This window comes from Kitasatospora sp. NPDC096147, from assembly GCF_044763225.1.
Classification (GTDB): Bacteria; Actinomycetota; Actinomycetes; order Streptomycetales; family Streptomycetaceae; genus Kitasatospora.
Genome location: NZ_JBIWFX010000012.1, coordinates 118,043 through 223,884, shown reverse-complemented (window position 1 = coordinate 223,884; position 105,842 = coordinate 118,043). Strand labels below are relative to the sequence as shown.

General features: G+C 73.6%; 86 protein-coding genes and 1 pseudogene (1 of these 87 cut by a window edge). 60 read left to right on the top strand and 27 right to left on the bottom strand.

The window, feature by feature from the left end; translation table 11 throughout:
* From glmS to tsaE, 5 genes are all read left to right on the top strand, one after another.
* A partial coding sequence (gene glmS / locus ACIRBX_RS30215; protein WP_402301710.1) for a glutamine--fructose-6-phosphate transaminase (isomerizing) occupies positions 1 to 1,194 on the top strand: 1,194 nt, incomplete at its 5' end.
* 122 nt (positions 1,195 to 1,316) lie between these two features.
* Positions 1,317 to 2,732, top strand: a complete 1,416-nt coding sequence (locus ACIRBX_RS30210; protein ID WP_402301707.1) for an NAD(P)H-hydrate dehydratase — start codon at positions 1,317 to 1,319, stop codon at positions 2,730 to 2,732.
* 251 nt (positions 2,733 to 2,983) lie between these two features.
* Positions 2,984 to 4,165 (top strand): alanine racemase, encoded by a 1,182-nt coding sequence (gene alr, locus ACIRBX_RS30205; protein WP_402301706.1) that lies wholly within the window; start codon positions 2,984 to 2,986, stop codon positions 4,163 to 4,165.
* Positions 4,162 to 5,244, top strand: a complete 1,083-nt coding sequence (locus ACIRBX_RS30200) for an alpha/beta fold hydrolase (RefSeq protein WP_402301703.1) — start codon at positions 4,162 to 4,164, stop codon at positions 5,242 to 5,244. Before alr ends, ACIRBX_RS30200 begins: the two co-directional genes overlap by 4 nt.
* 32 nt (positions 5,245 to 5,276) lie before the next feature.
* Entirely contained in the window at positions 5,277 to 5,744 is a 468-nt protein-coding gene (tsaE, locus tag ACIRBX_RS30195; protein WP_402301732.1) for a tRNA (adenosine(37)-N6)-threonylcarbamoyltransferase complex ATPase subunit type 1 TsaE, read from the top strand.
* Positions 5,745 to 6,036: 292 nt separating this feature from the next.
* Here the strand turns inward: tsaE and ACIRBX_RS30190 are convergent, their stop codons facing one another.
* A complete protein-coding gene (locus tag ACIRBX_RS30190; protein WP_402301702.1) occupies positions 6,037 to 6,606 on the bottom strand; it encodes a hypothetical protein in 570 nt (189 codons plus the stop codon).
* A 669-nt stretch (positions 6,607 to 7,275) separates the two neighbouring features.
* Between ACIRBX_RS30190 and tsaB the strand changes: the two genes are divergently transcribed.
* Genes tsaB through ACIRBX_RS30170 form a run of 4 tightly spaced genes read left to right on the top strand, consistent with a single transcriptional unit; the run spans position 7,276 to position 10,433 of the window.
* A complete protein-coding gene (gene tsaB, locus ACIRBX_RS30185; RefSeq protein WP_402301700.1) occupies positions 7,276 to 7,923 on the top strand; it encodes a tRNA (adenosine(37)-N6)-threonylcarbamoyltransferase complex dimerization subunit type 1 TsaB in 648 nt (215 codons plus the stop codon).
* On the top strand, positions 7,920 to 8,390 hold the full coding sequence (gene rimI / locus ACIRBX_RS30180; protein ID WP_402301698.1) for a ribosomal protein S18-alanine N-acetyltransferase: 471 nt from the start codon (positions 7,920 to 7,922) through the stop codon (positions 8,388 to 8,390). The genes tsaB and rimI overlap by 4 nt, the downstream gene beginning before the upstream one ends.
* 38 nt (positions 8,391 to 8,428) lie before the next feature.
* On the top strand, positions 8,429 to 9,520 hold the full coding sequence (tsaD, locus tag ACIRBX_RS30175) for a tRNA (adenosine(37)-N6)-threonylcarbamoyltransferase complex transferase subunit TsaD (RefSeq protein WP_402301696.1): 1,092 nt from the start codon (positions 8,429 to 8,431) through the stop codon (positions 9,518 to 9,520).
* 52 nt (positions 9,521 to 9,572) lie between these two features.
* On the top strand, positions 9,573 to 10,433 hold the full coding sequence (locus ACIRBX_RS30170) for a polysaccharide deacetylase family protein (protein WP_402301694.1): 861 nt from the start codon (positions 9,573 to 9,575) through the stop codon (positions 10,431 to 10,433).
* 4 nt (positions 10,434 to 10,437) lie between these two features.
* On the opposite strand, the gene ACIRBX_RS30165 is transcribed toward ACIRBX_RS30170, so the two are convergent.
* Positions 10,438 to 11,607, bottom strand: coding sequence for a methyltransferase domain-containing protein (locus ACIRBX_RS30165; protein WP_402301692.1), 1,170 nt, complete (start codon positions 11,605 to 11,607; stop codon positions 10,438 to 10,440).
* Positions 11,608 to 12,100: 493 nt separating this feature from the next.
* Here ACIRBX_RS30165 and groES point away from each other — a divergent pair, with 493 nt between their 5' ends.
* The 3 genes from groES to ACIRBX_RS30150 all read left to right on the top strand — a co-directional run bounded on the left by groES (position 12,101) and on the right by ACIRBX_RS30150 (position 15,720).
* On the top strand, positions 12,101 to 12,406 hold the full coding sequence (groES, locus tag ACIRBX_RS30160; RefSeq protein ID WP_057231242.1) for a co-chaperone GroES: 306 nt from the start codon (positions 12,101 to 12,103) through the stop codon (positions 12,404 to 12,406).
* A gap of 96 nt (positions 12,407 to 12,502) precedes the next feature.
* Positions 12,503 to 14,125: a chaperonin GroEL gene (gene groL, locus ACIRBX_RS30155; protein WP_402301688.1), complete on the top strand. Its 1,623-nt coding sequence runs from the start codon at positions 12,503 to 12,505 to the stop codon at positions 14,123 to 14,125.
* A 593-nt stretch (positions 14,126 to 14,718) separates the two neighbouring features.
* A complete protein-coding gene (locus ACIRBX_RS30150; RefSeq protein WP_402301686.1) occupies positions 14,719 to 15,720 on the top strand; it encodes a LysR family transcriptional regulator in 1,002 nt (333 codons plus the stop codon).
* A gap of 86 nt (positions 15,721 to 15,806) precedes the next feature.
* Here ACIRBX_RS30150 and ACIRBX_RS30145 read toward each other — a convergent pair whose 3' ends face one another.
* Complete coding sequence (locus tag ACIRBX_RS30145; RefSeq protein WP_402301684.1) at positions 15,807 to 16,133, bottom strand: WhiB family transcriptional regulator; 327 nt, start codon at positions 16,131 to 16,133, stop codon at positions 15,807 to 15,809.
* A gap of 540 nt (positions 16,134 to 16,673) precedes the next feature.
* Between ACIRBX_RS30145 and ACIRBX_RS30140 the strand changes: the two genes are divergently transcribed.
* The 4 genes from ACIRBX_RS30140 to ACIRBX_RS30125 all read left to right on the top strand — a co-directional run bounded on the left by ACIRBX_RS30140 (position 16,674) and on the right by ACIRBX_RS30125 (position 21,259).
* Positions 16,674 to 17,285: a response regulator transcription factor gene (locus tag ACIRBX_RS30140; protein ID WP_014136228.1), complete on the top strand. Its 612-nt coding sequence runs from the start codon at positions 16,674 to 16,676 to the stop codon at positions 17,283 to 17,285.
* A gap of 188 nt (positions 17,286 to 17,473) precedes the next feature.
* Entirely contained in the window at positions 17,474 to 18,124 is a 651-nt protein-coding gene (shbA, locus tag ACIRBX_RS30135; protein ID WP_402301681.1) for an RNA polymerase sigma factor ShbA, read from the top strand.
* A 264-nt stretch (positions 18,125 to 18,388) separates the two neighbouring features.
* A complete protein-coding gene (gene guaB, locus ACIRBX_RS30130; protein ID WP_402301679.1) occupies positions 18,389 to 19,891 on the top strand; it encodes an IMP dehydrogenase in 1,503 nt (500 codons plus the stop codon).
* Positions 19,892 to 20,137: 246 nt separating this feature from the next.
* Entirely contained in the window at positions 20,138 to 21,259 is a 1,122-nt protein-coding gene (locus tag ACIRBX_RS30125; RefSeq protein ID WP_402301677.1) for a GuaB3 family IMP dehydrogenase-related protein, read from the top strand.
* Between the two features lie 70 nt (positions 21,260 to 21,329).
* On the opposite strand, the gene ACIRBX_RS30120 is transcribed toward ACIRBX_RS30125, so the two are convergent.
* The gene (locus ACIRBX_RS30120) at positions 21,330 to 21,845 is read right to left on the bottom strand and encodes a hypothetical protein (protein ID WP_402301675.1); all 516 of its coding nucleotides are present in this window, start codon (positions 21,843 to 21,845) and stop codon (positions 21,330 to 21,332) included.
* A gap of 184 nt (positions 21,846 to 22,029) precedes the next feature.
* Between ACIRBX_RS30120 and ACIRBX_RS30115 the strand changes: the two genes are divergently transcribed.
* On the top strand, positions 22,030 to 23,664 hold the full coding sequence (locus ACIRBX_RS30115) for a serine/threonine-protein kinase (RefSeq protein ID WP_402301673.1): 1,635 nt from the start codon (positions 22,030 to 22,032) through the stop codon (positions 23,662 to 23,664).
* Between the two features lie 47 nt (positions 23,665 to 23,711).
* On the opposite strand, the gene ACIRBX_RS30110 is transcribed toward ACIRBX_RS30115, so the two are convergent.
* Positions 23,712 to 25,202: a phytoene desaturase family protein gene (locus tag ACIRBX_RS30110; RefSeq protein WP_402301671.1), complete on the bottom strand. Its 1,491-nt coding sequence runs from the start codon at positions 25,200 to 25,202 to the stop codon at positions 23,712 to 23,714.
* A gap of 292 nt (positions 25,203 to 25,494) precedes the next feature.
* Here ACIRBX_RS30110 and ACIRBX_RS30105 point away from each other — a divergent pair, with 292 nt between their 5' ends.
* From ACIRBX_RS30105 to ACIRBX_RS30070, 8 genes and pseudogenes are all read left to right on the top strand, one after another.
* Positions 25,495 to 26,541, top strand: a complete 1,047-nt coding sequence (locus ACIRBX_RS30105; protein WP_402301669.1) for a hypothetical protein — start codon at positions 25,495 to 25,497, stop codon at positions 26,539 to 26,541.
* A 54-nt stretch (positions 26,542 to 26,595) separates the two neighbouring features.
* Positions 26,596 to 28,305, top strand: a complete 1,710-nt coding sequence (locus tag ACIRBX_RS30100) for a protein kinase (RefSeq protein ID WP_402301667.1) — start codon at positions 26,596 to 26,598, stop codon at positions 28,303 to 28,305.
* Positions 28,306 to 28,381: 76 nt separating this feature from the next.
* Entirely contained in the window at positions 28,382 to 30,001 is a 1,620-nt protein-coding gene (locus tag ACIRBX_RS30095; RefSeq protein WP_402301664.1) for a succinic semialdehyde dehydrogenase, read from the top strand.
* A gap of 47 nt (positions 30,002 to 30,048) precedes the next feature.
* The gene (locus tag ACIRBX_RS30090; RefSeq protein WP_402301662.1) at positions 30,049 to 31,842 is read left to right on the top strand and encodes a GMC oxidoreductase; all 1,794 of its coding nucleotides are present in this window, start codon (positions 30,049 to 30,051) and stop codon (positions 31,840 to 31,842) included.
* 67 nt (positions 31,843 to 31,909) lie between these two features.
* Positions 31,910 to 33,463 carry a hypothetical protein gene (locus ACIRBX_RS30085; protein WP_402301660.1) on the top strand — a complete coding sequence of 518 codons (1,554 nt, stop codon included), beginning with the start codon at positions 31,910 to 31,912 and terminating at the stop codon, positions 33,461 to 33,463.
* Positions 33,464 to 34,276: 813 nt separating this feature from the next.
* Positions 34,277 to 35,872, top strand: a complete 1,596-nt coding sequence (gene guaA, locus ACIRBX_RS30080) for a glutamine-hydrolyzing GMP synthase (RefSeq protein ID WP_402301657.1) — start codon at positions 34,277 to 34,279, stop codon at positions 35,870 to 35,872.
* A 165-nt stretch (positions 35,873 to 36,037) separates the two neighbouring features.
* Positions 36,038 to 36,565 (top strand): annotated as a pseudogene (locus tag ACIRBX_RS30075) (DoxX family protein); the annotation flags it as partial.
* 15 nt (positions 36,566 to 36,580) lie between these two features.
* Positions 36,581 to 37,051 carry a ubiquinol-cytochrome c reductase iron-sulfur subunit gene (locus tag ACIRBX_RS30070; protein WP_402301730.1) on the top strand — a complete coding sequence of 157 codons (471 nt, stop codon included), beginning with the start codon at positions 36,581 to 36,583 and terminating at the stop codon, positions 37,049 to 37,051.
* 3 nt (positions 37,052 to 37,054) lie between these two features.
* Here the strand turns inward: ACIRBX_RS30070 and ACIRBX_RS30065 are convergent, their stop codons facing one another.
* Together ACIRBX_RS30065 and ACIRBX_RS30060 are read right to left on the bottom strand one after the other, a co-directional pair.
* Positions 37,055 to 37,294 carry a hypothetical protein gene (locus tag ACIRBX_RS30065; RefSeq protein ID WP_402301654.1) on the bottom strand — a complete coding sequence of 80 codons (240 nt, stop codon included), beginning with the start codon at positions 37,292 to 37,294 and terminating at the stop codon, positions 37,055 to 37,057.
* Positions 37,291 to 38,850 carry a PspC domain-containing protein gene (locus ACIRBX_RS30060; RefSeq protein ID WP_402301652.1) on the bottom strand — a complete coding sequence of 520 codons (1,560 nt, stop codon included), beginning with the start codon at positions 38,848 to 38,850 and terminating at the stop codon, positions 37,291 to 37,293. The genes ACIRBX_RS30065 and ACIRBX_RS30060 overlap by 4 nt, the downstream gene beginning before the upstream one ends.
* Before the next feature lie 133 nt (positions 38,851 to 38,983).
* Between ACIRBX_RS30060 and ACIRBX_RS30055 the strand changes: the two genes are divergently transcribed.
* From ACIRBX_RS30055 to ACIRBX_RS30035, 5 genes are all read left to right on the top strand, one after another.
* Positions 38,984 to 40,429 carry a PspC domain-containing protein gene (locus tag ACIRBX_RS30055; protein WP_402301649.1) on the top strand — a complete coding sequence of 482 codons (1,446 nt, stop codon included), beginning with the start codon at positions 38,984 to 38,986 and terminating at the stop codon, positions 40,427 to 40,429.
* On the top strand, positions 40,422 to 41,120 hold the full coding sequence (locus ACIRBX_RS30050) for a LuxR C-terminal-related transcriptional regulator (protein WP_396296738.1): 699 nt from the start codon (positions 40,422 to 40,424) through the stop codon (positions 41,118 to 41,120). The genes ACIRBX_RS30055 and ACIRBX_RS30050 overlap by 8 nt, the downstream gene beginning before the upstream one ends.
* Positions 41,121 to 41,385: 265 nt before the next feature.
* On the top strand, positions 41,386 to 43,038 hold the full coding sequence (locus tag ACIRBX_RS30045) for a hypothetical protein (RefSeq protein WP_402301646.1): 1,653 nt from the start codon (positions 41,386 to 41,388) through the stop codon (positions 43,036 to 43,038).
* Between the two features lie 84 nt (positions 43,039 to 43,122).
* Complete coding sequence (gene pcrA, locus ACIRBX_RS30040; RefSeq protein WP_402301644.1) at positions 43,123 to 45,705, top strand: DNA helicase PcrA; 2,583 nt, start codon at positions 43,123 to 43,125, stop codon at positions 45,703 to 45,705.
* Between the two features lie 164 nt (positions 45,706 to 45,869).
* Positions 45,870 to 46,277 (top strand): cobalamin B12-binding domain-containing protein, encoded by a 408-nt coding sequence (locus tag ACIRBX_RS30035; RefSeq protein ID WP_402301641.1) that lies wholly within the window; start codon positions 45,870 to 45,872, stop codon positions 46,275 to 46,277.
* A 55-nt stretch (positions 46,278 to 46,332) separates the two neighbouring features.
* Here the strand turns inward: ACIRBX_RS30035 and ACIRBX_RS30030 are convergent, their stop codons facing one another.
* Both ACIRBX_RS30030 and ACIRBX_RS30025 read right to left on the bottom strand, forming a co-directional pair.
* Positions 46,333 to 47,952: a DUF5691 domain-containing protein gene (locus ACIRBX_RS30030; protein ID WP_402301639.1), complete on the bottom strand. Its 1,620-nt coding sequence runs from the start codon at positions 47,950 to 47,952 to the stop codon at positions 46,333 to 46,335.
* Between the two features lie 229 nt (positions 47,953 to 48,181).
* Entirely contained in the window at positions 48,182 to 49,477 is a 1,296-nt protein-coding gene (locus ACIRBX_RS30025) for an SWIM zinc finger family protein (RefSeq protein ID WP_402301636.1), read from the bottom strand.
* A 239-nt stretch (positions 49,478 to 49,716) separates the two neighbouring features.
* On the opposite strand from ACIRBX_RS30025, the gene ACIRBX_RS30020 reads away from it, so the two are divergent.
* From ACIRBX_RS30020 to sucD, 6 genes are all read left to right on the top strand, one after another.
* Positions 49,717 to 50,826, top strand: a complete 1,110-nt coding sequence (locus ACIRBX_RS30020; RefSeq protein WP_402301633.1) for an AAA family ATPase — start codon at positions 49,717 to 49,719, stop codon at positions 50,824 to 50,826.
* A 94-nt stretch (positions 50,827 to 50,920) separates the two neighbouring features.
* Entirely contained in the window at positions 50,921 to 53,704 is a 2,784-nt protein-coding gene (locus ACIRBX_RS30015; protein WP_402301631.1) for a DUF5682 family protein, read from the top strand.
* Complete coding sequence (locus tag ACIRBX_RS30010; RefSeq protein WP_402301628.1) at positions 53,704 to 53,832, top strand: hypothetical protein; 129 nt, start codon at positions 53,704 to 53,706, stop codon at positions 53,830 to 53,832. Before ACIRBX_RS30015 ends, ACIRBX_RS30010 begins: the two co-directional genes overlap by 1 nt.
* A gap of 130 nt (positions 53,833 to 53,962) precedes the next feature.
* Positions 53,963 to 55,150: a VWA domain-containing protein gene (locus tag ACIRBX_RS30005; protein WP_402301626.1), complete on the top strand. Its 1,188-nt coding sequence runs from the start codon at positions 53,963 to 53,965 to the stop codon at positions 55,148 to 55,150.
* Between the two features lie 367 nt (positions 55,151 to 55,517).
* Complete coding sequence (gene sucC, locus ACIRBX_RS30000) at positions 55,518 to 56,690, top strand: ADP-forming succinate--CoA ligase subunit beta (RefSeq protein ID WP_402301624.1); 1,173 nt, start codon at positions 55,518 to 55,520, stop codon at positions 56,688 to 56,690.
* A 16-nt stretch (positions 56,691 to 56,706) separates the two neighbouring features.
* Positions 56,707 to 57,591, top strand: coding sequence for a succinate--CoA ligase subunit alpha (sucD, locus tag ACIRBX_RS29995; RefSeq protein WP_396296727.1), 885 nt, complete (start codon positions 56,707 to 56,709; stop codon positions 57,589 to 57,591).
* An 87-nt stretch (positions 57,592 to 57,678) separates the two neighbouring features.
* Here the strand turns inward: sucD and ACIRBX_RS29990 are convergent, their stop codons facing one another.
* Positions 57,679 to 57,831 carry a hypothetical protein gene (locus ACIRBX_RS29990; RefSeq protein WP_402301622.1) on the bottom strand — a complete coding sequence of 51 codons (153 nt, stop codon included), beginning with the start codon at positions 57,829 to 57,831 and terminating at the stop codon, positions 57,679 to 57,681.
* Positions 57,832 to 58,494: 663 nt separating this feature from the next.
* On the opposite strand from ACIRBX_RS29990, the gene ACIRBX_RS29985 reads away from it, so the two are divergent.
* Positions 58,495 to 59,490 carry a LuxR C-terminal-related transcriptional regulator gene (locus ACIRBX_RS29985; RefSeq protein ID WP_402301619.1) on the top strand — a complete coding sequence of 332 codons (996 nt, stop codon included), beginning with the start codon at positions 58,495 to 58,497 and terminating at the stop codon, positions 59,488 to 59,490.
* 33 nt (positions 59,491 to 59,523) lie between these two features.
* On the opposite strand, the gene ACIRBX_RS29980 is transcribed toward ACIRBX_RS29985, so the two are convergent.
* Positions 59,524 to 61,155, bottom strand: a complete 1,632-nt coding sequence (locus ACIRBX_RS29980) for a LuxR C-terminal-related transcriptional regulator (protein WP_402301617.1) — start codon at positions 61,153 to 61,155, stop codon at positions 59,524 to 59,526.
* Between the two features lie 330 nt (positions 61,156 to 61,485).
* On the opposite strand from ACIRBX_RS29980, the gene ACIRBX_RS29975 reads away from it, so the two are divergent.
* Positions 61,486 to 62,817, top strand: a complete 1,332-nt coding sequence (locus ACIRBX_RS29975) for a DUF6350 family protein (RefSeq protein ID WP_402301615.1) — start codon at positions 61,486 to 61,488, stop codon at positions 62,815 to 62,817.
* A gap of 29 nt (positions 62,818 to 62,846) precedes the next feature.
* Here ACIRBX_RS29975 and ACIRBX_RS29970 read toward each other — a convergent pair whose 3' ends face one another.
* Positions 62,847 to 63,503: a hypothetical protein gene (locus tag ACIRBX_RS29970; protein ID WP_402301613.1), complete on the bottom strand. Its 657-nt coding sequence runs from the start codon at positions 63,501 to 63,503 to the stop codon at positions 62,847 to 62,849.
* A gap of 405 nt (positions 63,504 to 63,908) precedes the next feature.
* Between ACIRBX_RS29970 and purN the strand changes: the two genes are divergently transcribed.
* Together purN and purH are read left to right on the top strand one after the other, a co-directional pair.
* Positions 63,909 to 64,511, top strand: a complete 603-nt coding sequence (purN, locus tag ACIRBX_RS29965; RefSeq protein WP_402301727.1) for a phosphoribosylglycinamide formyltransferase — start codon at positions 63,909 to 63,911, stop codon at positions 64,509 to 64,511.
* Positions 64,508 to 66,088 (top strand): bifunctional phosphoribosylaminoimidazolecarboxamide formyltransferase/IMP cyclohydrolase, encoded by a 1,581-nt coding sequence (purH, locus tag ACIRBX_RS29960; RefSeq protein ID WP_402301610.1) that lies wholly within the window; start codon positions 64,508 to 64,510, stop codon positions 66,086 to 66,088. The genes purN and purH overlap by 4 nt, the downstream gene beginning before the upstream one ends.
* 89 nt (positions 66,089 to 66,177) lie before the next feature.
* Here purH and ACIRBX_RS29955 read toward each other — a convergent pair whose 3' ends face one another.
* The 3 genes from ACIRBX_RS29955 to ACIRBX_RS29945 form a co-directional block, all read right to left on the bottom strand.
* Positions 66,178 to 66,819 carry an RDD family protein gene (locus tag ACIRBX_RS29955; RefSeq protein ID WP_402301608.1) on the bottom strand — a complete coding sequence of 214 codons (642 nt, stop codon included), beginning with the start codon at positions 66,817 to 66,819 and terminating at the stop codon, positions 66,178 to 66,180.
* A 145-nt stretch (positions 66,820 to 66,964) separates the two neighbouring features.
* On the bottom strand, positions 66,965 to 67,366 hold the full coding sequence (locus tag ACIRBX_RS29950) for a DUF2752 domain-containing protein (protein WP_402301606.1): 402 nt from the start codon (positions 67,364 to 67,366) through the stop codon (positions 66,965 to 66,967).
* Positions 67,367 to 67,374: 8 nt separating this feature from the next.
* A complete protein-coding gene (locus tag ACIRBX_RS29945; RefSeq protein ID WP_402301604.1) occupies positions 67,375 to 67,746 on the bottom strand; it encodes a DUF4190 domain-containing protein in 372 nt (123 codons plus the stop codon).
* 153 nt (positions 67,747 to 67,899) lie between these two features.
* Here ACIRBX_RS29945 and ACIRBX_RS29940 point away from each other — a divergent pair, with 153 nt between their 5' ends.
* From ACIRBX_RS29940 to ACIRBX_RS29915, 6 genes are all read left to right on the top strand, one after another.
* Complete coding sequence (locus ACIRBX_RS29940) at positions 67,900 to 68,757, top strand: bifunctional methylenetetrahydrofolate dehydrogenase/methenyltetrahydrofolate cyclohydrolase (RefSeq protein ID WP_402301602.1); 858 nt, start codon at positions 67,900 to 67,902, stop codon at positions 68,755 to 68,757.
* A gap of 14 nt (positions 68,758 to 68,771) precedes the next feature.
* On the top strand, positions 68,772 to 69,173 hold the full coding sequence (locus ACIRBX_RS29935) for a DUF3017 domain-containing protein (protein ID WP_402301600.1): 402 nt from the start codon (positions 68,772 to 68,774) through the stop codon (positions 69,171 to 69,173).
* A 215-nt stretch (positions 69,174 to 69,388) separates the two neighbouring features.
* On the top strand, positions 69,389 to 70,378 hold the full coding sequence (locus tag ACIRBX_RS29930) for a malate dehydrogenase (RefSeq protein WP_402301598.1): 990 nt from the start codon (positions 69,389 to 69,391) through the stop codon (positions 70,376 to 70,378).
* A gap of 76 nt (positions 70,379 to 70,454) precedes the next feature.
* Complete coding sequence (locus tag ACIRBX_RS29925) at positions 70,455 to 71,345, top strand: hemolysin family protein (protein WP_402301596.1); 891 nt, start codon at positions 70,455 to 70,457, stop codon at positions 71,343 to 71,345.
* A 30-nt stretch (positions 71,346 to 71,375) separates the two neighbouring features.
* Positions 71,376 to 72,413: a tryptophan--tRNA ligase gene (gene trpS / locus ACIRBX_RS29920; protein ID WP_402301594.1), complete on the top strand. Its 1,038-nt coding sequence runs from the start codon at positions 71,376 to 71,378 to the stop codon at positions 72,411 to 72,413.
* Between the two features lie 14 nt (positions 72,414 to 72,427).
* Complete coding sequence (locus ACIRBX_RS29915) at positions 72,428 to 73,000, top strand: 2'-5' RNA ligase family protein (RefSeq protein WP_402301591.1); 573 nt, start codon at positions 72,428 to 72,430, stop codon at positions 72,998 to 73,000.
* 72 nt (positions 73,001 to 73,072) lie between these two features.
* On the opposite strand, the gene ACIRBX_RS29910 is transcribed toward ACIRBX_RS29915, so the two are convergent.
* The 3 genes from ACIRBX_RS29910 to ACIRBX_RS29900 form a co-directional block, all read right to left on the bottom strand.
* Entirely contained in the window at positions 73,073 to 75,571 is a 2,499-nt protein-coding gene (locus ACIRBX_RS29910; protein WP_402301589.1) for a CDP-glycerol glycerophosphotransferase family protein, read from the bottom strand.
* Between the two features lie 234 nt (positions 75,572 to 75,805).
* Entirely contained in the window at positions 75,806 to 79,357 is a 3,552-nt protein-coding gene (locus ACIRBX_RS29905; protein ID WP_402301587.1) for a CDP-glycerol glycerophosphotransferase family protein, read from the bottom strand.
* A 129-nt stretch (positions 79,358 to 79,486) separates the two neighbouring features.
* Positions 79,487 to 80,110 carry a class I SAM-dependent methyltransferase gene (locus ACIRBX_RS29900; protein ID WP_402301585.1) on the bottom strand — a complete coding sequence of 208 codons (624 nt, stop codon included), beginning with the start codon at positions 80,108 to 80,110 and terminating at the stop codon, positions 79,487 to 79,489.
* A gap of 195 nt (positions 80,111 to 80,305) precedes the next feature.
* On the opposite strand from ACIRBX_RS29900, the gene ACIRBX_RS29895 reads away from it, so the two are divergent.
* From ACIRBX_RS29895 to ACIRBX_RS29880, 4 genes are all read left to right on the top strand, one after another.
* Positions 80,306 to 80,557, top strand: coding sequence for a hypothetical protein (locus tag ACIRBX_RS29895; protein WP_402301583.1), 252 nt, complete (start codon positions 80,306 to 80,308; stop codon positions 80,555 to 80,557).
* Positions 80,558 to 80,689: 132 nt separating this feature from the next.
* Positions 80,690 to 82,546, top strand: a complete 1,857-nt coding sequence (locus ACIRBX_RS29890) for a hypothetical protein (RefSeq protein WP_402301580.1) — start codon at positions 80,690 to 80,692, stop codon at positions 82,544 to 82,546.
* 154 nt (positions 82,547 to 82,700) lie between these two features.
* Positions 82,701 to 83,669 carry a class I SAM-dependent methyltransferase gene (locus ACIRBX_RS29885; protein WP_402301578.1) on the top strand — a complete coding sequence of 323 codons (969 nt, stop codon included), beginning with the start codon at positions 82,701 to 82,703 and terminating at the stop codon, positions 83,667 to 83,669.
* A 183-nt stretch (positions 83,670 to 83,852) separates the two neighbouring features.
* A complete protein-coding gene (locus tag ACIRBX_RS29880) occupies positions 83,853 to 84,776 on the top strand; it encodes a YihY/virulence factor BrkB family protein (RefSeq protein WP_402301576.1) in 924 nt (307 codons plus the stop codon).
* A 180-nt stretch (positions 84,777 to 84,956) separates the two neighbouring features.
* On the opposite strand, the gene ACIRBX_RS29875 is transcribed toward ACIRBX_RS29880, so the two are convergent.
* Complete coding sequence (locus tag ACIRBX_RS29875) at positions 84,957 to 86,144, bottom strand: D-alanyl-D-alanine carboxypeptidase family protein (protein ID WP_402301573.1); 1,188 nt, start codon at positions 86,142 to 86,144, stop codon at positions 84,957 to 84,959.
* A 130-nt stretch (positions 86,145 to 86,274) separates the two neighbouring features.
* Between ACIRBX_RS29875 and ACIRBX_RS29870 the strand changes: the two genes are divergently transcribed.
* Together ACIRBX_RS29870 and ACIRBX_RS29865 are read left to right on the top strand one after the other, a co-directional pair.
* Positions 86,275 to 86,520, top strand: coding sequence for an SCO4848 family membrane protein (locus ACIRBX_RS29870; protein ID WP_402301571.1), 246 nt, complete (start codon positions 86,275 to 86,277; stop codon positions 86,518 to 86,520).
* Between the two features lie 85 nt (positions 86,521 to 86,605).
* Positions 86,606 to 88,066 carry a hypothetical protein gene (locus tag ACIRBX_RS29865; protein WP_402301569.1) on the top strand — a complete coding sequence of 487 codons (1,461 nt, stop codon included), beginning with the start codon at positions 86,606 to 86,608 and terminating at the stop codon, positions 88,064 to 88,066.
* A gap of 61 nt (positions 88,067 to 88,127) precedes the next feature.
* On the opposite strand, the gene ACIRBX_RS29860 is transcribed toward ACIRBX_RS29865, so the two are convergent.
* The 6 genes from ACIRBX_RS29860 to ACIRBX_RS29835 all read right to left on the bottom strand — a co-directional run bounded on the left by ACIRBX_RS29860 (position 88,128) and on the right by ACIRBX_RS29835 (position 93,447).
* Positions 88,128 to 88,901 (bottom strand): succinate dehydrogenase iron-sulfur subunit, encoded by a 774-nt coding sequence (locus ACIRBX_RS29860; RefSeq protein ID WP_402301567.1) that lies wholly within the window; start codon positions 88,899 to 88,901, stop codon positions 88,128 to 88,130.
* Positions 88,901 to 90,643 (bottom strand): succinate dehydrogenase flavoprotein subunit, encoded by a 1,743-nt coding sequence (gene sdhA / locus ACIRBX_RS29855; protein WP_402301565.1) that lies wholly within the window; start codon positions 90,641 to 90,643, stop codon positions 88,901 to 88,903. The genes ACIRBX_RS29860 and sdhA overlap by 1 nt, the downstream gene beginning before the upstream one ends.
* 28 nt (positions 90,644 to 90,671) lie before the next feature.
* Positions 90,672 to 91,160 carry a succinate dehydrogenase, hydrophobic membrane anchor protein gene (sdhD, locus tag ACIRBX_RS29850; protein WP_402301563.1) on the bottom strand — a complete coding sequence of 163 codons (489 nt, stop codon included), beginning with the start codon at positions 91,158 to 91,160 and terminating at the stop codon, positions 90,672 to 90,674.
* Positions 91,161 to 91,166: 6 nt separating this feature from the next.
* Positions 91,167 to 91,547 carry a succinate dehydrogenase, cytochrome b556 subunit gene (gene sdhC, locus ACIRBX_RS29845; protein WP_402301561.1) on the bottom strand — a complete coding sequence of 127 codons (381 nt, stop codon included), beginning with the start codon at positions 91,545 to 91,547 and terminating at the stop codon, positions 91,167 to 91,169.
* A 248-nt stretch (positions 91,548 to 91,795) separates the two neighbouring features.
* On the bottom strand, positions 91,796 to 92,278 hold the full coding sequence (locus tag ACIRBX_RS29840; RefSeq protein ID WP_402301725.1) for a 2-oxo-4-hydroxy-4-carboxy-5-ureidoimidazoline decarboxylase: 483 nt from the start codon (positions 92,276 to 92,278) through the stop codon (positions 91,796 to 91,798).
* A gap of 425 nt (positions 92,279 to 92,703) precedes the next feature.
* A complete protein-coding gene (locus tag ACIRBX_RS29835; protein WP_402301559.1) occupies positions 92,704 to 93,447 on the bottom strand; it encodes an SDR family oxidoreductase in 744 nt (247 codons plus the stop codon).
* A 590-nt stretch (positions 93,448 to 94,037) separates the two neighbouring features.
* On the opposite strand from ACIRBX_RS29835, the gene ACIRBX_RS29830 reads away from it, so the two are divergent.
* The 8 genes from ACIRBX_RS29830 (at position 94,038) to ACIRBX_RS29795 (ending at position 104,414) form a co-directional block, all read left to right on the top strand.
* A complete protein-coding gene (locus ACIRBX_RS29830; protein WP_402301557.1) occupies positions 94,038 to 95,621 on the top strand; it encodes a methylmalonyl-CoA mutase in 1,584 nt (527 codons plus the stop codon).
* 196 nt (positions 95,622 to 95,817) lie between these two features.
* Entirely contained in the window at positions 95,818 to 97,068 is a 1,251-nt protein-coding gene (locus ACIRBX_RS29825) for an amidohydrolase (protein WP_402301554.1), read from the top strand.
* Between the two features lie 220 nt (positions 97,069 to 97,288).
* Complete coding sequence (locus tag ACIRBX_RS29820; protein WP_402301551.1) at positions 97,289 to 98,356, top strand: BMP family protein; 1,068 nt, start codon at positions 97,289 to 97,291, stop codon at positions 98,354 to 98,356.
* A gap of 350 nt (positions 98,357 to 98,706) precedes the next feature.
* Positions 98,707 to 100,221 (top strand): ABC transporter ATP-binding protein, encoded by a 1,515-nt coding sequence (locus ACIRBX_RS29815; protein ID WP_402301723.1) that lies wholly within the window; start codon positions 98,707 to 98,709, stop codon positions 100,219 to 100,221.
* Positions 100,222 to 100,226: 5 nt separating this feature from the next.
* On the top strand, positions 100,227 to 101,381 hold the full coding sequence (locus tag ACIRBX_RS29810; RefSeq protein ID WP_402301549.1) for an ABC transporter permease: 1,155 nt from the start codon (positions 100,227 to 100,229) through the stop codon (positions 101,379 to 101,381).
* Positions 101,378 to 102,646, top strand: a complete 1,269-nt coding sequence (locus ACIRBX_RS29805; protein ID WP_402301547.1) for an ABC transporter permease — start codon at positions 101,378 to 101,380, stop codon at positions 102,644 to 102,646. The genes ACIRBX_RS29810 and ACIRBX_RS29805 overlap by 4 nt, the downstream gene beginning before the upstream one ends.
* The gene (locus ACIRBX_RS29800; RefSeq protein WP_402301545.1) at positions 102,643 to 103,038 is read left to right on the top strand and encodes a cytidine deaminase; all 396 of its coding nucleotides are present in this window, start codon (positions 102,643 to 102,645) and stop codon (positions 103,036 to 103,038) included. The genes ACIRBX_RS29805 and ACIRBX_RS29800 overlap by 4 nt, the downstream gene beginning before the upstream one ends.
* A 98-nt stretch (positions 103,039 to 103,136) precedes the next feature.
* Positions 103,137 to 104,414 (top strand): thymidine phosphorylase, encoded by a 1,278-nt coding sequence (locus ACIRBX_RS29795; RefSeq protein ID WP_402301543.1) that lies wholly within the window; start codon positions 103,137 to 103,139, stop codon positions 104,412 to 104,414.
* A 63-nt stretch (positions 104,415 to 104,477) separates the two neighbouring features.
* Here the strand turns inward: ACIRBX_RS29795 and ACIRBX_RS29790 are convergent, their stop codons facing one another.
* Together ACIRBX_RS29790 and ACIRBX_RS29785 are read right to left on the bottom strand one after the other, a co-directional pair.
* Positions 104,478 to 105,032, bottom strand: coding sequence for a Uma2 family endonuclease (locus tag ACIRBX_RS29790; RefSeq protein WP_402301541.1), 555 nt, complete (start codon positions 105,030 to 105,032; stop codon positions 104,478 to 104,480).
* A protein-coding gene (locus tag ACIRBX_RS29785) for an MFS transporter (protein ID WP_402301539.1) crosses the window boundary here: on the bottom strand, positions 105,029 to 105,842 show its 3' portion. Its footprint extends 482 nt past the window's final position; the window shows 814 of its 1,296 coding nt (coding positions 483-1,296); its start codon lies off the right edge, out of view; its stop codon occupies positions 105,029 to 105,031. Before ACIRBX_RS29785 ends, ACIRBX_RS29790 begins: the two co-directional genes overlap by 4 nt.

Here is a 105,842-nt window from a genome sequence, read left to right as displayed (position 1 = left end):
GCTGACGGGGTGTCGGTGACGGGGTTCGACGGTGCGCCGGGGGTGGTGCGGGAGTACCACGTGGACTGGGACGCGTCGGCGGCGGAGAAGGGGGGGTACGACCACTTCATGCTGAAGGAGATCGCGGAGCAGCCGAAGGCGGTGGCGGACACCCTGCTGGGGCGGATCGGGGTGGACGGGCAGCTGACGCTGGATGAGCTGCGGTTGGCGGACGCGGACTTGCGGTCGGTGGAGAAGGTGGTGATCGTCGCCTGCGGGACGGCGTACCACGCGGGGGCGATCGCGAAGTACGCGATCGAGCACTGGACGCGGCTGCCGTGCGAGGTGGAGGTGGCGTCGGAGTTCCGTTACCGGGATCCGATCGTGGACGAGCGGACGCTGGTGGTGGCGATCTCCCAGTCGGGGGAGACGATGGACACCCTGATGGCGCTGCGGCACGCGCGGGAGCAGGGTGCGAAGGTGCTGGCGATCTGCAACACCAACGGCTCGACGATCCCCCGGGAGTCGGACGCGGTGCTGTACACGCACGCGGGGCCCGAGGTGGCGGTGGCCTCGACCAAGGCCTTCCTGACCCAGCTGGTCGCCTGCTACCTGGTGGCGCTGTACCTGGGGCAGGTGCGCGGCACCAAGTGGGGGGACGAGGTGCTGGCGGTGATCGAGGAGCTGCAGGACGCGCCCCGGCAGGTCGAGCAGGTGCTGCGGACCATGGAGCCGGTGCGGGAGCTGGCGCGGTCGCTGGCGGACGCCCGGGCGGTGCTGTTCCTGGGGCGGCACGTGGGGTACCCGGTGGCGCTGGAGGGGGCGTTGAAGCTCAAGGAGCTGGCGTACATGCACGCCGAGGGCTTCGCGGCGGGCGAGTTGAAGCACGGGCCGATCGCGCTGATCGAGGACGGCCTGCCGGTCGTGGTGGTGGCGCCGTCGCCGCGCGGGCGCTCGGTGCTGCACGACAAGATCGTCTCCAACATCCAGGAGATCCGGGCCCGCGGCGCCCGCACCATCGTGATCGCCGAGGAGGACGACCAGGAGGTCGTCCCGTACGCCGACCACCTGATCCGCATCCCGGCGACCTCGGTGCTGCTCCAGCCGCTGGTGGCCACCGTCCCGCTCCAGGTCTTCGCCTGCGAGCTGGCCACCGCCAAGGGCCACGAGGTCGACCAACCCCGCAACCTCGCCAAGTCGGTGACGGTCGAGTAGCGCCGATCGGGCCACCACCCCGCCGGCCGGGTCGGCGGGGTGGTGGCCCGGAGCGGTCGTGGTGCGCGGTCCCAGGGCGTAGCGTCGTCCGTGGTCATCGGCGAAGGCTGGGAGGACGGGCAATGCGCAGCGCTCACACGGTCGGTCAGGTCCGGGCGGCGGAGGGCGAGTTGATGGCCCGGCTGCCCGAGGGGACGTTGATGGGGCGGGCCGCGTACGGGCTGGCGGCGGTCTGCGCGCGGCTGCTCGGGCGGGTGTACGGGGCCCGGGTGCTGGTGCTGGCGGGGAGCGGGGACAACGGCGGGGACGCGCTGTACGCGGGGGCGCTGCTGGCGCGGCGCGGGGCCTCGGTGCGGGCGCTGCTGCTGAGCCCGGAGCGGGTGCACACGGGCGGGCTGGCGGCGCTGCGGGCGGCCGGCGGGGTGGTGACGGCGGATCAGGCGGAGTACGGGACGGCCGATCTGGTGCTGGACGGGATCGTCGGGATCGGCGGCCGGGGCGGGCTGCGGCCGGACGCGGCCCGGCTGGCGGGGGCGGCGCGGCGCGGGACGCTGGTGGCGGTGGACCTGCCGAGCGGGGTGGACGCGGACACCGGGGAGGTGGCGGGCGCCGCGCTGCGGGCGGACGTGACGGTCTGCTTCGGCACGTACAAGCCGGGGCTGCTGGTCGACCCGGGTGCCTCGTACGCGGGGGTGCTGCACCTGGTGGAGATCGGGCTGAGCCTGCCGCCGGCCGGGCTGACGGCGCTTCAGGACGCGGACGTGGCGGCGCTGCTGCCGGTGCCCGGGGCGGAGAGCGACAAGTACCGGCGCGGGGTGGTCGGCGTGGCGGCCGGGTCGGAGCAGTACCCGGGAGCGGCGGTGCTGGCGGTGGCCGGGGCGCTGCGCGGCGGGGCGGGGGCGGTGCGGTACGCCGGGTCGGCGGCGGCCGAGGTGGTGCGGCGGCACCCGGAGGTGCTGGTGAGCACCGGGACGCTGGCGGCGGCCGGGCGGGTGCAGGCCTGGGTGGTCGGGCCGGGCGGCGGGGCCGGGGCGGGGGAGCGGCTGGACCAGGCGCTGGCCGGCCCGGTGCCGGTGGTGGTGGACGCGGACGCCCTGACCGAGCTGGCCCGGCGCGGGCCGCAGCACGGCGGGCCGCCGCTGGTGCTCACCCCGCACGCCGGGGAGGCGGCCCGGCTGCTGACGGAGGGTGGGGAGCCGCCCGCCGCCGAGGAGTTGTCGGCCGCCCGGCTGCGCACCGCCCGGCGGCTGGCCGAGCGGTACGGGGCGGTGGTGCTGCTGAAGGGCTCGACCACGGTGGTCGCGCAGCCGGACGGCCGGGCCCGGGTGAACCCCACCGGCACCTCCTGGCTGGCCACGGCGGGCAGCGGCGACGTGCTGGCCGGTCTGCTCGGCTCGCTGCTGGCGGCCGGGCTGAGCCCGTTCGACGCCGCCTCGGTGGCGGCCTACCGGCACGGTCTGGCGGGCCGGCGGGCGGCGGCGCAGGGCACGCCGATCACCGCGGGCGAGGTCGCGGCCCACCTGGCGGTCGTTGCCTAGGGACGGCCGCCCCGGTCCGGCCGATGCCGCCGTCGCCGGGCCGTGCCGGCCACTCGCCCGCCCCGGCCGGAGGGGCCGTTCGGCGGCGCCCGCCCGTGCGGCGCGGGGGAGTGGGACAGAGGTCCAGACCTCTTGGCGGACCCGTCCGGGCACCCCTCGACTGCCTGCGGGACGGAACCGGAGCTTCCGCCCGCCGCGTCGCAGAGGCGTATGCACCGGGGGGCTCGGGCGGGATGGGAGACTGGTAGGCGATGACGACTGCGAACACGACCGGGACGGCCCTGCTCACCGACGGGGTCCGCGCCGAGGCGACCATCGACCTGGCCGCCCTGCGCGCGAACCTCGACACCCTGCGCACCCGCACCGCCGGCCCCGAGTTGATGGCCGTGGTGAAGGCCGACGCCTACGGCCACGGTGCGCTGCGGTGCGCCCGCGAGGCCGTCGCGGCCGGTGCCCGCTGGCTGGGCACCGCCACGCCGGAGGAGGCGCTGGCGCTGCGCGCGGCGGGGATCACCGCCGCGCAGGCCCGCATCCTGTGCTGGCTCTGGATCCCGGGCGGCCCGTGGGCCGAGGCGCTCCGGGCCGAGCTCGACGTCTCGGTCAGCGGGCAGTGGGCGCTGGACGAACTGCTGGCCGCCGTCCGGGAGACCGGCATCCCGGCCCGGGTGCACCTGAAGGCCGACACCGGCCTGGGCCGCAACGGCTGCCAGCCGCACGACTGGCCCGAGCTGGTGGCGAACGCCCGCCGGGCCGAGGCCGAGGGCCTGCTGACGGTGGTCGGCATCTGGTCGCACTTCGCGGCGGCCGACGAGCCCGGCCATCCTTCGATCCGGCTCCAGCTGGACGCCTTCGCGCATGCGCTGGCGCACGCCGAGCGGGCCGGCCTGCGCCCGGAGGTGCGGCACCTGGCCAACTCCCCGGCCACCCTGCTGCTCCCGGAGTCGCACTACGACCTGGTCCGGCCCGGCCTGGCGATGTACGGGCTCTCGCCGGTGCCCGAGGTGGGCTCCCCGGCGGACTTCGGGCTGCGCCCGGTGATGGCGCTGACCGCGCGGCTCGCCCTGGTGAAGGACGTCCCGGGCGGACACGGCGTCAGTTACGGCCACCACTACACGACTCCGGGCCCGTCCACCCTGGGCCTGGTGCCGGTCGGCTACGCGGACGGCATCCCCCGGCACGCGAGCGGCACCGGCCCGGTGCAGGTCGGCGGCAAGTGGTACACGGTGGCCGGCCGGGTGGCGATGGACCAGTTCGTCATCGACCTCGGCGGCGACCACGCCCGGGCCGGGGACGAGGTGCTGGTGTTCGGCAACGGCGCGCACGGCGAGCCGACCGCCGAGGACTGGGGCCGGGCGGCCGGCACCATCGCGTACGAGATCATCACCCGGATCGGTGCCCGGGTACCGCGCCGCTACCTGGGGGCTTCGGCGTGACCGAGGCCAAGGGGGTCGGCCGGACGGCCGGACTGATCGGCATCTCGGTCGGCCTGCTGGCCGCCGGGGCGGCGGCCGGGGTCGCGGTCGAGCGGCTCACCGTCGGCCGGGCCACCCGGCGCCGGGCCCGCGAGGAGCTGGACGCGTCGGCCCCGTACGGGTCGCTGCGCGGCCGGAGCGTGCCGGTGACGGCCGAGGACGGCACGCTGCTGCACGTCGAGGTGGACGGTGACGAATCCGCCCCGCTGACCGTGGTGTTCAGCCACGGCTACTGCCTGAGCCAGGACAGCTGGCACTTCCAGCGCGCCGCGCTGCGCGACCGGGCCCGGCTGGTCTTCTGGGACCAGCGCAGCCACGGCCGCTCCGAGCGCTCCCGCAGCTACCTGGCGGGCGAGCCCGCGAGCATCGACCAGCTCGGCGCGGACCTGAGGTCGGTGCTGGCCGCGGTGGTGCCCGAAGGGCCGGTGGTGCTGGTCGGGCACTCGATGGGCGGCATGACGGTGATGGCGCTGGCCGACCGGCACCCCGAGCTGTTCGGCCCCCGGGTGGTCGGCGTCGCGCTGGTCGGCACGCTGGCCAGCGGCTGGGACGAGGTGACCCTCGGGCTGCCCGCCTTCGGCTCCCGGCTGGTGAAGCGGATGGCGCCCGGCGTGGTCCGGCTGATGGGCCGTCAGGCCGCACTGGTGGAGGCCACCCGGCGGTTCGGCTCGGAGGTGACGGCGGTGTTCTACCGGCGGTACTCCTTCGGCGGGAAGGACGTGGACCCGGGCGTGGTCCGGTTCGCCGAGCAGCTGCTGGAGGCCACCCACTTCGACGTGGTCGCCGAGTTCTACCCGGCCTTCAGCGGGATGGACAAGGTGGCCGCGCTGCGGACGATGGCCGGGCTGCCCGCGCTGGTGCTGGCCGGCACGAAGGACCTGCTGACCCCGGCCGAGTACAGCGAGGCGATCGCCGCCGAGCTGCCCGGCTGCGAACTCGTGCTGGTGCCGGACGCCGGGCACCTGGTGATGCTGGAGCGGCCCGAGCTGGTGAACCGTCACCTGACGGACCTGCTGGCCGCCGTAGGAGAGAAGGAGTGACTTCGGTGATCACGGTGGACACGCCGGAGCGGATGAACCGGCTCGGCAAGGCACTGGCCGGGCTGCTGCGCCCGGGCGACCTGGTGATGCTCTCGGGCGAGCTGGGCGCGGGCAAGACCACCCTCACCCGGGGCCTGGGCGAGGGCCTCGGGGTGCGCGGCGCGGTCACCTCGCCGACCTTCGTGATCGCCCGGGTGCACCCGCCGCTGGGGGCCGGCCCGGCCCTGGTGCACGTCGACGCCTACCGGCTGGGCGGCGGTCTGGACGAGATGGAGGACCTCGACCTGGACGTCTCGCTGCCCGAGTCGGTGGTGGTGGTCGAGTGGGGTGAGGGCAAGGTCGAGCGGTTGACGGACGACCGGCTGGAGGTCCGGATCGAACGGGCGATCGGGGCCGACGGTGCGGACGCCGAGGACGACGCCGACCCCCGGCAGGTCCGGCTGACCGGCATCGGCGAGCGCTGGGCCGGGGTCGACCTGGCGGCGCTGGCCGAGGTCTGACGCCCGGAGTTTCCCGACGGGCTGTCGGCAAGCGGTTGTGGGCGGGTGCGCCGGTGTGGTGGGATGGTCCCGGTAGTTAGGTGTGCCTAACCAGGGAGACACATCATGACGAGCACCACGCCCACCACCCCGCAGGCTCCCAGCCCGATGCGGGCCCTGCTCGCCGCGTGCGCCGCCGCGAAGGCGGTCTCCACGCCGCCCCCGCCGAAGCCCGCCACGCGCTGAGCGGCTGACCCCGGGTCAGGGGCGGCTCCGGTTCGGGGCTGACGCCTGATCAGGAGATGACGCCGGATCAGGGGATGACCACGACCTTCGTTCCGTTCGGGGCGAAGTCCCAGAGGCTCTGGCTGTCCGCCCGGCTCGACCGGATGCCGCCGGTCTTGGCCTTCGGGTCGGCCGGCGGCGAGGCCGAGGCCCCGTCCACCGCCGCGCTGAAGCCGAACACCACACCGCTCTGCTGGGCGAAGCGCACCACGTGCTCGATCTGGGCGCCGTCGGTGCCGGTGGCGGTCGCGGACCGGCTGTAGACCGTGTAGCTGCCCGGCGCCGGCTCGGCGGTGCCCGGCGTCACGGCGAAGGCCGCCTGCAGCGGGGTCGGCTTCTTCGGGTCCACCAGCCAGACCCAGTGGCTGCCGGCCGAGTACACCACCCGGCGGCCGGTGCCCGAACCGCTCGGCAGCGGCGGCACCGTGACGGTCGGTGAGGCGGACGGGCTCGGCGCGGCGGAGCTCGCCGGGGCGGTGACGGACGGCTTGGCGACCGGCGTCCGGGAGGCCGCCCCGTTCGCCTGGAACGCCAGCAGCCCGACGGCCGCCAACGCCGCCACGGTCAGACCGGTGACCACCACTCCAGGACGCGACACGTCGGCTCCCGCCAGACTCGAAGGGTTTCGGGCTACCCGGCCATCGTGCCAGTTCCGGCGGAGCCGCACGGTCAGCACCACGCAGGGTGGGCCGGCGCGTGCGGAAGCCTGTTCGGGGGAGCGGGTGCGAGCCAGGCTCCGCCGGGGACTCCGGCGCGAACGGAACTCTGTCGGGGACTCGGGTGCGAGCAGGACCATCCGGGGGCCCAGGGGCGCGAGGAACTGCGCGCGGCGGGAGGGGGCGGCCCGTGTGCCGGGGGCGGAGGCTCACTTGCAATTGGCTGTCCGTACCCGGCAGCGGGCCCGGGTCTTCCGCCGCGCGCAGTTCCCCGCGCCCCTGAACGCCCTTCGGGCGTTCGCGGTGTGGTGGGGTCCTTCCGGGCGTTCGGGGTGCGCGGAACGCTGCGGGCGGCGGGAGGGGGCGGCCCGTGTGCCGGGGGCGGAGGTTCACTTGCAATTGGCTGTCCGTACCCGGCAGCGGGCCCGGGTCTTCCGCCGCGCGCAGTTCCCCGCGCCCCTGAACGCCCTCCGGGCGATCACGGTGAGCTCGTTCGCGGTGGGGTGGGGCCCTCCGGGCTTTCGTGGTGCGGTGGGGTCCTTCCGGGCGTTCGGGGTGCGCGGAACGCTGCGGGCGTTCGTGGTGGTGCGGGACCCCTTAACCTAGGGGGCGTGCTGCTGCTTGCCTTTGACACCGCGACCCCTGCCGTCACCGCCGCCGTCCACGACGGGGAGCGGGTCCTCGCCGAGGCCCACCAGGTGGACGCCCGCCGGCACGGTGAGCTGCTGCTCCCGTCGATCGACCGGGTGCTGCGGGACGCCGGGGTGGACAAGCACGCGCTGACCGGCATCGCCGTCGGCGTCGGCCCGGGCCCGTACACCGGCCTGCGGGTCGGCCTCGTCACCGCTGCGACGCTCGGCCACGCACTCGGCCTGCCGATCCACGGCGTCTGCACCCTGGACGCCATCGCGCACCAGGCCGAGAACGACGGCGCCCCGTTCACGGTGGCCACCGACGCCCGCCGCAAGGAGGTCTACTGGGCCTCGTACGACGGCGAGAAGCGCCGCACCGAGGGCCCGGACGTCGGCCGCCCGGCGGATCTGACGCCGCAGAAGGTGGCGTTCGGGGCCGGTGCGCTGCTCTACCCCGAGAGCTTCCCGGAGGCGGTCGCGCCCGAGCACGTCTCGGCCGGCGCGCTGGCCGACTTCGCCGTCAAGGAGCTGGCGGCCGGCCGCGAGCTGCTGCCGAACGTGCCGCTGTACCTGCGTCGCCCGGACGCCCAGGTGCCGGCCGGCTACAAGGCGGTGCTCCCGGCATGAGCGCGCGGCTGCGGCCGATGCGCTGGTGGGACATCGAGCCGGTGATGGAGCTGGAGCACCGGCTGTTCCCCGAGGACGCCTGGTCGGACGGGATGTTCTGGTCCGAGCTGGCGGACACCGGCCCGGAGGGCACCCGGCACTACACGGTGGCCGAGCTGGACGGCGCGCTGGTCGGCTACGCCGGCCTGATGGCGAACGGCGTCGAGGGCGACGTGCAGACCATCGCGGTGGCCCCGGGTCACCAGGGCGCCGGGCTGGGTGCCCGGCTGCTCACCGACCTGATCGAGGAGTCCGGCCGGCGCGGCTGCTCCGAACTGCTGCTGGAGGTCCGGGTGGACAACCTCGGTGCCCAGCGGCTGTACGAGCGGCACGGCTTCCAGCCGGTCGGCATCCGACGCGGCTACTACCAGCCCGCCAACGTGGACGCGCTGGTGATGCGCCTCGACGACCCGGGCGCCGACCGCTAGCCCAGCTCGTCCCTCCCACAACCGGAAAGAGCGGCACCATGGCTGACGAACCGTTGGTCCTCGGCATCGAGACCTCCTGCGACGAGACCGGCGTCGGGATCGTCCGGGGCACCACCCTGCTGGCCGACGCGGTGGCCTCCAGCGTCAACGACCACGCCCGGTTCGGCGGCGTGGTCCCGGAGATCGCCAGCCGGGCGCACCTGGAGGCGATGGTCCCGACCATCCAGCGCGCGCTGGACACCGCCGGGATCAAGGGCACCGACCTGGACGGCATCGCTGTCACCGCCGGGCCCGGCCTGGCCGGCGCGCTGCTGGTCGGCGTCTCGGCCGCGAAGGCCTTCGCCTGGGCGCTCGACAAGCCGCTGTACGGGGTGAACCACCTGGCCTCGCACATCTGCGTCGACCAGTTGGAGCACGGCCGGCTGCCGCAGCCCACGATGGCGCTGCTGGTCTCCGGCGGGCACTCCTCGCTGCTGCTCAGCGAGGACATCACCACCGACGTCCGCCCGCTCGGCTCGACCATCGACGACGCGGCCGGCGAGGCCTTCGACAAGGTGGCCCGGGTGCTCGGCCTGGGCTTCCCCGGCGGCCCGGTGGTGGACCGCCGGGCCCGCGAGGGCGATCCGCAGGCGATCCGCTTCCCGCGCGGGCTGAGCGGCCCCAAGGACCCGGAGTACGACTTCTCGTTCTCCGGCCTGAAGACCGCGGTGGCCCGCTGGGTGGAGGCGAAGCGGCGGGCCGGCGAGGAGGTGCCGGTGGCCGACGTGGCCGCGTCCTTCCAGGAGGCGGTGACGGACGTGCTGACCCGCAAGGCGGTCAAGGCCTGCAAGGACCAGGGCGTCGACCACCTGATGATCGGCGGCGGGGTGGCCGCCAACTCGCGGCTGCGCGAGATGGCGCAGCAGCGCTGCGACAAGGCGGGCATCGTGCTCCGGGTGCCGCGTCCGGGCCTGTGCACCGACAACGGCGCGATGGTGGCCGCGCTCGGCGCCGAGATGGTCTGGCGCGACCGGGCGCCCTCCTCGCTCGGCCTGTCGGCCGACTCCTCGCTGCCGGTGACCGAGGTCTCCGTCCCGCACGCCGACCCGCACGCCGATCTGCACGCGGCGGCACACGAAGCACTGCGGTGATCCCGGTAGTGTTCCTGGGAGTCCGCTGGGAGCGCTGACGACGGGGAGCACGGTGAAGAGGACGTACGGGGCTGCGGTACTGGGGCTGCTGCTGGTGGCCGGGTGCGGCGCGGAGGCGGCCACCCAGCCGACGCCCGCGCCCCCGGCGTCGACCGGGCCCTCGCCGCAGGTGACGGGGAGTCAGCCGGCCGCGAGCGGCAGCCCGGTGGCCACCGCCGACGCGGCCTGGGCCAAGTGGGGCCTGAAGCCGCTGCCGGCCGCTCCGCCGGCCCCGGCCGACAAACCGGTGAAGCTGACCGCGAGCGGCCCGGTGCCGGTCTTCTCCGAGGTGCCGACCACGGACCGGGTGGTCTTCGTGACCATCGACGACGGGGCCGAGAAGGACCCGAAGTTCGTCGAGATGATGCGCGACCTCAAGGTGCCGTTCTCGATGTTCCTGACCAAGAACATCGTCAAGGACGACTACGGCTACTTCAAGCCGCTCCAGGAGCTGGGCAACCAGATCCACAACCACACCACCGACCACGCCCAGCTGAGCAAGGTCTCGCCGGAGAAGCAGAAGGCCGAGGTCTGCGACGCGCAGGCCGCGCTCACCCAGCAGTACGGCAAGGCCCCGCTGCTGTTCCGCCCGCCGTACGGGGACGGCGCGCACACCCCGCAGCTCAACTCCTCGGTGCAGCAGTGCGGTCCGCGCGCGATCGTGCTCTGGCGCGAGTCGATGCAGATCCACGACATGCAGTACCAGGCCGCCGACAAGAAGCTGAAGCCCGGCGACATCGTGCTGGCGCACTTCCGGGGCCCGAAGGACCTCAAGGGCGAGACGATGACCGAGATGTTCGCCGAACTGCTGCGCCGGATCGGGGAGCAGGGCTTCGCGGTGGCCCGCCTGGAGGACTACCTCCAGGCGCCGTGAGCGGTCAGGCGGCGGGCTGACCCAGCATCATCAGCGGGCCGCCGTCGGTGCGGGCCAGGATGACGGTGAGCTCGTTCGGACCGCTGGGCTTGAGCTGCCTGCGGAGCTCCTCGGGGGTGACGGAGACGCCGCGCTTCTTGATCACCACGGTGCCGACCCGGCGCTCCTTCAGCAGCGCCTTCAGCTTCTTGGCGTTGTAGGGCAGCACGTCGGTGAGCTCGTACGCCTGGGCGTAGGGGGTGGGGAGCAGGCGGTCGGAGGTGACGTAGGCGATCTTCGGGTCGATCAGCCGGCCCTCGACCTGCTGGGCCACCTCGGCCACCTGGTGCGCCCGGATCACCGCGCCGTCCGGCTCGTAGAGGTACCGGCCGACCGGGCCGGTTGCCGGGTCCGGGAGGTGACCGCCCGTCAGCGAGTGCGGGCCGGGGAGCAGGGTGGCCCGGTGCGGGGCGGTGGCGTTCGTCCCGAACCAGAGGACGGCCTCCTTCACCTCGCCGTGGTCGGACACCCACTCGGCCTCGGCGCCGTCCGGCACCAGCTCGTGCGGGATGCCCGGGGCCACCTTCAGCGCTCCGAACGGGGTGCGGCGGGCCGCCTCGACGGCCCAGGAGAGCGGCGGCGAGTACGCCTCCGGATCGAACACCCGGCCCCGGTCGGTCCGGCGGGCCGGGTCGGTGAAGACCGCGTCGTACCCGGTGACGTCGACCTCGGTGACGTCGGCCTCGCGGACCTCGATCAGTTCGGTGAGGCCGAGGGCGGCGGCGTTGGCGGCGGCGACGGCGCAGGTCAGCGGGTCGCGGTCGACGGCCAGCACGTGCACGCCGGCCCGGGCGAGGGCGATCGCGTCGCCGCCGATCCCGCAGCAGAGGTCGGCGAGGCGGCGGACGCCGAGCGCGGCGAAGCGCTCGGCGCGCCAGTCGGCGACGCTGCGGCGGGTGGCCTGTTCGACTCCGTCGGGGGTGAAGTACATGGCGTCCGCGTCCGGGCCGAACTTCGCCCGGGCCCGCTGGCGCAGGCGCGCCTGCCCGATCGCGGCGGTCACCAGCGGGGCGGGGTGCGACTTCCGCAGCCGGGTCGCGACGGCCAGCTCCTCGCCGGGCTTGAACTCCCGCAACTCGGCCAGCAGGGCCTGTCCCTGATCGGTCAGCAGGTCGTTGAACGCGTCGATCTCCACGGGGCCATTCTCCCGTGCTCGGTGAGCGGGCGCGTTCGGCGGGGCGCGGGGGACGCTTGCGGTGGGATTGCACCGGTGGCCCCGATGGGTGCCTGCGGCGGGGCGGGGGCCGGCCACGCTGGGGGGCGCGTGGGACTGCACGCGGCGGGAGGAGTGCGCCGGGTGTCGGGTGCGGGCGCTCACTTGCAGGTGGTTCTCCGTACCCGGCGCACGGGTCTCCCCCTGGCGATCCGCGCAGTTCCCCGCGCCCCTGTCGGCCCTGCGGGCCTCCGGCGGAGCCGCCCCGCCGGAGCGGCGCGGGCCGCACGGCCGCCACGCGGCGTTGGCACTCTGGTTGACTGAGTGCTAACCGCCGCCTATGGTCGTCCTTGGCACTCCCCACCGGGTGAGTGCTAACGCGATGGAAGCGTGTCCGACCCCCGCGACGGCGGGCACGTGCACATCGCCACCTACCTGTAGAACAACCCCGTAATCTCCGAAGGGGAGCTCGGACGTGACCGCCAGCAGCAAGGTTGCCATCAAGCCGCTCGAGGACCGCATCGTGGTCCAGCCGCTCGACGCCGAGACCACCACGGCCTCCGGCCTGGTTATCCCGGACACCGCCAAGGAGAAGCCCCAGGAGGGCGTCGTCCTGGCCGTCGGCCCGGGTCGCTTCGAGGATGGCCAGCGCCTTCCCCTCGATGTCGCGGTCGGCGACATCGTCCTGTACTCGAAGTACGGCGGCACCGAGGTGAAGTACCAGGGCGAGGAGTACCTCGTCCTCTCGGCCCGCGACGTTCTCGCCATCATCGAGAAGTAAGTCGTTCCAGCCCGCCCCGGTCACTCGTCGTCAGACGGCGGCCGGGGCGCGGTTGTTGGCTCCCGCAGTCAGTAGATCCCCAGAGGAAACGGAACCATGGCGAAGATCCTGCAGTTCGACGAGGACGCCCGCCGCTCGCTCGAGCGCGGTGTCAACAAGCTGGCCGACACGGTGAAGGTGACCATCGGCCCCAAGGGCCGCAACGTCGTCATCGACAAGAAGTTCGGCGCCCCGACCATCACCAACGACGGCGTCACCATCGCCCGTGAGGTCGAGCTGGACGACCCGTACGAGAACCTCGGCGCGCAGCTGGTCAAGGAGGTGGCCACCAAGACCAACGACGTCGCGGGTGACGGCACCACCACCGCCACCGTGCTGGCCCAGGCGCTCGTCAACGAGGGTCTGCGCAACGTCGCCGCCGGTGCCGGCCCGGCCGCCCTGAAGAAGGGCATCGACAAGGCCGTCGCCGCCGTCTCCGAGCACCTGCTCTCCGTCGCCCGCGAGATCGAGGGCAAGGAGGACGTGGCCGCCGTCGCGTCCCTGTCCGCCCAGGACCAGCAGGTCGGCGACCTGATCGCCGAGGCGATCGACAAGGTCGGCAAGGACGGCGTCATCACCGTCGAGGAGTCGAACACCTTCGGCGTGGAGCTGGACTTCACCGAGGGCATGCAGTTCGACAAGGGCTACCTGTCGCCGTACTTCGTCACCGACGCGGAGCGTCAGGAGGCGGTCCTCGAGGACCCGTACATCCTGATCAACCAGGGCAAGATCTCCTCCATCCAGGAGCTGCTCCCGCTGCTGGAGAAGATCCTGCAGGGCGGCGCCTCCAAGCCGCTGCTGATCATCGCTGAGGACGTGGACGGCGAGGCGCTCTCCACCCTGGTGGTCAACAAGATCCGCGGCACCTTCAACGCCGTCGCGGTGAAGGCCCCCGGCTTCGGCGACCGCCGCAAGGCGATCCTCGGTGACCTGGCTACCCTGACCGGTGCCACCGTCATCTCCGAGGAGGTCGGCCTCAAGCTCGACCAGGCCGGCCTGGACGTGCTGGGCACCGCCCGCCGCGTCACCATCACCAAGGACGACACCACGGTCGTCGACGGCGCCGGTGACACCGACGCCGTGGCGGGCCGCGTCGCCCAGATCAAGGCCGAGATCGCCAACACCGACTCGGACTGGGACCGCGAGAAGCTCCAGGAGCGCCTGGCCAAGCTGGCCGGTGGCGTCTGCGTGATCAAGGTCGGCGCCGCCACCGAGGTCGAGCTCAAGGAGCGCAAGCACCGCCTGGAGGACGCCATCTCCGCGACCCGCGCCGCGGTCGAGGAGGGCATCGTCGCCGGTGGTGGCGCCTCGCTGGTGCACGCCGCCAAGGTCCTGGAGGGTGGCCTCGGCCTCTCCGGCGACGAGGCGACCGGTGTCGCGGTGGTCCGCAAGGCGCTCGCCGAGCCGCTGCGCTGGATCGCCCAGAACGCGGGCCTCGAGGGCTACGTCATCACCCACAAGGTCGCCGAGCTGGAGGCCGGTCACGGCTACAACGCGGCCACCGGTGAGTACGGCGACCTGCTGAAGGCCGGCGTCATCGACCCGGTCAAGGTCACCCGCTCCGCCCTGGAGAACGCCGCCTCCATCGCCTCCCTGCTGCTCACCACCGAGACCCTCGTGGTGGAGAAGCCGGCCGAGGAGGAGCCCGCCGCGCACGGCGGCCACGGGCACTCCCACTGACACACCGTCAGCCCGCCCGGAGGCCCGGTTCCCCCCACACGGGAGGAGCCGGGCCTCCGGCGTTCCCGACCGTCGGACCGCCCTCGGACCGCTCTTCGGACCGCCCTCGGACCGCCCGGAGGGCGGTTGGGGGCGCGAGGAACTGCGCGAAGGGGAACGCAGCGACTCGTGTGCCGGGTGCGGACGTTCACGTGCAAGTGGTTCTCCGTACCCGGCAGACGGGTCTGTGTCTTCCTTCTCGCGCAGTTCCCCGCGCCCCTATCGGCCCTCCGGGCCGCTCTCCGGGTCGTCCTGGGGCCTCCTTCGGGCCGCCCTTGGCCCGCCCGGAGGGCGGTCAGGGGCGCGAGGAACTGCGCGAAGGGGGACGCGACGACTCGTGTGCCGGGTGCGGATGTTCACGTGCAGGTGGTTCTCCGTACCCGGCAGACGGGTCTGTGTCTTCCGTCTCGCGCAGTTCCCCGCGCCCCTGTCGGCCCTCCGGGCCTCCGGGCCCGGAGCGCGGGGCTTGGCGGGCCTCCGGGTGCGGAGCGCGGGCCTGGCGTGGTCACCTGGGCAGTTGGGCGTTTGCCCAAAGGATCGCTTATAACGGAGACATGATCGAGGCCCGCCACCTGCGCGTCCTGCGCGCCGTCGCCCGCACCGGCTCCTTCTCCGCCGCCGCCCGGGAGCTGGGCTGCACCCAGCCCGCCGTCAGCCAGCAGATGAAGGCGCTGGAGAAGTCGGTGGACACCCCGCTGGTGGTGCGCTCCGGCAAGGGGATGCAGCTGAGCGAGGCCGGCCAGGTGCTGCTGAAGCACGCCAACGGGATCCTCTCCGGCCTGTCCGCCGCCGAGGAGGAGGTCGCCGCGATCGCCGGGCTGCGGGCCGGCCGGGTGCGCCTGGTGTCGTTCCCGACGGCCAGTTCCACCCTGGTGCCGCCGGCCGTCGCCCGTCTGCGGGGCGCCCGTCCGGGGGTGCGCGTGTCGCTGGTGGAGGCCGAGCCGCCGGAGTCGTTGGCGATGCTGCGCGGCGGGGAGTGCGAGGTGGCGCTGGCGTTCCGGTACCCGGACTCGCAGGGGGTGACCTCGGTGCCGGCCCCGCACGTGACGGCCCGTCAGGCGCGGGCGGAGGCCACCCTGGAGGCGGCGGCCAGCCAGGCGGCCAGCGACTGGTCGGACCTGGTGGTGCGTCCGCTGCTGGACGACCCGCTGGTGGGCCTGCTCCCGGCCGGCCACCCGCTGGCGGACCGGGATGAGAGCAGGCCGGTGGAGCTGGCCGAGCTGGCGGGGGAGCAGTGGATCGCGGGCTGCCCGCAGTGCCGGGGGCACCTGGTGGAGCTCTGTGCGGGGGCCGGCTTCGAGCCCCGGATCGACTTCGCCACCGACGACTACCCGGCGGTGGTCGGCCTGGTGGCGGCCGGGCTGGGGGTGGCGGTGCTGCCGGGGCTGGCCCTGGAGGCGGCCCGGCACGAGGGGCTGGCGACGGTGCCGGTGCGGGCCGCCTCGGGGGCGGCGGCGGTGCGTCAGGTGGTCGCGCTGACCCTGCCGGACCTGGCCGAGGTGCCGGCCGTGGCGCTGATGCTGGACCAGCTCGCCGGTGCTGCCGCCGCCCGCTGACCCCGTCGGACATCCAGGGGCGGGGACTGGTGCCCCAGCGCCTCGAAGAAACGTTTCTGCGACTACTGCGACGGGGTGACGCGCCGTCAGTGCCGGAGGCCGGCCGGCATGGTGAGCGGTACCTCGACCAGCCGGTTGCGCGAGCGCCCCATCAGCTCCTCGCGCTCGTCCTCGGTCAGTCCGCCCCAGACGCCGTACGGCTCGCGGACCGCCATCGCGTGGGCCGCGCACTGGGTCCGTACGGGGCACCGCATGCAGACCTCCTTGGCGCTGGCCTCGCGGGAGCTGCGGGCGGCTCCGCGCTCGCCCTCCGGGTGGAAGAACAGCGAGCTGTCCACGCCGCGGCAGGCGGCGGCGAGCTGCCAGTCCCAGAGGTCCGCGTTCGGGCCGGGGAGGCGGGAGAAGTCGGCCATGGCACTTGTTCCCTTCATGGACTGCTGGGGGTGGTGTCCCGGTCCGCCCGGCTGCTCTGCCCGGACCCGATATGGACACCTGGAAATATGACTTACGGCAAGCACTGGGACAAGTCACTCACAGCGGTGCACAACAGTCAATGACCCCACAGAAGCTATAAAAACGGACAAATGGGGGCATGGGGTTTGGCACGTGTCGGCGCGCCGATCGGGTGGCTCCGGGCGCGCGGGGGATGCTCGGAAGGCGCCGGTGGTGCGCGGCAAGCGCGTGAGCAGCACGAAAGTGCGGCGTGTGCACCGCGATGCGGCTGATCGGTAACGGGTCGGCCACGTACAGTGGTGGAGATGGCCCTGAAGGCCGTAACTCATTCGAGTGACGGTCGTTGGAAGTGCGGAGGCGGTTAGCGGGCGCTGGGCGTCGGGAACGATCGCGGGAGACCGCGGGGCGACCGAAGTCCTTCGCCATTCGGCCGTGTCGGAGAGATTCGTACCAGCCAGGAGGCTCAACGTGACGCGGATCAGCTGCGGAGGACGACGGTCATGACATCCGTACTCGTCTGCGACGATTCCCCGCTCGCCCGGGAGGCGCTTCGCCGCGCGGTGGCGACGGTCCCCGGGGTCGACCGGGTGACCACGGCGACGAACGGTGAGGAGGTCCTCCGCCGCTGGGTGGCCGACCGCTCCGATCTCGTCCTGATGGATGTCCGGATGCCCGGCCTGGGCGGGGTGGAGACGGTCCGACGGCTGCTCTCGGCCGACCCGGGCGCGCGCATCATCATGCTCACCGTGGCCGAGGACCTGGACGGGGTCGCGCTCGCGGTCGCCGCCGGGGCGCGCGGCTACCTGCACAAGGACGCCTCGCGCGCCGAGCTGCGGGCCACCGTCACCCAGGCGCTGGCCGACCCGACCTGGCGGCTCGCCCCGCGTCGGCTGCGCAGCCCGGACATGGGGGCCGCACCGACCCTGACGGCCCGTGAGATCCAGGTGCTGGAGGGCATGAGCCACGGCCGGAGCAACGCGGAGATCGGCCGCGAGCTGTTCCTGTCCGAGGACACGGTGAAGACGCACGCCAGGCGCCTGTTCAAGAAGCTCGGCGCCTCGGACCGCGCGCACGCGGTGGCCCTCGGCTTCCGCTGGGGCCTGGTCCGCTGACCGGCCCGCGCCGGCCGACGCTCGCTCAGACGTATGGCGTTACGGTCCCGAGGCTGCACCATGGAGCAGTGGAGCACCTCGGGGACCAGCGGGCGGAGGCGGGGGCGGTGGGGGCGACGCATAACGTTCCGATGCACAACTCCGGAGGCGGTGCCGCGTTCTCCGGGTCGACCAGGCACCATGGACCGATGCGCGACGACGACGCTCCCACGGCCGGTGGCCCACCCGGCGCCCCGGCCGAGGCACCGGCCGTCGCGGCGTCGGCGGTCGAGCTCGGTGAGCTGGTGGCCGCCGCCGTGCGCGGTGAGGGGCCGGCCATCGAGGCCCTGCTCGCGTACGTCCACCCGCTGGCGCTCCGCTACTGCCGGGGCCGGCTGCTCCGGCTCCCCGGCGGGGCCCGGCACCACGTGGACGATGTGGCCCAGGAGGTCTGCGTCGCGGTGCTCTGCGCGCTTCCCCGGTACAAGGACGAGGGCCGGCCGTTCGAGGCCTTCGTCTACGGGATCGCCGCGCACAAGGTGGCCGACCTCCAGCGGGCCGCGATGCGCGGCCCCGGGTCGACCGTGATCCCGCCCGGCGACCTGCCGGAGCTGCCGGACGACGCGCTCGGCCCGGAGGAGCGGGCGCTGCTCAGCAGCGACGCGGCCTGGGCCAAGGAGCTGCTCTCCAACCTGCCGGCCCGCCAGCGCGAGCTGGTGCTGCTGCGGGTGGCGGCCGGGCTCTCGGCGGAGGAGACCGGGGAGGTGCTCGGCATGTCGCCGGGGGCCGTCCGGGTCGCCCAGCACCGGGCGCTCAGCCGGCTGCGGGCGCTGGCCGAACTGGCGGACGAGAGCTCCTGACGGCCGCCGGAAGGGATGCGGTCCGCGCGGTGTTGTCAAGGGGGCGCGAGTTCGGCATACCGGTTGCCAGTACCATGGGGTATCGGCGCCTGGGCAGGTCGCCAAAGTTTCGCGGGTGTGGGCGAGGTTCCCTCGGAGGTTCCTCCAAAGCCTCGGGTGTCTTGGCGGTCCTGAGCTAGTGCCGGTTCGAGAGCAGCGTGCTCCCCCGGACCCTCAGCGGGGAGCGCGGGATCAGACGACGGCCGCCATGGAAGGTCCCCACTCATGTCTTACAACGCCGCAGGCGTACCCGAGAAGTTCGCCATGCTCGGTCTCACCTACGACGACGTCCTGCTGCTGCCCGGGGCCTCCGAGGTGATGCCGAACCAGGTGGACACCTCCTCCCGGGTCTCCCGCAACGTCCGGGTCAACATCCCCCTGCTCTCCGCCGCGATGGACAAGGTCACCGAGTCCCGGATGGCGATCGCGATGGCCCGTCAGGGCGGCGTCGGCGTGCTGCACCGCAACCTCTCGGTCGAGGACCAGGTCAACCAGGTCGACCTGGTGAAGCGCTCCGAGTCCGGCATGGTCACCGACCCGATCACGGTCGGCCCGGAGACCACGCTGGCCGAGGCGGACGCGCTCTGCGCGAAGTTCCGCATCTCGGGCGTGCCGATCGCGGACGAGACGGGCAAGCTGCTCGGCATCGTCACCAACCGCGACATGGCCTTCGAGTCGGACCGCAGCCGCAAGGTCCGCGAGATCATGACCCCGATGCCGCTGATCACCGGCAAGGTCGGCATCAGCGGGACGGACGCGATGGCGCTGCTCCGCCGGCACAAGATCGAGAAGCTGCCGCTGGTCGACGACGAGGGCCGGATCAAGGGCCTCATCACCGTCAAGGACTTCGTCAAGGCCGAGCAGTACCCGAACGCCGCCAAGGACTCCGAGGGCCGGCTGCTGGTCGGTGCGGCCGTGGGCGCCTCCTCCGAGGCCTTCGACCGGGCGCAGGCACTGGTCGGCGCGGGCGTGGACTTCCTGGTGGTGGACACCTCGCACGGGCACAGCCACAACGCGCTGTCCTGGATCTCGAAGATCAAGTCGGCGGTGGGCGTCGACGTGGTCGGCGGCAACGTCGCCACCCGGGACGGTGCCCAGGCGCTGATCGACGCGGGCGTGGACGGCGTCAAGGTCGGCGTGGGCCCGGGCTCGATCTGCACCACCCGCGTGGTGGCCGGCATCGGCGTCCCGCAGGTCACGGCGATCTACGAGGCCGCGCTGGCCTGTCAGGCGGCCGGCGTGCCGGTGATCGGCGACGGCGGCCTGCAGTACTCCGGTGACATCGGCAAGGCGCTGGCGGCCGGTGCCGACACCGTGATGCTCGGCTCGCTGCTGGCGGGCTGCGAGGAGTCGCCGGGCGAGCTGCTCTTCATCAACGGCAAGCAGTTCAAGTCCTACCGCGGCATGGGCTCGCTGGGTGCGATGCAGTCGCGCGGCCAGGCCAAGTCCTTCTCCAAGGACCGCTACTTCCAGGCCGACGTCTCCTCCGACGAGAAGCTGATCGCCGAGGGCATCGAGGGCCAGGTGCCGTACCGGGGCCCGCTCTCCGCCGTGCTGTTCCAGCTGGTCGGCGGCCTGCGGCAGACCATGGGCTACGTCGGCGCGGCGACCGTGGCCGAGATGGAGTCCAAGGGCCGGTTCGTCCGGATCACCTCGGCGGGCCTCAAGGAGAGCCACCCGCACGACATCCAGATGACCGTCGAGGCGCCGAACTACCACGGCCGCTGACGGTCCCTCCGACGTACGGCAGGTCAGCGCGGCCCCGGGGGCGCGAGGGACTGCGCGCAGGGTGACGGCGGCACCGGCGACCGGCTCACGGAGCCTCGGTCGCCGGTGCCGCCGTCGTCCGGGCCGCGCGGCACCCCGCGCCCCTCGGCGTGTGCGCTGCGGCGCCCTTTCGGACGCTTGCGCGCCGGTGCGGCTCGGTGCGGGATACTGGGGCGACCAGCAAAGCATGTGCAGGAAGGGCTCGAAGTGACTGAGATCGAGATCGGGCGAGGCAAGCGCGGCCGGCGGGCGTACTCCTTCGACGACATCGCCGTCGTCCCCAGCCGTCGTACGCGGGACCCGAAGGAGGTCTCGATCGCCTGGCAGATCGACGCCTACCGGTTCGAGCTGCCGTTCCTGGCCGCTCCGATGGACAGCGTGGTCTCGCCCGCGCAGGCGATCGCCATCGGCGAGCTCGGCGGTCTGGGGGTGCTGAACCTGGAGGGTCTCTGGACCCGCTACGACGACCCGCAGCCGCTGCTGGACGAGATCGCCGCCATCACCGACGAGACGGTGGCGACCCGCCGGCTCCAGGAGATCTACGCCGAGCCGATCAAGGCCGAGCTGATCAAGGAGCGGATCAAGCAGGTCCGCGACTCCGGCGTGGTGACCGCCGCCGCGCTGTCGCCGCAGCGGACCGCCGAGTTCTCCAAGGCCGTGGTGGACGCGGGCGTGGACGTGTTCGTGATCCGCGGCACCACCGTCTCGGCCGAGCACGTCTCGGGCGCGGCCGAGCCGCTGAACCTGAAGCAGTTCATCTACGAGCTGGACGTCCCGGTGATCGTCGGTGGCTGCGCCACCTACACCGCCGCGCTGCACCTGATGCGGACCGGCGCGGCCGGCGTGCTGGTGGGCTTCGGCGGCGGTGCCGCGCACACCACCCGGAACGTGCTGGGCATCCAGGTGCCGATGGCGACCGCAGTGGCGGACGTCGCGGCGGCCCGCCGGGACTACATGGACGAGTCCGGCGGCCGGTACGTGCACGTGATCGCCGACGGTGGCGTGGGCTACAGCGGCGACCTGGCGAAGGCGATCGCTTGCGGCGCCGACGCGGTGATGATCGGTGCCGCGCTGGCGCGGGCCACCGACGCGCCGGGCAAGGGCTTCCACTGGGGCATGGAGGCGGTGCACGACGAGCTGCCGCGCGGCAAGCGGGTGGACCTGGGCACCGTGGGCACCACGGCGGAGATCCTCTCCGGCCCCTCGCACACCCCGGACGGCACCATGAACCTGTTCGGCGCGCTGCGTCGGGCGATGGCCACCACAGGGTACTCGGAGCTCAAGGAGTTCCAGCGCGTCGAGGTCACGGTGAACCCGGCCCAGCGCTGACGCACCGTCATGCCGGAAGGCCCCCGCTCCTCCTGGAGGAGCGGGGGCCTTCCGCGTGCCTGCGGCTCCGTCAGGAGGCGAACCGCTGGGTGGAGTTGAAGCCGAAGAACAGGGCGATGCCGTAGAAGACCACGTCCATGAAGTCCCGGCTCTCCTTCCACACCTCGAAGGTCAGGTCGGCCTGGCCGACCAACAGGTCGAGCACCGGGATGCCGAGCTCCTCGTGGCCGAAGAGCGACATCGCGAAGAACTGCCCGACGAACAGGCCGAGCGCGGTGAGCACCGCGCCGAGCGGCGGGAGCACGGGATTGCGGCCACCGAGCTTGGCGAGGCAGACGCCGACGGCGGCGGCGATGCCGAAGACGGCCCAGCCGATCTCGCGGTCGATCGCCTTGGCCAGCAGGCCGTAGGCCAGGCCGGCCAGCAGGGCGGCGCCGACGGCTGCCGCGACGGCCAGGCCCGGGGCCTGCGGGGCGGCGGGCGGCGGCGGGGTCGGCTGGAAGGCGGCCGGGGCGGGCGGCGCCGCCGGGGCGGGCCCGGCGGGCTGGTGGGCGGGCGGAACGGGCTGTGGCTGGTCGGTGCTCATCTGGTGGGTCCCCCGTGAACGGTGATGCGAACGACCGCGAACGCTAGCAGCGTGGAACCGGCCGGGAACAGTGGTTTCAGGTCACCGGTCGGGTACGAACGCGGGTACGGGCGGGGGCGGCTGACGCGGGGTCGGGTGGAGGCGCCAGAATGGGGGCTTGGCTGCCGGACCCTGGGGGACATCGATGACGGAGACCGACGGACGTCTGCTGGCCCGCCGCTACCGGTTGACCGGGGTGCTCGGCCGGGGCGGGATGGGCACCGTCTGGCGGGCCGAGGACGAGATGCTGGGCCGGGTGGTCGCGGTCAAGGAACTGCGGATGCCGGTCGAGCTGGACGAGACCGACCGGCACCGGCTGATCACCCGGACGCTGCGCGAGGCCAAGGCGACCGCGCGGATCCGGCACAGCGCGGCGGTGACCGTCTTCGACGTGGTCGAGGAGGACGACCGGCCGTGGATCGTGATGGAGCTGGTGGGCGGGCGCTCGCTGGCCGAGGTGATCCAGCAGGACGGGCCGCTGGCCCCGGCCCGGGCCGCCGAGATCGCCCTCGAGGTGCTCGGAGTGCTCTGCGAGGCGCACGAGTTGGGCATCCTGCACCGGGACGTGAAGCCCTCCAACGTGCTGGTGGACGACGACGGCCGGGTGGTGCTCACCGACTTCGGCATCGCCAGCGTCGAGGGGGACACCTCGGTCACCTCCACCGGGATGCTGGTCGGGGCCCCCTCGTACATATCCCCGGAGCGGGCCAAGGGCCAGAAGCCGGGCCCGCCCGCCGACCTGTGGTCGCTGGGCGGCACGCTGTACGCGATGACCGAGGGCACGCCGCCGTACGACCGGGGCTCGGCGCTGGCCACCCTGACGGCGGTGATGACCGAGGAGCTGGAGCCGCCGGTGCAGGCCGGGCCGCTGCTGCGGCCGGTGATCGAGGGGCTGCTGCAGAAGGACCCGGACCGGCGGATGGACGCCGGCCAGGCGCGGGCGATGCTGCGCCGGGTGGCGGCCGAGGCGACCGCCCGGGCGGAGGCCACCACGGTGCTGGCCGCGCCGCGGGTGCCGGGCGGGCCGGTCGAGCGGGCCGGGGCGCGGCGCCGCTGGGGACTGGTGGCGGCCGCCGTCGCGGTGGTCGCGGCGGTGGTGGCCGGGGTGGTGTTCTGGCCGGAGGGCGAGGCGGACCCGGGGACCAAGCCGGGCGCCCAGCTGCCGGCCGGCACCGCACCGCTGACGCCCGCTCCGTCACCGCCCGCGTCCGAGCAGCCGCAGGCCCCGGCACCCGCCGCCACGGTCACCGCGACCGCCACCGTGACCGCCACCGCCACCGTCACGCCGAGCCCGTCGGCGACGCCGTCGCCGAGCCCGACCCCGAGCACCCCGGCGGCCGTGCCCGCCGGGTACAAGCAGGTGCGGGGTGCGCAGGGCTTCACGGTCTCGGTTCCGGAGGGCCTGGAGCAGCAGCCGGTGAACCAGAGCCGGCACCCGTTCCGGGGCAACGGGGTCACCCTGATCGTGGACTGGACGGCCACCCCGGGGGCGAGCGCGCTGGAGGACTGGCAGGAGTCGGATGCCAGGGGGCCGGCCAGCTTCCTCAACTACCAGAGCCTCGGCACCCGTTCGGCGCCGTTCCGGTCCTGGAGCAACTCGGCGGACTGGGAGTGGACCTACGAGAAGGACGGGGTCCGGATGCACGCGCTCAACCGGGGCTTCGTGACCGGGAAGTACGGCTACGCCCTCTACTGGATCGCTCCCGACAAGGTCTGGAACTCGCCCGAGCAGGTCCAGGCCCGGCAGACGGCCTTCGACTCGTTCCAGCCCGCCCCCTGACGGGCGGTCAGCCCCTGGCGGGCGGTCAGCCCGCTGCGGGGCGGGGCTCAGTCCTTCGGGCCGAGCGGGGGCGCGGTGCGGATGCCGAACTCGCGGCGCAGCGCCGAGCGGGCCGCCAGGTGGCCGGACGCGCCGTGCACCCCCGGCCCCGGCGGGGTGGCGGCCGAGCAGAGGTACACCCCCTTCAGCGGGGTGCGGTACGAGTCCCAGGCCGGGGTCGGGCGGAGCAGGGCCTGACGGAGCGTCATGGCACCGGCCGCGATGTCGCCGCCGACGTAGTTGGGGTTGTACGACTCCAGCGCGGCGGCGCTCAGCGAGCGGCGGTCGACCACCGTCCCGGCGAAGCCGGGGGCGTACTGCTCGATCCGGGCGGTGACCAGCTCCGCCGGGTCGGTGCGGTCGCCGTGCGGCACGTGCGCGTACGCCCAGAGCGGGCGGCAGCCGTCGGCCGCGACCCGGGAGGGGTCGGCTGCCGCCGGATCGACCACCAGGACGAACGGGGCGCCGCCCGGCACGCCCCGGGCGGTCAGGCTCTCCTGGCGGAACACCTCCTGCTGGGTGCCGCCCAGGTGCACCGTGCCGGCCCGGCCGACCAGCGGCTCGGCCCACGGCACCGGGCCGTTCAGCAGGAAGTCCACCTTGGCGGCGCCGGGCCCGTACCGGTACCGGCCCAGGCGGCGGCGGTAGGCCGGGGGCAGCAGCGGGCCGGCCACCCGGAGGAACTCCTTCGGGCCGAGGTCGAGCAGGACGGCGCGGGCGCCGCGCAGCTCGCGGAGGTCGTCCAGGCGGGCGCCGGTGGTCAGCCTGCCGCCGTGGGCGGTCAGGTCGGCGGCCAGCGCCTCGGCGATCCGGACGCTGCCGCCGCGCGGCAGCGGCCAGCCGCCCGCGTGGGCGAGGTGACCGAGCATCAGCGCCACCGAGGCGGCGGAGGGCGTCGGCATCGGGCCCACCACGTGGGCGGCGACCCCGGCGAGCAGGGCGGCGGCCTCGGGGCGGGCGAACTGCCGGGCGGCCAGCGGGGTGCCGTGCGCCAGCAGGCCCCGGGCCAGCAGGAACGGGGCGGTGAGGTCGGTGGGGAGGGAGCGCTGGCCGGAGAGCATGAAGTCGACCAGGCCCTGACTGTGCCTCAGCAGCGGCTCCATCAGGGCCCGCCAGCGGGGGCCGTCCGGGCCGAGCCGCTCGCAGGTGGCGTCCAGGTCGCGGTAGGCCAGACCGGCCCGACCGTCGGCCAGCGGGTGGGCGTAGCTGATCTCCGGGCGGAGCAGCTCGACGCCCCGGGCGGGCAGGTCGAAGGACCGGAAGAACGCGGAGGCGGTGGCCATCGGGTGGACGGCGGCGCAGATGTCGTGCAGCACGTCGGGGCGGAACAGCGGCTCCGTGCGCAGGCCGCCGCCGAAGGTGTCGGCGGCCTCCCGCACCTCGACCTCCAGCCCGGCCCGGGCCAGCGTGACGGCCGCCGCCAGGCCGTTCGGACCGCTTCCCACCACGACGACCTCGGCCACCACCGCGCAGCACCCCTTCCCGGGGGTCGGGATCACTCGGGACGAGCATAGAGAGGGCGGCGGGGCGGGCGTGCCCTCCGGGGTGCGGCCGGTGGATGGTGGTTCGGTGGCGGGTGGGTGGTCTTCCGTACCCGTGCCCGTGGCGGAGCCGCACGTCGGTAGGGTCTCGCGTCCCTGAGCGCCTGCCCGGCCGGGCCCTCCACGGTGCCTCGGAGGTTGCCCTCCGGGGCACGGCGGAACCGAGGCGGCCGGTCGGCCGTCCTAGGGGCGGTCGGGCCGGGTGCGTCCGGCGTGGGGCCGCGTACCCTGGCCCCGAGGGAGGACGAACATGCACGCCCCGGGGGAACTGGTCGGCGGGCGGTACCGGGTGACGGACCGTCCGCTGGGTGCTGCCGTGGCGGCCGTGCTGGGCGACGAGCAGGTGCGGCTGGTGGAGATCACGCTCCCCGAGGTGCTGGATCAGGAGGACTGGGACCGGCCGCAGCCCTGGGAGGCGCTGGCGGTGCGGGTGGCCGGGGAGCTGGCGGGGGTGCCCGCCGGGCCGAGGCTGCTGCGCGGGTTCGAGGCGTTCGTGGAGGGCCGGCGGCTCTGGGTGGCCGAGGAGGCCCCGGCGGGCAGCGCCCTCACGGAGTTGACGGAGCGTCCGTGGGAGCCGTACCGGGTGGCGGAGCTGGCGGCGGACCTGGCCCGGGCGCTGGCGGGGCTGCATGCGGCCGGAGTGGTGCACGGGAACGTGGCGCCGGAGTCGGTGCTGGTCGGCGAGGACGGGGCGGCGATGCTCGGCGGGCTGCTGCCGGGGGCGGTGCAGGAGGCGTACTGCCGGGAGCTCGGCGGGGTGCTGGAGCGCCGGGTGTACGAGGCCCGGGCGGTGCTGCTGGGGGTACGGGCGGAGCGCTGGGCGCCGTACGGCGGGGCGGCCGGGGACGGCTGGGCGCTGGGGGTGCTGATGCACCGTCTGCTGACCGGCCGGGCGCCGTACCCGGAGCGGGACCTGGGGGAGCTGCTGGCGGCGGTCCGGGACGGGCGGCACGAGTCGCTGGAGGGCTGCGGGCCGCTGCGCGAGGTGGTGGCGGGGCTGCTGGCCGGCCGGCTGACGGTGGGACAGCTGCGGCCCCGGCTGGCCGCGTTCCTCGCGGGGGCGCCGGAGCCGTTCGGGCCGGGGCGGGCGGCCGGGCTGTCGGCCGGCTTGCCGGTCGAGCGGGCGGCCGGGCCGGTGGTGACCAGGCCCCGGGGGCCGGTGGAGCGCCGGCCGAAGGGGGCGGTGGAGGTGCGGCGGTCGAGGGTGCCGGCCAAGCTGCTCGGGCCGTTGTTGGTGGGCGCACTGCTGGCGCTGATGGTGGCGGCGGTGGCGGCGGTGGTGGCGCTCGGCGGCTGATCTAACCTGTGCAGGTACGGAATTCGAACACCGGGTACGGGGGGAGCAGTCGCTGTGGACGGGCAGGACGGCCAGCGTCTGCTGGCGGGGAGATACCGACTCGGGGAGCGGCTCGGCCGGGGCGGCATGGGCACCGTCTGGCAGGCGAGCGACGAGATGCTCGACCGCGAGGTGGCGGTCAAGGAGCTGACGGTCAGCCACCTCCCGGAGGAGGAGCTGGAGATCCTCCAGTCCCGGATGAAGCGGGAGGCCCGGGCCGCCGCGCGGATCAAGCACCCGGGCGTGATCACCATCCACGACGTGCTGGAGCAGGACGGCCGGCCGTGGATCGTGATGGAGCTGGTGGACGGCCGTTCGCTGGCCGACGTGATCAGCCAGGACGGCACGCTCTCGCCCCGGGAGGCGGCCGAGGTCGGCTGCCAGGTGCTGGCCGCGCTGCACCGGGGGCACCAACTCGGCGTGCTGCACCGAGACGTGAAGCCGGCCAACGTGCTGCTGGAGCACGGCACCGGCCGGGTGGTGCTGCTGGACTTCGGCATCGCCACCTTCGAGGGCTCCACCGAACTGACCCGCCCGGGCGACCTGGTGGGCTCACCGGACTACCTGGCCCCGGAGCGGGCCCAGGGCGAGCGGCCGGGGCCGCCGTCCGACCTGTGGGGGCTGGGCGCGACGCTGTACGCGGCGGTGGAGGGGGACTCGCCGTTCCGCCGGACCTCGCCGATCACCACGCTGGCCGCCGTGGTCGGCGATCCGCTGCCGGAGCCCCGCCGGGCCGGGCCGCTCGGGCCGGTGCTCGCCGCGCTGATGGCCAAGGACCCGGCCGAGCGGCCGGGGGCGGACCAGGCGATGCGGATGCTCTCCGAGGTGCGGGCCGGGCACACCATGGCGCTCGCCCCGGCCCCGCCGGAGCGGCAGCGGGCCGAGCCCACCCAGCACGTGCCGGTGGTGGACCGGCCCGACCCGGCTCCGGACGGGCCGGACGGCCCGTCCGCGTCGTCCGCGTCGTCCGCGTCGTCCGCGTCGTCCGCCGAGGCGCCGACCGCGCCGACGACCCCCGTCGCTCCCGCCGGCCCGGCGCACTCCACCGCTCCCGTGCACCCCGTCGGCACCGTGCACCCCGCCACTGCGGCGCAGCCCGTCGGCTCCGCGCTCCCGGGTGCTCCCGTGCCCCCCGGCCCCCGGCGGCGCTGGCCCCGGATGCTGGCGGCCGGCGTGCTGGTCGCGGTGCTGGCCGGTGCGGGGACGTACGCGCTCACCCGGCAGGGCGGCAAGGAGGACCCCGGCCCGGCCGCGCCGACCGCGGCGGTGACCCCGGGTGCTGCCGCGCCCAAGGGCTTCCGCTGGGTGGACGACCCGGCCGGCTTCCGCTTCCTGCTGCCCACCGACGGCCCGGTCTGGGAGCGCACGGTGGAGAACAACCAGATCTACTACTCGCCGGACAAGCGCAACCGCTACGTGCAGTTCGCCGTGGCGGTCGGTCAGCCGCTCACCCCGCTGGCGCACTTCAAGGAGATGGAGAGCACCGTCAAGAACCTCCGGGAGTACCGGAGGGTGGCCATGAACGAGGTGGACGTGCACGGCCACGAGGGTGCGGTCTGGGAGTTCAGCTACCTGCTCAAGGACGTCCGGCGGAACGTCCGCGAGGTGGAGTACCGGGACGACAAGGGCACCTCGTACGCGATCTACGTCTCCTACCCGGAGAGCGACTGGACCGCCGGGCAGCGCTTCTACACCACGGTGCTCAACGGGTTCAGCGGTTCCTGACCGAGAACGACCGCCCCGGGCGTTTTCTGTTACCGGCGGGTACACAAGGGCGGGCGCAGGGCCTAGGCTGCGCCCCATGACGGACACCACGGCAGCCCGACAGACCACCGGACGCAACCCCGCGGCCCCCGGCTCGGCCCGCACCGTCGCCTCGGCGGTGCCGGCCGCGCTGGTCGCCCGGCTGGCCAAGGGCGTCACCGCCACCGGCGAGCCCGACCTGGTGCACACCACCGCCCCGCTGACCGGGGAGCGCCTGGCCACCCTGCCGCGCTCCACCCCGGCCGACGTCGAGGTGGCCTACCAGCTGGCCCGCCGGGCCCAGAAGACCTGGGCCGCGCTGCCGGTGCGGCACCGCCAGGGCGTGCTGCTGCGCTTCCACGACCTGCTGCTGAAGCGTCAGGACGAGGTGCTGGACCTGATCCAGGCGGAGACCGGCAAGGCCCGGCTGCACGCCTTCGAGGAGGTGCTGGCCGCCGCGCTGGCCGCCCGGCACTACGGCCGGATGACCTCGACCTACCTGCGCGACCGCCGTCGCGGCGGGGCCGTGCCGGTGCTCACCCACACCGTGGAGGCCCGCCGCCCCAAGGGCGTGGTGGGCCAGATCTCGCCGTGGAACTACCCGCTGGAGCTCTCCGTCGGCGATGCGCTGCCGGCCTTCGCGGCCGGCAACGCGGTGGTCAACAAGCCGGACACCCAGACCGCGCTGACCGCGCTCTGGGCCCGTGAGCTGCTGATCGAGGCCGGGATGCCCGCCGACCTCTGGCAGATCGTGATCGGCGACGGCCCGGTGGTCGGCCCCGAGGTGGTCGCGCACGCCGACTACGTCTCCTTCACCGGCTCCACCCGGACCGGCCGCGACGTGGCCCAGCGGGCCGCCGCCCGGCTGGTCGGCGCCTCGCTCGAACTCGGCGGCAAGAACGCCATGCTGGTGCTGGCCGACGCCGACCTGGACCGGGCGGCCGAGGGCGCGGTGCGGGCCTGCTTCTCCTCGGCCGGTCAGCTCTGCATCTCGATCGAGCGGCTCTTCGTGCACCGCTCGGTCGCCGACGAGTTCCTCGCCCGCTTCACCGCCCGGACGGCCGCGCTGCGGCTCGGCGGCGGCCTGGCCTACGGCGCCGACATGGGCTCGCTGGTCTCCGAGCGGCAGCTGGAGGTCGTCACCCGGCACGTGGAGGAGGCCGTCAAGGCGGGCGCCACGGTGCTGACGGGCGGTCAGGCCCGGCCCGAGCTGGGCCCGCTGTTCTACGAGCCGACCGTGCTGGACGGGGTCACCCCCGCGATGGCGGTGTGCGAGGAGGAGACCTTCGGCCCGGTGGTCTCGATCTACCGCTTCGACACCGAGGACGAGGCCGTCGAGGCCGCCAACTCCACGCCGTACGGCCTGAATTCGAGCGTCTGGACCAAGGACGCCCGGCGCGGCCGGGCGGTCGCGGCCCGGCTGCGCACCGGCACCGTGAACGTGAACGAGGCGTATGGCGCCGCCTACGGCTCGGTGGCCGCCCCGATGGGCGGGATGGGCGATTCGGGCCTCGGCCGCCGGCACGGCTCGGACGGCATCCTGCGCTACACCGAGGCGCAGACCATCTCCACCCAGCGGGTGATGCCGCTCGGCCCGGCCTTCGGGCTGACGGACGAGAAGTTCGCCGCACTGTTCACGTCGAGCCTCAAGGCGCTCAAGGCACTTCGGTTCAAGTAGGCAGTATCCGGACAGCCGTTGCTCTTCCCTCGGGAGTTGTGGGTCTCATGGCGGATGGTGGTTTCGACTACGACGTGGTCGTGGTGGGGTCGGGCTTCGGCGGGTCGGTCTCGGCGCTGCGGCTGACCGAGAAGGGGTACCGGGTCGCGGTGCTGGAGGCCGGCCGGCGGTTCGGGTCGGACGAGCTGCCGAAGACCTCCTGGGACACCAGGAACTACCTCTGGGCCCCGGCCCTCGGGCTCTACGGCATCCAGCGGATCCACCTGCTGGCCAACGTGCTGATCCTGGCCGGGGCGGGGGTCGGCGGCGGCTCGCTGAACTACGCCAACACCCTGTACGTCCCGCCCCGGCCGTTCTTCGAGGACCGCCAGTGGGCCCACATCACCGACTGGCAGGAGGAGTTGGCACCCTTCTACGACCAGGCCCGGCGGATGCTCGGGGTCCGGGACAACCCGACCATGACCCCCTCCGACGTCCACCTCAAGGACGCCGCCGAGCGGATGGGTGTCGGCGACACCTTCCACATGGCCCCGGTCGGCGTCTTCTTCGGCGACGGCAAGGACGGCGAGGGCCGGGTCAAGGCCGCCCCCGGCGAGGAGGCGGAGGACCCGTACTTCGGCGGTGCCGGGCCCCGGCGGCGGGCCTGCACCGAGTGCGGCGAGTGCATGACCGGCTGCCGGCACGGCGCCAAGAACATGCTCACCGAGAACTACCTCTACCTGGCCGAGCGGAACGGCGCCGAGATCCACCCGCTCACCACCGTGGAGCGGCTGCGCCCGTACGGCGAGGGCTTCGCGGTGGACGTGCGGCGGACCAACTCCCGCTCCACCACCGACCGGGTGAAGGCCGGCGCCCGGACCGTCACCGCCGCCAGGGTGGTGGTGGCGGCCGGCACCTACGGCACCCAGAACCTGCTGCACCGGATGCGCGACCGCGGCTTCCTGCCCGGCATCCCGGCCAAGCTGGGCGAGCTGACCCGGACCAACTCCGAGGCGCTGGTGGGGGCTTCCACCACCGACCGGCGGTACGCCAAGGGGACCCCGCCGGCCGGGGGCCGAGGGCGCGTCGACTTCACCAAGGGGGTGGCGATCACCTCCTCCATCCACCCGGACGCCAACACCCACATCGAGCCGGTCCGCTACGGCAAGGGCTCCAACGCGATGGGCGCCCTCTCGGTGCAGCAGGTCTCCGGCGAGGGCCGGGGCCCGCGCTGGCTGCGCTACGCGCTGACCGCCGCCCGGCACCCGTGGATCTTCGCGCTCTCGATGAACCAGCACCGCTGGTCGGAGAAGACCATCATCGGGCTGGTGATGCAGTCGCTGGACAACTCGATCACCGTCTCGCTGAAGAAGGACGGCCTCGGCAAGGGCAAGCTGACCTCCCGTCAGGGCCACGGCGCCCCCAACCCGACCTGGATCCCGGCCGCCGAGCAGGGCGCCGACGCGCTGGCCGCCTCGATCAACGGCTTCGCCGGTAGCTCGGTCGGCGAGATCTTCGACATCCCGATGACCGCGCACTTCCTCGGCGGCTGCCCGATCTCGGACACCCCGGAGGGCGGCGTGGTGGACCCGTACCACCGGCTCTTCGGCCACCCCGGGATCAGCGTGGTGGACGGTTCGGCGGTCTCCGCCAACCTCGGGGTCAATCCCTCGCTCACCATCACCGCGCAGGCCGAGCGGGCCATGTCGATGTGGCCGAACAAGGGCGAGGCCGACCCGCGCCCTGCCCAGGGCGAGGCCTACCGCCGGGTGGCGGCCGTCGCCCCGGTCGCGCCGGCCGTCCCGAAGGGCGCCTTCGGCGAGCTGCTGCTGCCGGTGCCGGTGGTGCCGAAGAAGGCCTGACCAGCGGATTCCGGTTGACACCCCGTCAGTGCCGATGGGATAAACGCCCCCTCTAGAGGGGGGCGACATGGCGATCTGTACGACCTGCGGGGCGGCCTCGGCGGAAGGGGCGGCGCACTGCGCCGCCTGCGGCGCCGCGTTCGCGGCGGTGCCGGCACCGGCCGGTGCCGGACCGGCGATCGGCGAGCCGGAGCTGGTGGGGGGCGGGCACCCGGACGGCCCGGACGGTCCGGACGGGGACGGCTCGGAGGGGGACGGCGCGGAGCGCTGGGGCGGCGGGCGGGAGGTCGCGCCCCGGCGGTGGAGCGGGCTGCTCGACCTGCTGACCGGGCCGGGCTGGTGGCGCGTGCTGGGGTTGGTGGCCGCCACCACCGGACTGCTGCTGCTGGTGGGGCTGCTGTTCGGGATCGGCCTGGACGGGGTCGGCGGTGCGGACGACGGCTTCGGCGGCCCGGGTCTGGCCGGTCGGTTCGGGGTCGGGCTGGCCGTCGTGCTGGCGGCCTTCGGCGGGCCGCTGACCTCCCGCTCGGACTACTCGATGGCGGCGATGGGCGGCGACGCCTACCACAACGAGACCTCGCTGACGGTCCAGCTGGTGCCGATGACGGTCACCCTGCTCTGGCTGCTGCTCTTCGGCCACGGGCTGCGCCGCTGGGCCGGGGTGAGCATCCGTCAGGCGGTCCGTGCGGTGCTGCTGGCCGTACTGGCGGGCGGGCTGCTCGCCCTGCTCGCCGGTTCCGAGCAGACCCTGGCGGAGGGCGCCGGTGCGGAGGACTTCACCGACGGGTCCGGGCACAGCGAGCTGACGGTCGGTCTGCTCGGGCCGCTGCTGGGCACCGCCGTACTGGCCGGGCTGGCCGCACTCTGGGTCTGCCGGGGCTCCGCCGCACTGCGCGAGCGCGCCCCGGCCTGGTCGGCCGCGGTCGCCGGGGCCGGGCGGGGCGCGGGCCTGGTGGTCGGGCTGTCCGCCCTGGTGGCGGTGGTCGTGCTCGCGGTGACCGTCCCGCTGAAGGTGGCGCTGGCGGGGCTCATGGTGCTGCCCAACCTCGGCCTCGCGCTGCTGGGCTTCGGCGGTGGCGTCGGGGTCCACCTGGGGTCCACCGGGCGTGGGCCGGGCCAGGACGAGCAGGAGTGGGAGTCCCGGACCTTCTCGCTGTTCGACCGGGGCGAGCTGACCGGCCAGTGGGGGCTGGCCCCGCTGCTGCTGGTGGCCGCCGCCGTGCTGCTCGCCCTGTCGGTGCGCCGGCTGGACCGGCCGGCCCGGCTGCGGGCGGCGGGCCTGCTCTGGATCGGCCTCACCCTGCTGACGGCGGTCGCCGGGGGCCGGTACGAGATGGCCTTCCGGATGAGTGGGGCCGGCACCAGGGACGAGCCCCGGGCGATGGTCACCGAATTCGCGATCGGGATGGGCGTGTTCCCGCTGCTGGCGCTGCACCTGGCGCTGGCCGTCGTGGCGGTGCTGGTGCTGCCCGAGCTCCTCGACCGCTTCGGCGGTCGCGGCGGCCCGGAGTCGGCCGACGACCCGGGGCCGGCCGAGGACGACCCGATCGGGCTGGAGCTGACCGCCTCCGGCACGGTGCCCGCCCAGGGCACCGAGGTGCTGGACTTCGGCAAGCGCTGACCGGGCCGGGCCGGGCCGGGCCGGGACTGGCCGGGGCCGGGCCTTGCCCAGGCCGGCCCGGGAAAGGGCAAAGGGCCCCGCGGGGGAACGGGGCCCTTTGTCGTTCAGCACACGGCGTCAGGGCGGCGCCGGTGCTGGGTGACGGCGCCGGGGGATGAGCGCCGTCTCGGAGAGATGGTCATGGGTGCGGAGCGGTCGGCCATAACGGAGCGTGATCATCCGGCTGGCGTCCGGTCGACCTCCACATCCAGCATCGTGCTGGACGGAGCCCCGGCTCTGCAACCGGTTCGACGCAGTTCGGTACAGTCCGGCGCGTACTTCTCGGGGCAGGCGTACCCTGTCGGGTCGGTTCGGAGACGGTCGAACGCCGGTGGATACCGACCCTGCGGTCGACTACTGTCCGTAGTAGTGGCACGCCGGGACGGGCGTGCGGAGGTGCGGCGGCCGTCCCCGGCGTCCCGGGAGCCACCCGCCGCACCACCTTCACCGTTTTTCAGCCGTCGCCGGCCCGGCTGTCCCCTGCCGGTCCGGCCACTTCCACCCGCGCACGGTCCCACGGCGGGCCGCCCCGGTCGGGGCGGCGGCGCCACGCGCGCCGGTGGACTGAAGAGAGATCCACGCGCATGGTTCGGTGTCCGCGCCGGCCGGTCCGCGCCTGGCCGGCGCGGTCCGCGTGGTGCGGTCGGTTGGTGCAACGATCCCGCCGTGACTCCGGTCACGGCCCGCCGCCCCGGCAAGCGGGTGAACCGGCGGCCGTCACCCGGCCGGTAGAATCGGCCGCGACACCCCCACACCGCTGCCGGAAGGCCGTCTGTGTCCTCTGCAACTCCCGACCTGTCCGCCGCCGAGCTCGACACCGTGCTGGTCGTCGACTTCGGCGCCCAGTACGCCCAGCTCATCGCCCGTCGGGTGCGTGAGGCCCGGGTCTACAGCGAGATCGTCCCGTCCACCATGCCGGTGGCCGAGATGCTCGCCAAGAACCCGAAGGCGATCATCCTGTCCGGTGGCCCGTCCTCGGTCTACGAGGAGGGCGCACCGCGCCTGGACCGGGCGCTCTTCGAGGCCGGCGTCCCGGTCTTCGGCATGTGCTACGGCTTCCAGCTGATGGCCATCACCCTCGGCGGCACCGTGGACAACTCCGGTGCCCGCGAGTACGGCGGCACCCCGCTGCACGTCTCCAAGACCGGCTCGACCCTGTTCGAGGGCACCCCGGCCGAGCAGTCGGTGTGGATGTCGCACGGTGACGCCTGCTCCGCCGCCCCGGAGGGCTTCACCGTCACCGCCTCCACCGACGTGGTGCCGGTCGCCGCCTTCGAGGACGACGAGCGCAAGCTCTACGGCGTCCAGTACCACCCCGAGGTGCTGCACTCGACCCACGGGCAGCAGATCCTGGAGCACTTCCTCTACCGGGGTGCGGGCATCGCCCCGACCTGGACCACCACCAACGTGGTGGAGGAGCAGGTCGCCGCGATCCGCGAGCAGGTCGGCACCAAGCGCGCCATCTGCGGCCTCTCCGGCGGTGTGGACTCGGCCGTCGCGGCGGCGCTGGTGCAGCGGGCCATCGGCTCCCAGCTGACCTGCGTCTACGTCGACCACGGTCTGATGCGCAAGGGCGAGACCGAGCAGGTCGAGAAGGACTTCGTCGCCGCCACCGGCATCCAGCTCAAGGTGGTCGACGCCCAGGAGCGCTTCCTGACCGCGCTGGCCGGGGTCACCGACCCCGAGGAGAAGCGCAAGATCATCGGCCGGGAGTTCATCCGGGTCTTCGAGCAGGCCCAGGCCGAGATCATCGCTGAGGCCGGCGCGCAGGGCGAGGACGTCGAGTTCCTGGTCCAGGGCACCCTGTACCCGGACGTGGTGGAGTCCGGCGGCGGCACCGGCACCGCGAACATCAAGTCGCACCACAACGTCGGCGGTCTCCCCGAGGACCTGCAGTTCAAGCTGATCGAGCCGCTGCGCCAGCTGTTCAAGGACGAGGTCCGGATGGTCGGCCAGGAGCTCGGCCTGCCGGAGGAGATCGTCCAGCGCCAGCCGTTCCCCGGTCCGGGCCTCGGCATCCGGATCGTCGGCGAGGTCACCAGGGAGCGGCTCGACCTGCTCCGCGACGCGGACGCCATCGCCCGCGAGGAGCTCACCAAGGCCGGCCTGGACCGACAGATCTGGCAGTGCCCCGTGGTGCTGCTGGCCGACGTCCGCTCGGTCGGCGTGCAGGGCGACGGCCGGACCTACGGCCACCCGATCGTGCTCCGTCCGGTCTCCTCCGAGGACGCGATGACCGCCGACTGGTCGCGCCTGCCGTACGAGACCCTGGCCCGGATCTCCACCCGGATCACCAACGAGGTCAAGGACGTCAACCGGGTGGTGCTGGACTGCACCAGCAAGCCGCCGGGCACCATCGAGTGGGAGTGACCCCTCCCCGCAGCTGAACGGCCGCGCCGCCGCCCCCGACCGCATCGGGGGCGGCGGCGCGGTCGTTTCACCGGAGGGGCCGTGCCCCCGAAACGGCCCGGCAGCGGGCAGAATCGGACCGGACCCGTCAGGAGTTGACGGGCCGTGAGCGAAGGGTGACGGCACATGGCGGTGGGGCTGAACGCGCCGGAACGTCCCGGCAGAGCCGAACGGGCCGCCCAGCGGCGGGAGTTGGCGACCCGGTACGCACTGCTGCCGCTCCGGCTGTTCCTCGGCGTGACCTTCGTCTACGCGGCGCTCGACAAGCTCTCCGACCCGCACTTCCTGGCCGGGGCGGGGGACTCCGCCTCCTTCGTCGCGCAGACCACCGCCGCCAAGGCGAACAGCCCGATCGGCTGGGCACTCGGCCCGGCCCTGGACGCGCCGACGCTGTTCGCCCTGGGCATCGCCTTCGGCGAGCTCGCGGTCGGCCTCGGCACCCTCTTCGGCCTCTGGGGCCGGCTGGCCGCGGTCGGCGGCGCGGCGCTCAGCCTGAGCCTCTGGCTGACCGTCAGCTGGAACGTCTCCCCGTACTACTACGGCAACGACCTGGCCTACCTGATGGCCTGGACCCCGCTGGTGCTGGCCGGCACCCCGTACCTCTCGGTGGACGGTTACCTGGCCGCCCGGGCCGGGCGGGACCGGCGCCGGGGGCTGACGGAGGACCAGGTGAGCCGCCGGGCCCTGGTGGACGGCGGCATCGCGGCGGTCGCGCTCGGCGGGGCCGGGCTGCTGGCCGGCTCGCTGACCGCCACCTTCGGCCGGGACGAGCTGCCCGCCGCCGCACCGACCCCGACGCCCGCCCCGTCCGGCTCCGCCGCGGCGGGCACCGGCGTCACGGTCCCCGCCGCCTCGGTGCCGGTCGGCGGCTCGGCCCAGGTGAAGGACCCGGCGACCGGAGACGCGCTCTACGTGGTGCAGCCCAAGGCCGGCCAGTACTGCGCCTTCTCCTCGGTCTGCACCCACGCGGGCTGCGCGGTGGACGCGCCCAAGGACAACCAGATGTACTGCCCCTGCCACGGCTCCCGCTTCGACGCCACCACCGGCGCGGTGCTGAACGGGCCGGCCACCAAGCCGCTGCCGAAGTACGCCGTGACCAGGAAGGGCGACCAGCTGGAGCTGGGCGCCCAGCAGACCTGACGGTCAGTCGGCCTCCCGCTGCGGCCGGGCGTCCCGGACCCGGCGCAGCGCCCGGGACCGGCGGGTCATCGCGGTGACCGCGCCGATCACCGCCGCCCCGCCCAGCACCAGGACGGTGACCGGCAGCACCACCCTGCCGTTCACCTCCCGGCCGTTCAGCGAGGCGATCAGGTAGAGCACCGCCAGGGTGCCGAACAGCAGACCCGCGATCAGCGAGAACGGGTCGATCGGGTGCTTCCTCACGACTGCACCACCTGGAGGTCGCCGAGGCCCACGGACAGGGTGAGGTCGAGCGTCCCCCGGGACGCCCGGCCGTTGGTCGGGTGCAACTGGTACTCCATGTCGTTGCCCACCCCGGCGGACAGGTGGCGGTCGGCGACCTGGATCTCGCCCAGGCCGTTCTTCAGGGTGAGCCGGACCTCCACGTCGCCCGGCACGGTGACCTGGAGGTCACCGGCGCCGAGCCGGACGGCACTGGTCACGGTGGTGCCGGCCGGGTCGAAGTCGGTCAGGTCGAGCTTGAGGTCGCCCAGGCCCAGCACGTACTCCGGGCGCACCTCGGTGACCGAGGTGGGCGCCCAGTACCGGTCCCCGACACTGGCGTTCAGCGTGTGGTCGGTGCCGGAGGTGGCGGCCAGCAGCAGCACCAGCAGGCCGGCCGGCACCACCAGGCCCCGGGCCCGGCCGTAGCGGGCGCCGAGCAGCAGCGCGACCGCGATCCCGGCCAGCGCGGCGGCCAGCACGGTGGAGAGCAGCACCTGCCCGCCCTGACGGTCCGTCACCAGCCAGGCCAGCGTGCCGCCCAGACCGGCCAGCAGCAGGCCGACCGGGGCCAGCAGGTTCGGCCCCCGGTGCACCGTCCGCCCGGCCGGGCGGACGGTGCACCGGGGGGGCTCCGGCGGCTCGGGCAGCGGGCCGTCGGCCTTGCGCAGCGGATCGCCCTCCGGCAGGTCGGTCCGCTGCCACCAGGGCTGCGCCGGGGCGCCGGGCGGGGGCGTGGTGCCGTACGGATTGCGCTCCGGGTGGCGCGGGTCCCAGAGGTAGCCGCTCGGGCCGGCCGCCGGGGTGTCGGGGTGGGCCTTCCCGGTGCCGTGGCCGAAGGCGGTGCGCATCTGCTCCTCGTGCGCCCGCCAGGCCGCCTTCATCTGCTGCTCGGCCTGGCCCCACCAGGCCGCCCGGCCGGACGGCTCGGTACCCGACGGCTCGGTGTACGACGGGTCGGTGTACGCCGGGTCGTTGACGGTGCGCCAGCCGGGCGCGCCGCCGGTGGCGTCGTACGGGTGCCCGTGCTCGTCGGTCAGCCGGTCGTACGGGCCGCCGCGGCCCCGGCGGCGGCCCCGCACCCGGGGGTGCCGGCGGCGCTCGGGGTCGTACCGGACGGCCAGCAGCACCAGGCCGCCGAGCAGCAGGATCGGGAACAGCTGGCCGCCGTCGCCCATCGAGGAGAAGAAGACCCCGGTGCCGATCACGGTCAGCAGCACCGCGCCGATCGACTGACCGTCCACCCGGCCGGTCAGCACCCGCTGGAGCTCGGTCCGCCCGGTCTGCCCGTCCTCCGGCTCGCGCGGCACGATCAGCCAGGCCAGGCCGTAGAGGAAGAGGCCGAGACCGCCGGAGAGGCAGAGCACCGCGGTGACCACCCGGAACACCACCGGGTCGATGTCCAGGTGGCGGCCCAGGCCGCCGCAGACGCCGGCCACCACCCGGTGCCGCTCGCTCCGGGTGAGCGGCGGACGGGGCGGCTGCTCGGGCGCGGCGGCTCCGGCGGGCCCCGGCACGGTGGTCTGGTCGTCGGTCATGCCCACATCCTGGTGCTTGCGGGGCCGCAGCCCAACCGGCGGGGGCCCGGTGCGTACCCTGATCTGTCCCTGAGACGGCTTCGGGGTGGCACCCTGATGCGCGCGGGGGCGCGCCCGTGTGACCATTCGGGGCGTGGCAGCCCCCGGTACCGATCCCAGAGCCCTCGACGGCCCCTACCCCGCTGACGGCGCGTCAGCCGACGGCGACGTCGAGCGTCCGCCCTACCGGCGGCTCTACCGCAGCCGGCACGGCCGGATCCTCGGCGGTGTCGCGCACGGGCTGGCGGTGCACCTGGGGCTGCCGGTGGCCTGGGTGCGGGTCGCCTTCGTGCTGCTGTTCTTCGCCCAGGGCATCGGGGTGCTGCTCTACGCGGCCTTCTGGTTCGTGGTGCCGATCGGCATCGGCGAGCCGGCCGGCGGCGGCCCGCGCTGGCTGTACGTCAACGGCCGCTTCGTGCCCGCGGACGCGGTGGTCGGGGGTGGTGAGGAGCTGCGCAAGGGGCGCCCGGCCCGGCTCGGCCGCCTGCGCGAGCTGCTCCAGCGCACCTTCCACGGCGAGGCGGCGGTGGCCGCCGGGGCGGCCGAGGGGCGGCCCGGCACGCCGCCGCGCGGCGGGCTCGGCCAGGTCTTCGCACTGCTCGGCCTGGTGGTCGGCATCATGGCGCTGCTCAGCGCGCTGAACATCCAGCCGGCCAAGCCGTACGTCTGGCCGCTGCTCACCATCGGGGTCGGCGTCGCGCTGGTCTGGCGGCAGGCCGACGACTCGCGCTGGCAGCGCTGGTTCGGCATAGAGGAGGGCACCCGGCGGCGGGCCGCGTACACCCGGATCGGGGCCGGGGTGCTGCTGGTGGTGGCCGGCACGGTGGCCTTCCTGATCCTCCAGGGCAACGGCTCGACCATCGCCTCGGTGGTGGAGGCCTCGCTCGCGGTGCTGGCCGGCGTGCTGGTGCTGGTCGGCCCGTACGCGCTGCGGATGTGGCAGGACCTGGGCGCCGAGCGGACGGCCCGGATCCGGGCCCAAGAGCGGGCCGAGATCGCCGCCCACGTGCACGACTCGGTGCTGCACACCCTCACCCTGATCCAGCGCAACGCCGACGACGCCAAGGAGGTGCTGCGCCTGGCCCGGGCCCAGGAGCGTGAGCTCCGGCTCTGGCTGTACCGCCCGGAGGCCGCCGCCGAGGCCGCGCCGGACACCCTGGCCGAGCGGATCCGCTCGGTGGTGGCCGAGGTCGAGGACCTGCACGGGGTCCCGGTCGAGCTGGTCTGCGTCGGCGACTGCCCGATGGACGAGCGGATCTCCTCGCAGATGCAGGCCGCGAGGGAGGCGATGGTCAACGCCGCCAAGTACGGTGGCGGTGGGCCGGTCCAGGTCTACGCCGAGGTGGAGGGGCGGACGGTGTCGGTCTTCGTCCGTGACCACGGCCCCGGCTTCGACCCGGACGATGTGCCCGAGGACCGGATGGGCGTACGCGAGTCGATCATCGGCCGGATGAAGCGCAACGGGGGCACCGCCAAGGTGCGGCCCGCGCCGGACGGCGGGACCGAGGTCGAGCTGGAGATGGAGAGGGCAGATGACTGACGCAGTGTCGGCTACGGGGGCGGCGGAGCCGGAGCGGCGGGCCCGGGTGGTGCTGGTGGACGACCACCGGATGTTCCGCACCGGCGTCCGGGCCGAGATCGGGCGGACCGAGCTGACCGGCATCGACGTGGTGGGCGAGGCCGACGACGTCGAGTCCGCGGTGCGGGTGGTGGCCGAGACCCGGCCGGACGTGGTGCTGCTCGACGTCCACCTGCCCGGTGGCGGCGGTGTCGAGGTGCTGCGCCGCTCCGCCCCGGTGATGTCCGACCCGAACGGGGTGCGCTTCCTGGCGCTCTCGGTCTCGGACGCGGCCGAGGACGTCATCGGGGTGATCCGGGGCGGGGCCCGGGGCTACGTCACCAAGACCATCACCGGCACCGACCTGGTCAACGCGGTCTTCCGGATCGCCGACGGCGACGCGGTCTTCTCGCCCCGGCTGGCCGGCTTCGTGCTGGACGCCTTCGCCGCCACCGACACCCCGCCGGTGGACGAGGACCTGGACCGGCTGACCCAGCGCGAGCGCGAGGTGCTCCGGCTGATCGCCCGGGGCTACGCCTACAAGGAGATCGCCAAGCAGCTGTTCATCTCGGTGAAGACGGTGGAGTCGCACGTCTCGGCGGTGCTGCGCAAGCTCCAGCTGAGCAACCGTCACGAACTGACCCGCTGGGCCACCGCGCGCCGGCTGGTCTGACCGTCCGGAGCGCCCGCCGGGGCCCGCGGAGGCCCGGCGGGCGGCGCCGCGGGGACTGCTCGGGCTCGGGCAGCGCCGTGGGGACCGCTCGGTCTCGGCCGGGTCGACCGGGCCGCCGGGGCCGGGCTCCGGGTACCCCGGGGGGACCGATCCGGGCTGAACCGGCCCGGTGGGCCCCTCATCCGCGGCCGGGGGCCGCAGGACCGGTTCTCCAGGGAATCCTCGGGCGGAAGCGAGCCCTTGCCGTTGGCGTATCTTGATCCATATGACCCAGGCCGCCTCCCCGAGCCCCCTGCCCGAGACCAGCGTCGACCAGGACGAGATCACCGGTGCGGCGGGCTCCCGACGGGACGGTGGGGGCGGCGACCGGCCCGCCGCCAGGGGGCCGCGCCGCTGGTTCCGGCCGACCCCGTACCGGATCACCGCGCTGCTCGCCCTGCTGGTCCTGGTGCCGATGTGCGTGGTCATGCCGTGGTCCGGTGACATCGGTCAGCACGCGTCGACCATCTGGCGGCTGCGCGAGAACCTGGGCGACCCGACCAGCCCGATGATCGACGTGCCCGGCGACGGCAGCCCGTACTTCTCGCCGTACCAGGTGGTCGCCGCACTGGTCTCGCTGGCCACCGGCTGGACCCCGCTGCAGGTCCTGCACGCGATGGCCGTGCTCAACGTGCTGCTGGTGCTGGCCGGCATCGGCGCGTTCGTGCGGGCGCTGACCACCCGGCCGTGGGCCCCGGTCATCGCGCTGCTCACGTACTTCTTCCTGTGGGGCACCGACGTCTCGGTGTGGAGCGGCTACGAGTCCTTCCTCTCCTTCTCGCTGGGCGTCTCCTACCCGAGCGCCTTCGCGGCCGGTCTGATGTTCCTGCTCTGGGCGGGCACGCTGCGGCTGCTCGGCCGGGTGCCGGGCAAGGAGCCGCTGTCGGACTCGCTCGCGGTCCGGATCCCGGCGCACCTCGTGGCCGGACTGACGCTCTTCGTCATCCTGCTGTCGCACCCCTTCACCGGCATCGTGGTCTGCCTCGGCCTGGTGGGCATCATCCTGGGCTCGATCCGCGGCCTGTCGCTGCGGGACTGGCTGCTCTGGTCGCTCTCCGCCGCCGTGCTGCTGGTCGGCATCCTGGCCTGGCCGTACTGGAGCCTGTTCGACCTGGAGCAGTCGGCGGCGCTCGACAGCATGCACCGCAGCCTCTACGAACGCCCGCTGAAGTGGTTCGGCCTGGCGCTGGTGCTCGGCCTGTTCGCGCTGGTCATGCGGTTCCGCCGCGACCGGCTCGACCCGCTGGTGCTCACCGCCGTGCTGATCGGCTCGGTCGTCGCGTACGGCTGGTTCAGCGGCCACTACAGCTGGGGCCGGGCCTACCCGGGCCTGATCGTCATGCTGCAGCTGGCCGTCGCCCTGGAGGTGGCCCGGGTCCCGGTGAAGGGCTGGTCCAGGCGCGCGTTCGCGCTGGTGGTGGCCGCCGCGCTGGTCTTCGGCCTCTGGGTGCAGGCCGGTGCGGTGTTCTACCTGGTCCCGAAGAAGTACTTCCCGACGCGGGTCGTCCACCACGTCCAGGCGTGGAACCCGTGGCCGGGCTACGGGTGGGCCACCAAGTACCTGGAGTACGGCGACGTCGTGATGGCCGCCGGCGAGCGCCCGCTGGTCCAGCTGCCGGCCTACGGCTACTACACGGTCCAGGCGGGGTACCCGGACCCGGCGGTGCCGCAGGAGCAGCTCGACGAGCGGGCCCGGGACACCTCGGCCTTCTTCTCCAGGGAGGCGACCGCCACCGAGAAGCGGAGGCTGGTGGACAAGTACCACGTCGAGTGGGTCATCGTCCGTCCGAAGGACGGTGTGGTGCCGAGCGGACCGGGGTTCACCCTGGTCACGACGAGTCCCCAGGGCGAGGCCCTGGTCAAGGTCACCGAGCCGTAGCCGGGTCCCTCCAGGAGGGCGTCCCGATGTCCGCCTCCGGAGGCCGGGGAGCTTGTCGGTGGCGGGCCATAGACTCGGAGGGCCATGAGTAGCCTCTTTGACGACCTTCCGCTCCCCGGGTTCGAGCTTCCGTCCGCCACCGGGTCGCAGCAGTCCTCCGCACACGAGCCCCCGGCCGGCGAGTACGGCGAGGAGCCGCCGGGGTACGGGGAGGAGCCGCCGTACGAGGAGGCGATCCCGGACGGGCTGTTCGAGCGGGACCACGCGGCCGAGGCCGAGCGGGACGCCTGGTACCGCAACGGCGCCGCCCGGACGGTGGTGGACCCGGCGCAGCTGCTGGAGGGGATGAACGACCCGCAGCGCGAGGCCGTGGTGCACGCCGGGTCGCCGCTGCTGCTGGTGGCGGGCGCGGGCTCGGGCAAGACCCGGGTGCTGACCCACCGGATCGCGTACCTGCTGGGCGCGCGCGGGGTGCAGCCGGGCGAGATCCTGGCGATCACCTTCACCAACAAGGCCGCCGGCGAGATGCGCGAGCGGGTCGAGGCGCTGGTCGGGCCCCGGGCCAAGGCGATGTGGGTGTCGACCTTCCACAGCGCCTGCGTGCGGATCCTGCGCCGGGAGAGCAAACTGCTCGGCTTCACCTCCAGCTTCTCGATCTACGACTCGGCCGACTCGCAGCGGCTGATGGCGCTGGTCTGCCGGGACCTGGACCTGGACCCCAAGCAGTACCCGCCGAAGTCCTTCACCTCGAAGATCAGCAACCTGAAGAACGAGCTGATCGACGAGGAGACCTACGCCGACCAGGCCGCCAACCCGGCCGAGAAGAAGCTCGCCGAGGCCTACTTCCTCTACCAGCGGCGGCTGCGCGAGGCCAACGCGCTGGACTTCGACGACATCATCATGACCACGGTGAACCTGCTCCAGGCCTTCCCCGACGTGGCCGAGCACTACCGGCGGCGGTTCCGGCACATCCTGGTCGACGAGTACCAGGACACCAACCACGCCCAGTACATGCTGGTGCGGGAGCTGAGCGGCGGCTCGGCCACCGCGGCCCCGAAGCGGACCGTGGACGGCGACTACGTGAACCCGGCGGAGGGCCGCCTCGCCGAGGTGCCGCCGGCCGAGCTCTGCGTGGTCGGCGACGCGGACCAGTCGATCTACGCCTTCCGGGGCGCGACGATCCGGAACATCCTCCAGTTCGAGGAGGACTACCCGAACGCCACCACCATCCTGCTGGAGCAGAACTACCGCTCCACCCAGACCATTCTGACCGCCGCCAACGCGGTCATCGAGCGGAACACCAACCGCCGGAAGAAGAACCTCTGGACCGCCGGGGACGACGGCGAGAAGGTGGTCGGCTACGTCGCCGACGACGAGCACGGCGAGGCCCAGTTCATCGCCGAGGAGATCGACCGGCTGACCGACGCGGGCGACGCCCGCCCCGGTGACGTGGCCATCTTCTACCGGACCAACGCCCAGTCCCGGGTCTTCGAGGAGGTCTTCATCCGGGTCGGCCTGCCGTACAAGGTGGTCGGCGGGGTGCGCTTCTACGAGCGCCGCGAGGTCCGGGACGTGCTGGCCTACCTGCGGGTGCTCTCCAACCCCGAGGACACCGTGCCGCTGCGCCGGATCCTCAACGTGCCCAAGCGCGGCATCGGCGAGCGGGCCGAGGCGATGATCGACGCGCTGGCGCAGCGGGAGCGGATCTCCTTCGCCCAGGCGCTGGTGCGGGTGGACGAGGCGTACGGGATGGCCGCGCGCTCGGCCAACGCGGTGAAGAAGTTCAACGACCTGCTGGCCGGGCTGCGCCAGGTGGTCGAGTCGGGCGCCGGGCCGGCCGCGGTGCTGGAGGCGGTGCTGGAGGAGACCGGCTACCTGGCCGAGCTCCAGGCGTCCACCGACCCGCAGGACGAGACCCGGGTGGAGAACCTCCAGGAGCTCGCCTCGGTGGCCCTGGAGTACGAGCAGGACCCGGGCGAGCGGCCGGAGGGCGACGAGGGGCCGCCGGTCGGCTCGCTGGCGGACTTCCTGGAGCGGGTGGCGCTGGTGGCCGACTCGGACCAGATCCCGGACGACGAGGACGGCGCCGGCGTCATCACGATGATGACCCTGCACACCGCCAAGGGCCTGGAGTTCCCGGTGGTCTTCCTGACCGGCATGGAGGACGGGATCTTCCCGCACATGCGGGCGCTCAACCAGGTCAAGGAGCTGGAGGAGGAGCGGCGGCTCGCCTACGTCGGCCTGACCCGGGCCCGGCAGCGGCTCTACCTGACCCGCTCGGTGCTGCGCAGCGCCTGGGGTCAGCCCTCCTACAACCCGGCCTCGCGCTTCCTGGAGGAGATCCCGGAGACGCTGGTGCACTGGAAGCGGACGGGCGCCTCGGCGGTGCCGGCCTCGCGCGGCTTCTCCTCGTCCTCCGGGAGCCGCAAGTCCGGTGGCGCGGCGGCGAGTTCGCCGAAGGCGGGCTGGGGTCAGTCGGCCCGCCGGGTGGTCGAGAAGGAGGTGGTGGCACTGGCGGTCGGGGACCGGGTGACGCACGACTCCTTCGGTCTCGGCACGGTGGTGGCCACCACCGGGGTCGGCGACAAGGCGCAGGCCACGGTGGACTTCGGCGGCGCGGGGCGCAAGCAGCTGCTGCTGCGCTACGCGCCGGTCGAGAAGCTCTAGGGGTCAGGTAGGGGTCGCCCCGGGCCGGGTAGGTGGTTAGGGTCGGTCCGACCCGCCCCGGGGCTGTGATTTTCCCCTCGCTTGGGGAGGGGTCTCCGCCAATCGGGGCGGGTGGCGCTACCCTCCCCTCAGGTTCAGTTATCGGTCGTTAACCGGAGGCAGTGATGGGTGTGTCAGGGCCGATCCGCGTGGTGGTCGCCAAGCCCGGTCTGGACGGGCACGACCGGGGCGCGAAGGTCATCGCCCGGGCGCTGCGCGACGCCGGCATGGAGGTCATCTACACCGGGCTGCACCAGACCCCCGAGCAGGTGGTCGACACCGCGATCCAGGAGGACGCGGACGGGATCGGCCTGTCGATCCTCTCCGGTGCGCACATGACGCTCTGCGCCCGGGTGATCGAGCTGCTCAGGGAGCGCGACGCGCTGGACATCAAGGTGTTCTGCGGCGGGATCATCCCGGACGAGGACATCGTCGAGCTGAAGCGGATGGGTGTCGCCGACATCTTCACCCCCGGCACCCCCACCCGGGACGTGGTGGCCTGGGTGGAGGCCAACCTGCGTGCGGCGGGCTGAGCCTGACGGACCGTGAGGGCTCCGGGGTCACCGACCCCGGAGCCCTCCGTCGTGCTCAGGAGGCGGCGGCCGGGGCCAGCTCGTCCAGCATGGCGGACCGGAAGCGGAGCGTCTCGGCCAGCCGGGCGAGGGTGTCGGCCCAGGCCGAGTTCGGCGTGGCGGCGGCGGCCAGCGCGGCGACGGCGGGCGCGGTCTCCGGGGAGAGCGCCCGCTCGGTCATGCCGAGCACCCCGCTGTGGCTCCACGGGTAGGAGCCGGAGGAGGCGGCCCGCTCCAGGGCCTCGACCACGGCCGTGCTGAGCGGTGGGGTCCACGGGGTGGCACAGGCACCGAGCAGTTGGAACGCCTCGCCCAGGCCCTGGGCCCCGATGAAGGCAGCCGTCCAGGCGGCCCGCTCGGCCTCGGGCAGCACCCCGAGCAGCCGGGCCGGGGCGCCCGTCGCCTGGGCCGCCGACCGGCTGCGGTCGCCCGCCCGGCCGCTCCGGCGGCCGACCGCGCCGGCGATCCGGGCGAGGGCCCCGGCCGGGCGCGGCGGCGGGCCGAGCAGCGCGCGGGCCCAGGCGGCGTCCCGCTGCCGGACGGCGGCCCGGGCCCAGGCCTCGTGCAGGTCCTCCCGCCAGTCGTCCGGCTCGTCCTCGGTGACCGGCAGTCGGAGCAGCTGATCCGGGGTCAGGCCGGTGTCGGCGGTCCACAGCGAGAGCGGCGCGGCGGCCAGCACCTCGCCGAACCACCAGGCCCGCTGCCCGCGCCCGGTGGGCGACTTGGGGGCTATCCCGTCGCGCTGCATCCCGGCGTCGCACTCGGCGGGCGGCCGGACGGTGAGCCGGCCCTGGTCGGCCGTGCCGACGGCGGCCCGGGCGCGTTCGGCCATCCGGGCGGCCAGGGCCGAGCCGGGCAGGGTGGAGAGCAGCTCGGCGGCGGTGGCCCGGACGTTCTTGCTGCGGTCGGTGAGGGCGGCCTCCAGGAAGGGCTCGTCGGCGAGCGAGAGGCTCTCGTGCAGGGTGTCCAGGAAGAGCAGCCGGTCCTCGGCCCGCTCGGTCGGCCAGGTCGAGGCGAGCAGGTCCAGCGCGGCGGCCGGGGCGGCGCGGCGCAGCCGGGCCAGCAGGCTGACCCGCTCGGCGAACAGGCCCTCCTGCCAGAGCCGTTCGTCCGGCTCCGGGGCGAGCTCCTCGGTGACGGTGCGGCCGACGTACCGCCACTCCTGGTTCCGCTCGGCCAGCCAGCGGCCCAGCGGGCCGGTCAGCGCGACCACGTCCGGCCGGAGTTCGGTCCGGGCGCGCCCCGCGTCCAGCAGGGCGGGGACGGCGGCGGCCGGGGCGCGGTAGCCGTGCCGACGGGCCGTGCCGAGCCACTGCGGGAGCAGCTCGCCCAGGTTGGCGGTGCCGTGGCCGCCGCCGTGGGTGCCGTGGCCGCCGAGCAGGACGGCCAGCCGCCGGGCGGCGTCCGGGGACGGCTCGGGGCGCGGGTCCGGCCCGGCCGGGGCGGGCAGCGGGACGGCCGGGTCGGCGGTGGCGCCCGCCCGGCGCCGGACGGTGGCCACGGCCGCCAGGTCGAGCAGTGCGGTGGCCGGGTCGGTGCGGTCCACCGGGACGTCGGCCGGGCCGGCCGGGAGCGGGCGGCGGTCGGTGCCGAGCAGGGCGGTGGTGGTCAGCTCCTGCCAGAGGTCGGTGGTCATCTGACCCTCCGTCGGATCGTCGGTCGGTCGCCGTGGACGTCGGTCGTCCCGGGGCGGTGCCCGTGGTCGGCCCGGGGGGTGTGGCGCGTGGTCACGTGGGGACGGGGCTGCCGGTCGCCCCACGGGCGGGGGAACCGGTCACGCCGGGGGTGCGGGGAGCCGCCCGGAGCGGGCCCCGGGCGAGGGCGGGCCGGTGGTGCCTCCTGCCGTTCCCCGGCGCCCCGGGGCGTCACTGGGTGAGCCCGGTCGGCCCGCCGTCCCGGGGCCAGGCGGTGACCGGGGCGAAGCCCCGGTGGCCGTACTCGCCGAAGACGGTGAGCGGGTGCCCGGCGGAGAGCGCGGCCAGCCGCCAGAGCGCGGACTCCGGGCAGCTGCCCGGGCGGACGGGCAGGCTGTGGTGACCGTCCGTCAGGCGCCAGCCCTCGGGGCCGAGGACGGGCACCACGTCCGCGAGCACCACCGGCCAGGAGGCCAGCCAGGGGTCCTCGGCGACCGCCCGGCCGTACGCGGCCACCGCCTCGCCCGGCCCGGTGCCGGCCGGGGCCGGGAGCTCGGCCTCCGGGCCGCCGTGCCGGGTGCCGAGCACGGCCCGGAGCGGGCGGGTGCCCGGGTGGTAGGCCAGCTCTGCCTCCAGCAGGTGGCCGGTGGGGAGGGCGAGGTCGGGGGAGCGGCCGGGGGCGCCGAAGGAGAGCAGCAGGGCCGGGCGGCCGGTCTTGGTACCGCGCAGCCAGGTGCGGCGGGTGGTCAGCCGGTCGTCGGCGGTGTCCCGGCTGCCCAGCACCAGCCAGCGGTCCCGGACGGTCGGTCCGGCGAGCAGCTCGGCGGTGTCGACCGGCACGCCGACCCGGGCCCGGACGGTGGCGGCCAGCGGCTCGGGCAGCTCGGCGGAGCGTCCGACGGCGCCGGCCAGCAGGTGCAGCAGGGCGTACTCGGAGAGCCGGTCGGCCGTCGGCGCGTACGCCAACTCCCGTACCTGGGTGGCCAGTCGGGGAGCCTGGGCGTCCACCATCCGGGCCGCCACCTCGTCCCAGCCGCCGGGCTTCTCCTCGGCCAGGCCGTGCCGGACCCGGTCGGCCAGCCGGAGCCGGAGCTCGGCGGCGCCGGCCGCGATCCGGCCGGCCCGGCGCTCGGCCCGGCGGGCGGCGGCGGCCGGATCGGCGGGTGCGGCCGGCGGCTCGGCCCGGCGGGCGGCGGCCTGCTCGCGCGCGTCGAGCCACTCGCCGGCCCACTCCGGCGGCGCCGACCCGGTGACCGCCGCCGGGTCGCCGCTCCAGAGCAGCAGCAGGCCGAGGGCGTGCTTGCAGGGGAACTTGCGGCTCGGGCAGCTGCACTTGTAGGCGGGCGTGCCGAGCTCGACCACGGTGCGGTAGGGCGTGGAGCCGCTGCCCTTGCACAGCCCCCAGAGCGCCCCGCGTCCGAGGCCGGTGCCGGACCACGGGGCGGGGGAGGAGAGTTTGCCGGCGGCCTTGCGGGAGGGCTGGTCGGGGGCGAGGGAGAGGACGTGTTCGGTGGTCCATCGATCCATGGGGACGACGCTAGGGCGGGGCACTGACAGCCGTTCACTCGAACTGGTGATCTGTCAGTTCCGGCGCCCCGACTGTCAGTCCGGGGGTGCATGGTGGTTCTCGCAGGGCGACGGGCCGCGGTCCGCCGCCGTCTGCCCGCGCTGGTAGCTGCCCATGTGAAGACGCCTCTGCACCCAGCTCGTCCCTCTCCACTCCCTTGCCACAGCTCTGCCCTGCGGCCGATCCAGAGGAGCTTTTGATGACTGCTCAGACCGAGCGCCAGGGTGCCCCCGAGGTGCTCCGCGCGCACGCCGAGGACGCCTTCGCCGCCGAGCTGGCCGCGCTCGCCGCGCAGGACGACCGGCCGCGCCCCGAGCGCTGGCGGCTCTCGCCCTGGGCCGTCGCCACCTACCTGCTGGGAGGCACGCTGCCGGACGGCACCGTGATCACCCCCAAGTACGTCGGCCCGCGCCGCACCGTCGAGGTCGCGGTGACCACGCTGGCCACCGATCGGGCGCTCCTGCTGCTCGGCGTGCCCGGCACCGCCAAGACCTGGGTCTCCGAGCACCTGGCCGCGGCGATCAGCGGGGACTCGACCCTGCTGGTGCAGGGCACCGCCGGCACCCCCGAGGAGGCCGTCCGGTACGGGTGGAACTACGCGCAGCTGCTCGCCCACGGCCCCAGCCGGGACGCCCTGGTGCCCTCCCCGGTGATGCGGGCGATGGCGCACGGGCAGATCGCCCGGGTCGAGGAGCTCACCCGGATCCCGGCCGACGTGCAGGACAGCCTGATCACCATCCTCTCCGAGAAGACGCTGCCGATCCCGGAGTTGGGCGGCGAGCAGCAGGCGGTCCGGGGCTTCAACCTGATCGCCACCGCCAACGACCGCGACCGGGGGGTGAACGAGCTGTCCAGCGCCCTGCGCCGCCGGTTCAACACGGTGGTCCTCCCGCTGCCCGGGTCGCTGGAGGAGGAGGTCGAGATCGTCAGCCGCCGGGTGGCCCAGCTCGGCCGCTCGCTCGACCTGCCGCAGCTGCCCGAGGGCGCGGCCGAGATCCGCCGGGTGGTCACGGTCTTCCGCGAGCTGCGGGCCGGTGTCACCGCCGACGGACGGACGAAGGTGAAGACCCCGAGCAGCACCCTCTCCACCGCCGAGGCCATCTCGGTGGTCACCAACGGACTGGCGCTGGCCGCGCACTTCGGGGACGGCGCGCTGCGGGCGGGGGACGTGGTGCCCGGGGTGGCCGGGGCGGTGCTGCGCGATCCGGGCACCGACACGGTGGTCTGGCAGGAGTACCTGGAGGGCGTGCTGCGGGAGCGGGACGGCTGGAAGGACTTCTACCGGGCCGCCCGGGAGAACGCCCGCTGAGCGGTGGCGGGCTGACGGCGCGTCGGGGGCACGTGTGCCGGGCGTCGTGCGGGTGAGCGACGGGGCGGTGGGAAGCGATCGAGGGGAGTACGGAATGAGTGCGGCAGAGGTCACGCTGCTCGGCGTCCGCCACCACGGGCCGGGCTCGGCCCGGGCGGTGGGAGCCGCGCTGGAGCGGCTGCGGCCCGACGTGGTGCTGATCGAGGGCCCGCCGGAGGCCGACGCGGTGGTCGGGCTGGCGGCCGACGAGGGGATGGTGCCGCCGGTCGCGCTGCTCGCGCACGCGGCCGACGACCCGTCCCGGGCGGCCTTCTGGCCGTTCGCCTCGTTCTCCCCGGAGTGGGTGGCGATCCGGTACGCGACGGGGGAGGGCGTGCCGGTCTCCTTCATCGACCTGCCGGCCGGGTACGGGCTGGCGCCCGCGCCGGCCCCGGTCGCCGACGCTCCGGGAACCGGCAGCGGGGCGCCCGCCGTGGAGACCCTCGACGCCCCGGACGGACCGGGAGTGCCGGGGGGCACTTCCGAGCCGTCCGAGGGCGCGTCCGAGGACGGGGCGCCGCTCGGGGAGCCGGAGGGGCGGCCCGGGGCGGAGGATGACGACGCGTCGGGCTTCGACCCGATCGGGGCCCTGGCGGAGGCGGCCGGGCACGCCGATCCGGAGGCCTGGTGGGAGGACGTGATCGAGCACCGCCTCCCGGGCACCGGCCCGGAGGCCGATCCGCTGGCCCCGTTCGCGGCCGTCGCCGAGGCGATGACGGCGCTGCGCGAGCGGCACCCGGCCGGGCGGCGGGACGAGCTGCGCGAGGCGTACATGCGGCAGGCCCTCCGGGCCGCCAAGCGGGCCGGCCACCGGCGGATCGCCGTGGTCTGCGGCGCCTGGCACGTCCCGGCACTGGCCACCCTGCCGACGGTCGCGCACGACCGGGCCCTGCTGGCGACGCTGCCGAAGAAGGCCAGGACCGAGGTCACCTGGGTGCCCTGGACGCACCGCAGGCTCTCCCAGCACACCGGCTACGGCGCCGGGATCGACTCGCCCGGCTGGTACCACCATCTGTTCACCGCAGGAGCCGGTGCCGAGACCGAGATCGGTGCCGACGCACCGTCAGGTCGCGGTGGGGAGGCGGACGGTGCCGCCCGGGTGCTCGCGCTCTGGATGACCAGGGCGGCCGAGCTGCTCCGCGCCGAGGACCACCCGGTCTCCTCCGCGCACGTGATCGAGGCGGTCCGGCTGGCGGGTACCCTCGCGGTGCTGCGCGGGCGTCCGCAGGCCGGGCTGCCGGAGACGCTGGACGCGATCCTCTCGGTACTCTGCGACGGCTCGGAGGTGGCGCTCCGGCTGGTCCGCGAGCGGCTGGTGCTCGGTGACGCGCTCGGTGAAGTTCCGGACGGCGCACCGACGGTGCCGCTCCAGCGGGACCTCGGCAGGCTCCAGCGCAGTCTGCGGCTCAAGCCGGAGCCCGAGCCGCGCGAGCTCGTCCTCGACCTGCGGAAGGAGAACGACGCGGCCCGCTCCCTGCTGCTGCACCGGCTGCGGCTGATCGGGATCGACTGGGGCAGCCGGGCGCACGACACGGTGCGCGCCACCGGCACCTTCCGGGAGAGCTGGAAGCTGCGCTGGCAGCCGGAGTTCGCGGTGCGGATCGCGGTGGCCGCCCAGTGGGGCACCACCGTGGAGGCCGCCGCCACCGGCCGGGCGGTGGAGCGGGCGGCCCGGGCCGAGGGCCTGCCGGAGCTGACCGAGCTGGTGGAGCAGTGCCTGCTGGCCGGGCTCCCGGCCGCCCTCCCGCCGGTGATGCGGGCCCTGGCCGACCGGGCCGCCCTCGACACCGACGTGGCCCAACTCGCCTCGGCGCTCCCCGCCCTGGTCCGCGCCCTGCGCTACGGCGACGTCCGGGGCACCGACGGGTCGGCCCTGGCGGCGGTGGCGCACGGGCTGGCCGACCGGATCTGCGTCGGCCTGCCGCCCGCCTGCGTCGGGCTGGACGCCGAGCAGGCGGGCCTCCTGCGCGGGCACCTGGAGGGGGTGCACGCGGCCGTCGCCCTGCTGACGGCTGACGATGCGGAGACCGACGGGCAGCCGACCTCCCCGGACGGCTCGGCCGTCGGCGCCCCGGACGTCGATCCGCCGGCCGGTGATGCGCCGGCCCGTGGCGGTCCGGTCGTCGACGGTCCGGCCCGTGACGTTCCGGGCGGTGCGGTCCCCGGTGGCGGCGGGCCGGACGCCTCCGGTGGGTCGGCCCCGCAGGCCCGGCCCGGCGGCTCGCTGGCCGACCGGTGGGCCGGGGCGCTGGGGTCGCTGGCGCGCCGTCAGCCCGTCGGCGCCGCCGGGGCGGGCGGGCCCGGGGTGTCGGGCGCGGTGCCGGGGCTGCTGCGCGGGCGGGCGGTGCGGCTGCTGCTGGACGGTGGCCGGATCGATCCGGCCGCCGCCGGGCAGCAGCTCGGCCTGGTGCTCTCGCCCGCCAACCCACCGGCCGACACCGCCGGCTGGGTGGAGGGCTTCCTGGCCGGCAGCGGCGTCCTGCTGCTGCACGACCCGGAGTTGCTCGCCCTGCTCGACCGCTGGCTGACCGGCGTGCCGGACGAGGTGTTCACCGATGTGCTGCCGCTGCTGCGCCGGACCTTCGCCGCCCTGGAGGCCGGAGTCCGCCGCACCGTCGGCGAGCAGCTGGCAGCCGGCCGGCTCGGCGCCGCCGCCGCTCCCTCCGGGCAGCCGGCGGACGAGCGGGTGGACGAGGAGCGGGCGGCTGCCGCCCTGCCGGTGCTCCGCCTCCTCCTCGGCCTCCCGGATCCCACCGCCGGGCCCGGCACCGCCGAGCTCGCTCCCGACGGCGGCAGCCGTCCCCGGATCCCCCGTCAGACCGACCGCAGGAGTGCCTGATGACGGGACCTCACCGCACGGTGGCCTGCCCCGGTCGCCGGGGCCGGCCCGCCGCCCGCTGCGCCGTACCGACCGCCCTCCGGGCCCGTCCCCGGATCCTCCGTCAGACCGACCGCAGGAGTGCCTGATGACGAGGCATCACTGCACGGTGGTCCGCCCTGGTCGCCGGGGCCGGCCCGCCGCCCGCTGCGCCGTACCGACCACTGCCCTCCGGGCCCGCCCCCGGATCCCCCGTCAGACCGATCGCAGGAGTGCCCGATGACGACCACCCGGCTCCCGGAGCAGCAGCCCTCGTCCACCGAGCGGGAGCGGCTGCGCCGCTGGCGGCTGGTGCTCGGCGGCGAGGCGGACGGCACCGGCTGCGCGCTGGCCGGGCGGGACGCCGCGATGGACGGTGCGCTGGCCGCGCTCTACCGGGGCGCGGAGGAGGCCGGGGCCCGGCCCCGTACGGGTGCGCCCCGGACGGCCGGGCTGGGCGGCTCCGCGCCGCAGGTGGCCCGCTGGCTGGGTGACATCCGGGAGTACTTCCCGACCTCGGTGGTCCAGGTGATGCAGCAGGACGCCATCACCCGCCTCGGTCTGGAGCGGCTGCTGCTGGAGCCGGAGATGCTGGAGGCGGTCGAGCCGGACGTGCACCTGGTCTCCACCCTGCTCTCGCTCAAGCACGCGCTGCCGGAGACCACCCGGGAGACGGCCCGGGCGGTGGTCGGCCGGGTGGTGGCCGAGCTGGAGCGCCGCCTGGCCGACCGCACCCGGACCACCCTCGGCGGGGCGCTGGACCGCAGCGCCAGGGTGAACCGCCCGCGCCACCGGGACATCGACTGGGGCCGCACCATCCGGGCCAACCTCTCCACCTACCTCCCGGAGTACCGCACGGTGGTGCCCGAGCGGCTGGTCGGCTACGCCCGGGCCCAGCGCTCGGTGAAGAAGGAGGTGATCCTCTGCGTGGACCAGTCCGGTTCGATGGCGCCCTCCGTGGTGCACTCCGCGGTCTTCGGGGCGGTGCTGTCCTCGATGAAGAGCCTCTCCACCCGGCTGGTGGTCTTCGACACCTCGGTGGTCGACCTGACCGAGCAGCTCACCGATCCGGTGGACGTGCTGTTCGCCACGCAGCTCGGCGGCGGCACCGACATCAACCGGGCGCTGGCGTACTGCCAGTCCCGGATCACCCGCCCCGCCGACACGGTGCTGGTGCTGATCAGCGATCTCTACGAGGGCGGCATCCGGGACGAGATGCTCAAGCGGGTGGCGGCGATGAAGGCCGCCGGGGTGCAGTTCGTCGCGCTGCTGGCGCTCTCCGACGAGGGGGCGCCGGCCTACGACCACGCGCACGCCGCCGCGCTGGCCGCACTCGGCTGCCCGGCCTTCGCCTGCACTCCGGACGCCTTCCCGGAGATCATGGCGGCGGCCATCGAGCGCCGTCCGCTGCCGGTCCCGGAAACCTGACGATCGGTCCTGCGGCGGGTGGGGGGAACTGACGGAGTGTCCAAACCATTCACCCGGACGAGGGATGGTGCCCCGCCCCTCACCTCCCGCCCCGACCACCGGTGAGCTGCGCCTGCGGCACGCCCGGGGCGTCCCGTTGTGACGGTTCTCACCAAAGCGGACGGGGCCCCGGGCGAAACACGCCCGTCGTACGGGGATAACCTGCCATGCGGACGTGACGCGCGTGTTGATTGACGTGTGCGCCCGTGGCTGCGTGGGCCGCAAGGCTGTCTCTGCGTACCCGCTCAGCCTCGACGACCCGCAGCGAAGATCCTGCCGTGGCACGCTCGTAGAGACACAATCCGCGACCACGAACAAGGACAAACACGTGGACCTGTTCGAGTACCAGGCGAGGGACCTCTTCGCCAAGCACGGTGTGCCCGTGCTTGACGGCGATGTCATCGAGACCGCCGCAGACGCTGCCGCCATCGCGGAGCGCTTCGGCGGCCGCGCCGTCGTCAAGGCTCAGGTGAAGGTGGGTGGACGAGGCAAGGCCGGTGGCGTGAAGCTCGCCTCCGACCCGGCCGACGCCGTGGCCAAGGCCGGGGCGATCCTCGGTATGGACATCAAGGGCCACACCGTCAACAAGGTGATGCTGGCTCAGACGGCGGACATCAAGGAGGAGTACTACGTCTCCTTCCTGCTGGACCGCACCAACCGCACCTTCCTGGCCATGGCCAGCGTCGAGGGCGGCGTGGAGATCGAGGTCGTCGCCGAGGAGAACCCCGACGCGCTCGCCAAGATCGCCGTCGACGCCAACGAGGGCTGCACCCCGGAGAAGGCCGCCGAGATCGTCGCCGCGGCCAAGTTCCCGGCCGAGATCGCCGACCAGGTCGCCGACGTGCTGGTGAAGCTCTGGAAGGTCTTCATCGAGGAGGACGCCCTCCTGGTCGAGGTCAACCCGCTGATCAAGTCCGGCGACGGCAAGATCATCGCGCTCGACGGCAAGGTCTCGCTGGACGAGAACGCCGAGTTCCGCCAGCCGCACCACGAGGAGCTCGAGGACAAGGCCGCGGCCAACCCCCTCGAGGCGGCGGCGAAGGCCAAGGGCCTGAACTACGTCAAGCTCGACGGTCAGGTCGGCATCATCGGCAACGGCGCGGGCCTCGTCATGAGCACCCTCGACGTGGTCGCCTACGCCGGTGAGAACCACGGCGGCGTCAAGCCGGCCAACTTCCTCGACATCGGTGGCGGCGCCTCCGCCGAGGTGATGGCGAACGGCCTGGAGATCATCCTGGGCGACGCCGACGTCAAGTCGGTCTTCGTCAACGTCTTCGGCGGCATCACCGCGTGCGACGCGGTGGCCAACGGCATCGTGCAGGCGCTGGCCCTGCTGGAGGAGAAGGGCGAGGCGGTCACCAAGCCGCTGGTCGTCCGCCTCGACGGCAACAACGCCGAGCTGGGTCGCAAGATCCTGACCGACGCCAACCACCCGCTGGTGCAGCAGGTGGACACCATGGACGGTGCGGCCGACCGCGCCGCCGAGCTGGCCAACAAGTAAGGAAGGGGACTGAATCATGGCTATCTTCCTCACCAAGGACAGCAAGGTCATCGTCCAGGGCATGACCGGCTCCGAGGGCATGAAGCACACCCGTCGGATGCTCGCCTCGGGCACCCAGATCGTCGGTGGCGTGAACCCGCGCAAGGCCGGCACCACCGTTGACGTCGACGGCACCGAGGTGCCCGTCTTCGGCTCCGTCGCGGACGCCATCGCGGCCACCGGCGCCGACGTCACCGTGATCTTCGTTCCGCCGAAGTTCACCAAGGACGCCGTGGTCGAGGCGATCGACGCCGAGATCGGCCTCGCGGTCGTCATCACCGAGGGCGTGCCGGTGCACGACACCGCCGCGTTCTGGGCCTACGCCGGCTCCAAGGGCAACAAGACCCGGATCATCGGCCCGAACTGCCCCGGCCTGATCTCCCCCGGTCAGTCCAACGCGGGCATCATCCCGGCCGACATCACCCAGGCCGGCAAGATCGGCCTGGTCTCGAAGTCGGGCACCCTGACCTACCAGCTCATGTACGAGCTGCGGGACATCGGCTTCACCTCGGCCGTCGGCATCGGTGGCGACCCGGTCATCGGCACCACCCACATCGACGCGCTCAAGGCGTTCCAGGACGACCCGGACACCGAGCTGATCGTGATGATCGGTGAGATCGGCGGCGACGCCGAGGAGCGTGCCGCGGCCTTCATCGCCGAGTACGTCACCAAGCCGGTCGTCGGCTACGTCGCGGGCTTCACCGCCCCCGAGGGCAAGACCATGGGCCACGCCGGCGCCATCGTCTCCGGCTCCTCCGGCACCGCCCAGGCGAAGAAGGAGGCCCTCGAGGCCGCCGGTGTCAAGGTCGGCAAGACGCCGTCCGAGACCGCCCGCCTGGCCCGTGAGCTGATCTCCAAGTAAGGCTCACCGCACGGCAGTCCGAAGGGCCCGCACCCGTCAGGGGGCGGGCCCTTCGGCGTGGGGGGACGGCGGGGCGTCGCGCAGGGGTCACCACCAGTTCAGGTCGTCCGCGGCGGCGACCCGGGCGGCGGCCGTGGTGCCTCCGGTGGTGCGGCCGGACTCGGCGGTCGGCACGGCGAGGGCGACGCCGACGGCGACGGCGACGAACACGATGGTCTTGACGAGACGGGTACGCAGCATGACGGGTCCTCGGGAAACGGAGAGCGGGGAGAAAGGTGCCCTCGGAGTCCGGTGTCCCGTAATGACACTGTCGGCCTCCGGGCCGGCCGGTGGGGTTCCCTTCCGGCGATCACTACTTTCGTCGCAGGTCAGGTTCGGTGGAAGGGATTCCGATTGGACGGAAAGGGCCCAGGACCATTCCGTCCACCGAGTCCGTCGTCCGACAGGCCGAGTTCCACGGCGGGGGTGATCAGCGGTACCGCGCACCGGCCGGTCCGCCAGCCGAGCAGGGCGGGGTGGGTGCGGACCGCACGGTTCGCCAGGGACGCGGCGCGCTGCTCCGCCTGCTGGAGGTGGTCGGCCAGCAGGTAGAGCCCGACGGCCGGGTGGGGCAGTGCCCGTGCGTGTACGGAGACGTGCTCCAGGCGGTCCTCCGGGCGAGCCGTCGAACGGATCAGTTCGGCTGTTTCCGGGGGGACTTGGGCGCCTTGTGCGGATCGCCGGAGTTCGACGTGGATGAGGTACATGGTGCCGACTCTGACAAGGGTCGAATGGGCTGAACAGCTCTGAAAGTCGGACGCAAGGGGCCTTGGCCCAAAGCGGCCAATCCCGATTCCCACCTGATGGAGTTCGTGCGATGATCCTCCGGAAAGTTCGTGGGGAAAGGCAATGGGTGGGGGACGCGTGCTCACAACTCTCGGTCTGGACACCACGGCGGAAGCGGTCTACCGCGCCATGCTGATGCACCCGCAGGAGGGGGTGGCCGGCCTGGTGGCGGCCACCGGTCTGTCCGAGGCGGAGGTGCGGGGCGGTCTCGACCTGCTCAGCGAGCTGGCCCTGGTGCGGCCCTCGTACGAGCGGAGCGGCGAGCTGCGTGCGGTGTCGCCCGATGTCGGGATGGACCTCCTGATGTCGCGTCAGCAGGCCGAGCTGGCGAGTCAGCAGCTGCGGGTCGAGGCGTCCCGGGCCGCCGCCGCCCGGCTGATCGCGGAGTACGCCGAGATCCGCCCGGCCACCGCGTACCCGGGGGTCGAGCAGTTGGTCGGGCTGGACGCGATCAGGGGCCGGCTGGCCTCGATCGGCCGCGAGGCCCGGGACGAGGTGATGACCTTCTCCCCGGGCCGGGGCCAGCCCCGGAACAGCATCCTGGCCTCCCGGCCGCTCAACCAGGACCTCCTGGACCGGGGCGTCCGGATCCGCACCGTCTACCTGGAGAGCTGCCGCAACGAAGCGCCGGTCGTGGAGCACGCCGAGTGGCTGACCGAACGCGGCGCGCAGGTCCGGCTGGCCCCCTCGCTCCCGACCAGGATGATCATCACGGACCGGTCCACCGTGGTGATCCCGGTGCACGGGGACGACAGCGGCGCCGCAGCGGTGGTGCTCACCGGGCACGGCACGGTGACGGCGCTGTGCGCGTTGTTCGAGAACGTCTGGTCGACCGCCCAGCCGGTCGGGGTCTCGGCCACCCCGGACGCCAACGGGCTCACTCCCCAGGAGGCCACCGCCGTCCGCCTGCTGGCCGAGGGCTACACCGACGAGGCGATCGGCAAGCGGCTCGGGGTCTCGCAGCGGACCGCCCGGCGGATCGCCACCGAGCTGATGGAGCGGCTGAACGCCCGGAGCCGCTTCGAGGCCGGGGCCAAGGCCGTCCAGCACGGTTGGCTGCCGCACCGGCTCTGAGCGGCCCGGTGGCCGCTCGCCGCCGACGCCCCGTCAGGGCGCCCGCAGCTCGAACCGGAACGGCGGGCCGGCCGGGGCGGGCGCCGTCGGACACGGCCGCAGCGCCGGGCAGGGCACGGCGGGCACCGGCACCGGGACGGGTGCGAGCGGCGGTACGACGGGGTCGGCCTCCACCGCTCCCGCAGCTCCCACGACCGGTGCGACAGCCGGTGCGACGGGCGGATCCGCCGGAGCCGGGGGCAGCATCGCCTCGGCGAGCGGACCAGGGCCGGAGGCCGTCGCCGGAGCCGGGGCCGGGCCGAGCGGCAGCGACTGTCCAGGGGTGGGCCCGCACCAGTGACTGGGCACGCCCGGCCAGGGGGTGGCGCCCGGGAGGACCGGCCCCGCGCTGCCGGCATCGGCGGTGGAGCAGACCGAGGGCGGGGCAAGGGGCGGCTCCCGGAAGAGCGCTGACGGTCCGTTACCCGTCAGGGTGGCCACGATCAGCCCCGTCATGCCCAGACTGACCGCCCCGGCGGCGGCCGTCAGCAGCCCGGACCGCAGCCGCCCCCGGGCCCGGAGCAGCCCGGGCGAGGGCGGCTTCGGCGCGGGGCAGCCGCGCACCGCCGCCTGGTGCAGCAGCCCGCCGAGGCGGTCGCCGAAGTCCTCCGCCGTCGGGTCCTCGCCCACCAGCGACGGCACCGAGGCGGCCAGTGCCGCCCGCGCGGTGCGGACCCGTCCGGCGGCGGCGGCCGTACTGGCCTGCACCTCGGCCGCCACCTCCTCGGCCGGCAGGCCGAGTGCGTCGTGCAGCACCAGGGCCCGCAGCTGCGGGCGGGTGAGGCGGCCGAGCGCCTTCAGCAGGTCGCGGTCCCGCGGGGTCAGGGCGTCCGGCTCGGGGCTGCCGCCCGACGCCCCGTCAGGGAGCGGATGCACCCGGATCGGCTTCCGGGGCCGGCGCCACAGGTGGGCCCGGCGCGGGCCGCCCCGGTGCCAGAACGCCTGCGCGGCCTCGAAGGCGTACGCCCGGGCCCACGCCTCCGGATCCGGCAGGGCCCCCACGGCGGACCAGCGGCGCCCGGCCACCGAGAGTGCGAGGTGCACCGCGTGCACGGCGCGGTGGCGGCAGGCGGTGAGCAGGAAGGTCTGCTGCACCAGACGGGTGTGGACGAGGGTGCAGAACTCCTCGAAGCCCTCCGGACGCGGGTCCGGCCCGGGGGCGGTGTCGTGGGCCGCCGGGCCGACGGGTGTGCCGGTGACGGGCGCAGCTGCAGCCGCAGGCGCCGATGCGGGGGTCGGGGCCTCGGACCCGGAGGGGGAGTGGGCGCCGGGACCGGTCGGCGCCGGGTCGGTGTCGTGGGCCGCCGGGCTGACGGGTGCGCCGGTGGTGGGCGCAGCCGCAGGCGCCGATGCGGGAGTCGGGGCGAGCAGGGCGGCCATGGTGGCGGCCTCCGAGCGGGTGTGCACGCCGAGCTTCCGCATCGCCCGGTGCAGGTGGGTCCGGGCCGTGCCGACCGAGACCCCGAGAGCCTCGGCGACGGCCCGGGTGTCGCGGCCCGCCGCGAGCAGGGCGAGCGCCTGGGTCTCACGGGGCGTCAGCAGCCGGAGCAGCCTGGCCGGATCGGCCTCCGGCCGGGCGGCGGCGGGCGAGGGCGAGGGCGTGGGGGAGGGCGAGGGCGCGGTCACCGGGCCGCCCGGCGCGACGAGGAGACGCCGTTCGGGCCCGAGCCGGGGCCGACGGCCGTGCTCGGGTGGGGCTGCGGGTCCGGGTGCGGCTGCGGGCCCGGGTACGGGGCCGCAGGCCGGTTCCGGTGCACGGAGCGGTGGTTCCCGGTCGGCCGCCGGTGCCGTGGGCGGGCTCCGGCCGCTGCGGTGGTGAGCTCCGTACGCCGACGGCACACGCCGTCCGACCCGATCCACGCGACAGCCTCTAGGCACATAAGCCGATAATCCGGGACACGGCGGAGCTCTGCCTCTTCACGGGGCACAACGGGTGATCTTGGGAGCATGAGGCCCATGACGCAGCTGATGGGCCGTCCGATCCTGGGCCTGCCGGGCGAACTGGGAGCCCGCCCCCTCCTCGCCGACCTGGCGGCCGGAGTCCGCGCCGGGCTGCTCACCCTGGCCCTGGTGGCCGTGCCGGTGCTGGCGCTCTGGGTGGTCACCCCCTACGCCGACGACACCGCCGCCGGGGCCGGGCGGGTGGCCGCCGCGCTCTGGCTGCTCGGCCACGGCGCCCCGCTCGGCCGGGGCCCGGCGGCCGTCCCGCTGACGCTCACCCCGCTGCTGCCGACCCTGGCCACCGTCGTGCTGCTGGTCCGGACGGGGCAGCGCCTGGGTCGGCGCGAGCGCCTGCACCGGCGCGCTCCCATCGCTGTGTGCGCCGGGTATCTGACGGTGGCTCTGGCCGCCGTCGCGCAGTGTGCGGGGGAGGGCGAGCTGCGGGCCCGGCCGCTGCCCGACCTGCTGGCGGTCACCGTGCTGGTGACCGCTTCGCTGGCGGTCGGCATCCGCTCGGTGCACGGGCCGGTGCGGCTGCCCCCGTGGTGCGCGGTGCCGCCGGAGTGGGCGGCCCGGGTGCCGTGGTGGGCCCGGCCGGTCGGCGGTGGCGGTACGGTGCTGCGCGCCGCCGGGGCGGGGGCGCTGGGGCTGGTCGCGGCGGGCGGGGCGGTGTTCGGCGGCGCGGTGCTGCTGGGTCTGGGGGCGGCGGGGCGGTCGGCGGCCGAGTACGGCGGCGGGCCCGCGACGGTCGGTGGGCTGGCCCTGGCCTGTCTGCTGCTGGTGCCCAACGCGCTGCTCTGGTCGACGGCCTACGCCCTCGGGCCCGGCTTCGCGGTGGGCACCGGGACGGTGGTCGGCCCGTTCGGCGCGCGGCTCGGGACGGTGCCGGACTTCCCGCTCTTCGCCCTGCTCCCGCAGGGCGGGGCGGCGCAGTGGTGGCCGGTGGCCTGCCTGCTCCCGCTGCTGGCCGGAGTGGTCCCGGCGGCGCTGCTCGGCCGGGCGGCGGTGCGCGGCGGGTGGCACCCGGCGGCCACCGGGCTGGCGGCACTCGGCGGTGCCCTGCTGGTGGGTGGCCTGGGCTGGGTCGCGGCCTTCGCCGCCGGGGGTGCGCTGGGTGCGGACCGGATGGCCCGACTGGGGCCCGTGCCCTGGCAGTTCGCCTTGGCCGCCACCGCTCAGCTGGCGGTGGTCACCCTGCCCGGTGCGCTGCTCGCGCACGCCTGGCCGGCCCTGACCGGGCGTCACCTCCCGGCTGCCCGCCGCACCGCCCTCGCGGCGGTGGTCCGCCTCTCGGAGCTCGGCATCCGCGCGCGGGCGCCGGAGGAGCCGACGGAGCGGGCGGAGTGAGGTGGCGCCGGACCCACCCCGCCGGCCGGCTACCGGGCCGGGTTGTAGCGGTCGACGATGAAATCCGGGGCGAGGTTGGAGCAGCTGTCGGCGGCCTGGGTGGTCAGTGCCCCGTCGAGGCAGCTCACGTAGTCCCGGTAGTAGACGGCGGTGCCGAGCAGGGCCAGCGTCGCCAGCACCGTGACGAGGCCGGTGACGAGGCCGCCGATCGCCGCCGGGGCGTGCGGGCGCCCGGTCTGCTGGCCGGTGCCGGTGCCGGTGCCGGTGCCGGTGCCAGCGGCGGCGGGGCCCTCGGAGGCGGTGCGCTGCTTGGGTGCGCGCAGTGCGCCGATGCCCCAGTACGCGGCCAGGGCGCCGAGCAGCAGGGCGACGTAGGGGATGCCGAGGACCACGCAGAAGATCCCCCCGATGCCGGCCATCAGCGCGTTGCGGGAGCCGCGCTGCACCGGGTCGTTGGGGTCGGACTTCGGCTGCTGCGGGGCGGGCGGCGGGGTGCCCCAGCCGTTGCCCCGGTGGCCGGGGCTCCAGGGGTGCGGCGGCGGCACCTGGCCGCGCTCGCCGTCGGTGTCCCCCTGCTGGTCCGAGGAGCCGGCCGGCGGGGTGCGGGGCTGCCAGGGCTGGTCGGGGGCATCCGCCGGCGGCGGCGCGAAGGGGTTGCGCTCGCCGGTGTCGTCTCCGCTGCTCATCCGTCTGCCGAATCCTTCGTCGTGGGGGTGTGGCCGGGCCGCCCCGGTCCGGGCCGGGGGTGGGCCGGGGTCAATGATCCCGCAGGGGTGTGCGGGAGTCACACGGGTGTGGCGGATCCGCGCGCCGCGAGGGCGCCGGGAGATCCCGGTCTCAACTACGCGCGTAGCGTTGCCGGGCGGTGACAAGGGCCCTCCGACCAGCCGTTATCGTGGTGACGGTCGACGCCCGGACAAGGTTCCCGGGCCGACCAGGCGCCGCCCGTAGTGGCCCCACCGACGGTGGACGTACCAGCGGGCACCCGACCGACGGAGATTCGCGCAGTGGCCGCTGCTTCCGCCCAGCCCGCCCCCGACGACGCTGCCCCGCCGCAGACCTTCCCGCCCCGCCGCCCGGGCCCGGCCCGGCTGGTGGTACTGGTCTCCGGCTCGGGCACCAACCTCCAGGCACTGATCGACGCGGTGACCCCGGCCTACGGCGCGGAGATCGTCGCCGTCGGCGCGGACCGCGAGCCGATCGCCGGCCTGGAGCGGGCGCGGAAGGCCGGCCTGCCGACCTTCGTGGAGCGGATCAAGGACCACCCGGACCGGGCCGCCTGGGACGCCGCGCTCACCGCCGCCGTGGCCGCGCACGCGCCGGACCTGGTGGTCACCGCCGGCTTCATGAAGATCCTCGGCCCGGAGTTCGTGGCCGCCTTCGCCGGACGGATCGTCAACACCCACCCCGCCCTGCTGCCCGCCTTCCCCGGCGCGCACGGCGTCGCCGACGCGCTCGCGTACGGCGTGAAGGTGACCGGCTGCACCGTCCACCTGGTGGACGGCGGTGTGGACACCGGCCCGATCATCGCCCAGGGTGTGGTCGCGGTCGAGGAGACCGACCACGCGGACGGCGGGGAAGCGCTGCACGAGCGCATCAAGACTGTCGAGCGCCAGCTGCTCGTCGACGTCGTGGGCCGCCTGGCCCGCGAGGGTCACCGCATCGAGGACCGAAAGGTATGGATCCCGGCATGAGTGCCAGCTCCACCACGCCCCCCGTCTCGGAGGACGTCCGCCCGATCCGCCGCGCGCTGATCAGCGTGTACGACAAGACCGGTCTGGAGGAGCTGGCCCAGGGCCTGCACGCCGCCGGGGTCACCATCGTCTCCACCGGCTCGACGGCCGGCCGGATCGCCGCCGCCGGCGTGCCGGTGACCGAGGTCTCCGAGCTGACCGGCTTCCCGGAGTGCCTGGACGGCCGGGTCAAGACCCTGCACCCCCGGGTGCACGCGGGCGTGCTGGCCGACCTCCGGCTGGAGTCGCACCGTGCCCAGCTGGCCGAGCTGGAGATCGAGCCCTTCGACCTGGTCGTGGTGAACCTCTACCCGTTCACCGCCACCGTGGCCTCCGGCGCGACCCCGGACGAGTGCGTCGAGCAGATCGACATCGGCGGTCCGTCGATGGTCCGGGCCGCCGCCAAGAACCACCCCTCGGTGGCCGTGGTGGTCGACCCGGCGCGCTACGCGGACGTGCTGACGGCGGTTCAGGGCGGCGGCTTCGACCTGCTGACCCGCAAGCGGCTGGCCGGTGCGGCGTTCGCGCACACCGCCGCCTACGACGTCGCGGTGGCCTCCTGGTTCGAGGGCGCGGGCTACACGGAGAACACCGAGGCGTTCCCGGCCTTCCTCGGCGCCACCTACGAGCGCGAGAACGTGCTCCGCTACGGCGAGAACCCGCACCAGCAGGCGGCCCTCTACACCGACGGCACGGGCGGCCTGGCCGGTGCCGAGCAGCTGCACGGCAAGGAGATGTCGTACAACAACTACGTGGACACCGACGCCGCCCGCCGGGCCGCGTACGACCACGCCGAGCCGGCCGTCGCGATCATCAAGCACGCCAACCCGTGCGGCATCGGCACCGGTGCGGACGTCGCCGAGGCGCACCGCAAGGCGCACGCCTGTGACCCGCTGTCCGCCTTCGGCGGCGTGATCGCGGTGAACCGGCCGGTCACCGTCGAGCTGGCCGGGCAGATCGCCGAGATCTTCACCGAGGTCGTCGTCGCCCCGGCGTACGAGGACGGCGCCGTCGAGGTGCTGGCCCGGAAGAAGAACATCCGGGTGCTGCGCGCCCCCGACGCCCCGGTGAACGCGGTCGAGGTCCGGCCGATCTCCGGCGGCGCCCTGCTCCAGCAGGTCGACCGGGTGGACGCGGCCGGTGACGACCCGTCGACCTGGACGCTGGCCACCGGCGAGGCGCTCTCCGAGGCCGAGCTGGCCGACCTGGCCTTCGCCTGGCGGGCCTGCCGGGCCGTCAAGTCCAACGCGATCCTGCTGGCCAAGGACGGCGCCTCGGTCGGCGTCGGCATGGGCCAGGTCAACCGGGTCGACTCGGCCAAGCTCGCGGTCGAGCGGGCCGGCGAGCGGGCCCGCGGCTCGTACGCCGCCTCGGACGCGTTCTTCCCGTTCCCGGACGGCCTCCAGGTGCTGCTGGACGGCGGCGTCAAGGCCGTGGTCCAGCCCGGTGGTTCGGTCCGCGACGACGAGGTGGTCGCGGCGGCGAAGGCGGCCGGCGTGACGATGTACCTGACCGGGACCCGGCACTTCTTCCACTGAGCGCCCCCGGTCCGCCGAGCCGACTGAGCCGGTGACGCGAAACGGCCCCGCACACCGTGAGGTGTGCGGGGCCGCTGCGTGCGGTGGCGTCAGTTCGCCTTGACGACCACGCTGCCGAGGATCTTGTCGGCGAAGGTCTGCTTCTTCGCGTCCCACAGCGGCCAGAGGAAGCCGATGCAGCAGACGTAGTCGAGGATGTGCAGCGCCTCGCGGCCGAAGGCGGCACCGAAGCTGAGCTTCTGGCCGTCGGCCTCGCGGACCATCCGGATGTTGACGGCCTTCTGGCCCAGCGACTGGCCCATCGAGCTCTTCATCCAGGCCAGCACGGCCCAGACCAGCACGCCGAGCACGAAGTTGATGGCGTAGTAGGCACCGAAGCCGCTGGTCTCGGCGACGCCGGTGACCGGGTCGATCTCGATGCTCGGCTGCATCGCGAAACCGATGATCATCGGGATCAGGCCGACCGTCAGGGTGTCGATGATGCGGGCGACCACGCGGCTGCCCCAGCCCGCGTAGAAGTTCTGCACGTTGCCGGCGTTCTGGAAGCCGCCGGGCTGGCCGTAGCCGGCCTGCGGGGCCTGCTGCGGGTAGCCGTAGCCCGGCTGGCCCTGCGGGGGCTGCTGGGGGTAGCCGTAGCCGGGCTGGCCCTGCGGGGCGCCCTGCTGCGGGTAGCCGTAGCCCTGCGGGGGCTGCTGGCCGTACGGGTTGTTCGGGTCCGGCGGGTAGCTCATCAATGCCTCCGTGGGCGGGATGGTGAGGTGTGGGACGGGTGTGGGAAACCCCGGGACGGACGGGCAGTTGACGTGCCGACCGGGTGGGAGATTATCGGACCGGAGTGACGCAGCGAAGGTCAGTTACCGTCAGAAGGCCGTGGAATCACGGCAGCAGGAAGTCGTAGCGGTGCAACTGCCAGAGCCAGGAGGCAGTTAAAGCGGTGCCGATCAGGACATTCCGGTGGAGGTTGGGCAGGGCCCACCACCAGCGCCCAGGACCGAGCGGTGCCAGCAGCAGGCCGAGGCCCGCCACCACCGTCACCGGGTTGGCCAGCAGGGCGGCGAGCAGATCGCCGTGGCCGGCCTCGATGAAGACGGTGGTGGAGCCGCAGCCCGGGCAGGGGATGCCGGTGAAGCGCCGCAGCGGGCAGAGCACGCCGGGGTCGTGCGCATCGTGCACCAGCGCGACCGCCAGCGCGGCCACCGCCGCGCCGGCCGCGCGCACGGCGACCCGCAGCGCGGCCCCGCGCGGCGTCCCGGCGGTGCCCGCCCAGCGGGTCGTCAACTGCGGTGTCACTGCTGCCAGAAGCTCTCGGGTGCGGTCTCGGCGAGCACCAGGACGGCGATGCCGATCAGGACGCCCAGCGCGGAGAGCACGATGCCGCCGATCGCCTGGGTGCGGCCGAGGCCGGTCTGCCTGGCCTTGTTGAGGCCGGCGATGCCCAGCGGCACGCCGACCAGGCCGAGCACCGAGCCGTAGACGCAGACGATGATCGAGGCGAAGCCCAGCGCCAGCGCGGCCTTCGCCAGCGTGTTGGGCTCGGGCGCCGGGGTGAACCCGGGCTGCTGGTACGGGGCCTGCGGGTACGGCGGAGCCGGGTACGGCTGCTGCTGCCCGTACCCGGCGTACGGGTCGGGCGGCGGCTGCTGGTACGGATTGCTCACTGCTACGGTCCCCCCGTGTGTCACGTCCTCACATCGTGGTCGGGGCCCGCCCGCCATGTCCAGCCGTGCTCACCGTCCGTGCCGAACTGTGGCGCAACCGCAACCCGGGCGGCACGCGCCGGGGCACCTCCGGCGATCCGGGAGAATGGCGTCATGACTGCCCAGATTCTCGATGGCAAGGCCACTGCGGCCGCGATCAAGTCCGAACTCGCCGTCCGCGTGGCGGCCCTCAAGGAGCGGGGCATCGTGCCCGGCCTCGGCACCCTGCTGGTCGGCGACGACCCGGGCAGCCGCTGGTACGTGAACGGCAAGCACCGCGACTGCGCCGAGGTCGGCATCGCCTCGATCCAGCGCGAGCTGCCCGCCGACGCCACCCAGCAGCAGGTCGAGGACGTGGTCAGGGAGCTCAACGCCGACCCGTCCTGCACCGGCTACATCGTCCAACTCCCGCTCCCCAAGGGCCTGGACCCGAACCCGGTGCTGGAGCTGATGGACCCGGCCAAGGACGCCGACGGCCTGCACCCGACCTCGCTCGGCCGGCTCGCCCTGGGCATCGACGGCCCGCTGCCCTGCACCCCGTACGGGATCATCGAGCTGCTCCGCCGCCACAAGGTGGAGATCGACGGCGCCGAGGTGGTCGTGGTCGGCCGCGGCGTCACCGTCGGTCGCTCGATCGGCCTGCTGCTGACTCGCCGCTCGGAGAACGCCACCGTGACGCTCTGTCACACCGGCACCCGGGACCTGTCCAAGCACCTGAAGCAGGCCGACATCATCGTCGCGGCGGCGGGCGTCGGTCACCTGATCAAGGCTCAGGACGTCAAGCCCGGCGCGGCCGTGCTGGACGTCGGCGTCAGCCGGGACGGCGAGGGCAAGATCCAGGGCGACGTGGAGCCCGCCGTGGCCGAGGTGGCCGGCTGGATCTCCCCGAACCCGGGCGGTGTCGGTCCGATGACCCGCGCCATGCTGCTGAACAACATCGTGGTGGCGGCCGAGCGCGCCGCGAACGGCTGACCCCGGTGGCGGCCATGCCGGGCCGGTCGCGACGGCGGCCGGCGAAGACCACGGGCACGCTCCCGCCGGAGGGCTCGGCGGCGGCGCTGGACCGCAGCCATCCGCTGCCGGTCCGGCAGTGGCCGATAACGCTGGTGCTCGGACTGGCCGTGGCCGGCCTGGGCGTCACCTGGTTCGGCGACTTCAAGTACGGACTGCTGCTGACCGGGGCCGCGCTGCTGCTCGGTGCCGCGCTCCGGCTGGTGCTGCCCGAGGTGGGCATGCTGGCGGTGCGCAGCCGCTTCACCGACGTCACCGTGCTCGGCTTCCTGGGCACCGTGATCGTGCTGCTCACCCTGATCGCCCAGCCCGACCCCTGGCTGCGGCTCTCGGTGCTGGACAACATCGGCCACTTCATCGGGCGCCAGCGCCGCTGAGTGCCGCCGGACCCCACGGCCCCCGCCCCGGCGGGGGCCGTGGCGCGTGGCGGCCCGGCCGGTTGTGACGTATCAGCCAGCGCCGTGCTCACGCCCGGCAGCGGGCTTGCGATAACCTGACGCCCGGATCTCTCGATGTCGAGAGATCGTCCTCGGCTCCAGCGCGGGCGCGCGGTGGGGCGTGGCACCCTGGCGATCGCTGGAGTAGACAGAAAATGACTCGCACCCCCGTCAACGTCACCGTCACCGGCGCGGCCGGCCAGATCGGCTACGCGCTGCTCTTCCGCATCGCCTCGGGCCACCTGCTCGGCGCCGACGTCCCGGTCAACCTGCGCCTGCTGGAGATCCCGCAGGGCGTCAAGGCCGCCGAGGGCACCGCGATGGAGCTCGACGACTGCGCGTTCCCGCTGCTGCGCGACATCACCATCACCGACCAGCCGTCGGTCGCCTTCGACGGTGCCAACGTGGCCCTGCTGGTCGGCGCCCGCCCGCGCACCGCCGGCATGGAGCGCGGCGACCTGCTGCAGGCCAACGGTGGCATCTTCGGCCCGCAGGGCAAGGCCATCAACGACCACGCCGCCGACGACATCAAGGTCCTGGTGGTCGGCAACCCGGCCAACACCAACGCCCTGATCGCCCAGCGCAACGCCCCGGACGTGCCGGCCGAGCGCTTCACCGCGATGACCCGCCTGGACCACAACCGGGCCGTCGCCCAGCTGGCCAAGAAGCTCGGCGTCACGGTCAACGACATCCAGCGCCTGACCATCTGGGGCAACCACTCGGCCACCCAGTACCCGGACATCTTCCACGCGCTGGTCAACGGCAAGAACGCCGCCGAGGCCGTGAACGACGAGGCGTGGCTGGCCGACGAGTTCATCCCGACCGTCGCCAAGCGCGGCGCGGCCATCATCGAGGCCCGCGGCGCCTCCTCGGCCGCCTCGGCCGCCAACGCCGCCATCGACCACGTGCACACCTGGGTCAACGGCACCGCCGAGGGCGACTGGACCTCGATGGGCATCGTCTCCGACGGCTCCTACGGCGTCGAGGAGGGCATCATCTCGTCCTTCCCGGTGACCACCAAGGACGGCAAGTTCGAGATCGTCCAGGGCCTGGAGATCTCCGAGTTCTCCCGCAAGCGGATCGACGCCTCGGTCGCCGAGCTGGTCGAGGAGCGCGACGCGGTGCAGGCCCTCGGCCTGATCTGAGCCCCGCTCACCCGGACGGCCGGGTCGCCCCTCGCGGGGGCGGCCCGGCCGCCGTGCGTTCCGTATGCTGCCTGCCGTGACCCTCGCCCTGCTGCTCCTCCTCCCGCTGACCGCCCTGCTCGCCGAGCTGTTCCGCCCCGGCGCGCGGCTGCTCGGCTACGTCCGGGGCCTGCGCGCGGAGCAGCCGGGGCCGAGCTCCGAGGAGCTCCGCGACCTGGTCGCGGCCAGCACCGAACTCGGGCACGACGAGCGGGAGTTGATCGCCGACGTGTTCGCCGCCGGGGAGCGCCGGCTGAGCGAGGTGATGGTGCCGCGCACCGAGGTGACCTTCCTGGACGCCGACCGGCCGCTCGCCGAGGTGCGGGAGCAGGCCAGCCGGGCGCCGCACTCCCGCTACCCGGTCACCGAAGGCTCCTACGACGCCGTTGCGGGCTTCGTGCACGTCCGCGACCTCTACGGTGCGCGCGGCGAACACGCGCTCCTGGTCCGGGAGTTGGCCCGGCCGGTGCGGCTCTTCCCGGCCACCAAGCGGGTGCTGGAGGCGATGAGCGAGATGCGCCGCGAGGGGCACCACCTGGCCATCGTGGTGGACGAGTACGGCGGCACCGCCGGGATCGTCACCCTGGAGGACCTGGTCGAGGAGGTGATCGGCGAGATCCGGGACGAGTACGACGCCCAGGACACCACCGCCACCCGCCGCCTGGCCGGCGGCGGGATGGAGCTGGACGGGCGGCTCAACCTCGCCGACTTCGCCGCCGAGACCGGCGTCAGCCTGCCGGAGGGGCCCTACGAGACCGTCGCCGGGTACCTGGTCAGCGAGCTGGGCAAGCTGCCCAGCGCGGGTGACCAGGTGGCCACCGGGGCCGGGCTGCGGCTCGCGGTGGCCAAGCTGGACGGCCGCCGGGTGGAGCGGATCAGGGTGAGCGCGGTCACACTGCCGGATGCCCGTGGGGCGGACGTTTCCTGAGCGGTCGGTGAAGCTGGAACAATGGCGCCCATGGTCAACGCAGCGGTCACCGGTCCGGCCAAGGACCGTCCTCGGGTCCTGTCCGGCATCCAGCCCACCTCGGGCTCCTTCCACCTGGGCAACTACCTCGGCGCGGTGCGCCAGTGGGTGGACCTCCAGGAGACGAACGACGCCTTCTACATGGTGGTCGACCTGCACGCGATCACCGTGCCGCAGGACCCGGCCACCCTGCGCGAGAACACCCGGATCTCCGCGGCCCAGCTGCTCGGCGCCGGGCTCGACCCGGAGCGCTGCACGCTCTTCGTGCAGTCGCACGTGCCCGAGCACGCGCAGCTCGGCTGGGTGATGAACTGCCTGACCGGCTTCGGCGAGGCCAGCCGGATGACCCAGTTCAAGGACAAGTCCTCCAAGCAGGGCGCCGAGGGCACCACGGTCGGCCTGTTCACCTACCCGATCCTGCAGATCGCCGACATCCTGCTCTACCAGGCGGACGCCGTCCCGGTCGGCGAGGACCAGCGCCAGCACATCGAGCTGACCCGCGACCTCGCCGAGCGCTTCAACACCCGGTACGCGCCGACCTTCACCGTGCCGAAGCCGTACATCCGCAAGGAGACGGCGAAGATCCAGGACCTGCAGGACCCGACCGCCAAGATGAGCAAGTCGGCCTCCTCGCCCAAGGGCCTGGTGAACCTGCTGGACGACCCCAAGGTCAGCGTCAAGAAGTTCAAGAGCGCGGTCACCGACACCGGCACCGTGGTGACCTACGACGAGGAGAACAAGGCCGGCGTCTCCAACCTGCTGCGCATCCACTCCGCGCTCAGCGGGCAGAGCGTCGAGCAGCTGGTGGCCCACTTCGAGGGCAAGATGTACGGCGCGCTCAAGACCGAGCTGGCCGAGCTGTTCGCCGACTGGGTCGCCCCGCTGCAGGCCCGCACCCGGACCTACCTGGACGACCCGGCCGAGCTGGACCGGGTGCTCGGCCTGGGGGCCGAGAAGGCCCGCGAGGTGGCCTCCGCGACCCTGGCCACCGTCTACGACCGCATCGGCTTCCTGGCCCCGAAGCGCTGACGGACGACCAGCTGATGGACACCCAGACCACGTCCGGTGGTGACGGCCTCCCCGAGGAGCTCGTCACCATCGGCGTGGCCGTCCACGTCCCGGAGCCCTACGGCACCGCGATCCAGGACGCCCGGGCCGCCCTCGGCGACCCGGCCGCCCGCTCGATACCCACCCACGTCACCCTGCTGCCGCCGACCCCGATAGCCGTCGACCGGCTGGCCGAGGTGGAGGACCACCTGCACCGGGTGGCCGCCGGGTACGCGCCGTTCCGGATGCTGCTGCAGGGCAGCGGCTCGTTCCGGCCGGTCTCGCCGGTGGTCTTCGTGAAGGTCGAGGAGGGCGCCCAGGAGTGCCGGGGCCTGGAGGCCGCCGTCCGGTCCGGGCCGCTCGCCCGGGAGCTGGCCTTCCCGTACCACCCGCACGTCACGGTCGCGCACGGGCTGGCCGAGGACGGGCTGGACGAGGCGCAGGCCAAGGTCCGCTCGTTCCACGCCCGGTTCGCGGTGACGGGCTTCTCGATCTCCCGCTTCGGCGCGGACGAGGTCTGGCGCCCCTGGCGCAGCTACGCCTTCGGCACCGGCGCGGCCACCGGCTGAGCGCCCGTCAGCCCCGGCCGTGCGCGCGTCGCCCCCCGACCGTGCGCGCGTCGCCCCCCGGCCGGGTGCCCGTCAGCCCCCGGCGCCCAGCTCCAGCATCCGGTCCGCCACCCGGGCCGCCGCCCCGCCGTCGTCCAGCCCGCAGTGCACCGCCCGGAAGCGCTCGTACGCCTGCGTCTGACGCTCCGTCGGCCCCCGGCCGTCGGCCAGCGCCCGCAGCTCCGCGACCACCTGCTCCGAGGTGGGCAGCAGCGGCCCGGGGGCCTCGCGCTCCAGGTCGAAGTAGAAGCCGCGCAGGGTGTCCCGGTAGTGCTCCAGGTCGTAGGTGAAGAAGACCATCGGGCGGCCGGTGACGGCGAAGTCGAACATGATCGAGGAGTAGTCCGTCACCAGCACGTCGGCGGCCAGCAGCAGGTCCTGCGGGTCGGGGTAGTCGCCGACGTCGTACAGGAAGCCGTCCCCGGCCCCGGGCAGCGGCTCCAGCACGTGCGCGTGCGGGCGCACCAGCAGCACGTGGTCCTCGCCGAGCGCGGCCCGGGCGGCGTCCGGGTCCAGCCGCAGGCCGAGGTGGAAGCCGTCGCCGTTGGCCCGCTGCTGGTCCTCCCGCCAGGTCGGTGCGTAGAGCACCACCCGCTTGCCGTCCGGGATGCCGAGGCGGCGCCGGACGGCGGCCGGGTCGGCGCCGGCCGCCAGCACGTCGTTGCGCGGGTAGCCGCTCTCCAGCAGCTCGCCGTCGTAGCGGAAGGCCCGGCGCAGGATCGGGGTGGCGAAGGCGCTGGGGGAGACCAGCAGGCTCCACTGCGGCACCTCGCGGTCCAGCGCGGTGAGGTAGCCGGCGTCGGCCAGCCACGGGTTCTCCACGTCGTGGGCGATCCGCTTGAGCAGCGAGCCGTGCCAGGTCTGCAGCACCACCTGGCCGGGCCGGCGCTCCAGGAACGGCGGGAAGTGCGTGTTGCCCACCAGGTAGCGGGAGGTGGCCAGCGCCTCGTACCACTCGGGGCTGTGGGAGCGCACCGGGCGGACTCCGGCGGGCACCGTGGCACGGGCGTCGTCGACCACCCACAGGTGCTCCAACGGCAGCCCCCGGCGGGCGAGTTCGGCGTGCACCGCGCGCGGTGAGTCGGCGTAGCCCCGGCCGCCGAAGACGTCGTACAGCACCGCCTCGCGGAGCGGGCGGCGGCGGGCCGCGGGGTAGGCCGCAGTGAGCAGCCGGTGCTGGGCGTACGGGCTGCGCTCGGCGGCGGAGAGCACCGGGGTGGAGTCCAGCAGCAGGGTGTCGTGCCAGCGGCTCTGCAGCCGCACCCGCTTGTCGCCGCCGGCCGGGAAGCCGTCCGCCGGGCCGAGCCGGACCTCGGTCGGCAGCGCGGCCAGCGCCGGGCCGGTGAGCTGGAGCGGTCGCTCGGCGGCCGGGTCGCCGGCCGGCCGGAGCCGCAGCTCCCAGATGCCGCGCCGCAGCGGCAGCCGGGTGCCGTCCGAGCCGGTCACGGTGGCGGGCACGGTCAGCTCGCCGCCGCGCGGCTGCGCGGTGCGGACCTCGCCGGTGCCGTTGGCGTGCCGCAGCACCAGCTCCAGCGGGCCGTCGCCGGGCAGCACGGTGCGGACCGCCAGCCGGAAGCCGTCGCCCTCGGTGTGCACCGTGTCGACCAGCACCGCGCCCGGCTGGAGACAGAACTGGGGGTAGCCGTCGGCCAGCTGCTTGACCGTCAGGGAGCCACCGCCGGGGTGGGCGAGCAGCAGGCCGCCGGGCACCGCGCGGTCGTCCAGCACCGGGCGTTCGGTGGAGCCGTCCGGGCGGAGCAGCTCGCCGTCCCAGTGCTCGGTGTCGGCCGCCTCGGTGCCGGGGTCGAAGGCCTCGAACGGCAGCCGGACGGTGAACTCCTGACCGTCCGGCACCACCGGGTGCCGGCTCTCGCCGCCGCCCTGCCGGTGGCGCAGCCGGTAGACCGTGCCGGCCGGCACGTCGTGCGCCCAGCCGGTCAGCTCCAGGCCGCCGTCGACCGCGCGCAGGCCGGTCAGCCGGCTCCACACCCGGTGCAGCTTGACGGTCAGCCCGTGCTCGGTGAAGTGCGTCAGCAGCCGGACGTCGCGGTCCACCCAGTGCGCCGGCGGGTACTCGCCGGAGCCGCACCAGTGCGGTCCGGGCGAGCCGTGCTCGCGGCGCAGCCCGGTCAGGCCGAGCGAGACCGGCAGCACCACCTCGACCAGCCACTCGGCATCCGGCCAGCCGCCGTCCGGATCGCGCAGCCGCTCGGGGTCGAGCTCGGCGGTGAAGGCGGCCCAGTCGTGGTTGAAGTCCGAGGAGCCGCTCTCCTCGGTGACCTCCGGGCAGGACAGCTGACGGGTCCTCAGCTTGACCGGCTCCTGGCCGTCCCTGGTGAGCCGCAGCACGGTGAGTGCGGCCAGGTGCCGCGCGGTGTCCCGGTCCACGGGGTGGGCGGAGCAGGTCAGCTCCAGCCGGCCGCCGGTCCAGCGGGCCGAGCGCAGTCCGTACTCCGGCGGCACGGCCGGGTGGGCAGCCTCGGGCTCGGGGCGGCGGGGAGCGGTGACGCGGTCTGCGCGGAGTGCGGGCACGGGGGAGCCTTCCGGAACCGTCGGCCATGGCGGTGGCCGGTGGCCGGGCGAGCCGCGGGGGAAGCCGGGGTTAACCGGCGACGACTCTGACACCAACCACTGGTGCCATCCCACACTGCGGGAAGATCCGGGTCAACCGGCTCCAGCTGGGAGAAGGCTGGCAGTGCGGCGCCCCGGCGATCGTTCGAACCGGCTTCCGGGGACATCCGGAAGCCGGTTCGAACGGAGCGGGCGTCAGCCCTTGAGCAGCGCGTCCACCACCTTGGCGGCGGCCCGGCCGTCGTCGAGGTCGCAGTACTTCTGCTTGAACGAGGCGTAGGCGTCCGCGTACTCGGCGGCCACCGCGTCCACCCGCCCGAGCGCCTCGACCAGCGCCTCGGAGGTCGCCAGCAGCGGCCCGGGGGCGTCGGCCTCGTAGTCGAAGCTGAAACCGCGCAGGTTGTCCCGGTAGTGCTCCAGGTCGTGGGTGAAGAGCAGGACCGGGCGCCCGGTGTTGACGAAGTCCATCAGGGCCGAGTTGTAGTCCGTCACCAGCACGTCGGCGATCAGCAGCAGGTCGGCGGTGTCCGGGTAGCTGGAGACGTCCCAGACGTAGCCGTCGCCGGCCTCCGCGATCTGACCGCACATCAGCGGGTGGGTGCGGACCAGGAGCACCTGGTCCTCGCCGAGCGCGGCCCGGGCCGCCGCCAGGTCGATCCGCAGGTCGGGCTGGTAGCCGCCGTTCGGCCGGCGCCGGTCCTCGCGGAAGGTGGGCGCGTAGAGCACCACCTTCTTGCCCTCGGGCAGGCCCAGCCGCTCGCGGATCCGCTCGGCGGTCTTCTCCCGGTCGGGGGCCAGCAGCACGTCGTTGCGCGGGTAGCCGGTCTCCAGGATCGGGCCCTGGAAGCGGAATGCCCGGCGCATCACCGCGGTGGAGAAGGTGTTCGGCGAGACCAGCATGCTCCAGTTCGCGACGTCGCGGTCCATCTCCTTGAGGTAGCCGGCGTCGATGAACCAGACCTTCTCGAAGTCGTGGCCGATCCGCTTGAGCGGGGAGCCGTACCAGGTCTGCAGCACCACCTGGCCGGGGCGGCGGACGAAGAAGTCGGGCAGGTGGGTGCTGGTCACGATGTACTTCGCGGTGGCCAGCGCCTCGAACCACTCCGGGCTCCACTGGCGGATCGGCTCGACCGAGGACGGCAGGTCGGCCTGCAGGTCCTCGTCGCTCCACAGGTGGCGCAGCGGGGTGCCCCGGCGGACCAGCTCCTCGTGGATCGCCCGGGGCGAGTCGGTGTACCGGCCGCCGTAGCCGGTGTTGTAGAGCACGGTGTCGGTCAGCGGCGCGAGCTGCCGGTGCGGGAAGGCGGTGCGCTGCTGCCGCTGGCGGTAGCCGCTGCGCTCCTCCGGCAGCAGGTCGGAGTGCGCCTCCAGCGACAGGTGGTCGTAGCCGCGCCGCTCCAGCGCGACCAGGCGGCCCCGGGCGTCGATCTCCAGGGGCAGCGAGCCGTGGCACTCCTGGGCCAGTATGACGCTGGGCCAGGAGGGGCGGGGGGCGGCGCCGACCGGGCGGAAGAAGACCTCCCAGGTGCCCTTGTGCAGCGGGACGTTCCCCGAGTAGGAGGCGGTCGGCACGGCCGGCAGGGTGGCCCGGAAGCGGCCGTCGGCGATCTCGACCGGGTAGCTGTGCTCCTCCTCCAGCCAGCCGTGCCGGAGCACCAGCTCGTACGGGTGGGTGCCGCCGAGCGGCAGCCGGCCGCTGAGCAGGAAGCCCTCGGACTCGCGGGCCACCTCGATGCCGTCCACCGTCGGCTGCAGGATCTGGTCGGCGAACTGCAGGTGGTTGACGGGCGAGGTCTTGGAGTGGAAGGCCCGGACACCCTCGTCGAAGGCGTGCTCCAGGTGCTCGAACGGGCGGCGGTCGTCGACCACCAGCGGCTCCAGCAGCTTCTCGCCGAAGTGGATGTTGCAGCTCCAGTGGTCCCGCAGCCGCTCCTCGGCGGTCGGGTCCAGCTCGTTCCAGGCCAGCCGGACCCCGGTCAGCTCGGCCAGCGTGAAGCTGGTGCTGAACCCGACCTGGCCGTCCACCGGGGCGGAGAGCTCCAGCGGGCGGTACAGCTCGCGGTCCGACTCCTGGTGGACCAGCTGCAGCCGGGCCCGCGACAGGTCCGGCCCGGCCGTGATCCGGCCGGTCACCGTCACGGTGCCGTCCTCCTCACTGACCGTCAGGACCCGGGCGCGGACCTTCTCCACCTTCAGGTAGAGGTGGCCGTCGTTCATCCACGGCACGATCCGGACGTCCTGCTCGACCCAGTGCGAGGCCGGGAACTCGGCGGTGTCCGCCCAGCCGCCGGAGATCCGGCCCTTGTAGACGCCGCCCTTGCCGGCCCCGGCGATCAGCACCCGCCAGTGACCCGGCTTCCACTGGCCCCGGTGCTTGAGGCGCTTGGGGTCGATGGCGGCGGTGAAGCCGGCCCAGTCGCAGTTGTACAGGTCGTGCCAGGAGGAGGCGGTGGCCTCCGGGCTGTACATCGTCTTGGTCGGCACGGCCAGCACCCGGCGGCCCTTGGCCTCCCGCAGCACCAGCATCTTGACCATGTCGTGCCGGCCCTCGGCACCGAGGTGCTCGGGGAAGGCGTGGCCGGTCAGCCGGAAGCGCCCGCCCTCCCAGGCGGTCTCGTACAGCCGGGTGCGCATCACCAGCGCGTTGTCCAGCCGCAGCACGTCGGCGGGCACGCTCTTGCGCCCGCCGCGCAGGAACGGGTAGTCGGCGTACGGGCGGAGCAGGCCGCGGGCCGGGGCGGCGCCGTTGCTGTCCTTCTCGAACTCCATCTGGTCGAGGAACTCGGACATCCGGTTCGCCACCGTCAGGTGGTACTTCAGCCGCAGCGGCGCGCGTAGCTTGCGGACCTGGGCCGGGCCGATCGCCCGCAGCAGCCGGGAGACGTGCACCTGGTAGGCCTCGCGGTACGGCTCGTCGCCGTCCAGCACCGACCAGAAGAACATCGGGATCTCCTCGACGAGGTTGTTCTCGTCGTAGGAGAGCAGGTACTCCTGGAAGACCGGCTCCGGCCGGGCCTGCAGCCAGGCGCGGACCAGCTCCATCGACTTCACCCGGTCGATCAGGCCCTTGGGGTTGAAGCGCATCTGGGTGATCGACATCTCGCCGACCTCGCGCTCGCGCCAGTGGTAGATCGGCTCGGAGATCACGTCGACGCTCTTGGCCAGGTAGTGGTGCGGCACGCTGACCGGGGCGTCCTCGTAGAGGATGCCCTCGGGGTAGAGGATGCCGGCCTGGTCGAAGAAGGTGCGGCGGTAGACCTTGTTCCACGCCGTGCGGTCGGTGACCAGCGACGGGATCTCGGTGATGTGGGTCTTGAGCCTGGTCTCCCGGAACGGCTTGCTGTGCCCGCCGGACTGGTAGTAGCCCACCGCGCGGAAGCGCAGCACGTTGCCGGTGGCGAAGTCCGAGCCGGTCTCGTCCAGCGTGCCGATCATCAGCTCGTAGGCGCTGGGCGGCAGGGTGTCGTCGCTGTCGACGAAGTTCAGGAACTCGCCGTCCGGGTGGATGTGGCGGTAGCCGGTGTTCCGGGCCGCGCCGAGGCCCTTGTTCTCCTGGCGGACCAGGCGGAAGCGGGAGTCCTTGGCGGCGTAGGCGTCCGCGATCGCGGCGCTGCCGTCCTTGGAGCCGTCGTCGACCATCACGCACTCGAAGTCGGTGAAGGTCTGGGCTGCGATGGAGTCCAGGCACTCCTCGAGGTAGCGCTCGACGTTGTAGATCGGGACGACGACGGAGAGACGGGGGGCCATCAGCTGCGCGGGCCTTTCATCGGATGAGTGCGAGCAGCTGGCATCCCGGCCTTGGGCACGGTCCGGGCACACCGCTACGCGGCGATCCTACCGTCAGACCGGGGCAGCCCCCCCGCTGCGTCGCACCCCTCAGGGCACGATGCCCACCAGGACGTACTCGTTGTACTTGAAGACCTTCCCTGCGGGCTCCGGCAGCGGGAACGAGAAGCTGCGCTCCACCCGCAGCCCGGCCCCCTCGGCGTGGGCGCGCAGCACCGGGAAGTCCACGAACCGCACGTGCGTCGGGTCGGAGCGGTAGCCGGCCGGCTGGGGGGTGATCAGCACCACCTTGCCGCCCGGGCGGACGCTCGGCAGGTAGCCCCTCAGCAGCTGCTCGCAGGTCTCCGCGTCCAGGTGCTCGAGCACGTGCGCGACCAGCATGCTGTCGAACGCACCCGGTCGGCCCAGCTCCGGATCGGCGGCGAACTCGTCCGCGGTGTAGGCGGTCAGCCCCCGGGCCCGGGCGGTGGCCACCGAGGTCGCGTTGTGGTCCACCCCGACGCTGTCCGGCCCGCAGTTCTGCAGGTTGCGGCCGACCCCGCAGCCGACGTCCAGCACCCGGCCCAGCCGCAGCCGCCGCAGGTTCCAGCGGTACGGGGCCTGGGTCGGCAGCAGCCGCTTGAGGCCGGACTGCTCCAGCGTCACCAGCCGCTCGGTGTACGAGGGGTCGGCGGTGGCCGCGCCGTCGGGTGAGGGGTCGCGGGTCTCGGGCATGGCGGAGCCTCTCGGGTGCTTCGGGCGGGCGGTGCTTCGGACGGGCGGTGCTCCTGACGGGGAGTCAGGGAGGGAGGCTAGGGGGTGCCGCCCCGGGGCGGAACCCCTGTGTCACCCGAAGGAATGGCCTTGGGGTGAGACGGCACCCCTTCGAGAGTGAGCTCCCCGTACCCCCGTTCCGGCATGATCATCCCGGTGCTTTCCCGGTCCTTCCGGGACTTCGAGCCGATCGCGGTGGACGACTGCTCGTCGGACGGCAGCGGGGAGCTGCCGGACCGGGCCGAGGGCGTACGCACCGGGCTGCTCGGCGGCGGACATCACCTCGCCCACCAGGCCGTCCGGGCCGCCACCCGCGTCCGCCGCCCGCTTCCGGAGCGGTGGTCAACCGGGCGGTGGCCGGGATTCACCCCGGCGCCGGTCAGCCGTACGGGGGTTGACGCCCTGTAGGACGGACCGGCGTGACCTGCGGGTCGTGCGGTCGTTGCGCCGGGTGCAGTAACCGGAGGGACGCCCCGGACGCCGCGCTCCGCGCCCCCGGACGCCGTGCTCCGGTCCACCACCACCGGAAGCGAAGCACCCATGTCGGACGTCACCACCGAGGCCGCCGACCCACCGGCCGAGGCCCGACCCGTCGACCCGTCCGGGCCAGAGCGCCGTCCCCGCACCCTGCTGCTCACCACCGAGGTCGCGGACCCACCGGCCGAGGCCCCACCGGCCGAGCCCCCACCCGTCGACCCGCCCGGGCCGACCCGCCGTCCCCACGCCCGTGCCCTGCTGCTCACCACCGCCGAGGCGGGCCTCTCGCTCGCCGTCGCGATCGGCTTCATGCTCTGGGCCCGGAACATCCGGGTCGACCCGCTGGTCCGGATCGGCCAGGTCAGCGGCCTGGCCCAACTCCAGCTCCGGGCTGCCCTGGTGGCCCTCCCGCTGCTCGCCCTGGTGCTGTACGCCGCGCACCGGGCCGCCCCGCACCGGTACCGGCTGGCGCTCCGCTTCGGCTGCGCCGCGGTGGCCGGGCTCGGCACCGGCATCGTGGCCGGCGGCATCGCCGTCGCCCTGCGCGGCACCCCCTGGGGCCTCGGCGGCCAGGACGGGGACCCGGCCACCCTCCAGGGCTACGCCTGGTCGCTGCTGAACGGCGAGGGGTTGCCCGACCTCTACCCGCCGGGCTTCATCGTGCTGCTGGCCGGCTGGACGAAGTACCTGAGGGACGATCACGTCGGCTTCGCCCTGAAGGACCTCCAACTGCTGCTCAGCGCGGCCTTCGGCCCGCTCTGCTACCTGGCCTGGCGCAGCCTGCTCCGCCCGGTCTGGGCGCTGGCCGTGGCGCTGCCCGCCGCACTGTTCTTCCTCGACCCGATCCGCCCCTACAGCCATCTGGTGATGGTGGTGCTGCTCCCGCTGCTGGGCCGGCTGCTGGCCGAGCTGTCCCGCTGCGCCGGCCGGTCGGTCCCCTCGCTGCTGCTGCGCGGGGCGGTGCTCGGGGCGCTGTTCGGCCTCCTCTTCCTCACCTACTCCGGCTGGTTCGTCTGGGCCGCCCCCGGCGCGGTGCTCGCGGTCGCCGCGGTGGTGCCCTGGCGGCGCGGCGGCGGCGCGATCGGCCGGGCGGGCGCGCTGCTCGGCGCGACCGCGCTGACCGCTGCGGTGGTCGCCTCGCCCTCGCTGCTGCGGATGCTCCGCAAGGGGGCCAGCACGGTGGACCGCTACGCCTACTTCGACGTCTACGTGGATCCGGCCTACGTGGTGGGCTGGCGGTACGACCGTCCCGGCCTGGCCGACTGGGCGGTCTGGCCGCCCACCGGAGACCTGGCCGGGCAGTCGCTCTTCACCCTGGTACTGCTGGCCGGGCTGGCCCTGGCCCTGGCACTCGGCCTGCGCCGCCCGCCGGTGCTGGCCGCGCTGGCCTGCCTGATCAGCGCCTGGCTGCTGCGGTTCTGGTTCGCCGGGCACATGGAGCGGGACCAGGCGGTGATGCTCTACCCGCGCACCACCTGGCTGATCCTCTACTCCCTGATCGCCCTGACCGTGCTGGCCGGGATGCTGCTCTCCGGCGGCGCGGCCCGGGTCTGGCACCGGCTGACCGACCGTCAGGAGGCGAGGCCGCCGCAGCGGCTGGGCCGGCGGCTGGCGGCCGGCTCGCTCTGCGGCCTGGCGGTGTTCGGCGCGCTGGCCGGCTCCTGGTCGGCCAACCGCTACATGCCCGCCGACCCGAAGCTGATCACCATGGGCGTGGACGCCTGGCGCGCCCACACGCTGGCCCGGGGTGACGGCAGCTGCCCGCTGTACGCCCCCGGCCACACCTGTGCGCCCCCGCACGGCTACGGGAGGCCGCAGGACAGCAAGGACGTCCTGATCTGGTGCGGGAACGTGCCGGGCGAGCGGTGGGAGGCGGTCTGCGGGGCCAGGGCCCCCTGGGACCAGCGACCCCGGGACTGAGCCCGCGCCGACCGGCCCGACCCGAACGGGTGGGGCCGGTCAACCCTGCACCCGCCGGGTCACCCGACGGGGAGGGTCACCCGGACGGACCCGGGTCGTTGCTCCGGTCGGGCCGCCCGCGGCGGTCGACCACCGTGGCGTGAGGAGTACCCCGATGAGCACCGTGACCCCCACCGAGCCGGGCCGGCTGGCCGACGTACCCGGCTGGTTCTGGGAGGTGGACCGGCACTCCTTCGAATGGTTCCTGGACCGGCAGGAGCGCACCGGGCTGCGCGGCGACCTGCTGGAGCTGGGCGCCTACCTCGGTCGCAGCGCCATCGTGATGGGCCGTCACCTCCGGGCGGGGGAGAAGTTCACGGTCTGCGACCTGTTCGACTCGGACGCCCCGGACGACTCCAACTCGGCCGAGATGGTGATGTCCTACCGTCGGACGCTCACCCGGGACGCGTTCGAGGTCAACTACCTGGCCTTCCACGACGAGCTGCCCGAAGTGGTGCAGGCGCCGACCTCGGTGCTGGCCGACGGGCGCATCCCGGCCGGCAGCTGCCGCTTCGTGCACGTGGACGCCTCGCACCTGTACGAGCACGTGGCCGGCGACATCCAGGTGGCCAGGGCCGCGCTCGCCCCCGAGGGCCTGCTGGTGCTCGACGACTACCGCTCCGAGCACTGTCCCGGCGTCGGCGCGGCGATCTGGGAGGCGGTCTTCAACCACGGGCTGCGGCCGGTGCTGCTGACGGAGTGCAAGTTCTACGGCACCTGGGGCGACCCGACCGCGCTCCAGGAGGAACTGCTGGCGGTCGGCGGCGGGGCCGAGGGCTGCTGGCTGAACGTGGACACCATCGGTGGCCACCGGGTGCTCCGGCTGGACGGCAAGCCCACCGCGCTGCCCTCCTTCCCGCTGCCCCGGAACGCGCCGCCGCCGGTCGACCCGGCGGTCGAGGCCGCGGCGGCCGCTGCCGAGGCCGCCGCCGCCGAGGCGCTGCGGGCCGCCCAGGAGCTGGCCGCCCGCCGGGTCCGGGCCGCTGCCGCTCGCCGCCCTTCGGCGGTGGCCCGCCGGGTGGTGGCCGACCTGCTGCCGCCGGTGGTGACGGCGGCCGTCCGCCGGGCCCGGCGCCGGAGCTGACCCGGCGTCAGCCGGCAGGGCCCAGGTGCGCGGCGACCCGCCGGTGCGCCCGTGACCGGAGCGTTTCCGACCGGAACGGCCCGGCGGCCGGTATACAGGAGCGGACCGGCCCGGACGGGCCGGTCCTGCCCTGTGCGGCACGGTTCTGTGCGGCTCGCTCCGGTGCCGCGGTGAGGTGACGGCGTGGACTTCCTGACCAGGCTCCCGGTGGTCGGCCCGTGGGTGGCCCGTCTGCTGCGCAGCCGCGCCTGGCTGGCGTACGCCCACATGAACGAGGTGCAGGGCAACCGGCTGGCCGGGGCGGTCACCTTCTTCGGCTTCCTGGCCCTCTTCCCGCTGCTCACGGTCGCCTTCGCGATCGCGGTGAAGACCCTCTCGGACAGCCGGGTCGACCAGCTCCAGCGGGACATCGCCGAGCAGTTGCCGGGTCTCTCCGACGCCCTGGACCTACCCACCCTGGTGGCCAACGCGGGCGCCGTCGGGGCGATCAGCGGGGTGCTGCTGCTGATCTCCGGCCTCGGCTGGGTGGAGACCATGCGCGGCTCGGTCCGGGAGATCTGGCGGCTGCCGCAGGAGCAGGGCAACCCGGTGCTGAGCAAGCTCTGGGACTGCGCGGTGCTGCTCGGCCTCGGCCTGGTGACGGCGGTCTCGCTCGGTGCCTCGGCCCTGGCCACCACGCTGGCCCGGCGCGCTGCCGACTGGCTCGAACTGGACGGTGTGGGCTGGCTGCTGAGCCTGATCGGGTTCGTCATCGCGGTCGGCGCGGACTTCGTCCTGTTCAGCTACCTGCTCGGCCCCTTCCCCCGGATCACCGAGTACCTGGAGCGCCGCGCGCTGGTCCTCGGGGCGCTGATCGGCGCGGTCGGCTTCGAACTGCTCAAGCTGCTGCTCTCGTCCTACCTCGGTTCGGTGGCCGGAAAGAGCCTGTACGGGGCCTTCGGAGTGCCGGTCGCCCTGCTGCTCTGGATCAACTTCGTCTCCCGGCTGCTGATGTACTGCGCCTCCTGGACGGCACTGGCGGACCCGGCCGCCGCCCGGGCCAGGACCCGGGAGCGGGCCGAGGCGCTGCTCCGCTCGACCTCCGGGCCGGTGACGGATCAGCCCTGAGCGGGCTGATCCGCAACCCGGCGGAGCCGCCGGTCCAGGCCGTCGCCGAGCCGCCCCGGCGCGGCCCGCAGCGCTCGGCCGCCCGCCGGCTGGCGCTCGACCTGCTCCCGCCGGTGGTCACCAGGGCGGTCCGCCGCAGCCTGCACTGACCCGCCGTCAGGTCCGCCGGGCCCGCCGCCGTCAGGCCACCGGCCGCCGGCGGCGAGCCCGCAGCACCCGGTGCCGGTACCAGCCGGCCCCGGCCGCCGCCGCCACCGCCACCAGGGCGGCCGCCGTCCAGCCGACCGCCTCGCCGCCGTCCCCGGCCGCCGCCCGCGCCACCGGCGCGGCCTGCGGCGGCTGGCCGTCCTGCCCGGCCGCACCCGTCCCGTCCACCCCGCTACGGACCGGGGCCGGCGCGTCCCCGCCGACCAGCTGCCCGACCGGCGTCACCTTGCCGGCCGCCGCGAAGCCCCAGTCGAGCAGCGCCGCCGTCTCCTCGTACACCCGGGGCAGCGAGGTCGGGTGCATCACCGTCACCAGCAGGGTCCGGCCGTCGCGTTCGGCCACGCCGGTGAAGGTGGCCCCGGCGTTGGTGGTGTAGCCGTTCTTCACCCCGTACAGGCCCGGGTACTTGCCCAGCAGCCGGTCGGTGTTGGCGATGCCGAAGCTCCCGCGCTGCCCGGTCGCCTTATCCACCGCGCCGGGGAACTGCGCGTCCCGGGTGGAGCAGTACGCGCGGAAGTCCGGATTGCGCAGCCCGGCGCGGGCGAACAGGGTCAGGTCGTAGGCCGAGGAGAGCTGCCCGTCCTCGTCGTAGCCGTCCGGTGTCACCACGTGGGTGTCCAGGGCCTGCAGCGCCTCGGCCCGGGCCTGCATCTGGGACACCGTCACCTCGATGCCGCCGTTCATGTGCGCCAGCACCCGCACCGCGTCGTTGCCCGAGCTGAGGAACACCCCGCGCCAGAGGTCGTCCACCCGGTAGTCCAGGTCCTCCTTGATGCCCACCAGGCTGCTGCCGTGGCCGGAGCCGAGCAGCTCGGCGTTGGTGACCCGGTGCACGGCGTTCCGGTCCAGCCGGGGCAGCACCGTCTCGGCGAACAGCATCTTCAGGGTGGAGGCGGGGGGCAGCCGCCAGTGCGGGTTGTTGGACGCCAGCACCTCACCGCTGCCCGCGTCCGCCACCAGCCAGGACTGCCCGGTCAGCCCGGCCGGCAGGGCCGGCGACCCGGCCTGCGGGGCGACCTGCACGCCCGTCCGCCCGAGCAGCTCACCGCCCACCGTGGACATCTGCGGGGGCGGCTCCTGCCTGGGCACCCCGGCGGTGCAGCAGAGCGCGGCGACGGCCAGCGCGGCTAGACGGTACGTGGACTGACGGACGTTCGGCACCAGCGGACCGTACCCAGGCCGACCGCCGGGCGGCCCACCACGCCGTCCCGCTCCCTCGAACGGGCACCGGGCGCTGGGCCGTCCGGCCCACTCCGCATACTGGAGCGGACCCCCCGAAAGGACACCCCGCATGAAGCTCGGCCGCACCGCCTCCTGGTTCCTCACCGCCTTCGGCGTCTGGTCCCTGTTCATCTGGACCACCTTCGTCAAGAACCTCTGGAAGGACTCCGGCGGCCAGGCCTTCGTGGACGGCGACCACGGGCAGCCGACCGCCTTCTTCTGGGTGCACCTGCTGCTGGCCGTCACCTCGCTGGTGCTCGGCCTGGCCATCGGCACCCTGGGCGTCCGCAGCCTGCGTGCCCTGCGCCGGGGTTAATCCATTGCCGCTGTCGTAGCCCGCTGCCAGGATCTCCGCCGGGTGCGTACCCGACGCACCCAGCCGCTCCTGGGGGAACCTCAGCATGTCCTCGTACCGACGCGTCCTCGCCGTCACCACCGTGCTGGCCGCCGCCCTGCCGGCCCAGGCCGCCGTCGCGGCCCAGCACGACACCGTGACGGCCGCCTGCACCGCCGATCTGCTCTCCACCGCCACCCCGACCCTGACCGGCACCACCACCGGTACCGCCGCCCGCTTCGGCCTGTGGGACCTGACCGCCGACCGGAAGCTGGTGGACCGTCAGGTGGCCGCCGCCGACGGCGCGCTGGCCGTCACCACCGACCCGCTCACCGACGGCCACCGCTACGAGTGGCGGTTCTGGCCGCAGGGCGGCGGCAAGCCCACCGCCAAGTGCGGCTTCGGCGTCGACACCACCCCGCCCGCGGTCCCCACCGTGAGCTCCACCGACTTCCCGGCCTCGACCAGTGGCCAGACCGCGCTGAAGTACGCCGGGCAGTACGGCACCTTCACCCTCGCCAGCGAGGGCGCCGTCTGCTACCAGTACTCGCTCGGCAGCCTCAGCGTCGGCTGGAACTGCCAGAGCCCGGGGGCGGCCACCGGCCCGACCGTGCAGGTCCGGCCCACCTACTGGGGCACCAACGTGCTCACCGTGCAGGCCGTGGACGCGGCGGGCAACGTCTCCCAGCCCGCCAGCTACACCTTCTACGCACCCTCGAACCCGAACCCGGTCAGCGCCCCGGGCGACGTGGACGGCGACGCGGTGCCGGACATCCTGGTGCCGGACGCCGCCGGGAACCTCCAGGTGATCAGCACCGACCGCAGCGACACCACCCCGACCTCGGTGGTCCGGGCCTCCCAGGCCCCGGACGGCGTGAGCTGGGCGAGCGCCGAGACGGTCAGCCGCGGCTACGACAACCACGCGCCGAACGCCGACCTGCTGGCGATCAGCCCCGGCGGCACCTACCTGTACCTCTTCCAGAACGTCGACTACGGCGCCTTCGCCACCGGCTCCACGCTGGTCAGGGGCAGCCGTCCGGCCACCCGCCCGGAGGGCGTCGCGGCGGACTGGAGCGCCACCACCCAGCTGATCGGCCTGGGCCGGCTCGGCACCCGGACCAGTTCCTCGCTGCTCGCGGTGGAGGGTGACGACCTGGTGCTGCTCACCGATCCGGGTGTCCAGTACCGCTACCGGACCGTCACGAAGCTGAGCACCGGCGGGGCCTGGGCCGGCCACCGGCTGATCGAGCCGGCCACCGCGCCCGACGGCTCGCTGACCGTCCGGGCCCGCGAGCTGGCCACCGGCGAGCTGCGGGAGTACGCGGTGCCGAAGGCGGCCGACGGCACGTACGACTTCTCGGCCCTCGCCTCCCCGGCGAACGGGACGGTGGCCGGCACCTTCCCGGTCGCGCAGTACCCGACCCTGAGGAGCACGGCCGACGGCAACCTCTACGCCGTCACCGCCGAGCGGCACCTGGTGGTCTTCACCGGCACCACCGCCCCGAAGGACCGGGGCCTGCTGAGGTGACGAACGGCCGAGGGCCCGTCCGGTGCGAACCGGACGGGCCCTCGGCCGTGCTGGCGGACGGTCAGAAGCGACGGGTGACCAGCGCCCGCTTCACTTCCTGGATCGCCTTGGTGACCTCGATGCCACGCGGGCAGGCCTCGGAGCAGTTGAAGGTGGTGCGGCAGCGCCACACGCCCTCACGGTCGTTCAGGATCTCCAGGCGCTGCTCGGCACCCTCGTCACGCGAGTCGAAGATGAAGCGGTGCGCGTTGACGATGGCGGCCGGGCCGAAGTACTGGCCGTCGTTCCAGAACACCGGGCAGGACGAGGTGCACGCGGCGCACAGGATGCACTTGGTGGTGTCGTCGAAGCGCTCGCGGTCCTCGGCGGACTGCAGGCGCTCCCGGGTCGGGTCGTTCCCCTTGGTGATGAGGAACGGCATGACGTCCTTGTACGCCTGGAAGAACGGGTCCATGTCCACGATCAGGTCCTTGAGGACCGTCAGGCCCTTGATGGCCTCGATCGTGATCGGCTTCTCCGGGTTGACGTCCTTGATCAGGGTCTTGCACGCCAGCCGGTTGCGGCCGTTGATCCGCATGGCGTCGGAGCCACAGATGCCGTGCGCGCAGGAACGGCGGTAGGTGAGGGTGCCGTCCTGCTCCCACTTGACCTTGTTGAGGGCGTCCAGGACGCGCTCCTTCGGGTCCATCTCCAGCTGGTAGTCGACCCACACCGGGTCCGGCAGCTCCTCCGGGTTGAACCGGCGGATCCGCAGGGTGACGGTGATCAGCTTGGTGCTGCCGGCCTCCACCGCGTCCAGGGCGGCGGAGTGCTGCTCCACGGTCGGAGTGCTCATCAGTACTTACGCTCCATCGGCTGGTAGCGGGTCGTGACGACCGGCTTGTAGTCCAGGCGGATCGAGGTGCTGCCGTCGGCGGCGACCTCGCGGTAGGCCATGGTGTGCTGCATGAACTTCTCGTCGTCGCGGGTCGGGAAGTCCTCGCGGTAGTGACCGCCGCGGGACTCCTCGCGGGCCAGCGCGGAGACGGCCAGCACCTCGGCCAGTTCGAGCAGGTTGCCCAGCTCGATGGCCTCCAGGAGGTCGGTGTTGTACCGCATGCCCTTGTCCTGGATGGCGACGTGCTTGAAGCGCTCGCGCAGCGCGGCGATGTCGGCCACGGCCTGCTTCAGGGTCTCGCCGGTGCGGTAGACCATGGCGTTGGCGTCCATGGTCTCCTGCAGCTCCTTGCGGACCTGCGCCACCGACTCGGTGCCCTCGGAGTCGCGCAGCTGGTCGACCATGTCCTGGACGAACTTGCCCGGGTTCTCCGGGAGTTCGACGAAGTCGTGGGCCTCGGCGTACTCGGCGGCGGCGATGCCCGCGCGGCGGCCGAAGACGTTGATGTCCAGCAGCGAGTTGGTGCCCAGGCGGTTGGCGCCGTGCACCGAGACGCAGGCGACCTCGCCGGCCGCGTAGAGGCCGGGGACGATGTCGGTGTTGTTCGACAGCACCTCGCCCTCGACGTTGGTCGGGATGCCGCCCATGGCGTAGTGCGCGGTGGGCTGGATCGGGATCGGGTCCGTGTAGGGCTCGATGCCGAGGTAGGTCCGGGCGAACTCGGTGATGTCCGGGAGCTTGGCGTCCAGCTGCTCCGGCGGAAGGTGCGTCAGGTCCAGGTAGACGTGGTCGCCGTCCGGGCCGCAGCCGCGGCCTTCGCGGATCTCGGTGTAGATCGCGCGGGAGCAGACGTCACGGGACGCGAGGTCCTTCATGACCGGGGCGTAGCGCTCCATGAAGCGCTCGCCGTCCTTGTTGCGCAGGATGCCGCCCTCGCCGCGGGCGCCCTCGGTGAGCAGGATGCCCATCCGCCAGATGCCGGTCGGGTGGAACTGGAAGAACTCCATGTCCTCCAGCGGCAGGCCCCGGCGCCACGCCACGGCCTGGCCGTCACCGGTCAGGGTGTGCGCGTTCGAGGTGACCTTGAACATCTTGCCGGTGCCGCCGGAGGCGAACACCACGGCCTTGGCCTGGAAGACGTGGATCTCGCCGGTGGCGAGCTCGTAGGCCACCACGCCGGAGGTCTTGCCGTCCACGATCAGCAGGTCGAGGACGTAGAACTCGTTGAAGAACTCGACGCCGTGCTTGACGCAGTTCTGGAACAGCGTCTGGAGGATCATGTGACCGGTGCGGTCGGCCGCGTAGCAGGAGCGGCGGACGGGCGCCTCACCGTGGTTGCGGGAGTGACCGCCGAAGCGGCGCTGGTCGATCCGGCCCTGCTCGGTGCGGGAGAAGGGGAGACCCATCTTCTCCAGGTCGAGGACGGCGTCGATGGCCTCCTTGCACATGATCTCGGCGGCGTCCTGGTCGACCAGGTAGTCACCACCCTTGACCGTGTCGAAGGTGTGCCACTCCCAGTTGTCCTCCTCGACGTTGGCGAGGGCGGCGCACATGCCGCCCTGGGCCGCGCCGGTGTGGGACCGGGTGGGGTAGAGCTTGGTCAGCACCGCGGTGCGGCTGCGCTGGGTCGACTCGATGGCCGCGCGCATGCCCGCGCCACCGGCGCCGACGATGACGGTGTCGTACTTGTGAATCTGCATCAGGTCTTCGTCGCCTCTGGCCGGCCGATTAGATGTTCGGGTCGAAGGTGAAGATCACCAGGGTGCCGAGCAGGACCGTGAACACGGTCGCGGCGCCCATCAGGGTCTTCAGCCACAGCCTGGTGGAGTCCTTCTCCGCGTAGTCGTTGATGACCGTGCGCATGCCGTTGCTGCCGTGCAGCATCGCCAGCCAGAGCATCAACAGGTCCCAGCCCTGCCAGAACGGCGAGGCCCAGCGGCCGGCCACGAAGGCAAAGTTGATCTTCGAGACACCGCCGTCGAGCACCAGCATGATCAGCAGGTGACCGAGGATCAGGATGACCAGCAGGACACCCGACAGGCGCATGAACAGCCAGGCGAGCATCTCGAAGTTGGTGCGGGTACGCCGAGGGGTCTTCTTGGTACGCGCACGGGCGGGCTCGACGACGAAGGCGTCGGCGGGGTTGCCGGTGCCCAGGCCCTGGCCGGTGTGGGCCTGGAGCGAGGGGACAACCAGGGCGTCTTGAATGTCAGCCATCGCCGATCACTTCCCGAACCAGGAGAGGAGGGTGTGCTCGAGGATCGGGTAGAAGGCACCCGCCATCAGCACCACCCAGACGCCGACCACGGTCCAGAGCATCTGCTTCTGGAACTTGGGGCCCTTGGACCAGAAGTCCACCGCCACGACCCGCAGACCGTTCAGCGCGTGGAACAGGATGGCGGCCGTCAGGCCGTACTCCATCAGGTTCACGTACCAGGTCTTGTAGGTCGCGATGACGGTGTCGTAGGACTCGGGCGACACCCGAACCAACGCGGTGTCGAGGACATGGGCGAACAGGAAGAAGAAGATGAGGACGCCGGTGACTCGATGAGCCACCCAGCTCCACATGCCTTCCCGGCCGCGGTACAGCGTTCCAGCCGGCACGGAAAAACCCTCCGGAAGCGGATCGGGGGCTCGGCCGGCTTCGGTGTCGGTCAGCCCGGCCGGTACGGTCCTCCGGCCGCCAGCATCCTATCGACGCCGCGCGGAGAACCGCCTCCGGGGGTGTCAGGTGTGATCCATCAGGCACGCACGGCCTAATCGGGACTACTCCGGACGGGCTCGGACGGGGCTCCGGGCCCGCCCCCGGGAGTGTCGCGGGGGCGGGCCCGGAGGCCGGTGCTGACGGCGGATCAGGCGCCGACCAGGTGCTCCAGCCGGGTGAGCGCGATCCGCCGCAGCTCCTCGGCGGCCACCAGCCGCTCCTCGTCCGGCTCGTTGGCCAGCCGGGTGCGGACCGAGGTGAGCACGGTGTCCAGCATCTCCTCGGGGGCGAGGCCGTCCAGGCAGACCACGAAGACGTGGCCGTACCGGGCCTCGTACGCGGCGTGCGCGGCCCGCAGGGCGGTGTGCGCGGCCTGGCTGCCCGGGGCCCGCATGCCGAGCAGCGGCTGCGGCATCCAGCTCTCGTCGGCCAGTGCCTCGGCCAGATCGGCCGGACGCAGGTCGTAGGAGGCTTCGCTGGCGGCGGCGAGCAGGGACTCTATGTCGGGGTACGGGCGGTGCGCGGTGAGTCGCAGCGCCCAGCGGTGACTGCCGCAACAGGCCAGCAGGGCCTCCTCGGCGGCGCCGGGGTCGGCCTCGTTGAAGCGGTGCAGTCCGAGCAGGGACGGCATCGACAACGGTTGCTCCAGCTGCTGCGGCGGGATGTCGCTGGCCAGCGGGTCCTCCTCGTGAGGGCGGGAAGGGGGGATGCTCCAGAGACGAAACGTAGGTGGTCAGCGGCCCTTGACAGGACAGCCCCGCCCGGCCGGGAGGGCCGTGTCGGGTGGACCGCCCGGGCAGCGGCACCACGGTAGTTGAGGGTTCGTCAGTTGAGGAGAGGTCGCGTCGAATTCACCCGATCGAGCTATCAAGTCGTAACGTTGTCATGTTCGTTGGGGTCGGGCCGGATCGGCGAACGCCTCGTTTCCGCAGGTGGGCCCGCTTCCCGCCGCCGACCTGTACCCGCTGCACTCGGCCCGTCCGCCGGTCCCGCGCGGCCGTCCCGCGCGGCGGACCGGCCGCCCCCTCGCGGGCGGCGGCCGGTCGCTCGTCCGGCTCAGCCCGTCCGGTGCACCTTGTGGTTGGCCGCCTGGGCGCGCGGCCGGACCACCAGCAGGTCGATGTTGACGTGCGGCGGGCGGGTGACCGCCCAGGAGACGGTGTCCGCCACGTCCTCGGAGCTGAGCGGCTCGGCCACCCCCGCGTAGACGGCGGCGGCCTTCTGCTCGTCGCCCCGGAAGCGGGTGACCGCGAAGCCCTCGGACTTCACCATGCCCGGGGCGATCTCGATCACCCGGATCGGCTCGCCGTTCAGCTCCAGCCGCAGGGTGGCGGCGATGGTGTGCGCGGCGTGCTTGGCGGCCACGTACCCGCCGCCGCCCTCGTACGCGGTGATCGCGGCGGTCGAGCTGAGCACCAGCACGGTGCCGTCGCCGCTCGCCCGCAGGGCGGGCAGCAGCGCCTGGGTCACGTGCAGCACGCCCAGCACGTTCACCTGGTACATCGCCAGCCAGTCGGCCGGGTCGGCCGCCTCGACGCTCTCGGCGCCGATCGCCCCGCCCGCGTTGTTCACCAGCACGTCCACCGGGCCGACCTCGGCGGCGAACGCGTCCACCTGCGCGCGGTCCGTCACGTCCACGGTGTACGCCCGGCCGCCGATCTCCTTGGCCAGCGCCTCGATCCGCTCGGTCCGCCGGGCGGTCACCACCACCTCGAAGCCGTCCGCCGCGAGCCGCCGGGCCGTCGCCGCCCCGATGCCGCTGCTGGCTCCGGTGACCACGGCCACCTTCCGCTCGGTCATGTCCCCACTCCCTACTGCTCCGGTCGTCTGCCGCCCCGATCATCCCAGCACCCCCACCCACGAGGCCCGGCCCGGGCCGGGCCGTGTCACCTCCCCCGACCCACCGGACGGCCACCCGCTCCACCGCACCCGCTGCGCTGTCCGCGCGTCCGCCGCAGGTGTATCCGTTCCGTTCGTTCGGCTGCTGGCCGCAGTATCCGTCCCGTGCGTTCGGCTGCTCGCGGCAGGTGTATCCGTTCGGCGCGTCCCGCGCGTCCGCCGCAGGTGTATCTGTCCCACGCGTTCGGCTGCTCGCGGCAGGTGTATCCGTTCGGCGCGTCCCGCGCGTCCGCCGCAGGCGTCTCTGTCCCACGCGTTCGGCCGCTCGCCGCAGGTGTATCCGTTCGGCGCGTCCCGCGCGTCCGCCGCAGGCGTCTCCGTCCCGTTCGCCCGGAAGCCCGCCGCAGGCGACCTGCTTCCGGCCGCCGCCGGCCGGGCCGCTGCGCCGCCCGGCGGATTAGGGGGCGGACAGGGGGTGCGTCCTCTTGGGGTAGGGGGTACCGGTGCGCCACCGTTGCACTGCCCGCGTCCGCGTCCCGTGGAGGTACCCCATGACAGCCCGTCACACCGAGTCCGGCCTCCCGGTCCAGCCGGTCTACGGCCCCGAGGCCCTCGACGGGTGGGACCCGGCGGAGAAGCTGGGCGCGCCGGGGCAGTACCCCTTCACCCGGGGCGTCTATCCGAGCATGTACACCGGGAAGCCGTGGACCATGCGGCAGTACGCCGGTTTCGGCACCGCCGCCGAGTCCAACGCCCGCTACCGCCAGCTCATCGCGAACGGCACCAACGGCCTCTCGGTCGCCTTCGACCTGCCGACCCAGATGGGCTACGACTCTGACGCCCCGCTCGCGAGCGGCGAGGTCGGCAAGGTCGGCGTGGCGATCGACTCGGTCGAGGACATGGCGGTGCTGTTCGGCGGCATCCCGCTGGGCGAGGTCTCCACCTCGATGACCATCAACGCCCCCGCCTCCGTCCTCCTCCTGCTCTACCAACTCGTCGGCGAGAGCCAGGGCGTGGCCCCGGCGGCGCTGACCGGCACGATCCAGAACGACGTGCTGAAGGAGTACATCGCCCGGGGCACCTACATCTTCCCGCCCAAGCCCAGCCTGCGGCTGGTGGCCGACGTGTTCCGCTACTGCCGGGCCGAGATCCCGCGCTGGAACACCATCTCCATCTCCGGCTACCACATGGCCGAGGCCGGGGCCGATCCCGCGCAGGAGATCGCCTTCACCCTGGCGAACGGGATCGAGTACGTCCGCACCGCCGTCGCGGCCGGCATGGCGGTGGACGACTTCGCGCCCCGGCTGTCGTTCTTCTTCGTGGCCCGCACCACCCTCCTCGAAGAGGTCGCCAAGTTCCGTGCCGCGCGCCGGATCTGGGCCCGGGTGATGCGTGAGGAGTTCGGCGCGAAGAACCCCAAGTCGCTGATGCTGCGCTTCCACACCCAGACCGCCGGGGTCCAACTCACCGCCCAGCAGCCGGAGGTCAACCTGGTCCGGGTCTCGGTGCAGGCGCTCGCAGCGGTCTTCGGCGGCACCCAGTCGCTGCACACCAACAGCTTCGACGAGGCGATCGCGCTGCCCACCGAGAAGGCGGCCCGGCTCGCCCTGCGCACCCAGCAGGTGCTGGCCTTCGAGAGCGACGTGACGGCCACCGTCGATCCGTTCGCGGGGTCCTACGTGGTGGAGTCGCTGACCGACGGGGTGGAGCACGCCGCGCTCCAACTCATGGGCCGGATCGAGGACATGGGCGGTGCGGTGGCCGCCATCGAGCAGGGCTTCCAGAAGGCCGAGATCGAGCGCACCGCCTACCGGGTGCAGCAGGAGACCGACGCGGGGGAGCGCACCGTGGTCGGGGTGAACCGCTTCCAGCTGGACGCCGAGGAGCCCTACCAGCCGCTCCGGGTGGACCCGGCGATCGAGGCCGAGCAGGCCGCCCGGCTGGCCAAGGTCCGTGCGGAGCGCGACGGTTCGGCCGTGCAGCGCGGGCTGACGGCGCTCCGCCGGGCGGCGGCCGGCACCGAGAACGTGCTCCACCCGATGCGCGAGGCGCTGGCCGCCCGGGCCACCGTCGGGGAGGTGAGCGACGCGCTGCGCGAGGTCTGGGGCACCTACACGCCGTCCGAGCGGTTCTGAACGGTTCCGGGCGGCCGGCCTGAGGCCGGATCAGGCGCCGTGTCCCGCGCGGGGGTCGGTCGTTGCACAGTGGAGTGATCACCGGATCGGAGGAAACCGTATGTCATACCCACCTGTGCGGCCGGTATGCACCCATCCGGGGACCGATCTGACGGAAGTCGGGCCAAAAGCCGTTCACCGGCCTAGTCTTGTTGAGGTGAACGATCCTCAGCCCGGCGCCCGGGCCACCCTCACGCCTGCCCGTCCCGGCTCCGATCTGCGCGCGCGGGTCCGGTCCTACCAGGCGGAGTTGATCGCCTTCCGGCGGGATCTGCACCGGCACCCGGAGCTGGGCCGCCAGGAGTTCCGCACCACCCGGCTGGTCCGCGAGCGGCTGCTGGCCGCCGGGCTGACCCCGACGGTGCTGCCGGGCGGTACGGGCATGACGGTGGACATCGTGCCGCCGGGCACCGAGCCGGGCACCCCGTTCCTGGCGTTCCGCGCGGACATCGACGCGCTGCCGATCGACGACGCCAAGGCGGAGGCGCCGTACCGCTCCACGGTGCCGGGCCGGGCGCACGCCTGCGGGCACGACGTGCACACCTCGGTGGTGCTCGGCACCGGGCTGGTGCTGGCCCAGGCGGCCCGCACCGGCGAGCTGACCCAGCCCGTACGGCTGGTCTTCCAGCCGGCCGAGGAGGTCATGCCGGGCGGGGCGCTGGACGTGATCGAGGCCGGCGGGATGAAGGACGTCGGCCGGATCTTCGCGGTGCACTGCGACCCCAAGGTGCAGGTCGGCCGGGTCGGCCTGAAGGTCGGCGCGATCACCTCGGCCTGCGACCGGGTGACCCTGCACCTGGACGGGCCCGGCGGTCACACCGCCCGCCCGCACCTGACCACCGACCTGGTCACCGCGGTGGCCCGGCTGGCCGCCGACCTGCCGCCCGCGTTCTCCCGCCGGATGGACCCGCGCTGGGGCGTCAGCCTGGTCTGGGGCCGGATCGCCTCCGGCTCGGCGCCGAACGTCATCCCGCAGCACGCCGAGCTGGAGGGCACCGTCCGCTGCCTGGAGCTGGCCGGCTGGCGGGAGGCGCCGGACGCGCTGGAGGAGCTGACCGCCCGGCTGGCCGAGACCTACCGGGCGAAGTGGTCGATCGACTACCACCGGGGCGTCCCCCCGGTGGTGAACGAGCACGACTCGATCGCCCAGCTGGAGGCCGCGATGAACGGCCGCTTCGCGGCGGGCGGCGGCCCGGTGGTGGAGGACACCGAGCAGAGCCTCGGCGGCGAGGACTTCTCCTGGTACCTGGAGCACGCCCCGGGCGCGCTGGCCCGGCTGGGCGTCCGCGCCCCGCACGAGACCGCCGTCCGCGACCTGCACCAGGGCCGGTTCGACGTGGACGAACGGGCCATTGCCGTCGGGGTGGAGCTGTTCTGCGCGCTCGCGCTGGAGTACGGGCGAGTCTGAGACGGGGGTCACCCCGGCGGCGTAGAGTGGCCGCTCCACTACCAGTCGGTAGTGACAGGTCGGTGAGTCAAGCGTGGTCTTTTGTCCGGATCGTCCCGACATAGGACCACGTTTTGATAACAACCCGAATGCTCGTCTGAGCCGTGACACAACCGTGTTCTACGCGCGTTACGGTGGCGCTCGACCACGCCAAACGGGTGTGTGAGAAGGAGATACTCCCTTGCGCCGTTCCATGAAGCTCGCCGCGGTTGTGCTCACGGGTTCCCTGGGCATCGCCTCGCTCGCCGCTTGCGGCGCAAAGAGCACCGACAACAACTCCACCACCAGCAGCAGCGCCGGTGCCGGTGCCTCCGGCATCAAGGTCGGCATGGCCTACGACATCGGCGGCCGTGGCGACCAGTCGTTCAACGACTCGGCCGCGCGTGGTCTCGACAAGGCCAAGTCCGACCTCGGCGTCTCGGTCACCGAGGCCGAGGCCAAGACCGGTGAGGCGGAGGCCGACAAGGAGACCCGCCTGAAGAGCCTGGTCACCTCCGGCTACAACCCGGTCATCGCGGTCGGCTTCGTCTACCAGGCCGCCGTCGAGAAGGTCGCCAAGGACAACCCGAACGTCAAGTTCGCGATCATCGACTCGGCCTCCACCACCCAGCCGAGCAACGTCACCTCGCTGACCTTCTCCGAGCAGGAGGGCTCCTACCTGGCCGGCGTCGCCGCCGCCTCGAAGAGCCAGACCAAGAAGATCGGCTTCATCGGTGGCGTGCAGACCGAGCTGATCAAGAAGTTCGAGGCCGGCTACGCCGCGGGCGCCAAGTCCGTCACCCCGGACATCAAGATCGAGACCACCTACCTCACCACCCCGCCGGACTTCTCGGGCTTCAACGACCCGGGCAAGGGCAAGGACGCCGCCCAGGGTCAGATCGACAAGGGCGCGGACGTCATCTACACCGCCGCCGGCTCCTCCGGCAACGGCGCCATCGAGGCCGTCTTCAACGCGAAGAAGTGGGCCATCGGCGTCGACTCGGACCAGGCCTCGCAGCCGGCCCTGGCCAAGTACAAGGACCGCATCCTCACCTCGATGGTGAAGAACGTGGACACCGCCGTCTTCACCTACATCAAGTCGGTCAAGGACGGCTCGCCGATCTCCGGGACGAAGAACTTCGACCTGAAGGAGAAGGGCGTCTCGCTGGCCACCACCGGCGGCTTCATCAACGACATCCAGGCGAAGCTGGACGCGGCCACCGCGCAGATCACCTCGGGTGCCACCAAGATCCCGACCACCGTCGGCTGACACCCCCTCAGCCTGCGGCCGGTCCACGCGTCCGGCGCGCATGATTGAGCATCAGGGTGGGGCCCGGCGGGGCGCGCGCAACGCGCTCTGCCGGGCCCCGTCCCGTTCCACCCGCACGTACGCGCTTCCTCACGTACGCACGCCATCTCCAGCGCAACGACGCGCCCTGTGACCACCAGGAGATCGCCATCACCGCTTCCGAACCCGCCCCGACCCCCCAGGGCGGCAACCCCAGCGCGGGGACGGCGACACCGGCCGTCGAACTGCGCGGCATCACCAAGCGCTTCCCGGGGGTCGTGGCCAACCACGACATCGACATCACCGTCGCGCGCGGCACCGTGCACGCCCTGATGGGCGAGAACGGCGCCGGCAAGTCGACCCTGATGAAGATCCTCTACGGCATGCAGAAGCCGGACGAGGGCACCATCGCCATCGACGGCGCGCAGGTCGAGTTCAACACCCCCGGCGACGCCATCGCGCGCGGCATCGGCATGGTGCACCAGCACTTCATGCTGGCCGACAACCTGACGGTGTGGGAGAACGTCGTCCTGGGCGGCGAGAAGCTGCACGGGATAGGAGCCAAGGCCAAGGCGAAGATCCGCGAGATCTCCGACCAGTACGGCCTGGGCGTGCGCCCGGACGCGCTGGTCGAGGACCTCGGCGTGGCGGACCGCCAGCGGGTGGAGATCCTCAAGGTGCTCTACCGGGGCGCCAAGATCCTGATCTTGGACGAGCCCACCGCCGTCCTGGTGCCGCACGAGGTGGACGCGCTCTTCGACAACCTGCGCGAGCTCAAGGCCGAGGGCGTCACCGTCATCTTCATCTCGCACAAGCTGCACGAGGTGCTCTCGGTGGCCGACGCGATCAGCGTGATCCGCCGGGGCACCACGGTCGGCGACGCCGACCCGCGCACCGTGACGGCCCGTCAGCTCGCCGAGCTGATGGTCGGCGCCGAGCTGCCCTCCCCGGAGAGCCGCGAGTCCACCGTCACCGAGACGGTGATGCTGGAGACGGCCGGCCTGCGGATCGCCAAGCGCGACGCCGAGGGCATCGAGCGCGTGGTGCTGGACGACGTCTCGCTGCGGATCCGCAAGGGCGAGGTGCTCGGCATCGCGGGCGTCGAGGGCAACGGCCAGGCCGAGCTGGTCGAGGCCGTGATGGGCATGCTGCCGCTGGACGGCGGCACCGTCACGCTGGACGGCCAGGACCTCACCGGCGCCCTGACCCGGGCCCGCCGCGAGGCCGGCATCGGCTACATCCCGGAGGACCGGCACAAGCACGGCCTGCTGCTGGAGGCCCCGCTCTGGGAGAACCGGATCCTCGGTCACGTCACCGAGGCCCCCAACTCCAAGGGCCTGCTGCTCGACCCGGCCGCCGCCCGCAAGGACACCCAGCGGATCGTCGAGGAGTACGACGTCCGCACGCCCGGCATCGAGGTCACCGCGGCCTCGCTCTCCGGCGGCAACCAGCAGAAGCTGATCATCGGCCGCGAGATGAGCCACCACCCCAAGCTGCTGATCGCCGCGCACCCCACCCGGGGCGTGGACGTCGGCGCGCAGGCGCAGATCTGGGAGCAGATCCGCTCCGCCCAGCGCGAGGGCCTGGCGGTGCTGCTGATCTCGGCCGACCTGGACGAGCTGATCGGCCTCTCCGACCACATCCGGGTGATCTACCGGGGCCGGCTGGTCGCCGACGCCGACCCGGCCACCGTGACCGCCGAGGACCTGGGCACCGCGATGACCGGTGCGGCCAGCGGCCACATCGAGTCCGACCCGGAGGCCGTCGCCGAGGCCCAGGCGTTCGCCGCCGAGATCACCGAGGCGCAGCCCGACGACACCGCCACCGACGCGCAGGCGGGGGAGTAACCCACATGACCAGTCCCAACCCCGTGGCCGCGAAGCCCGCGGCCAAGCGGTTCGACGCCGAGAAGATCCTGCTGGGTCTGGCCGCCCCCGTGCTGGCCATCCTGCTGTCGATGCTGATCTGCGTCGCACTGCTGGCGGTCTCCGGCAAGGACCCGTTCAAGGCGTTCGAGGTGATGTTCACCTACGGCACCGCCTCGGACGGCCAGGTGCTGACCCTGAACCGGGCCACCGTGTACTACCTGGCCGGTGCCGCCGCCGCGTTCGGCTTCCGGATGAACCTCTTCAACATCGGCGTCGACGGCCAGTACAAGCTGGGCGTGCTGTTCGCCGCGTTCGTCGGCAGCCAGGTCGACCTGCCGTCCTTCCTGCAGATCCCGCTGCTGCTGGTGACCGCGATGGCGGTCGGCGGCATGTGGGCCGGCGTGGCCGCGCTGCTCAAGGTCTACCGGGGCGTCAGCGAGGTCATCTCGACCATCATGCTGAACGCCATCGCGACCGCCGTGGTCGGTCTGCTGCTGGTGCCGGGCGTCTTCGCGCCGGACAAGGGCAGCACCACCAACTCGATCCAGACCGAGCCGATCTCGCAGTCCAGCCACTTCCCGACCTTCGAGACCGCGGGCGGCACCCTCTGGGGCTTCATCGTCATCGCGATCCTGGTCGGCGTGGTCTTCCAGTTCACCCTGAACCGCACCCGGTTCGGCTTCGACCTGCGCGCCACCGGCCGCTCGGAGTCCGCCGCCACCGCCTCGGGCGTGAACGTCAAGCGCATGGTGATCACCTCGATGGTGGTCTCCGGAGCCATCGCCGGTCTGATCGGCCTGCCCGAACTGACCTCCAGCTCCTACTACTTCGGGCAGAACATCCAGCCCGGCCTGGGCTTCATCGGCATCTCGGTCGCCCTGCTGGGCCGCAACTCGCCGATCGGCGTGGCCTTCTCGGCGCTGCTGTTCGCCTTCCTCGACGTCTCCGGCACCCAGCTGCCGCTGCAGGGTGACTACCCGCAGGAGATCGTCAACGTCATGCAGGGCACCATCGTCATCTGCGTCGTCGTCGCCTACGAGCTGGTGCGTCGCTACGGCCTCAAGCGCCAGCAGCAGAAGGTCGGCGCCGAGCTGGCCGCCCAGGCCGCCGCCGCTGCCAAGAAGGAGGTGGCCGCATGAGCACCGCCACTGCCGCCCGGCCGAAGTCGCCGGGCGCCCCGCCCGCCAAGAAGTCCAAGCTGACCTGGCCGGTCGTGCTGCTGCTGATCGCCGGCGCGCTGGTGCTGGTCTCGGCCGTCGGCATGGCCACCGGCAACCACGGCCTGACCTCCTCCGGGCAGGTCACCGCCGCGCTCGGCGCGGCCGTGCCGATCGCGATGGCCGGTCTCGGCGGTCTCTGGTCCGAGCGGGCCGGCGTGGTCAACATCGGCCTCGAAGGCATGATGGTGGCCGGCACCTTCTGCGGTGCCTGGGTCGGCTACCTGACCAACCCGTGGATCGGCCTGCTGGCCGGCATGGCGGGCGGTGCGCTCGGCGGCCTGCTGCACGCGCTGGTCACCGTCACCTTCGGCGTCGACCACATCGTCTCCGGCGTCGGCATCAACCTGCTGATCCCCGGCATCTGCGCCTACGTGAACCGGATCTACTACCGCGACTACGTGGCCTTCGGCGCGGGCGCCAACCAGTCCCCGCCGGCCGATCCGCTGCCGTACCTCACCGTGCCCGGCCTCTCCGAGTGGCTGGACAGGATCGAGGCGCACCACTGGTTCCTGGTCTCCGACCTGGCCGGCGTGTTCGGCGGTCTGGTCACCAACCTCTCGGTGGTCGTGGTGATCGCGGCCGTCTTCCTGGTGGCCTCGTACTTCATCCTGTGGCGCACGGTCTTCGGCCTGCGGCTGCGCTCCTGCGGCGAGAACCCGACCGCCGCCGAGTCGCTGGGCGTCAACGTCTACAAGTACAAGTACCTGGCCGTCATCACCTCCGGCGCCTTCGCCGGTCTGGCCGGTGCCTACCTCTCGCTGGTCGCCGCGCACTTCTACAAGGACGGCATGACCCAGGGCCGGGGCTTCATCGGTCTGGCCGCGATGATCTTCGGCAACTGGATGCCCGGCGGTCTGGCCATGGGCGCGGGTCTGTTCGGCTTCACCGACAGCCTCCAGCTCCGTGACCCGGACTCGGTGCACGTGCTGATCCTGACGGTCTCCATCGCGATGGCCCTGCTGGCGCTCTGGAAGCTGTACCGCCGTCAGTTCAAGGCCGCGGGCATCACCTTCGCGGTCGCCGCCGGTCTGGCGCTCTGGTTCGCCACCACCGACACGGTGCCGCGCGCGCTGATCGTGGCCACCCCGTACGTGATCACCCTGGTGGTGCTCGCGATGGCCTCGCAGCGGCTGCGGATGCCGAAGGCGGACGGCCAGATCTACCGCAGGGGCCAGGGCAAGTGACGGCGGCTCAGGAGATCGACTGGCAGACCCTGCGGGCCGCCGCCCGGGAGGCGATGGGGCACGCGTACGCGCCCTACAGCAAGTTCCCGGTCGGCGCCGCCGCGCTGGTCGACGACGGCCGCACGGTGACCGGCTGCAACGTGGAGAACGCCTCGTACGGCATCGGCCTGTGCGCCGAGTGCGGCCTGGTCTCGGCCCTCCAGCTGAGCGGCGGAGGCCGGCTGACCGCCTTCACCTGCGTGGACGGGGCCGGCGAGCTGCTGATGCCGTGCGGTCGCTGCCGGCAGCTGCTGTACGAGCACGGAGGCCCCGGGCTGCTGGTCGACCTGCCCTCCGGGGTACGCCCGATGAGTGAAGTGCTGCCGGACGCCTTCGGGCCGGAACGGCTCTAGCTGGAAAGCTTGTTACGCGCGTAGAGTGTCGCGGGGGCGCGGTCCCCCGCGGCACTCTTCGCTTTTCTTCTGTACTGGAACCACCAGGAGACACCCTCATGGACGCCATCTCCGTCATCCGGACCAAGCGGGACCGGGGCGAACTGACCGATGCTCAGATCGACTGGGTGATCGACGCCTACACCCGGGGCGAGGTGGCCGACGAGCAGATGTCCGCACTGGCCATGTCGATCCTGCTGAACGGCATGAACCTCCGGGAGATCAGCCGCTGGACCGACGCGATGATCCGCTCCGGCGTCCGGATGGACTTCTCCGCCCTCCCGCTGCCCACCTCCGACAAGCACTCGACCGGTGGCGTCGGCGACAAGATCACCCTCCCGCTGGCCCCGCTGGTCGCCGCCTGCGGCGCCGCCGTCCCGCAGCTCTCCGGCCGGGGCCTCGGCCACACCGGCGGCACCCTGGACAAGCTGGAGTCCATCCCCGGCTGGCGGGCGCTGCTCTCCAACGAGGAGATGATGGCCGTGCTGCGCGACGCGGGCGCCGTCATCTGCGCGGCCGGCGACGGCCTGGCCCCCGCCGACAAGAAGCTCTACGCGCTGCGCGACGTCACCGGCACCGTCGAGGCCATCCCGCTGATCGCCTCCTCGATCATGTCCAAGAAGATCGCCGAGGGCACCGGCGCGCTGGTGCTGGACGTCAAGGTCGGTTCCGGCGCCTTCATGAAGAACCTCGACGACGCCCGCGAGCTGGCCCGCACCATGGTCGGCCTGGGCACCAACGCCGGGGTCAACACCGTCGCCCTGCTCACCGACATGTCCACCCCGCTCGGCCTCACCGCCGGCAACGCGCTGGAGGTCCGGGAGTCGGTCGAGGTGCTGGCCGGCGGCGGCCCCGCCGACGTGGTCGAGCTGACCGTCGCGCTGGCCCGCGAGATGCTGGCCGCCGCCGGCGTGCACGGCAAGGACCCGGCCGAGGCGCTGCGCGACGGCTCCGCGATGGACCACTGGCGCCGCATGATCACCGCCCAGGGCGGCGACGTGGACGCCCCGCTCCCGGTCGCCCGCGAGCAGCACGTCATCACCGCCGACGCCTCCGGCATCCTCACCGGCCTGGACGCCTACGCCGTCGGCGTCTGCGCCTGGCGCCTGGGTGCCGGCCGGGCCCGCAAGGAGGACCCGGTGCAGGCCGGGGCCGGCGTCGAGATGCACGCCAAGCCCGGCGACAAGGTGGTGGCGGGTCAGCCCCTGCTGACCCTGCACACCGACACCCCCGAGCGCTACGACTACGCCATCGAGGCCCTCACCGGCGGCGTCAGCATCGCTCCCGAGGGCACGGCCTTCACGGCCAACCCGATCGTGCTGGACCGGATCGCCTGATCCGCCCCACCGCCGACGCGCCGAGGCCGGGCACCCCAGCGGGGTGCCCGGCCTCACGCGTCGTCAGGAGTAGGTCAGCAGGCCGGAGGTGTCGAGCCGCCAGGGGCCCACCGGGACGGTGTCGCCGAAGACGAACTTCTCGCGCACCGGATAGCCCGGCTGCGAGTGCACGATGCCGGTGCCGTCCCGGGGGTCGACCAGCAGGTAGTGCGGGATGCCCATCGCGGCGTAGTCGTGGACCTTGGCGTCGTAGTCGTTCTCGGGGTTGGAACGGGAGACCACCTCGACCACGAGCAGGACCTCATGCGGGAGGAGTGTCGCCTGTTCGCCTTCCAGCGTCTGTTCGGCGAAGACCATCAGGTCCGGGCGACGGAGTCTGCCGAGCCCGACGTCCTCCAGGTCTGCGCCGGCGAAGGCGATGAACCCAGGGTGGGTGTCGGGAAGTTGAGCATCGAGTTGGCGCGCGATCCGGTGGACGGCCAGCTCGTGGCGCTTGACCGGCGACATCATCATGACGATCTCACCCTTGGCGATCTCGACCTTTCCGATCCCGGGTACCTGCGGGAGCTGGTCGGCGATCTCGCGCAGCCGGGCGTAGGTGGCGGGGTCGATGCTCATACCTGGACTGTACTGGCCACCCTCGCCCGCCGGGTGGCGTAGAGGGTGACACCGGCCGCCAGGGTCATCGCGACCAGGGCGACGGTGGCCGCGCCCGGCCAGCCGGTGGCGTGGTAGGCGTCGGCGCCGAGGGTGCCGCCGAGGCTGTTGCCCAGGTAGTAGGCGATCAGGTAGAGGGCGGTGGCCTGGGCCCGGCCGGTGGTGGCGGTGCGGCCGACGGCGGCGGAGGCGGTGGCGTGGCCGGCGAAGAAGCCGGCCGTGATCAGGACCAGGCCGAGCAGGACGGCGGCCAGCGAATCGGCGAGCGAGAGCAGCAGGCCCGCCGTGGTGGTGCCGATCGCGACGTAAAGGGTGCCCCGGCGGCCGAGCCGGGCGGTCAGGCGGCCGGCCGTGGCCGAGGAGACGGTGCCGACCAGGTAGACCACGAACACCGAGGCGGCCACCGACTCGGGGAGGCCGAACGGAGCGGCCACCAGCCGGTAGCCGACGGTGTTGTAGACCGCGCCGAAGACCGCCATGAAGAGCATGCCGAGCAGGTAGAGCCGGACCAGCAGCGGATCGCGCAGGTGCCCGGCCACCGTGCGGGCCAGCGCCCGGGGCGCCACCGGGGCGCGGCGGAACTGGCGGGCGGCCGGGATCAGCAGCCGGAAGACCAGCACCGCGAGCAGGGCCAGCGCGGCCGAGACGGCCAGCCCCCAGCGCCAGCCCCAGGCGGCGGCGGCCCAGCCGGAGACCAGCCGCCCGCCCATCCCGCCGATGCTGTTGCCCGCCACATACAGGCCCATCGCCGAGCCGAGCGCGCTCGGGTGC

Bases quoted from the DNA above. Each gene is read 5' to 3' on its own strand.
- ACIRBX_RS30210 (WP_402301707.1), top strand. From the start codon at position 1,317: ATGCGCAGCGCTCACACGGTCGGTCAGGTCCGGGCGGCGGAGGGCGAG.
- alr (WP_402301706.1), top strand. From the start codon at position 2,984: ATGACGACTGCGAACACGACCGGGACGGCCCTGCTCACCGACGGGGTC.
- tsaE (WP_402301732.1), top strand. From the start codon at position 5,277: ATGAACCGGCTCGGCAAGGCACTGGCCGGGCTGCTGCGCCCGGGCGAC.
- rimI (WP_402301698.1), top strand. From the start codon at position 7,920: ATGAGCGCGCGGCTGCGGCCGATGCGCTGGTGGGACATCGAGCCGGTG.
- tsaD (WP_402301696.1), top strand. From the start codon at position 8,429: ATGGCTGACGAACCGTTGGTCCTCGGCATCGAGACCTCCTGCGACGAG.
- groL (WP_402301688.1), top strand. From the start codon at position 12,503: ATGGCGAAGATCCTGCAGTTCGACGAGGACGCCCGCCGCTCGCTCGAG.
- ACIRBX_RS30150 (WP_402301686.1), top strand. From the start codon at position 14,719: ATGATCGAGGCCCGCCACCTGCGCGTCCTGCGCGCCGTCGCCCGCACC.
- ACIRBX_RS30145 (WP_402301684.1), bottom strand. From the start codon at position 16,133: ATGGCCGACTTCTCCCGCCTCCCCGGCCCGAACGCGGACCTCTGGGAC.
- ACIRBX_RS30140 (WP_014136228.1), top strand. From the start codon at position 16,674: ATGACATCCGTACTCGTCTGCGACGATTCCCCGCTCGCCCGGGAGGCG.
- shbA (WP_402301681.1), top strand. From the start codon at position 17,474: ATGCGCGACGACGACGCTCCCACGGCCGGTGGCCCACCCGGCGCCCCG.
- guaB (WP_402301679.1), top strand. From the start codon at position 18,389: ATGTCTTACAACGCCGCAGGCGTACCCGAGAAGTTCGCCATGCTCGGT.
- ACIRBX_RS30120 (WP_402301675.1), bottom strand. From the start codon at position 21,845: ATGAGCACCGACCAGCCACAGCCCGTTCCGCCCGCCCACCAGCCCGCC.
- ACIRBX_RS30115 (WP_402301673.1), top strand. From the start codon at position 22,030: ATGACGGAGACCGACGGACGTCTGCTGGCCCGCCGCTACCGGTTGACC.
- ACIRBX_RS30105 (WP_402301669.1), top strand. From the start codon at position 25,495: ATGCACGCCCCGGGGGAACTGGTCGGCGGGCGGTACCGGGTGACGGAC.
- ACIRBX_RS30095 (WP_402301664.1), top strand. From the start codon at position 28,382: ATGACGGACACCACGGCAGCCCGACAGACCACCGGACGCAACCCCGCG.
- ACIRBX_RS30090 (WP_402301662.1), top strand. From the start codon at position 30,049: ATGGCGGATGGTGGTTTCGACTACGACGTGGTCGTGGTGGGGTCGGGC.
- ACIRBX_RS30085 (WP_402301660.1), top strand. From the start codon at position 31,910: ATGGCGATCTGTACGACCTGCGGGGCGGCCTCGGCGGAAGGGGCGGCG.
- ACIRBX_RS30060 (WP_402301652.1), bottom strand. From the start codon at position 38,850: ATGACCGACGACCAGACCACCGTGCCGGGGCCCGCCGGAGCCGCCGCG.
- ACIRBX_RS30050 (WP_396296738.1), top strand. From the start codon at position 40,422: ATGACTGACGCAGTGTCGGCTACGGGGGCGGCGGAGCCGGAGCGGCGG.
- ACIRBX_RS30045 (WP_402301646.1), top strand. From the start codon at position 41,386: ATGACCCAGGCCGCCTCCCCGAGCCCCCTGCCCGAGACCAGCGTCGAC.
- pcrA (WP_402301644.1), top strand. From the start codon at position 43,123: ATGAGTAGCCTCTTTGACGACCTTCCGCTCCCCGGGTTCGAGCTTCCG.
- ACIRBX_RS30035 (WP_402301641.1), top strand. From the start codon at position 45,870: ATGGGTGTGTCAGGGCCGATCCGCGTGGTGGTCGCCAAGCCCGGTCTG.
- ACIRBX_RS30030 (WP_402301639.1), bottom strand. From the start codon at position 47,952: ATGACCACCGACCTCTGGCAGGAGCTGACCACCACCGCCCTGCTCGGC.
- ACIRBX_RS30025 (WP_402301636.1), bottom strand. From the start codon at position 49,477: ATGGATCGATGGACCACCGAACACGTCCTCTCCCTCGCCCCCGACCAG.
- ACIRBX_RS30020 (WP_402301633.1), top strand. From the start codon at position 49,717: ATGACTGCTCAGACCGAGCGCCAGGGTGCCCCCGAGGTGCTCCGCGCG.
- ACIRBX_RS30015 (WP_402301631.1), top strand. From the start codon at position 50,921: ATGAGTGCGGCAGAGGTCACGCTGCTCGGCGTCCGCCACCACGGGCCG.
- ACIRBX_RS30010 (WP_402301628.1), top strand. From the start codon at position 53,704: ATGACGGGACCTCACCGCACGGTGGCCTGCCCCGGTCGCCGGGGCCGG.
- ACIRBX_RS30005 (WP_402301626.1), top strand. From the start codon at position 53,963: ATGACGACCACCCGGCTCCCGGAGCAGCAGCCCTCGTCCACCGAGCGG.
- sucD (WP_396296727.1), top strand. From the start codon at position 56,707: ATGGCTATCTTCCTCACCAAGGACAGCAAGGTCATCGTCCAGGGCATG.
- ACIRBX_RS29990 (WP_402301622.1), bottom strand. From the start codon at position 57,831: ATGCTGCGTACCCGTCTCGTCAAGACCATCGTGTTCGTCGCCGTCGCC.
- ACIRBX_RS29975 (WP_402301615.1), top strand. From the start codon at position 61,486: ATGACGCAGCTGATGGGCCGTCCGATCCTGGGCCTGCCGGGCGAACTG.
- ACIRBX_RS29970 (WP_402301613.1), bottom strand. From the start codon at position 63,503: ATGAGCAGCGGAGACGACACCGGCGAGCGCAACCCCTTCGCGCCGCCG.
- purH (WP_402301610.1), top strand. From the start codon at position 64,508: ATGAGTGCCAGCTCCACCACGCCCCCCGTCTCGGAGGACGTCCGCCCG.
- ACIRBX_RS29955 (WP_402301608.1), bottom strand. From the start codon at position 66,819: ATGAGCTACCCGCCGGACCCGAACAACCCGTACGGCCAGCAGCCCCCG.
- ACIRBX_RS29940 (WP_402301602.1), top strand. From the start codon at position 67,900: ATGACTGCCCAGATTCTCGATGGCAAGGCCACTGCGGCCGCGATCAAG.
- ACIRBX_RS29935 (WP_402301600.1), top strand. From the start codon at position 68,772: ATGCCGGGCCGGTCGCGACGGCGGCCGGCGAAGACCACGGGCACGCTC.
- ACIRBX_RS29930 (WP_402301598.1), top strand. From the start codon at position 69,389: ATGACTCGCACCCCCGTCAACGTCACCGTCACCGGCGCGGCCGGCCAG.
- trpS (WP_402301594.1), top strand. From the start codon at position 71,376: ATGGTCAACGCAGCGGTCACCGGTCCGGCCAAGGACCGTCCTCGGGTC.
- ACIRBX_RS29915 (WP_402301591.1), top strand. From the start codon at position 72,428: ATGGACACCCAGACCACGTCCGGTGGTGACGGCCTCCCCGAGGAGCTC.
- ACIRBX_RS29905 (WP_402301587.1), bottom strand. From the start codon at position 79,357: ATGGCCCCCCGTCTCTCCGTCGTCGTCCCGATCTACAACGTCGAGCGC.
- ACIRBX_RS29900 (WP_402301585.1), bottom strand. From the start codon at position 80,110: ATGCCCGAGACCCGCGACCCCTCACCCGACGGCGCGGCCACCGCCGAC.
- ACIRBX_RS29890 (WP_402301580.1), top strand. From the start codon at position 80,690: ATGTCGGACGTCACCACCGAGGCCGCCGACCCACCGGCCGAGGCCCGA.
- ACIRBX_RS29885 (WP_402301578.1), top strand. From the start codon at position 82,701: ATGAGCACCGTGACCCCCACCGAGCCGGGCCGGCTGGCCGACGTACCC.
- ACIRBX_RS29870 (WP_402301571.1), top strand. From the start codon at position 86,275: ATGAAGCTCGGCCGCACCGCCTCCTGGTTCCTCACCGCCTTCGGCGTC.
- ACIRBX_RS29865 (WP_402301569.1), top strand. From the start codon at position 86,606: ATGTCCTCGTACCGACGCGTCCTCGCCGTCACCACCGTGCTGGCCGCC.
- ACIRBX_RS29860 (WP_402301567.1), bottom strand. From the start codon at position 88,901: ATGAGCACTCCGACCGTGGAGCAGCACTCCGCCGCCCTGGACGCGGTG.
- sdhA (WP_402301565.1), bottom strand. From the start codon at position 90,643: ATGCAGATTCACAAGTACGACACCGTCATCGTCGGCGCCGGTGGCGCG.
- sdhD (WP_402301563.1), bottom strand. From the start codon at position 91,160: ATGGCTGACATTCAAGACGCCCTGGTTGTCCCCTCGCTCCAGGCCCAC.
- ACIRBX_RS29840 (WP_402301725.1), bottom strand. From the start codon at position 92,278: ATGCCGTCCCTGCTCGGACTGCACCGCTTCAACGAGGCCGACCCCGGC.
- ACIRBX_RS29835 (WP_402301559.1), bottom strand. From the start codon at position 93,447: ATGACCGAGCGGAAGGTGGCCGTGGTCACCGGAGCCAGCAGCGGCATC.
- ACIRBX_RS29830 (WP_402301557.1), top strand. From the start codon at position 94,038: ATGACAGCCCGTCACACCGAGTCCGGCCTCCCGGTCCAGCCGGTCTAC.
- ACIRBX_RS29815 (WP_402301723.1), top strand. From the start codon at position 98,707: ATGGGCGAGAACGGCGCCGGCAAGTCGACCCTGATGAAGATCCTCTAC.
- ACIRBX_RS29810 (WP_402301549.1), top strand. From the start codon at position 100,227: ATGACCAGTCCCAACCCCGTGGCCGCGAAGCCCGCGGCCAAGCGGTTC.
- ACIRBX_RS29805 (WP_402301547.1), top strand. From the start codon at position 101,378: ATGAGCACCGCCACTGCCGCCCGGCCGAAGTCGCCGGGCGCCCCGCCC.
- ACIRBX_RS29795 (WP_402301543.1), top strand. From the start codon at position 103,137: ATGGACGCCATCTCCGTCATCCGGACCAAGCGGGACCGGGGCGAACTG.
- ACIRBX_RS29790 (WP_402301541.1), bottom strand. From the start codon at position 105,032: ATGAGCATCGACCCCGCCACCTACGCCCGGCTGCGCGAGATCGCCGAC.